108 protein-coding genes, 6 tRNA genes and 1 riboswitch (2 of these 115 cut by a window edge) are annotated in these 113,422 nt (G+C 67.1%); of the genes, 70 read left to right on the top strand and 44 right to left on the bottom strand.

Annotation, left to right across the window (positions count from 1 at the left end):
* The 13 genes from ACJH71_RS01370 to ACJH71_RS01310 form a co-directional block, all read left to right on the top strand.
* Window positions 1-116 carry the 3' end of an enoyl-CoA hydratase/isomerase family protein gene (locus tag ACJH71_RS01370; RefSeq protein ID WP_406756241.1) on the top strand. The gene continues 667 nt to the left of window position 1, outside the view, so the window shows 116 of its 783 coding nt (coding positions 668-783); the start codon falls outside the window, past its left edge; the stop codon is at window positions 114-116.
* Window positions 113-1,285, top strand: a complete 1,173-nt coding sequence (locus ACJH71_RS01365; RefSeq protein WP_406756240.1) for an acyl-CoA dehydrogenase family protein — start codon at window positions 113-115, stop codon at window positions 1,283-1,285. The genes ACJH71_RS01370 and ACJH71_RS01365 overlap by 4 nt, the downstream gene beginning before the upstream one ends.
* Window positions 1,282-2,292 carry an acyl-CoA dehydrogenase family protein gene (locus tag ACJH71_RS01360; protein ID WP_406756239.1) on the top strand — a complete coding sequence of 337 codons (1,011 nt, stop codon included), beginning with the start codon at window positions 1,282-1,284 and terminating at the stop codon, window positions 2,290-2,292. The genes ACJH71_RS01365 and ACJH71_RS01360 overlap by 4 nt, the downstream gene beginning before the upstream one ends.
* Window positions 2,293-2,317: 25 nt before the next feature.
* On the top strand, window positions 2,318-4,024 hold the full coding sequence (locus ACJH71_RS01355; RefSeq protein ID WP_406756238.1) for a thiamine pyrophosphate-binding protein: 1,707 nt from the start codon (window positions 2,318-2,320) through the stop codon (window positions 4,022-4,024).
* A gap of 62 nt (window positions 4,025-4,086) precedes the next feature.
* Complete coding sequence (locus tag ACJH71_RS01350) at window positions 4,087-5,265, top strand: acyl-CoA dehydrogenase family protein (protein WP_406756237.1); 1,179 nt, start codon at window positions 4,087-4,089, stop codon at window positions 5,263-5,265.
* Complete coding sequence (locus ACJH71_RS01345) at window positions 5,265-6,023, top strand: SDR family NAD(P)-dependent oxidoreductase (RefSeq protein ID WP_406756236.1); 759 nt, start codon at window positions 5,265-5,267, stop codon at window positions 6,021-6,023. Before ACJH71_RS01350 ends, ACJH71_RS01345 begins: the two co-directional genes overlap by 1 nt.
* Window positions 6,023-7,246, top strand: a complete 1,224-nt coding sequence (locus ACJH71_RS01340; protein WP_406756235.1) for a CaiB/BaiF CoA transferase family protein — start codon at window positions 6,023-6,025, stop codon at window positions 7,244-7,246. Before ACJH71_RS01345 ends, ACJH71_RS01340 begins: the two co-directional genes overlap by 1 nt.
* Window positions 7,246-8,052: an enoyl-CoA hydratase/isomerase family protein gene (locus ACJH71_RS01335; protein ID WP_406756234.1), complete on the top strand. Its 807-nt coding sequence runs from the start codon at window positions 7,246-7,248 to the stop codon at window positions 8,050-8,052. Before ACJH71_RS01340 ends, ACJH71_RS01335 begins: the two co-directional genes overlap by 1 nt.
* Before the next feature lie 4 nt (window positions 8,053-8,056).
* Window positions 8,057-9,202, top strand: coding sequence for a thiolase family protein (locus tag ACJH71_RS01330; RefSeq protein WP_406756233.1), 1,146 nt, complete (start codon window positions 8,057-8,059; stop codon window positions 9,200-9,202).
* A 10-nt stretch (window positions 9,203-9,212) separates the two neighbouring features.
* Window positions 9,213-10,361, top strand: coding sequence for an acyl-CoA dehydrogenase family protein (locus ACJH71_RS01325; RefSeq protein WP_406756232.1), 1,149 nt, complete (start codon window positions 9,213-9,215; stop codon window positions 10,359-10,361).
* Between the two features lie 185 nt (window positions 10,362-10,546).
* Window positions 10,547-11,161: a TetR/AcrR family transcriptional regulator gene (locus ACJH71_RS01320; protein ID WP_406756231.1), complete on the top strand. Its 615-nt coding sequence runs from the start codon at window positions 10,547-10,549 to the stop codon at window positions 11,159-11,161.
* 20 nt (window positions 11,162-11,181) lie between these two features.
* Window positions 11,182-11,697: a hypothetical protein gene (locus ACJH71_RS01315; protein ID WP_406756566.1), complete on the top strand. Its 516-nt coding sequence runs from the start codon at window positions 11,182-11,184 to the stop codon at window positions 11,695-11,697.
* A 28-nt stretch (window positions 11,698-11,725) separates the two neighbouring features.
* Window positions 11,726-12,460: a fatty-acid--CoA ligase gene (locus ACJH71_RS01310; protein ID WP_406756230.1), complete on the top strand. Its 735-nt coding sequence runs from the start codon at window positions 11,726-11,728 to the stop codon at window positions 12,458-12,460.
* 4 nt (window positions 12,461-12,464) lie between these two features.
* Here ACJH71_RS01310 and ACJH71_RS01305 read toward each other — a convergent pair whose 3' ends face one another.
* Window positions 12,465-12,767, bottom strand: a complete 303-nt coding sequence (locus tag ACJH71_RS01305; protein WP_406756229.1) for a hypothetical protein — start codon at window positions 12,765-12,767, stop codon at window positions 12,465-12,467.
* Window positions 12,764-14,275, bottom strand: a complete 1,512-nt coding sequence (locus tag ACJH71_RS01300) for a class I adenylate-forming enzyme family protein (RefSeq protein WP_406756228.1) — start codon at window positions 14,273-14,275, stop codon at window positions 12,764-12,766. The genes ACJH71_RS01305 and ACJH71_RS01300 overlap by 4 nt, the downstream gene beginning before the upstream one ends.
* Window positions 14,276-14,380: 105 nt before the next feature.
* Between ACJH71_RS01300 and ACJH71_RS01295 the strand changes: the two genes are divergently transcribed.
* The 4 genes from ACJH71_RS01295 to ACJH71_RS01280 are packed head-to-tail and all read left to right on the top strand — an operon-like array spanning window position 14,381 to window position 18,757.
* Window positions 14,381-15,322: an enoyl-CoA hydratase/isomerase family protein gene (locus ACJH71_RS01295; protein ID WP_406756565.1), complete on the top strand. Its 942-nt coding sequence runs from the start codon at window positions 14,381-14,383 to the stop codon at window positions 15,320-15,322.
* Window positions 15,319-16,476 carry a CoA transferase gene (locus tag ACJH71_RS01290; protein ID WP_406756227.1) on the top strand — a complete coding sequence of 386 codons (1,158 nt, stop codon included), beginning with the start codon at window positions 15,319-15,321 and terminating at the stop codon, window positions 16,474-16,476. The genes ACJH71_RS01295 and ACJH71_RS01290 overlap by 4 nt, the downstream gene beginning before the upstream one ends.
* On the top strand, window positions 16,470-17,801 hold the full coding sequence (locus tag ACJH71_RS01285) for an amidohydrolase family protein (RefSeq protein ID WP_406756226.1): 1,332 nt from the start codon (window positions 16,470-16,472) through the stop codon (window positions 17,799-17,801). Before ACJH71_RS01290 ends, ACJH71_RS01285 begins: the two co-directional genes overlap by 7 nt.
* 41 nt (window positions 17,802-17,842) lie before the next feature.
* The gene (locus ACJH71_RS01280; protein ID WP_406756225.1) at window positions 17,843-18,757 is read left to right on the top strand and encodes a class I SAM-dependent methyltransferase; all 915 of its coding nucleotides are present in this window, start codon (window positions 17,843-17,845) and stop codon (window positions 18,755-18,757) included.
* Between the two features lie 49 nt (window positions 18,758-18,806).
* Here the strand turns inward: ACJH71_RS01280 and ACJH71_RS01275 are convergent.
* Window positions 18,807-18,882 (bottom strand) — tRNA-Lys (locus ACJH71_RS01275).
* 134 nt (window positions 18,883-19,016) lie between these two features.
* Between ACJH71_RS01275 and ACJH71_RS01270 the strand changes: the two genes are divergently transcribed.
* The 3 genes from ACJH71_RS01270 to ACJH71_RS01260 all read left to right on the top strand — a co-directional run bounded on the left by ACJH71_RS01270 (window position 19,017) and on the right by ACJH71_RS01260 (window position 19,315).
* Window positions 19,017-19,089, top strand: a tRNA-Glu gene (locus ACJH71_RS01270).
* A gap of 43 nt (window positions 19,090-19,132) precedes the next feature.
* A tRNA-Asp gene (locus tag ACJH71_RS01265) sits at window positions 19,133-19,206 on the top strand.
* Window positions 19,207-19,238: 32 nt separating this feature from the next.
* Window positions 19,239-19,315, top strand: a tRNA-Phe gene (locus ACJH71_RS01260).
* Between the two features lie 38 nt (window positions 19,316-19,353).
* Here ACJH71_RS01260 and xerC read toward each other — a convergent pair.
* The 6 genes from xerC to ACJH71_RS01230 form a co-directional block, all read right to left on the bottom strand.
* Window positions 19,354-20,508: a tyrosine recombinase XerC gene (gene xerC / locus ACJH71_RS01255; protein ID WP_406756224.1), complete on the bottom strand. Its 1,155-nt coding sequence runs from the start codon at window positions 20,506-20,508 to the stop codon at window positions 19,354-19,356.
* Window positions 20,508-20,747: a helix-turn-helix transcriptional regulator gene (locus ACJH71_RS01250; protein WP_406756223.1), complete on the bottom strand. Its 240-nt coding sequence runs from the start codon at window positions 20,745-20,747 to the stop codon at window positions 20,508-20,510. The genes xerC and ACJH71_RS01250 overlap by 1 nt, the downstream gene beginning before the upstream one ends.
* Window positions 20,748-20,750: 3 nt before the next feature.
* Window positions 20,751-21,077: a hypothetical protein gene (locus ACJH71_RS01245; protein WP_406756222.1), complete on the bottom strand. Its 327-nt coding sequence runs from the start codon at window positions 21,075-21,077 to the stop codon at window positions 20,751-20,753.
* Window positions 21,070-22,359, bottom strand: a complete 1,290-nt coding sequence (locus ACJH71_RS01240; RefSeq protein ID WP_406756221.1) for a cell division protein FtsK — start codon at window positions 22,357-22,359, stop codon at window positions 21,070-21,072. Before ACJH71_RS01240 ends, ACJH71_RS01245 begins: the two co-directional genes overlap by 8 nt.
* A gap of 60 nt (window positions 22,360-22,419) precedes the next feature.
* The gene (locus ACJH71_RS01235) at window positions 22,420-22,839 is read right to left on the bottom strand and encodes a plasmid replication, integration and excision activator (protein ID WP_406756220.1); all 420 of its coding nucleotides are present in this window, start codon (window positions 22,837-22,839) and stop codon (window positions 22,420-22,422) included.
* A 101-nt stretch (window positions 22,840-22,940) separates the two neighbouring features.
* Window positions 22,941-23,720 carry a GntR family transcriptional regulator gene (locus ACJH71_RS01230; RefSeq protein ID WP_406756219.1) on the bottom strand — a complete coding sequence of 260 codons (780 nt, stop codon included), beginning with the start codon at window positions 23,718-23,720 and terminating at the stop codon, window positions 22,941-22,943.
* 92 nt (window positions 23,721-23,812) lie between these two features.
* Here ACJH71_RS01230 and ACJH71_RS01225 point away from each other — a divergent pair, with 92 nt between their 5' ends.
* Window positions 23,813-24,265, top strand: coding sequence for an NUDIX hydrolase (locus ACJH71_RS01225; protein WP_406756218.1), 453 nt, complete (start codon window positions 23,813-23,815; stop codon window positions 24,263-24,265).
* Here the strand turns inward: ACJH71_RS01225 and ACJH71_RS01220 are convergent.
* The 5 genes from ACJH71_RS01220 to ACJH71_RS01200 all read right to left on the bottom strand — a co-directional run bounded on the left by ACJH71_RS01220 (window position 24,253) and on the right by ACJH71_RS01200 (window position 32,269).
* The gene (locus ACJH71_RS01220; protein ID WP_406756217.1) at window positions 24,253-25,827 is read right to left on the bottom strand and encodes a hypothetical protein; all 1,575 of its coding nucleotides are present in this window, start codon (window positions 25,825-25,827) and stop codon (window positions 24,253-24,255) included. The two genes, ACJH71_RS01225 and ACJH71_RS01220, sit on opposite strands and share 13 nt — an antisense overlap.
* Window positions 25,828-25,891: 64 nt before the next feature.
* Complete coding sequence (locus tag ACJH71_RS01215) at window positions 25,892-26,221, bottom strand: M48 family metallopeptidase (protein WP_406756216.1); 330 nt, start codon at window positions 26,219-26,221, stop codon at window positions 25,892-25,894.
* A complete protein-coding gene (locus ACJH71_RS01210; RefSeq protein WP_406756215.1) occupies window positions 26,221-29,166 on the bottom strand; it encodes a type I restriction endonuclease subunit R in 2,946 nt (981 codons plus the stop codon). The genes ACJH71_RS01215 and ACJH71_RS01210 overlap by 1 nt, the downstream gene beginning before the upstream one ends.
* Window positions 29,163-30,452, bottom strand: a complete 1,290-nt coding sequence (locus ACJH71_RS01205; RefSeq protein ID WP_406756214.1) for a restriction endonuclease subunit S — start codon at window positions 30,450-30,452, stop codon at window positions 29,163-29,165. Before ACJH71_RS01205 ends, ACJH71_RS01210 begins: the two co-directional genes overlap by 4 nt.
* The gene (locus ACJH71_RS01200) at window positions 30,449-32,269 is read right to left on the bottom strand and encodes an N-6 DNA methylase (protein WP_406756213.1); all 1,821 of its coding nucleotides are present in this window, start codon (window positions 32,267-32,269) and stop codon (window positions 30,449-30,451) included. Before ACJH71_RS01200 ends, ACJH71_RS01205 begins: the two co-directional genes overlap by 4 nt.
* A gap of 627 nt (window positions 32,270-32,896) precedes the next feature.
* Here ACJH71_RS01200 and ACJH71_RS01195 point away from each other — a divergent pair.
* Entirely contained in the window at window positions 32,897-34,819 is a 1,923-nt protein-coding gene (locus tag ACJH71_RS01195; RefSeq protein ID WP_406756212.1) for an AAA family ATPase, read from the top strand.
* A gap of 236 nt (window positions 34,820-35,055) precedes the next feature.
* On the opposite strand, the gene ACJH71_RS01190 is transcribed toward ACJH71_RS01195, so the two are convergent.
* The 3 genes from ACJH71_RS01190 to ACJH71_RS01180 all read right to left on the bottom strand — a co-directional run bounded on the left by ACJH71_RS01190 (window position 35,056) and on the right by ACJH71_RS01180 (window position 37,646).
* Window positions 35,056-35,544 carry a DUF4411 family protein gene (locus ACJH71_RS01190; RefSeq protein ID WP_406756211.1) on the bottom strand — a complete coding sequence of 163 codons (489 nt, stop codon included), beginning with the start codon at window positions 35,542-35,544 and terminating at the stop codon, window positions 35,056-35,058.
* Window positions 35,544-36,713 carry an ImmA/IrrE family metallo-endopeptidase gene (locus ACJH71_RS01185; RefSeq protein WP_406756210.1) on the bottom strand — a complete coding sequence of 390 codons (1,170 nt, stop codon included), beginning with the start codon at window positions 36,711-36,713 and terminating at the stop codon, window positions 35,544-35,546. Before ACJH71_RS01185 ends, ACJH71_RS01190 begins: the two co-directional genes overlap by 1 nt.
* 87 nt (window positions 36,714-36,800) lie before the next feature.
* On the bottom strand, window positions 36,801-37,646 hold the full coding sequence (locus tag ACJH71_RS01180; protein ID WP_406756209.1) for a hypothetical protein: 846 nt from the start codon (window positions 37,644-37,646) through the stop codon (window positions 36,801-36,803).
* 187 nt (window positions 37,647-37,833) lie between these two features.
* On the opposite strand from ACJH71_RS01180, the gene ACJH71_RS01175 reads away from it, so the two are divergent.
* The gene (locus ACJH71_RS01175; protein ID WP_406756208.1) at window positions 37,834-39,816 is read left to right on the top strand and encodes a hypothetical protein; all 1,983 of its coding nucleotides are present in this window, start codon (window positions 37,834-37,836) and stop codon (window positions 39,814-39,816) included.
* 24 nt (window positions 39,817-39,840) lie between these two features.
* Here the strand turns inward: ACJH71_RS01175 and ACJH71_RS01170 are convergent, their stop codons facing one another.
* Entirely contained in the window at window positions 39,841-41,235 is a 1,395-nt protein-coding gene (locus ACJH71_RS01170; protein ID WP_406756207.1) for a hypothetical protein, read from the bottom strand.
* 237 nt (window positions 41,236-41,472) lie between these two features.
* Between ACJH71_RS01170 and ACJH71_RS01165 the strand changes: the two genes are divergently transcribed.
* A tRNA-Phe gene (locus tag ACJH71_RS01165) sits at window positions 41,473-41,537 on the top strand.
* A gap of 45 nt (window positions 41,538-41,582) precedes the next feature.
* Here the strand turns inward: ACJH71_RS01165 and ACJH71_RS01160 are convergent.
* On the bottom strand, window positions 41,583-42,095 hold the full coding sequence (locus ACJH71_RS01160; RefSeq protein ID WP_406756206.1) for a cupin domain-containing protein: 513 nt from the start codon (window positions 42,093-42,095) through the stop codon (window positions 41,583-41,585).
* Between the two features lie 240 nt (window positions 42,096-42,335).
* Window positions 42,336-42,785 (bottom strand): DUF5994 family protein, encoded by a 450-nt coding sequence (locus tag ACJH71_RS01155; protein ID WP_406756205.1) that lies wholly within the window; start codon window positions 42,783-42,785, stop codon window positions 42,336-42,338.
* Window positions 42,786-43,130: 345 nt separating this feature from the next.
* Between ACJH71_RS01155 and ACJH71_RS01150 the strand changes: the two genes are divergently transcribed.
* Window positions 43,131-43,922 (top strand): serine protease, encoded by a 792-nt coding sequence (locus tag ACJH71_RS01150; RefSeq protein ID WP_406756204.1) that lies wholly within the window; start codon window positions 43,131-43,133, stop codon window positions 43,920-43,922.
* Between the two features lie 3 nt (window positions 43,923-43,925).
* On the opposite strand, the gene ACJH71_RS01145 is transcribed toward ACJH71_RS01150, so the two are convergent.
* Window positions 43,926-44,267 (bottom strand): DUF732 domain-containing protein, encoded by a 342-nt coding sequence (locus tag ACJH71_RS01145; protein ID WP_406756203.1) that lies wholly within the window; start codon window positions 44,265-44,267, stop codon window positions 43,926-43,928.
* A gap of 85 nt (window positions 44,268-44,352) precedes the next feature.
* On the opposite strand from ACJH71_RS01145, the gene ACJH71_RS01140 reads away from it, so the two are divergent.
* Both ACJH71_RS01140 and ACJH71_RS01135 read left to right on the top strand, forming a co-directional pair.
* Entirely contained in the window at window positions 44,353-44,796 is a 444-nt protein-coding gene (locus ACJH71_RS01140) for an SRPBCC family protein (RefSeq protein ID WP_406756202.1), read from the top strand.
* Window positions 44,797-44,853: 57 nt separating this feature from the next.
* The gene (locus ACJH71_RS01135) at window positions 44,854-45,306 is read left to right on the top strand and encodes an SRPBCC family protein (RefSeq protein ID WP_406756201.1); all 453 of its coding nucleotides are present in this window, start codon (window positions 44,854-44,856) and stop codon (window positions 45,304-45,306) included.
* On the opposite strand, the gene ACJH71_RS01130 is transcribed toward ACJH71_RS01135, so the two are convergent.
* Window positions 45,293-46,483, bottom strand: coding sequence for a pyridoxal phosphate-dependent aminotransferase (locus tag ACJH71_RS01130; RefSeq protein WP_406756564.1), 1,191 nt, complete (start codon window positions 46,481-46,483; stop codon window positions 45,293-45,295). The two genes, ACJH71_RS01135 and ACJH71_RS01130, sit on opposite strands and share 14 nt — an antisense overlap.
* Before the next feature lie 235 nt (window positions 46,484-46,718).
* Here ACJH71_RS01130 and ACJH71_RS01125 point away from each other — a divergent pair, with 235 nt between their 5' ends.
* From ACJH71_RS01125 to ACJH71_RS01115, 3 genes are read left to right on the top strand one after another with little or no spacing between them, the layout of a single operon-like run.
* A complete protein-coding gene (locus ACJH71_RS01125) occupies window positions 46,719-47,930 on the top strand; it encodes an acetyl-CoA C-acetyltransferase (RefSeq protein ID WP_406756200.1) in 1,212 nt (403 codons plus the stop codon).
* Between the two features lie 15 nt (window positions 47,931-47,945).
* Window positions 47,946-50,078 carry a 3-hydroxyacyl-CoA dehydrogenase NAD-binding domain-containing protein gene (locus tag ACJH71_RS01120; RefSeq protein WP_406756199.1) on the top strand — a complete coding sequence of 711 codons (2,133 nt, stop codon included), beginning with the start codon at window positions 47,946-47,948 and terminating at the stop codon, window positions 50,076-50,078.
* 12 nt (window positions 50,079-50,090) lie between these two features.
* Window positions 50,091-50,375: a hypothetical protein gene (locus ACJH71_RS01115; protein ID WP_406756198.1), complete on the top strand. Its 285-nt coding sequence runs from the start codon at window positions 50,091-50,093 to the stop codon at window positions 50,373-50,375.
* Between the two features lie 15 nt (window positions 50,376-50,390).
* On the opposite strand, the gene ACJH71_RS01110 is transcribed toward ACJH71_RS01115, so the two are convergent.
* The 3 genes from ACJH71_RS01110 to ACJH71_RS01100 all read right to left on the bottom strand — a co-directional run bounded on the left by ACJH71_RS01110 (window position 50,391) and on the right by ACJH71_RS01100 (window position 54,904).
* Complete coding sequence (locus ACJH71_RS01110; protein WP_406756197.1) at window positions 50,391-50,816, bottom strand: pyridoxamine 5'-phosphate oxidase family protein; 426 nt, start codon at window positions 50,814-50,816, stop codon at window positions 50,391-50,393.
* Between the two features lie 35 nt (window positions 50,817-50,851).
* Window positions 50,852-52,507 (bottom strand): DNA repair helicase XPB, encoded by a 1,656-nt coding sequence (locus ACJH71_RS01105; RefSeq protein WP_406756196.1) that lies wholly within the window; start codon window positions 52,505-52,507, stop codon window positions 50,852-50,854.
* A gap of 84 nt (window positions 52,508-52,591) precedes the next feature.
* Window positions 52,592-54,904: a helicase-associated domain-containing protein gene (locus ACJH71_RS01100; protein ID WP_406756195.1), complete on the bottom strand. Its 2,313-nt coding sequence runs from the start codon at window positions 54,902-54,904 to the stop codon at window positions 52,592-52,594.
* A gap of 62 nt (window positions 54,905-54,966) precedes the next feature.
* On the opposite strand from ACJH71_RS01100, the gene ACJH71_RS01095 reads away from it, so the two are divergent.
* From ACJH71_RS01095 to ACJH71_RS01080, 4 genes are read left to right on the top strand one after another with little or no spacing between them, the layout of a single operon-like run.
* Window positions 54,967-55,155: a hypothetical protein gene (locus ACJH71_RS01095; RefSeq protein WP_046282658.1), complete on the top strand. Its 189-nt coding sequence runs from the start codon at window positions 54,967-54,969 to the stop codon at window positions 55,153-55,155.
* A 10-nt stretch (window positions 55,156-55,165) separates the two neighbouring features.
* Window positions 55,166-55,639 (top strand): cyclic pyranopterin monophosphate synthase MoaC, encoded by a 474-nt coding sequence (gene moaC / locus ACJH71_RS01090; RefSeq protein ID WP_406756194.1) that lies wholly within the window; start codon window positions 55,166-55,168, stop codon window positions 55,637-55,639.
* Window positions 55,636-56,115, top strand: a complete 480-nt coding sequence (locus ACJH71_RS01085; protein ID WP_406756193.1) for a molybdenum cofactor biosynthesis protein B — start codon at window positions 55,636-55,638, stop codon at window positions 56,113-56,115. Before moaC ends, ACJH71_RS01085 begins: the two co-directional genes overlap by 4 nt.
* Window positions 56,112-56,549, top strand: coding sequence for a molybdenum cofactor biosynthesis protein MoaE (locus ACJH71_RS01080; RefSeq protein WP_406756192.1), 438 nt, complete (start codon window positions 56,112-56,114; stop codon window positions 56,547-56,549). Before ACJH71_RS01085 ends, ACJH71_RS01080 begins: the two co-directional genes overlap by 4 nt.
* A gap of 60 nt (window positions 56,550-56,609) precedes the next feature.
* On the opposite strand, the gene ACJH71_RS01075 is transcribed toward ACJH71_RS01080, so the two are convergent.
* The 3 genes from ACJH71_RS01075 to moaA form a co-directional block, all read right to left on the bottom strand.
* Entirely contained in the window at window positions 56,610-57,551 is a 942-nt protein-coding gene (locus ACJH71_RS01075) for a transglycosylase family protein (RefSeq protein WP_406756191.1), read from the bottom strand.
* A 9-nt stretch (window positions 57,552-57,560) separates the two neighbouring features.
* Window positions 57,561-57,737, bottom strand: a riboswitch (cyclic di-AMP (ydaO/yuaA leader).
* A gap of 358 nt (window positions 57,738-58,095) precedes the next feature.
* On the bottom strand, window positions 58,096-58,377 hold the full coding sequence (locus tag ACJH71_RS01070; protein ID WP_406756190.1) for a MoaD/ThiS family protein: 282 nt from the start codon (window positions 58,375-58,377) through the stop codon (window positions 58,096-58,098).
* Window positions 58,378-58,380: 3 nt separating this feature from the next.
* Complete coding sequence (gene moaA, locus ACJH71_RS01065) at window positions 58,381-59,394, bottom strand: GTP 3',8-cyclase MoaA (RefSeq protein ID WP_406756563.1); 1,014 nt, start codon at window positions 59,392-59,394, stop codon at window positions 58,381-58,383.
* A gap of 339 nt (window positions 59,395-59,733) precedes the next feature.
* Here moaA and ACJH71_RS01060 point away from each other — a divergent pair, with 339 nt between their 5' ends.
* The 5 genes from ACJH71_RS01060 to ACJH71_RS01040 all read left to right on the top strand — a co-directional run bounded on the left by ACJH71_RS01060 (window position 59,734) and on the right by ACJH71_RS01040 (window position 64,747).
* Complete coding sequence (locus ACJH71_RS01060) at window positions 59,734-60,147, top strand: cold-shock protein (RefSeq protein ID WP_406756189.1); 414 nt, start codon at window positions 59,734-59,736, stop codon at window positions 60,145-60,147.
* 142 nt (window positions 60,148-60,289) lie between these two features.
* Window positions 60,290-61,012, top strand: a complete 723-nt coding sequence (locus tag ACJH71_RS01055; protein ID WP_406756188.1) for a FadR/GntR family transcriptional regulator — start codon at window positions 60,290-60,292, stop codon at window positions 61,010-61,012.
* Window positions 61,009-61,659, top strand: coding sequence for a sterol desaturase family protein (locus tag ACJH71_RS01050; RefSeq protein WP_406756187.1), 651 nt, complete (start codon window positions 61,009-61,011; stop codon window positions 61,657-61,659). The genes ACJH71_RS01055 and ACJH71_RS01050 overlap by 4 nt, the downstream gene beginning before the upstream one ends.
* 112 nt (window positions 61,660-61,771) lie before the next feature.
* A complete protein-coding gene (locus ACJH71_RS01045; RefSeq protein WP_406756186.1) occupies window positions 61,772-63,694 on the top strand; it encodes an acyl-CoA dehydrogenase family protein in 1,923 nt (640 codons plus the stop codon).
* Window positions 63,695-63,745: 51 nt separating this feature from the next.
* Window positions 63,746-64,747, top strand: coding sequence for a glutathione S-transferase family protein (locus tag ACJH71_RS01040; RefSeq protein WP_406756185.1), 1,002 nt, complete (start codon window positions 63,746-63,748; stop codon window positions 64,745-64,747).
* A 3-nt stretch (window positions 64,748-64,750) separates the two neighbouring features.
* Here the strand turns inward: ACJH71_RS01040 and ACJH71_RS01035 are convergent, their stop codons facing one another.
* Together ACJH71_RS01035 and ACJH71_RS01030 are read right to left on the bottom strand one after the other, a co-directional pair.
* Complete coding sequence (locus ACJH71_RS01035) at window positions 64,751-65,260, bottom strand: DUF2771 domain-containing protein (protein ID WP_406756184.1); 510 nt, start codon at window positions 65,258-65,260, stop codon at window positions 64,751-64,753.
* A 7-nt stretch (window positions 65,261-65,267) separates the two neighbouring features.
* Window positions 65,268-66,854, bottom strand: a complete 1,587-nt coding sequence (locus tag ACJH71_RS01030) for an MFS transporter (protein WP_406756562.1) — start codon at window positions 66,852-66,854, stop codon at window positions 65,268-65,270.
* 224 nt (window positions 66,855-67,078) lie between these two features.
* Between ACJH71_RS01030 and ACJH71_RS01025 the strand changes: the two genes are divergently transcribed.
* Window positions 67,079-68,113 carry a DUF3027 domain-containing protein gene (locus tag ACJH71_RS01025; RefSeq protein WP_406756183.1) on the top strand — a complete coding sequence of 345 codons (1,035 nt, stop codon included), beginning with the start codon at window positions 67,079-67,081 and terminating at the stop codon, window positions 68,111-68,113.
* Here the strand turns inward: ACJH71_RS01025 and ACJH71_RS01020 are convergent.
* The 3 genes from ACJH71_RS01020 to ACJH71_RS01010 are packed head-to-tail and all read right to left on the bottom strand — an operon-like array spanning window position 68,110 to window position 69,491.
* Window positions 68,110-68,685 (bottom strand): hypothetical protein, encoded by a 576-nt coding sequence (locus ACJH71_RS01020; protein WP_406756182.1) that lies wholly within the window; start codon window positions 68,683-68,685, stop codon window positions 68,110-68,112. The two genes, ACJH71_RS01025 and ACJH71_RS01020, sit on opposite strands and share 4 nt — an antisense overlap.
* A gap of 57 nt (window positions 68,686-68,742) precedes the next feature.
* The gene (locus ACJH71_RS01015; protein ID WP_406756181.1) at window positions 68,743-69,201 is read right to left on the bottom strand and encodes an SRPBCC family protein; all 459 of its coding nucleotides are present in this window, start codon (window positions 69,199-69,201) and stop codon (window positions 68,743-68,745) included.
* 32 nt (window positions 69,202-69,233) lie between these two features.
* Window positions 69,234-69,491, bottom strand: a complete 258-nt coding sequence (locus ACJH71_RS01010; protein WP_406756180.1) for a DUF2530 domain-containing protein — start codon at window positions 69,489-69,491, stop codon at window positions 69,234-69,236.
* A gap of 39 nt (window positions 69,492-69,530) precedes the next feature.
* On the opposite strand from ACJH71_RS01010, the gene ACJH71_RS01005 reads away from it, so the two are divergent.
* Together ACJH71_RS01005 and ACJH71_RS01000 are read left to right on the top strand one after the other, a co-directional pair.
* The gene (locus ACJH71_RS01005; protein WP_406756179.1) at window positions 69,531-70,364 is read left to right on the top strand and encodes a TrmH family RNA methyltransferase; all 834 of its coding nucleotides are present in this window, start codon (window positions 69,531-69,533) and stop codon (window positions 70,362-70,364) included.
* Window positions 70,361-70,636 (top strand): DUF2537 domain-containing protein, encoded by a 276-nt coding sequence (locus ACJH71_RS01000; RefSeq protein WP_046283597.1) that lies wholly within the window; start codon window positions 70,361-70,363, stop codon window positions 70,634-70,636. Before ACJH71_RS01005 ends, ACJH71_RS01000 begins: the two co-directional genes overlap by 4 nt.
* Here ACJH71_RS01000 and sepH read toward each other — a convergent pair.
* A complete protein-coding gene (gene sepH, locus ACJH71_RS00995; protein ID WP_406756178.1) occupies window positions 70,627-71,403 on the bottom strand; it encodes a septation protein SepH in 777 nt (258 codons plus the stop codon). The two genes, ACJH71_RS01000 and sepH, sit on opposite strands and share 10 nt — an antisense overlap.
* Before the next feature lie 138 nt (window positions 71,404-71,541).
* Window positions 71,542-72,660, bottom strand: coding sequence for a phosphoserine transaminase (gene serC, locus ACJH71_RS00990; protein WP_406756177.1), 1,119 nt, complete (start codon window positions 72,658-72,660; stop codon window positions 71,542-71,544).
* Window positions 72,661-72,846: 186 nt separating this feature from the next.
* On the opposite strand from serC, the gene ACJH71_RS00985 reads away from it, so the two are divergent.
* Window positions 72,847-73,887 carry a diiron oxygenase gene (locus tag ACJH71_RS00985; RefSeq protein WP_406756176.1) on the top strand — a complete coding sequence of 347 codons (1,041 nt, stop codon included), beginning with the start codon at window positions 72,847-72,849 and terminating at the stop codon, window positions 73,885-73,887.
* Window positions 73,888-73,902: 15 nt separating this feature from the next.
* On the top strand, window positions 73,903-75,594 hold the full coding sequence (locus ACJH71_RS00980; protein ID WP_406756175.1) for an FAD-dependent oxidoreductase: 1,692 nt from the start codon (window positions 73,903-73,905) through the stop codon (window positions 75,592-75,594).
* A gap of 96 nt (window positions 75,595-75,690) precedes the next feature.
* Here the strand turns inward: ACJH71_RS00980 and ACJH71_RS00975 are convergent, their stop codons facing one another.
* Complete coding sequence (locus ACJH71_RS00975) at window positions 75,691-76,806, bottom strand: citrate synthase 2 (protein WP_406756174.1); 1,116 nt, start codon at window positions 76,804-76,806, stop codon at window positions 75,691-75,693.
* Between the two features lie 85 nt (window positions 76,807-76,891).
* Between ACJH71_RS00975 and pdxH the strand changes: the two genes are divergently transcribed.
* The 8 genes from pdxH (at window position 76,892) to ACJH71_RS00935 (ending at window position 83,186) form a co-directional block, all read left to right on the top strand.
* Window positions 76,892-77,551, top strand: coding sequence for a pyridoxamine 5'-phosphate oxidase (gene pdxH, locus ACJH71_RS00970; RefSeq protein WP_406756173.1), 660 nt, complete (start codon window positions 76,892-76,894; stop codon window positions 77,549-77,551).
* A gap of 16 nt (window positions 77,552-77,567) precedes the next feature.
* Entirely contained in the window at window positions 77,568-78,860 is a 1,293-nt protein-coding gene (locus tag ACJH71_RS00965) for an MFS transporter (protein ID WP_406756172.1), read from the top strand.
* A 99-nt stretch (window positions 78,861-78,959) separates the two neighbouring features.
* Complete coding sequence (locus ACJH71_RS00960; protein ID WP_406756171.1) at window positions 78,960-80,258, top strand: citrate synthase; 1,299 nt, start codon at window positions 78,960-78,962, stop codon at window positions 80,256-80,258.
* Between the two features lie 5 nt (window positions 80,259-80,263).
* Window positions 80,264-80,632, top strand: a complete 369-nt coding sequence (locus tag ACJH71_RS00955; RefSeq protein ID WP_067967344.1) for an FKBP-type peptidyl-prolyl cis-trans isomerase — start codon at window positions 80,264-80,266, stop codon at window positions 80,630-80,632.
* Window positions 80,633-81,139: a hypothetical protein gene (locus tag ACJH71_RS00950; protein ID WP_406756170.1), complete on the top strand. Its 507-nt coding sequence runs from the start codon at window positions 80,633-80,635 to the stop codon at window positions 81,137-81,139.
* A gap of 80 nt (window positions 81,140-81,219) precedes the next feature.
* Window positions 81,220-82,305 (top strand): OmpA family protein, encoded by a 1,086-nt coding sequence (locus ACJH71_RS00945; RefSeq protein ID WP_406756169.1) that lies wholly within the window; start codon window positions 81,220-81,222, stop codon window positions 82,303-82,305.
* A 12-nt stretch (window positions 82,306-82,317) separates the two neighbouring features.
* Entirely contained in the window at window positions 82,318-82,470 is a 153-nt protein-coding gene (locus tag ACJH71_RS00940; protein WP_096867443.1) for a hypothetical protein, read from the top strand.
* Complete coding sequence (locus ACJH71_RS00935; RefSeq protein ID WP_406756168.1) at window positions 82,470-83,186, top strand: hypothetical protein; 717 nt, start codon at window positions 82,470-82,472, stop codon at window positions 83,184-83,186. The genes ACJH71_RS00940 and ACJH71_RS00935 overlap by 1 nt, the downstream gene beginning before the upstream one ends.
* A gap of 19 nt (window positions 83,187-83,205) precedes the next feature.
* Here ACJH71_RS00935 and ACJH71_RS00930 read toward each other — a convergent pair whose 3' ends face one another.
* Window positions 83,206-84,540, bottom strand: coding sequence for an ATP-binding protein (locus ACJH71_RS00930; RefSeq protein ID WP_406756167.1), 1,335 nt, complete (start codon window positions 84,538-84,540; stop codon window positions 83,206-83,208).
* A gap of 17 nt (window positions 84,541-84,557) precedes the next feature.
* Window positions 84,558-85,259, bottom strand: a complete 702-nt coding sequence (locus tag ACJH71_RS00925; protein ID WP_109413587.1) for a response regulator transcription factor — start codon at window positions 85,257-85,259, stop codon at window positions 84,558-84,560.
* A gap of 146 nt (window positions 85,260-85,405) precedes the next feature.
* Between ACJH71_RS00925 and ACJH71_RS00920 the strand changes: the two genes are divergently transcribed.
* From ACJH71_RS00920 to ACJH71_RS00910, 3 genes are all read left to right on the top strand, one after another.
* The gene (locus tag ACJH71_RS00920; protein ID WP_406756561.1) at window positions 85,406-87,109 is read left to right on the top strand and encodes an ABC transporter ATP-binding protein; all 1,704 of its coding nucleotides are present in this window, start codon (window positions 85,406-85,408) and stop codon (window positions 87,107-87,109) included.
* Entirely contained in the window at window positions 87,106-88,875 is a 1,770-nt protein-coding gene (locus ACJH71_RS00915) for an ABC transporter ATP-binding protein (protein ID WP_406756166.1), read from the top strand. The genes ACJH71_RS00920 and ACJH71_RS00915 overlap by 4 nt, the downstream gene beginning before the upstream one ends.
* A gap of 190 nt (window positions 88,876-89,065) precedes the next feature.
* A complete protein-coding gene (locus ACJH71_RS00910; RefSeq protein WP_406756165.1) occupies window positions 89,066-89,920 on the top strand; it encodes an EamA family transporter in 855 nt (284 codons plus the stop codon).
* Window positions 89,921-89,994: 74 nt separating this feature from the next.
* Here the strand turns inward: ACJH71_RS00910 and ACJH71_RS00905 are convergent, their stop codons facing one another.
* A complete protein-coding gene (locus ACJH71_RS00905) occupies window positions 89,995-91,473 on the bottom strand; it encodes a carboxyl transferase domain-containing protein (RefSeq protein WP_406756164.1) in 1,479 nt (492 codons plus the stop codon).
* A 27-nt stretch (window positions 91,474-91,500) separates the two neighbouring features.
* Between ACJH71_RS00905 and ACJH71_RS00900 the strand changes: the two genes are divergently transcribed.
* From ACJH71_RS00900 to ACJH71_RS00870, 7 genes are all read left to right on the top strand, one after another.
* On the top strand, window positions 91,501-92,232 hold the full coding sequence (locus tag ACJH71_RS00900; RefSeq protein WP_406756163.1) for an enoyl-CoA hydratase: 732 nt from the start codon (window positions 91,501-91,503) through the stop codon (window positions 92,230-92,232).
* Window positions 92,233-92,285: 53 nt separating this feature from the next.
* On the top strand, window positions 92,286-93,398 hold the full coding sequence (locus tag ACJH71_RS00895; RefSeq protein ID WP_406756162.1) for an MBL fold metallo-hydrolase: 1,113 nt from the start codon (window positions 92,286-92,288) through the stop codon (window positions 93,396-93,398).
* 4 nt (window positions 93,399-93,402) lie between these two features.
* A complete protein-coding gene (locus tag ACJH71_RS00890) occupies window positions 93,403-94,974 on the top strand; it encodes a serine hydrolase (RefSeq protein ID WP_406756161.1) in 1,572 nt (523 codons plus the stop codon).
* Complete coding sequence (locus tag ACJH71_RS00885) at window positions 94,971-97,385, top strand: cation-translocating P-type ATPase (RefSeq protein WP_406756160.1); 2,415 nt, start codon at window positions 94,971-94,973, stop codon at window positions 97,383-97,385. The genes ACJH71_RS00890 and ACJH71_RS00885 overlap by 4 nt, the downstream gene beginning before the upstream one ends.
* Before the next feature lie 26 nt (window positions 97,386-97,411).
* Window positions 97,412-97,849 (top strand): SRPBCC family protein, encoded by a 438-nt coding sequence (locus tag ACJH71_RS00880; RefSeq protein WP_406756159.1) that lies wholly within the window; start codon window positions 97,412-97,414, stop codon window positions 97,847-97,849.
* Between the two features lie 173 nt (window positions 97,850-98,022).
* Window positions 98,023-99,609 carry an ABC-F family ATP-binding cassette domain-containing protein gene (locus ACJH71_RS00875; protein WP_406756158.1) on the top strand — a complete coding sequence of 529 codons (1,587 nt, stop codon included), beginning with the start codon at window positions 98,023-98,025 and terminating at the stop codon, window positions 99,607-99,609.
* 9 nt (window positions 99,610-99,618) lie between these two features.
* Window positions 99,619-100,035: a hypothetical protein gene (locus ACJH71_RS00870; RefSeq protein ID WP_406756157.1), complete on the top strand. Its 417-nt coding sequence runs from the start codon at window positions 99,619-99,621 to the stop codon at window positions 100,033-100,035.
* Here ACJH71_RS00870 and ACJH71_RS00865 read toward each other — a convergent pair.
* From ACJH71_RS00865 to ACJH71_RS00855, 3 genes are all read right to left on the bottom strand, one after another.
* Complete coding sequence (locus tag ACJH71_RS00865; RefSeq protein ID WP_406756156.1) at window positions 100,016-100,834, bottom strand: LLM class F420-dependent oxidoreductase; 819 nt, start codon at window positions 100,832-100,834, stop codon at window positions 100,016-100,018. The two genes, ACJH71_RS00870 and ACJH71_RS00865, sit on opposite strands and share 20 nt — an antisense overlap.
* Before the next feature lie 10 nt (window positions 100,835-100,844).
* On the bottom strand, window positions 100,845-101,912 hold the full coding sequence (locus ACJH71_RS00860; protein ID WP_406756155.1) for a poly-gamma-glutamate hydrolase family protein: 1,068 nt from the start codon (window positions 101,910-101,912) through the stop codon (window positions 100,845-100,847).
* 71 nt (window positions 101,913-101,983) lie between these two features.
* A complete protein-coding gene (locus ACJH71_RS00855; protein WP_406756560.1) occupies window positions 101,984-103,018 on the bottom strand; it encodes a DUF1214 domain-containing protein in 1,035 nt (344 codons plus the stop codon).
* 308 nt (window positions 103,019-103,326) lie between these two features.
* Here ACJH71_RS00855 and ACJH71_RS00850 point away from each other — a divergent pair, with 308 nt between their 5' ends.
* Window positions 103,327-105,321, top strand: a complete 1,995-nt coding sequence (locus ACJH71_RS00850) for a hypothetical protein (RefSeq protein ID WP_406756154.1) — start codon at window positions 103,327-103,329, stop codon at window positions 105,319-105,321.
* 97 nt (window positions 105,322-105,418) lie between these two features.
* Window positions 105,419-107,218 carry an alkaline phosphatase family protein gene (locus tag ACJH71_RS00845; protein WP_406756153.1) on the top strand — a complete coding sequence of 600 codons (1,800 nt, stop codon included), beginning with the start codon at window positions 105,419-105,421 and terminating at the stop codon, window positions 107,216-107,218.
* A 156-nt stretch (window positions 107,219-107,374) separates the two neighbouring features.
* On the opposite strand, the gene ACJH71_RS00840 is transcribed toward ACJH71_RS00845, so the two are convergent.
* Window positions 107,375-107,450 (bottom strand) — tRNA-Arg (locus ACJH71_RS00840).
* Between the two features lie 100 nt (window positions 107,451-107,550).
* Window positions 107,551-108,075 (bottom strand): CGNR zinc finger domain-containing protein, encoded by a 525-nt coding sequence (locus ACJH71_RS00835; RefSeq protein ID WP_406756152.1) that lies wholly within the window; start codon window positions 108,073-108,075, stop codon window positions 107,551-107,553.
* 80 nt (window positions 108,076-108,155) lie between these two features.
* On the opposite strand from ACJH71_RS00835, the gene ACJH71_RS00830 reads away from it, so the two are divergent.
* The 6 genes in view from ACJH71_RS00830 to ACJH71_RS00805 are tightly spaced (at most 46 nt apart) and all read left to right on the top strand, a layout consistent with a single transcriptional unit that may run on beyond the window.
* Window positions 108,156-109,025 (top strand): alpha/beta fold hydrolase, encoded by an 870-nt coding sequence (locus tag ACJH71_RS00830; RefSeq protein WP_406756151.1) that lies wholly within the window; start codon window positions 108,156-108,158, stop codon window positions 109,023-109,025.
* Window positions 109,026-109,071: 46 nt separating this feature from the next.
* Entirely contained in the window at window positions 109,072-110,127 is a 1,056-nt protein-coding gene (locus ACJH71_RS00825) for a zinc-binding alcohol dehydrogenase family protein (RefSeq protein ID WP_406756150.1), read from the top strand.
* A gap of 27 nt (window positions 110,128-110,154) precedes the next feature.
* A complete protein-coding gene (locus tag ACJH71_RS00820) occupies window positions 110,155-110,907 on the top strand; it encodes an SDR family oxidoreductase (RefSeq protein ID WP_406756149.1) in 753 nt (250 codons plus the stop codon).
* Between the two features lie 9 nt (window positions 110,908-110,916).
* On the top strand, window positions 110,917-111,378 hold the full coding sequence (locus tag ACJH71_RS00815) for a hypothetical protein (RefSeq protein ID WP_406756148.1): 462 nt from the start codon (window positions 110,917-110,919) through the stop codon (window positions 111,376-111,378).
* Window positions 111,375-113,051, top strand: coding sequence for a GMC oxidoreductase (locus tag ACJH71_RS00810; RefSeq protein ID WP_406756147.1), 1,677 nt, complete (start codon window positions 111,375-111,377; stop codon window positions 113,049-113,051). The genes ACJH71_RS00815 and ACJH71_RS00810 overlap by 4 nt, the downstream gene beginning before the upstream one ends.
* A gap of 18 nt (window positions 113,052-113,069) precedes the next feature.
* Window positions 113,070-113,422: the beginning of a cryptochrome/photolyase family protein gene (locus ACJH71_RS00805; RefSeq protein ID WP_406756146.1), read on the top strand. The gene runs 994 nt beyond the window's last position; only the first 353 of its 1,347 coding nucleotides appear in the window; its start codon is at window positions 113,070-113,072; its stop codon lies off the right edge, out of view.

Below are 113,422 nucleotides of genomic sequence, written 5' to 3'. Positions count from 1 at the left end.
CGCAGGTGCTGGGCGGGCCGCTGCAAGCCGGGTTCGCCGCCGAGGTGGCGACCATGAAGTCCGACGATCACCGGCAGCGCCTGCTGGCCTTCGCAGAGCGGGCGAACCGGCGATGACGGAACCGCATCAGCCCGACGATTTCCGCGCGCAGGTACGCCGGTGGTGCCGCGACAACATCCCCGCGGACTGGCGCCGCGCCCAGACCGGGGTGAGCGAGCGCGAGTTCGTCGACTTCCAGCGCAGCTGGTTCGCCACCTTGCACAGTGCGGGGTTCGCGGTCCCGCATTGGCCGAGCGAGTGGGGCGGCGGGATGTCGGTGGCCGATCAGGCCGTGCTGTACCAGGAACTCGCCGCCCACGACGCGCCCCGGCTGGTGCTGGCCTTCGTCGGCATCCACCACGCGGCCGCAACACTGCTGGCCGCCGGTACCGAAGAACAGCGGCGCCGACACCTGCCGGCGATCCTCGACGGCGAGATCTGGGTGCAGGGCTTCTCGGAACCGGAGGCCGGCTCGGACCTGGCATCGCTGCGCACCACCGCGCGCCGGGTGGGCGATGACTATGTGGTGAACGGCCAGAAGCTTTGGGCCAGCGGTGCCAGCCATGCGCAGTGGTGTCTGCTGCTGGCCCGTACCGACCCGGACGCCCCCAAACGCAAAGGCATCTCGTACTTCCTGCTGGATATGGCCACCCCCGGCGTCCAGGTGCGGCCGATCCGCAACGCCGTCGGCGACCAGCACTTCTGCGAGATCTTCCTCGATGACGTCGTGATCCCCGCCGCCAACCTGATCGGGGCGGAGAACGCCGGATGGCAGGTGGCGCAGGCGACCCTGGGCGCCGAGCGCGGCATGACCATGCTCGAGCTCGCCGAACGCCTGGGCTGCGCGGGCTTTCGCTGGCTGGTCGATGCCGCCCCGATCGATGACCCGGTGGTGGCCGACCGGCTGGCACAACTGGAAACCGAGATCACCGGACTGCGCGGCATGTGCCGCCAACTGGTGCACAACGTCGAAGCCGGCACCGCCGGACCCGCCGACGCCTCGATCGTGAAGCTGTACTACAGCGAGCTGCTCCAGCGGCTCACCGACTTCGGTACCGAGATCGGTGGGCCGGACGCCCACACCGTGCTGGACAAACCGCTGTCCAGCGGCTGGGAGTCGGGGTCGTGGGTGCTGGATTTCGTCGGCTCCTGGGAATGGACCATTCCCGGCGGCTCCAGCGAGATCCAGCGCACCATCATCGGCGAACGCGGCCTCGGCCTGCCCAGAGAGCCGAGCATGCCGTGACCACCACCGATTTCGCCGAGCTGCACGACGACCTGCGAACGGTCGCCGCCGACGTACTGGCCCGCGGCAGGGTGGTCGACTGGTCCACCGTCGCCGACGCCGGCTGGTCGGGCCTGGAGATTCCCGACGCCCTCGGGGGCGCCGGGGCGAGCTTCGCCGAAGTCGCGGTGATCTGCCAAGAACTGGGCCGCGCCGCCGCGGCAACGCACTACCTGGGCGGTGCGGTGCTGTCGGTGGGGCTGCTGAACAGCCTGCGCGACAGCGAGGTTCGCAACGCCCTGCTGGCAGAGGTCGCCGCCGGGCGGACCCGGCTCGCCACGGTAATCGGGGGATCGTTCACCCTCGACGCCGAACGGCGGCTGACCGGCCGTGCCGACTTCGTGCCGGATGCCGACGGCGCCGACCGGCTGCTGGTGGTGGCCGCCGATACGTCCGGTGCCGATGTGGCGGTCGTCGTGGAGGCGCTTAGCGTCACCGACCAGCCGGTGCTCGACGAGACCCGCGACGTCGCCACGGTCGCCGCCGATGGGATCGAGGTGGCCGACTCGGCGGTGCTGCGGTTCGCGGGCAGCGCGCAGACGCTCGGACATCGGGCGGCGGTCGCGGTGGCGTGCGACAGCCTCGGTCTGGCCGAAGCCATGCTGGAGGCGACGGTGTCCTATGCGAAGACCCGGGAGCAGTTCGGCCGGCCCATCGGCTCCTTCCAGGCCGTCAAACACGCCTGCGCCGACATGCTGGTGAAGATCACGGTGGCCCGCACCCTGGTCCGCGACGCCGTCCACGCCGTGGTGCACAACGACTCAGACGTGGACGCCGCTGTCGCCATGGCGAAGTCCTACACCTGCGCGGCCGCCGTCGACGTGGTCGGCAAAGCGCTACAACTGCACGGCGGCATCGGCTACACGTGGGACAGCGGCATCCACGTCTACCTGAAGCGCGCCACCTTCAACCGGTCGCTGTTCGGATCCCCTGCAGCGCACCGTCGTCGTCTCGCTCAACGGTATTAACAAGTCAAGCAAGGAGTTTCGAGAAGTGGGTATGCCCGTCTATCGCCGGATCCTGGAACTGTTCGAGGCCGAAGGCGTCAACACGCTATTCGGCATCCCCGACCCCAACTTCGTGCACATGTTCGTCGAGGCCGAACAACGGGGCTGGTCGGTGGTGGCGCCGCACCACGAGGAGAGCGCCGGGTTCATGGCCGAGGCGGCCTCGCGGATGACCGGGCGCCCGGGCCTGTGCATCGGCACCCTGGGCCCGGGGGTGGCCAACATCGCCGGCGCGATGATGTGCGCGAAGGTGGAGAACTCCCCGGTGGTGTTCCTGGGCGGCCAGCGTGCCCGCATCACCGAGCGGCGGGTGCGGCGCGGACGCATCCAATTCGTCCGCCAGGAAGAGCTTTTCACACCGTCGGTGAAGTACAGCGCGTCGATCGAATACGCCGACCAGACCGACGAGATCGTGCACGAGGCCATCCGCCGCGCCATGTCCGGCACCCCCGGACCGGCCTATATCGAATACCCGTCGCACGTCATCCTCGAAGAGCTCGATGTAGCCGACCCGCCCGAGCCACACCGCTATCGGCTGGTGAATCAGCGGGCCGGAGCGCCCGAAGTGGCGCAGGCCGCCGAGATCATCCGCAAGGCGTCCAGCCCCATCCTGCTGGTGGGCCACGGCGTGCACACCTCGCGCAGTGCGGCCGCGGTCGCCGAGCTGGCTCAGCTGATGGCCTGCCCGGTGATCCAGACCTCCGGTGGCACCGCCTTCATTCCCGGTCTGGAGGAACGCACCTTCCCCTACGGCTTCTCCACCGCGGCCGTCGAGGCCGTCGCCGGCTCGGACGTCTGCGTGGCGCTGGGCACCGAGCTGGGGGAGCCGGTGCACTACGGCACCACCCGGCACTGGGCCGACAAGAACGCCGAGCGCAAGTGGATCTACGTCGAGCAGGACCCGCTGGCGATCGGGGTGAACCGGCCGGTGGACGTTGCACTGGTGGGTGACCTGCGGGGCGTCGTGCCGCAGCTGGTGGACGCCCTCCGAGGCAGCCCCCGCACCCCGTCTGCCGACCTGGACCGGTGGATCAAACAGGACGCCGACCAGCTCGCCGAACTGGCCGAAACCGCACCGGCCGGCCGTTCCCCGGTGCACCCGGCGCGCTACGTGGTCGAGGCAACTCGGGCATTCCCCGCCGACGGCATCATGGTCCGCGACGGTGGCGCCACCGTCATATTCCAGTGGACCTATTCGCAGGCCAAGCCGCACGACGTGATGTGGAACCAGAACTTCGGGCACCTGGGCACCGGGTTGCCCTATGCCGTGGGAGCCTCGGTCGCCGAGGGCGGCAAGCGGCCGGTGATGCTGCTGACCAGCGACTCGGCGTTCCTCTTTCACATCGGTGAGCTGGAGACCGCGGCCCGGCTGGGCCTGCCGCTGGTCTGCGTGGTGGGCGTCGACCACCAGTGGGGCCTGGAAGTCGGGGTGTACAAGCGGACCTTCGAGCAACCCTCGCCGCAGCCCGGCGTGCACTGGGGCAAGAACGTGCGGTTCGACAAGATCGCCGAGGGAATGGGTGCCCGCGGGGAGTACGTCGACGACGAAACACAGATCGGGCCGGCCATCGAGCGTGCCTTCGCCGCCGGCGGCACCGCGGTGATCCACGTCTGCATCGATCCCAAGGCGAACTCCGAAGAGATGCCGAACTACGCCGAGTTCCGCACCTGGTACGCCGAAGGAACCCAATAAACGAGAATGCTATTCTCGCTTTCGACTAACAACGTGCACGAGGTGATGGGCTGGAGGGGATCATGTCCGGCGGAATGAGCTTCGAACTGACCGAGGATCAACAGCTGATCCGGCAGTCGGTCGCCGAACTCGCGGCCAAGTTCGACGACCACTACTGGATGACCAAGGACCAGGCGCACGAATTCCCGCAGGAGTTCTACGACGCCATCGCCGGCGGCGGCTGGCTGGGCATGACCATCCCCGAGGAGTACGGCGGTCACGGGCTGGGCATCACCGAGGCCACCATCCTGGCCGAGGAAGTGGCGCGTTCGGGCGGCGGGATGAATGCCGCCAGCGCGATCCACCTGTCGATCTTCGGCATGCAGCCGGTCGTGGTCTTCGGCTCGGACGAGATGAAGGCCGAGACGCTGCCCCGCATCGTCAGCGGCGACCTGCACGTGTGCTTCGGCGTCACCGAACCGACTGCGGGCCTCGACACCTCCCGCATCACCACGTTCGCCAAGCGTGACGGCAGCGATTATGTGGTCAACGGCCGCAAGGTGTGGATCTCCAAAGCCCTTGAGTCCGAGAAGATCCTGCTGCTGACCCGCACCACCCCGCGCGACGAGACGGCCAAACCCACCGACGGCCTGACCCTGTTCCTCACCGATATCGACCGCGACCATGTCGAGATCCGGCCGATCACCAAGATGGGCCGCAACGCGGTGTCGTCCAACGAGGTGTTCATCGACGACCTGCGCATCCCGGCCGAACACCGGATCGGTGACGAGGGCAAGGGCTTCTCCTACATCCTGCACGGGCTGAACCCCGAGCGCATGCTGATCGCCGCCGAGGCCCTCGGCATCGGCCGGGTCGCGCTGGACCGTGCGGTCAAGTACGCCAACGAGCGCGTGGTGTTCGACCGGCCGATCGGTATGAACCAGGGCATCCAGTTCCCGCTCGCCGACTCACTGGCCCGCCTGGACGCCGCCGAACTGATCCTGCGCAAGGCCACCTGGCTCTACGACAACGGCAAGTCCTGCGGTCGTGAGGCCAACATGGCCAAATACCTTTGTGCCGATGCCGGTTTCGCGGCCGCCGACCGGGCGCTGCAGACTCACGGCGGGATGGGCTACTCGGAGGAATACAACATCTCCCGGTTCTTCCGGGAATCCCGCCTGATGAAGATCGCCCCGGTCAGCCAGGAGATGATCCTGAACTTCCTGGGCTCGCACGTGCTCGGCTTGCCGAGGAGCTACTGATGGCCGGCTACTTCGACCTGACCGGTCGCAGCGCGGTGGTGACCGGGGCAGCCGGCGGCATCGGCTCGGCGGTCGCGGCCGCACTCGCGCAAGCCGGGGCGGCGGTGCTGGTCACCGACGTCGACGCCGACGCGGCAGCCGCGGTGGCCGAACGGATTTCGGCATCCGGTGGCCGGGCCGAATTCGCGGCGCTCGATGTCACCGATCCCGACTCGGCGGAGGCGGCCGCCGCCAAGGCCGCCGAACTGGCCGACGGAAAGATCCACATCCTGATCAACAATGCCGGGGTGACCCGCCCGGCGATGTTCGAGAAGTTGACCGCCGAGTCCCTGCGACTGCTGCTCGACGTGCACACCGTCGGCGCCTTCAACTGCACCCAGGCCGTGCTGCCGTATGTCCCCACCGACGGCACCGGCCGCATCGTCAACGTGACCTCGGCGGCGGGCCTGACCGGCACCCTCGGGCAGGTCAACTACTCGGCGGCCAAGGCGGCGCTGATCGGCTTCACCAAATCACTGGCCCGGGAACTGGCGACCAAGCGGATCTGCGTCAACGCGCTGGCGCCGCTGGCGGCGACCCCGATGACCGAGACCATCCGCACCAATGAGAAGTTTGCGGCCAACATGATGAACCGCATCCCGATGAAGCGCTGGGCGGAGCCCAGCGAGGTCGCCGGCGCGTTCGTCTTCATGGCTTCCGATGCCGCCTCCTACGTCACCGGGCAGGTCTTGCCGGTCGACGGCGGCATGGTGATGTGATGCCCGAGCCCTCCAACGCGCCGCTGGCCGGCGTCACGGTGGTGGCGCTGGAACAGGCGGTGTCGGCGCCGATGTGCACCCGAGCCCTCGCCGACTTCGGCGCGCGGGTCATCAAGGTGGAAAACCCCGACGGCGGCGATTTCGCCCGCTACTACGACGATGTCGTCAACGGCCAGGCGGCGCACTTCGTCTGGGTCAATCGGGGCAAGGAATCGCTGACCCTGGACCTGAAAAGCGAAGCGGGACGCGATGTCCTGCACCGCTTGCTGGACCGTGCCGACGTGCTGGTGTCCAACCTCGCGCCGGGCGCCACCGCTCGGCTGGGCCTGTCTCCCGAGCAGATGGCGCAGCGACACCCGAACGTGATCGCCGTCGAGATCGACGGCTACGGTGCCGGCGGACCGTTGTCGCACAAGCGGGCCTACGACCTGCTGGTGCAGGCGGAGTCGGGGGTGTGCTCGGTGACCGGCAACCCGGGCGCCCCGGCCAAACCGGGCCCGCCGGTCGCCGACGTCACCACCGGCCTGTACGCGGCGCTGTCGATCATGGCCCTGCTGGTGGGCCGCAAAGGAGCAGGTGCCCAACCCGATTCGCCGGCGCCGTCGGTGGCCGTGAGCCTGTTCGACACCATGGCCGAGATGATGGGCTACCACCTGACCTACGCCCGGCACTCCGGGATCGACCAGCAGCCGCTGGGAATGAGCTCACCGGCGGTGTCGCCGTACGGCGCCTATCCGACCGCGGACGGGCACACCGTGGTGCTGGGCACCACCAACGACCGGGAATGGCAGCGGCTGGCCCGGGAACTACTGGGCCGCAACGATCTCGCCGACGATCCCCGCTTTGCCGGCAACGCCGACAGGGTCGCAAACCGCGGGGTCCTGGACGAAGCGATCGCCGCGTGGTGCGCCCGCCACGACCTGGCGCATATCCAGGACGCCGCCGACGCCGCCGGGATCGGCAACGCCCGCTACAACGCGCCGAGTGACGTGCTGGCCCACCCGCAACTGGCGCAGCGCGACCGCTGGCACAGCATCGACACCCCGGCCGGCCCCATCCCGTCGTTGCTGCCGCCGCCGGTGATCTCCGGCTACCACCCGCCGATGGGTGCGGTGCCGGGCCTGGGCGAACACACCGACGCGGTGCTGGACGAACTGGGTCTGACCGGCGAGGACATCGCAACGCTGCGCGCCCACGGCGTCATACGGCAGGCTGGACGCTGATGGCTCCCGACACTGCGCCCGTGCTGCTTTGCGCCGACCGCGACGGCGTGCGGACGCTGACCCTGAACCGGCCAGCGCGCAAGAACGCGATCAACCCGGAGCTGTGGCGTGCGCTGCGCGATGCGCTGCGTGACGCCGCCGACGACCCCGACCTGCGTGCGCTGGTGATCACCGGCACCGGCGGGGCGTTCTGCTCGGGCGCTGATATCGGCACCCCCGATGACGTGCACCCGGTGGAGAAACTGCGCCGGCTGTCCGACGTCGCACTGGCCCTGCACGAGTTGACCATCCCCACCATCGCGAAGGTGACCGGCGTCGCCGTGGGGGCCGGCTGGAACCTGGCGCTGGGCTGCGACCTGGTGGTTGCCACGCCGGAATCGACGTTCTGCCAGATCTTCTCGAAGCGCGGGCTCTCGATCGATCTGGCCGGATCCTGGTTGCTGCCCAAACTGGTCGGGCTGCAACAGGCCAAGCGGCTCGCACTGCTCGCCGAGACCATCGACGCCGGCGAGGCGCAGGCGTTGAACCTGGTGACCTGGGTGGTGGGCGCCGGCGAGATCGACGCCTTCGTCGACGAGCTCGCCGACCGGCTGGCCGCCGGCCCGCCGCGAGCGCTGGCGCAGACCAAGGCGCTGCTCAATCAGGGCACCGACGCCACCCTGCCCGAGGCCCTGGCCAATGAGGCACGGGCCCAGATCGTGAACTTCGCGGGCACCGATGCCGCGGAAGCCTATGCGGCGTTCGCCGAGAAACGCCCGCCGCGCTTCACCGGCGGGTGGCCGCCGAAGTCAACGAGATCGGAGTAGTCAGATGCGACCCACGGTGATCGTCGGAGCGGTGCGCACCCCTGTCGGAAAGCGCAACGGCGGGCTGGCCGGCACTCATGCCGCGGACCTGTCCGCGATCGTGCTGGGCGAACTGATGGAGCGCACCGGAACCGACCCCGGCGTCGTCGACGACGTGGTCTGGGGTTGCGTGTCGCAGGTCGGCGATCAGTCCTCCAACATCGGCCGATACGCGGTGCTGGCCGCGGGCTGGCCAGAGCACGTCCCGGCAACCACGGTCAACCGGGCCTGCGGCTCCAGCCAGCAGGCGCTGGACTTCGCCGTGCAGGCCGTGATGTCGGGCCAACAGGACATCGTGGTCGCCGGCGGTGTTGAGGTGATGAGCCGGGTTCCGCTCGGCGCGGCCCGGGCCACCGGCGAACCCTTCGGCCCGAAAGCACTGGCCCGCTATGACGGATTCCAGTTCAACCAGGGCGTCGGCGCCGAGATGATCTGCGAGAAGTGGGGTTTCGATCGCACCCAGGTCGATGAGTATTCGGCGCGCTCACACGAGTTGGCCGCCGCCGCGCAGGACATCGGTGCATTCCGCGATCAGATCGTCCCGGTCGCGACCGACGGCGGAGTGGTGGACGCCGACGAGGGCATCCGCCGCGGCACCACCGCCGAGAAGCTGGCCGGGCTCAAGCCGGCCTTCCGCGAGGACGGATTGATCCACGCCGGCAACTCCTCGCAGATCTCCGACGGCGCCGCAGCGCTTTTGGTGATGAGCGAGGACGAGGCCGCCCGGCGCGGGCTGACCCCGCTGGTGCGCTACACCGCCGGCGCGGTGACCGGCGCCGACCCGGTCCTGATGCTCACCGGGCCCATCCCGGCCACCGCGAAGGTGCTCCAGCGCGCCGGACTGAGCATCGACGACATCGGCGTCTTCGAAGTCAACGAGGCCTTCGCTCCGGTGCCGATGGCGTGGCTGGCCGAGACCGGCGCCGACCCCAAGCGTCTCAACCCGGTCGGCGGTGCTATCGCCCTGGGTCACCCGCTCGGTGCATCGGGAGCGGTGCTGATGATCCGGATGATTCACCACATGCGCGCCAACGGGATTCGCTACGGCCTGCAGACCATGTGCGAGGGCGGCGGCACCGCCAACGCCACGATCGTCGAGTTGGTCGGTTAGGGGACTGTCCATGCGGCGCGATCTGTTCACGCAGGACCATGAGTCATTCCGTGCCTTGGCCCGCGACTTCGTCGAGAAGCATGTGGTGCCCGAATACCCCAACTGGGAGAAGGCCGGCCGGATGCCGCGCGAGGTGTTCGAGCACCTGGGCTCGCTCGGGATGCTGGGCATGGCCATCCCCGAGGAATACGGCGGCGCGGGCGTCGAGGACTACCGCTACAACGTGGTGCTGCAGGAGGAAGCGGCGCGCGCCCTGGTCACGCTGTCCACGGTGCGCACCCAACTCGAGGTGATCCTGCCGTACTTCCTGCACTACACGAACGACGAACAGCGGGCGCGCTGGTTTCCCGGGATGGCGGCCGGCAAGCTGCTCACCGCGATCGCGATGACCGAGCCCGGCACCGGATCGGATCTGGCCGGAATGCGCACCACCGCCGTGCGAGACGGTGACGACTACATCCTCAACGGGGCCAAGACGTTCATCACCGGCGGTATTCAGGCCGACCTGGTGATCGTGGTGGCCCGCACCTCAACCGACCCCGACAACCGTCGCCGCGGGCTGACCCTGCTGGTGGTCGAGGGCGGCATGCCCGGCTTCGAGCGTGGCCGCGAACTGGACAAGATGGGCTGCAAGGTCCAAGACACCGCCGAACTGTCCTTCACCGACGTCCGCGTTCCGGTGGCCAACCGGCTGGGGGAGGAGGGCGAGGCCTTCAGCTACCTGGGGCACAATCTCGCCCAGGAACGCCTCACGGTGGCGGTCGGGTCGGTTGCCCAAGCCCGCTCGGCGCTGGCCGCGACCATCGACTACGTGCAGAACCGCAACGTGTTCGGCTCGCCGGTCGCCTCGTTCCAGAACACCAAGTTCGAGTTGGCGGCGGTCTCCACCGAGATCGAGGCGGCCCAGTGCATGCTCGACCGGGCGGTCGCCGATCACGTCGAGGGCATCTTGTCGGGTGCGGACGCGGCCCGGACCAAACTGTTCTGCACCGAGATGCAGGCCCGGGTCATCGACCGCTGTCTGCAGCTGTTCGGCGGCTACGGCTACATGATGGAATACCCGATCGCCCGGCTCTACACCGATGCGCGGGTGGCCCGGATCTATGCCGGGACCAGCGAGGTGATGAAGATGATCGTCGCCAAATCGCTGGGTTTGTGAGGGCAGAAAACACACCCCGGATTCCGCCCGAGCGTGAAGGCAACTTCACGCTCGAACGTCGAGCGTGAAGCCGACTTCACGCTCGGTGAGAGCTCCGCCAAAAAAATAGTTGTATGAGACCCTTGTCACAGCAGGCCTAACCAACCTACTGTGTGTTCACTTGGTTGGTTAAGCAAAGGAGACCGGTGACGTCACCCCGGCCGTACGCCACACTGCTCGCCAAAGGCGAGGACCGCAGGCAGCGGATTCTGTTGGCGGCTGAGCACCTGCTGGCGCGCAATGGCTGGCGCAACACCTCACTGGCGCAGATCGCCCGCAACGCCGGCGTCAGCGCGGCCGGCCTCTTGCACCATTTCGCGTCCAAAGAACAGCTGCTGCACGCGGTGCTCGATGCCCGCGACGCCGACGACGACATCCACGCCGACCGCAGCGGCGACCTGATCGAGGAGATCCAGCGGGTTGCCGAACGGTTCACCCGGGCGCCCGAATTGGTCGGCACCTTCACCGTGCTGCTCGCCGAGAACGTCCTGCCCGAGGCGCCGCTGCACGACCGGATGCTGCACCGGTACCGCAGCGCGCTGGAGATCGTCGCCGACCTGATCCGGCGGGGCATGGACGACGGCCGCTACCGCACAGACCTCAACGCGACTGCCAAGGCCGCGGAGATTATCGCCTTTATCAATGGAATGGAGATGTCATGGCTGCTGGATCCATCAATTCCCCTGACCGAAGTGTTCACGGGGTACGCGGAAACGCTGGCCCGCGACTTCGCGCTTCAGGAAAAGGGCGCGCAGCGGTGACCGGGGCCGGGGAGCAGGACATGCGCTACCGGTTCGACATCGTGGGGCGCAGCGTCGTCGACGTCGTCATGGCCGCCGGCGGCTGGCTCTATGACCGTGCGACCGCGGGTTGGGACGTCACCGTGTTGATCGATGACGCCGAGGACACCCGCCCCCTGGAGATCCTGGGGGCCAAGGTGCTGGACCTGGCGTCGGTGCTCACCCAGTGGGAGCACTGGCCGCACCCGCAGACCATCGCGGTGTGCGCCGAGATGTTCGACGGTCACGCCCGGGTGCGCCAGGGGGTGATCGACGCGCTGGAGCACAGCAGCACCGAGGTGACGTTGTGGGGCGATGTGCCGGCCGAGTTGGACAGCGACGTCGACGCCCGTCAGCACCGGCTCAGCGCGGCGGCTCGCGCCTTCAAGGCCCAGGCGCTGCGGGCGGCCGGTATCGACCCGGCGGGCTCCCAGGCCTGGGACGCCCACATCGAAACCTTCCGCTGTGGGCCGGCCGCCTGTACGTCGGTCGCGGCGGACCTGAGCCCAGCCAGTTGAAGGGCACGGGCGGCGCGCGACCGACATGATGCCTGACCCACTGGCACGCTCCCTGGTGCTGGTGACCGACTATCGGGTGCCGGATCCGGCCAAGGTCTGGCCGCTGATGCAGCGCCACCGCGACAGCCTTGCCCACCTGGGCGCCCATCACGTCCTCGTCTACACCTCGTCGGTGGATCCAGGCCGGGTACTGGCGGTGATGGCGATCCACGCCGCGCAGCCGGTGGTCGACCTGCTGCGCGATGAGGCCTTCATGGCCTGGTTCGACGCCGTCGGCGTCAGCGACATCCCGGCGGTGTTCGCCGGATCATTGGTGGAGCGCATCGATCTTGCGCCGCATGTGTCCGCCGCCGAACCGCTCGGTTCATTCGGCGGTCCCGGCTTCGTCTCCCCTCCGCCGGCCCGGGGGCCGACTCCGGCGATCCTCGCCGAACCGCCGGGTGTCGTAGTCGCCGCCGTGGCCGAAGTCGGCGACACCCAGGCGCTGATCTCCCACGTACATGACACCGAGCAGCACTTCACTGCGGCCGGGATCCGGAAGATCCTGATATTCCAGGCCTTCGACAATCCGCGCGAGATCTTCATGCTGCAAGAAGCAGACGACGAACTCGGCGCCGGGCAGTGGATCAACGAACCGGAGTTCGCCTCCGAGTGGATCACCCGAGCCGGCGTCGGGATCTATCCGCCGGTGTTCGTCGGTCGCCTGGCGCACCTGATGCGCGTCGGCGACGAATCGGAAACGGCCGGCGAGCCGGCGAGCTGAGCGCTTAGTCGCTGGCCGGCAGCGGCTTGGCTTCCTTGATGCTCAGCGGCACGGTACCGATGCTCAAGGTTCCGGTGCCGGCCTTGGTCACCAGCACCTCGGCGCCCGCCTCGTCGACGTAGCGCTTGCCCATCACCGCGCCGCCGGAGTAGTCCGGATCCAGTGCTGCACCGCCGGACGTCGCGTCATCCAGCGGCACCATCGGTGCACCACCGGCACGAAGGTCATCGAGGCTGTCGGCGGTCTTGACGACGATGACCTGGGTGTCGCAAACCTGACTCTTAAGGCGGGTACCGGACTTGATCATTGCGCCCCTTCGATATTGGCGTGCTGTGCTTCGATTTCAGAGACCAGCTCGCGCCGCAACACCTTGCCGGTCGGGGTGGTCGGCAACTCCGACCGGAAGACGATCCGGTCCGGGGTACGCGATCCTCGCAGCTGTTGTCGAACATACTCGCGCAGTGCGTCGGGATCCGGCGACGCACCCGGTGCCGGCACCACGCACGCGACGATGATCTGTCCCCACTCCGGGTCGGGTGCGCCGACGACCGCGACGTCGCGGACCTCGGGATGTTCGACCAGTACGTCCTCGATCTCGGCGGGGGCGATGTTCTCCCCACCCCGGATGATGGTGTCGTCGGAGCGCCCCACGATGAACAGGTAGCCGTCCTCGTCGAGCACCGCGAGGTCGCGGGTGGGAAACCAGCCCTCGCCGTCGAGCACCGATCCGATGCCGGTGTATTTGCCCGAAACCTGTTCGCCGCGCACGTACAGCTCGCCGGGCTGTCCGGCTTGCAGCACCCGGCCCTGATCGTCGCGGATGACGGCTTCGATCCCGGGCACCGCGCGCCCGACCGACCCCAACCGCCTGCGGACGGCTTCCTCGCTGGACGCATAGGCGGTCCGGTGGTCTTCGGGGGTCAGCACCGCGACCGTCGAACTGGTCTCGGTCAGGCCATAGGCGTTGACGAACCCGACTTCGGGCAGCAGATCCAGAGCCCGGCGCACCAGCGGCAGCGCCACTTTAGAGCCGCCGTAGGCGAGGTTGCGCAGGGTGGCCAGCGGGGCCGGGCGGGCCTCCAGCTCGGAGACGATGCGCTCCAACATGGTTGGAACCACGGTCGCGGTGGTGACCGCCTCGGTGTTGACCAGCCGGATCCACTCCGCGGCGCTGAACCGGCGCAGATAGACCGCTTTGCGCCCGGCGTACAGGTTGCTCAGCGCCGCGCCGACGCCGGCGATGTGATACGGCGGAACGCAGATCAGCGCGGCATCGCCGGTATCGGCGGAGTCGAACTCCACCGTGCCGGTCACGTAGCTGGTCAGGTTGTTGTGCGTCAGCTCAACGGCTTTGGGCTTGGATGTGGTGCCCGAGGTGAACAGCACCACTGCCACATCGTCGGGATCGGGCCACTGCACCGCGGGCGTGGCGGTCTGAGCGCGGGCGCAGAAGGTGTCGGAATCCATGACTGCCACACCGATATCGCCGAGGATGTCGCGGTATTCCTTGTCGACCACGACCAGCGGCTGTGGCAGCCGTTCGATCAGCTCCCGCAGCGCCTGGCCACTGAGCCGGTAGTTCAGCGGCGCGAACGGCCGTCCGGACCGCGCCGCGGAGAACAACAGCAGCGGCAGCATGTCGCCGCCCATCCCGACGTAGGCCACGCTGGCAGCGCCGGTCTCCTCGATCACTCCCGCGCCGGCATCGGCGAGGGCGTTGAGCTCCGCGGTGGTGTAGCGGGTGGTCTCGGAGACGACCGCGACCCGATCCGGGTCGGCGGACACCGCCATCTCCAGCAGCAGCGAAATACTCACCGTTGCGCCCTCCGAACCGCCATGAGAACGACATTATCATTTTTCGGTAGTTTCGATATCGTACGGGCTGTGGCAACACCGCCGCTGGGTACGCTGACGTGCGACATGATCGCAACGATCGACCTCGACGCCGCTGTGCCCGACGCCGCGCCCGGCGCCGGGATCATCATCGCGACGGGCGCTCGATTCGGTACCGCGCACGCCGACCACTGGCTGCAGCACGCCACCTTCACCCTCTCGGAGACCGAGACGACGGATCGGCGGGTGATCACCGTCGCCTCGGTGCCCGAGGCGCTCGCCGAGATCACCGACCGCTGCGCGCGCTGGCGGCAGGCGGCGGCGATCTGTGACGACGTGCTGCGCGCGGTGGACCCGTCGGCACCGGCCTGGTCCGGGGTGGTCACCGAATCGCTGGCTTACTCGGTGCTGCAAGCCGGTCCGGAGTTCGCCGGCTGGCTGGCGGCCCGCGGCCCGGCCACCGTGCCGGCGGTCGCCGACCCCCTGCTGCTCGACCGCGACGGCGACACTTTGCGGCTGCGGTTCAACCGGCCGCAGCGCCACAACGCCTTCGACAACGCGACCCGGGCCGTCCTGCTCGATGGACTGGCCGTAGCCGCCGCCGACCCCTCGATCGACGAAGTGGTGCTCAGCGGTGTTGGGCCGTCGTTCTGCAGCGGTGGCGACCTCGCCGAATTCGGCGGGTTCACCGACGTGCCCAGCGCGCATCTGGCCCGCACCCGGCACAGCCCGGCGCTGGCGTTGGATGCGCTGACCGCTCGGCTGGGCGCGCGTTGTCGGGCCGAGATCCACGGCCAGGTGCTGGGCAGCGGCCTGGAGATGGCCGCCTTCTGCGGCTGGGTGCGAGCGGACCCCGCCACGACATTGGGGCTACCCGAGCTGAGTCTGGGTCTGATCCCAGGTGCGGGCGGCACCGTCAGCGTCACCCGCCGGATCGGGCGGTGGCGTACCGCCTATCTCATCCTGTCCGGCCGCACCATTGACGCGAAGACCGCGCTGCGGTGGGGCCTTGTCGACGAGGTCCCGTGACAGCCGCGGCCGGCTGGGGCGCGTCGGGGCTGGCCTGGCTGACCGGGCAGCCTGACGGACGCCCGGATTTCTCCCGGGCCGCGATACTGCCGCGCGCTACGCAGGTGCTGGGCCGCTTCACCGCCGCGACCGGTGTCCGGGCCGACGCCGCGGAGCTGCTGGCCGGCCGGGCCGGGCTGCTGGGCTGGACGCGCGCCGGGCGGGTATCGGCCGGGGGAGCCTCGCGGCTGCTGGCCGCCGCGGACGGGTGGTGGGCGCTGACGCTCTCGCGCACCGACGACCTCGACGCCGTGCCCGCCCTGATCGAATCCGAGGGCCGCGAGCCATGGGTGGCGATCGCCGGGTGGTCTTCGAAGCGGGCGGTGGCCGAGGTCGTGGCGCGGGCGCGGCTGCTGGATCTGCCCGCCGCGGCGTTGGGAGAGACCGCCCCGGCCGCGCCGGTGGTGCGCCGAGTGGGGCCGGCGGGCGCGGTCCGCGGTCTGCACGGAGCGCTTGTCGTCGACCTGACCTCGCTGTGGGCGGGGCCGCTGTGCGGGCGCCTGCTCGCCCAGGCCGGGGCGACGGTGATCAAGGTGGAAAGCCCGACGCGTCCGGACGGCACCCGCGGCGGGCCCAGCGCCTTCTTCGACTGGATGAACTGCGGAAAGCTCTCCTGCGCCCTGGATTTCGATCGTGGCGCCAAGCTGCTCGCCCAGCTGCTGGCTGCCGCCGATGTGGTGTTGGAGGGCTCGCGTCCGGCCGCACTGGCCCGCCGCGGCCTGGGCCCGCTCGACGTGGCCGGCCGGCCCGGGCGGGTATGGCTGCAGATCACCGCGCATGGTGCCGACAGCGGCTACACCGGGTTCGGCGACGACGCCGCGGTCGCCGGCGGCCTGGTGGGTGATGGCCCGGTGTTCTGCGCCGACGCCATCGCCGACCCGTTGACCGGCATCGAAGCCGCTGCGGCGGTTTCCGATTCGTTGGCCCGCGGCGGGGGCGAGGTGATCACGCTGGCGCTGGCCGCCGTCGCCGCCGGCTATGCCGCGCTGCCGGAGTGTGTCCCCGCCGGTGAGGTACCGGTGCTGGCGCCGCCACGTCCTCGTATTGAGGGCGCCGGTCCGGCGCTGGGGGCCGACAACGCCCGAATCAACGACCTGGTGGCGGCGCGGTGCTGATCCAGCGCGCGGTGTTGCTGGACGGCGCACGGGTCGACATCCGGCTCGGCGACACCATCGAGGAAATCGCACCGGCATTGACCGCGCACCGGGGCGAAGACGTCCTCGACGCGGGCGGCGCCACCGTGATTCCCGGGCTGCACGATCACCACGTGCACCTGCGATCGGCGGCCGCGGCGCTGGATTCGGTATGCCTGGGACCGCCGCGGGTGCGCACCCTCGACGAACTGGCCGCCGCACTGCGGGCCGCCACCCCCGATGCTGACGGTTGGGTGCGTGGCTACGGCTACCACGAATCGGTTGCCGGAGAGCTCAACGCCGCACTGCTAGATCGGTTCTCGCCGAAACAGCCGGTGCGGGTGGCGCACCGCAGCGGCGCGCTGTGGGTGCTCAACTCCGCCGGTCTGGCCCGCACCGGGATGACCGAGCACCCCGACGGGCGGCTGCTGCGCGCCGACGGCGATCCCGCGCCCCGCCTCCCGCACCGCGAACCCTCGCTGGCCCGGCTGAGCCGGCAGCTGGCAGCCCGCGGCGTCACCGGAATCACCGACGCCACCCCAGGCCACGGCGACGCCGACATCGCCGCGTTCGCCGCCGCCCACAATGCCGGCCAGCTCCTGCAGCGGCTGCACTGCCTGGCACCCGCCGGGGCCAGTGCCGTGCCCGGTACCACGCTCGGGCCGGCCAAGATCATCCTCGACGACGACCGCCTCGATCTGGATGCGTTGATAAAAGCGTTGTCCGACAACCACGCCCGCGACCACGGTGTGGCACTGCACTGCGTCACCGACGCCCAGTTCACCGTCGCGATCGCCGCCTGGCAGGCCGCCGGGCCGCACCCCGACGACCGCATCGAACACGCCGCGGTCGTGCCCGATGACCGGCTGGCCGATCTCGCCGCACTGGGGATCGTCGTCGTCACCCAGCCGAACTTCGTTGCCGAGCGCGGCGACGACTACCTCGCCACCATCGAACCCGAGCGTCACCACGAGCTGTGGCGGGTTGCCTCATTGCAGCGCAACGCAATTCCGGTGGCACTGTCCACCGACACGCCCTTCGGAGACGGTGACCCCTGGGCGGCCATGCGTGCCGCGGTGCACCGGACCACGCCCAGCGGCGCCGTGCTGGGGCCGGGGGAGCGGATCTCGCCCCGTGCCGCGCTGCGCGGGTTCACCGGCCGGGCCGATCGGCCCGCGGCACCGCGCCGAATCGCCGTCGGCGATCCCGGTGACGTGTGCCTGCTGGCCGGTGATCCGGTCGCCCTCGACGCCGAGCTGGTGGCGTCCACGGTCGTCGCCGGTGCGGTGGTCCACGGTGGTCGGTAGCCTGGCTAGATAGTTTGCAGAATATTTTCGGAGAGGCATCGATGACGCGCACGGATAGCGACAGCTGGGACTTGGCCACCAGTGTGGGGGCGACCGCGACCATGGTGGCGGCGCAGCGCGCGCTGGCCACCTCGGGACCGGACAAACTGATCAACGACCCGTGGGCGGCACCGCTGGTGCGGGCGGTGGGCATCGACTTCTTCACCCGGATGGTCGACGGCGACATCCCCGTCGTCGAGGGCGGCGAGTTCGACCCGATCCGGATGGGCCACGGCATGGGCGTGCGGACCCGCTTCTTCGACGAGCACTTCCTGTCGGCGACGCGCAGCGGCATCCGCCAGGCGGTGATCCTCGCTTCTGGCCTGGATTCGCGTGCCTACCGACTGGAGTGGCCGGCGGGCACCGTGGTCTACGAGGTCGACCTGCCGGAGGTGATCGAGTTCAAGACCACCACGTTGCGTGACCTGGGCGCCGAGCCCACCGCCGAGCGCCGCACCGTGGCCATCGACCTGCGTGACGACTGGCCGACGGCCCTTAAGGCGGCCGGATTCGACCCGCAGGCGCCCACCGTGTGGAGCGCCGAGGGCCTGCTGATCTACCTGCAGCCCGACGCCCAGGACGCCCTGTTCGACACCATCAAGTCGCTGAGCGCACCGGGCAGCCGGGTGGCCTGCGAGTTCATCAGCGACACGTCGGTGTTCGCCAGCCCGGCGTGGCGCGAACACCGGGAGAAGATGTCGGTGCTGGGGTTCGACGTGGAGATCGGCGACCTGATCTACCACGGCGAACGCAACCACATCATCGAGTACCTGACCGGTGCCGGCTGGACGGTGACGGGCCGCCAGGTCCGCGAGCTCTACGACGAGTGCGGCCTGGAGTACGGCGACGACGAACTGGCGGTCGCGTTCGACGACATGACCTACTTGAGCGCCGTTCTTCCTGGTCCCGCGGTATGAAACGGATCACAGCGGGCGGGTCCGCCGAGGTGGCGGATGGACGTTGGTGTGGTGCCCCCAGCAGGGCTCGAACCTGCGACCTGCGGATTAAAAGTCCGTAGCTCTACCAACTGAGCTATAGGGGCCGTGCTGGAACAGAATACTGCCCGCCCGATCGTGCTCCGCTCGGGACCGGTTTGAGGATTCGGGCCACTGTGCCCTAAGCTAGCCAAGCTCCCAACGTGAAACGTTGTGAGTGCCTCGGAGAGATTCGGTTCTGGCCCCCATCGTCTAGTGGCCTAGGACGCCGCCCTTTCACGGCGGTAGCACGGGTTCGAATCCCGTTGGGGGTACTCGCAAGCGGCGGAAACGCCGGGAGTGAAGCAGTACAAGCAAGGCCCTGTGGCGCAGTTGGTTAGCGCGCCGCCCTGTCACGGCGGAGGTCGCGGGTTCAAGTCCCGTCAGGGTCGCTTTTATTACGGCGAGGCACCTGGTGCCTTCCGGCCAGGTAGCTCAGTTGGTACGAGCGTCCGCCTGAAAAGCGGAAGGTCGCCGGTTCGATCCCGGCCCTGGCCACCATTCTTTACCTGCATCGACATGGGTCTTGCGCTCGGTTGTCAGTTTTCTTTGTCCGGTTCTTGTCCGGTCTTCGGTGTGTGAATCTCGGTTGCGTGAAGTTGATCGAGGTTTGTTGCGACCTGGTCCAGCTCGTCGGCGTAGAGGTCGCTGTAGATGTTGGCGGTGACGGTCGGTGTCGAGTGGCCCATTGTTTTCTGCACGTATCTGAGGTCCGCGCCGGATTTGCGGGCAAGGCTGGCATAGGTGTGCCTCAGCTCATGGATAGTCAGCGGCGCCAGCCCGGTTTTGTTCAGTGCGTTGTTCCAGTGCGTGTGGCGGCGCCAGTTGTTCGACCGCAGCAACGCCCCAGTGGGTGAGGTGATGGCGGGCTCGTCTGGATTCCGTCCGCTGATCCTTGCTTTGAGGATGTCGACGACGACTTGGGGGAGCGGGATGGTGCGGATGCCGGCGCGGGTCTTGGGCGGTCCGATGACGATGCGGCCTTCAACCTCGGGTGCGGCCCGCCGGACGTACAGGCGCCGGGCGGCGAGGTCGACGTCTTTGACGCGGAGGCCGACGAGTTCGGACCACCGTAGGCCGGTGTAGGCCAGGACGGTCACGACATCGCCTTGATCCCCGCACGCGGCCGCGAGGGTCTGAACCTCGGGCGCGGTGAGGTAGCGGTGCCGTTCGCGCTCGGGAATGCGGCCGGCGGATACACCGACAGCAGGATTGCGATGGATACGGCCGTCCTGGTGGGCGACGTCGAGAATCGATCGCAACAGCCGCAGAGTGGACACCTTTGCCCACGGTCCGACCGTCAAGCCGTCGATGAACCCCTGGACGTCTGCGCGGCTGATTTCGTCGACGGGTACGTGGCCGAACCGGGGTGCGATGCGCAGTTCCCAGTGCTGGGTGTATCCGCTCCAGGTCTTCGGCGACACCGCCGGCTTCTTGGACTCCGAGAACTGGGTCCAAATTCGGCTTAGCGGTGTCCGGCCGAGACGTGGGTCGAACCGGCGTGCGCCGAGCGCGGCTTCGTTGTCGCGTTCGGACTTGAACGCCTTCGCCTCGCGCAGGGTCGGGAACGTGGCTGACGTTTCGACCCAGCCTGATGGCGCGTCAGGATCGCGGACCAAGTAGCGGACTTGGTAGCGAGGCTCGCCGGCTGCATTGAGCCGTTTACGGATGCCGCGCGGGGTGTTGCCGGCCATTATCGCCGCACCTGCTTCAGCCAGGCTCGGACTTCGGCGCAGTCCCAGCGGCGCACCCGCTCCGAGAGCGTGTAGCAGGGCGGTCCGATCTGCTCACCGGTGGTTTCGCGCAATGCGGCCCAGCGGTTGAGCGTCGCAGCGGATACGCCAAGCAGCGCCGACACTTGGTCGGCGGTGAGTAACTCGGGGAACGTGCCGGCGGTGACGAGGGCATCCCGCAGGCCATGAGTAATCGTCATCTCTCACCTCGTGGCCTGGCACCGGATTGCGTGGAACCAGGCGCGGGTAGACGGCAGCCCGGCGGCAGTGTCGGATTGGCCGCAGGTGATTCCCCACAGGGTGAATGCCCAAGCGGAAAGGGAGGAGTCGGTCGTCTCACCACAGCGCTGCAGTTCGGCCTGGTCATCCAGGACCAGCGCGACGCCGAGGACTTCGCCCGTGGACCAGCGACTCCGGTACTGGTCCCAGCCGTATCGGCGGACGAGCGCGGCGCGGTGTCGAAGGTCATCAGCGCGGCGCGTCAATTGATCCTGGTCGGGTGGCTCGAAGATAGGCCAGTCGTCACTCATGGCGCTGTCCTTCCTCGGTCGTGCGCGTCCGTCCGTATTTCTTTGCGGTAGAGCTGATTTGGTCGTCAGTCCAGAAGTCGGATCGCACCTTGGTTACCTGCCCGTCCTCGTCGATGACGTAGCCGGTTCCCGGATCGTTTGGGCTGATGCGATGGGCGGGCGCGATGTCGGCGAGCCCATCACCGAGCACCATGGCGACCTCGTCGCGTGAACGGAGCCGAAGCGCGATCGTCTGGGTGAACAGGCCGCGCATCGGGAGGATCTCTTTGCGCGGGTCCTGCATGAAGGCGACCACCACGATGCCGAGCGCCCGGCCCTTGGTCAGAATTCGGGACAGTGAGCCTGCTACCTGTTTCTTGAGGTTCGCATCGGTCATGTATGCCGTCAGGCCGGCCAGCTCGTCGATCAGCAGGACCAGGAGCGGATTGTTAGCGGTCGGCTTATGAGCGCGCGCCGTGCCGGCCATCTGATTGCCGCGCCTGTCCATGACTTCTTCCAGCTTGTGGAGCAGCTGCGCGGCCGCGACCTCAGTCGTCGCGACGGTGGTGAATAGCGGTGAGCCGATCGCGACTTCGATCCCGTACTTCAGGTCGATGGCCAGCAGCCGCACTACGCCTGCCTTTACTGCCGGGCCGAATCCGCCGGCGATGCCCCAGAAGATCGAACCTTTGCCTGACCCGGAGCAGCCGACGGTTAGCGTCTGGCGTTCTGCGATCCGCAGGGTCCACAGCGCTCCGTTCTCACGTCGTCCCAGCTCCACGCCGGTCGTCGCTACCCGCCTTGTTGGGACAGCGGTTTCTGCCGTTGAAAGGTGGGGGCGCATAACGAATTCCATGCGTACTGTCGCAGGCGAGACCACCGTTGCGCGCGCCGAGTGAGCGCGTAGGGTGTCACGGATTGCCGGGACCGCTCTTTCGAGGTCGTCGACCGTCTGACCAGTCCGGGTGCGCACCGTGATGCGAAGGCAGTGGCCGGAAGTACCGACACTCAGCACACGCGGGTGGGTCCACTTCGTGGCGGTTGTCGTTTTGCCATCCGCGGCTTTGCGGGTGACCTGCTCCGAGGCCGACAACCCGCAGGCTTTGGCCACCCTGGACCAGCCGAACAGAGCCCAGAGGCGCCACCGCATCCGCCGTGCGGGAGCGGCGAGGTGCTGCTCGTACGTGTCCGGCGAACTCTGTCGCCAGGCGACGGCGGCCACGGCCGCAAGGCAGACGATGACGATGGACCAAACCGCACCGGCGATGACCAAGTGCGTGAGGTGATCGGCCAAGTCGATCAAGTCGACCCCGCGCCCGGAATACGGGTCGACGGGTACTCCTGGATCAGGCGCATAAGGAGTTCATGCTGACGCCTTCCCCGCCGACGCGGTCGCCTTCTCCATGTCGGCGGTCATGCTGGCGGCGCGGAATGACCACGCGATGCGGCCGGACTCGCTCGACCGATCGACATACGGCAGCACGGACAACTCCTCGAAAACCACCGGCGTGAACGGCATTCCGCTGTTGTTCGGCGGGCATACCGGCTGGGTTGGTGCGACGAACTTGACGGTGACCGTGCGCGTTCGCTTGTTTGCCGCCGGGTCGCCATCGAGGACTTCCACCTGCCAGAGCAGCTGGCCGGATTCACGGTCGGTCGCCTGGACCCGGTTGTCCTTCGTGGACCGGTCATAGTCGATCACGGCTGTCACGTCGGAGACCAGGAACGCTTTGTGGGGGAAAACCTGCTGGTGGGGCACTTTGAGCCACTTCGGTACGGACATGGTTGACCTTTCTGAGTTGGAACTGCTCTAGACAAGTTCAAGATACATAGTCGTCTAGAGGACTACAATGGTTATGGCCGGATCGAGGAGGGTTTCGTGGTTCAGCGGGCGGTGAAGTCGTATTCGAGCAGGTATGCGGACGCGACCTTCACCGTGTCGCAGACTTCGACGGCCACGTCGTTGGTGTCGTATGCGGTGCGGACGACCGTCAGCACCGGAACACCCGGTCCGAGTTCCAACTGCCGGCGTTCCTCGGGCGTGGGCATTCGCGCGCCGACTTCTTCGGTGAATCGGGCGAGCGTGTGGCCGTTGTCTTCCAGGCGGGCGTAGATGCCGCCGGGGCCGGTGTCTACCTGCGCGATCTGTGTGCCTTCGGCGAAGGCTGCCGGGATGTATGACACCGCGGTCTCGACTGGCCGGCCGTTGGCCAGATAGCGCCGTGACCGGACCACGACCTCTTGTTCGGTCGGTATGCGAAGCCGCTCAGCCACAACCGAATCCGGCCTCTGTCGTCCCACTACGATGTTGTCTACTTGCGGTGTGTAACCGGACTTCTCCGCTTCGGCGCTGAAGGCTGCCTTGCCTTCCGTGCGGTGTTTTCGGGCGAAGCGATCCGATGCCAGGCGCCGGATCGGGGGAGTCGGGCGAACGAAAACGCCCCGTCCGTGTTCTGAGACGACGAGCCCTTCGGCGCGAAGCTCTTGGACGGCCTGCCGAACGGTCATGCGGGCTACACCGAAGTGCTCGATCAGTGCGGCCTCCGACGGCAGTCGCTCCCCGGCGGTCAATTGGTTGGCCCGGATTGCCTGCCGCAACATGCCCGCGATCTGCCGGTACGGCGGCGCGTCCGCTGCACGGTCGATCTGTCCAAGTTCCAGCACCCGCAGACCTTCCCTTACACGTCTAGACGACTAGCCTATAGAACGAGTCCGTCGGTGTCACTCCTGGCGGCGTCGAACAAGGAGGGCCAGCGATGGCAACTATGCCCAAACATTCGGTCAGTGTGGCCGGCATCGTCGTGCGCGAGGACGGCCGCGTTCTGGTGATCCGCCGCGACGACAACGGCCACTGGGAAGCGCCCGGCGGTGTGCTCGAGCTCGACGAATCATTCGAGGACGGCGTGCGGCGCGAGGTGCGGGAAGAGACGGGGCTCGTAGTCGAGGTCGAGCGGCTCACGGGCGTCTACAAGAACCTGACCCACGGAATTGTTGCGCTGGTGTACCGTTGCCGGCCCGTTGGCGGCGCACCTCACGCGACTGAGGAAGCGCGAGAAATTCGTTGGATGACAACAGAGGAAGTGCAGTCAGTGATGGTGCCGGCGTTCGGAATGCGCGTCCTCGATGCGTTCGAGGAGTGGCCACAGTCGCGGGCGCATGATGGGGTCAATTTGTTACCGTCGCCATCCCCTGAATCTCAAAGCCCGTAGAGTTTCAAGCCGACGTGATCAACGATGAAGCGCTCGCCCTCCGAGTCCATGGCGAAGTAAACGCGGCCGACCTCGTTCGGTGACGTGTTGTCACCCAACTTGAGGTGGGGCAGGCGGCTGTAGGTATTGCCTTCGAAGTCGAACGAATCAAGTTTTCGCTTGCTCATGTACTGGTCCGTCGACGCGAGATTGAGTTCCCACTCATGCTTGAACCAATCGTCTGGGACCATACCGAGTTGACATCCGAGACGCCGATACTCGATGGCTGCCTTGGTCAATGCGATTAGGGCGCCGCGCATCACGTCGACATGTGGGTAGTCGTCACGCTTCCACGACTGATGAGCGTCACGAGTGAAGACAATGGCACCTTGTGCCTGCTTCTCAAGATATGACGCCAGAGCGGTAAGGTCGATCAGATCCAGTTCCGGTGCTTCCGCCCAGTCAGTTACACGCACCCCGCTGGACTGACGGGCACGTTCAGCCTCTTGCTTCCAGTACGCAGCTTGCGCCGCCTGTGCCTTGTATTGGTCACGTTCCTCTTCCACCTGTTTGAACCACGAGTCGTATTGACTGATCTCATCTTGCAGTTCCCCGATAACACGAACCTGCGCCTCGAGTTCCTTGGAATTGTCGCCCTGCGCCTTTGCGGCCGCCAGATCGGCGGTGATCCGTCTATTGCGTGCAGTCCTCCGAGCAGCCTCCGCCCTACGGAGTAACTGGTTTACACCGCGGACCGTTACGGAGACGGAGCTCAGCATCCGGAGCAGACGGCCGGGCGCGAACTGCGCCTGATCCGCTACGAATACCGGGTGCCGCAGTGACAGTTCCGGCCATACGAGCCGAGCGCCGCCCGGCGGGATTGATGCCTCAATCTGGTCTAGTCTGTCCGCGAGTAGCCGTTGTGATCGCGCATCGACCGCAAGGACGGGGGCCAGGCCAACAAGCTCGCCAGCGGCCTTGCGCGCCAGTTGCTCGCCAACTTCCGTACTCCCATCAACAAGAAGGATCGGTAGAAGGCGTCCGTCCGCGGACAGCGCTTCCCACACAAAGTCCGCATGTTGCGGGTTGACCCAGTTGAATCGCCCGTCGACGCGACTCGGTCCGGACCAACACTGGAGGTCGCGGTCGCGGAGAAGCAGGACGAGGAGGTATGGCCTTCGGAAATAGTCAATGCCCGCAGGAGCGAGGACACCGTCCAGAGACTCGCGCCCCAGTTCAAGCCGCACCGCAGTCCTGTCGCCTTCCGTGAAAACCGTCACCACACAGATGAAGTCCGCTCGGCCACTACGACTGATCTCAGTTCTCACGGTGACCACCAAGACAGTTACTTCGGTGGTGCCTTCAGTTGACCAGGAGACACGGCTGTCGCTCCTGCCCTCTTGCCCGCTGACGAGCGTGGCCGTCCCGTCCGTATCGAGGGCCTCCGCATCGAGCGTCTGAGTGTGCCCGTAGCTCAGCCACTCCGCGAGGTGGCGCTTGATGTGGTCGCGAGTATCCGCGGGCGTCAGGCCAGATCCATCGCTAGGGCGGACGTCGATCTCGACGACGTACAGAAGTTCCACTACTCGGCCCCTTTCCTGAATCCCGAACCGACGTTAGCGGGGAGCCCGGACGCTTCCGCGGGAATCATCCGTGCACCTCCCTGACTGGGCTCGATGCCTCCAGCTCGCGCCAACCTGGGACCAGGGCGGTCATCATCGCGGTAAAGGCTTTGCCGTGGGAGCGGTAGCGCAGGTGAAGCAGTTCATGAACGACGACGTAGTCCTGAAACGCCGCTGGCATGTCGACGAGGTCCTGGGCCAGGGTGATCGCACCGTCTGGCGCGCATGAACCCCACTTCGTTGTCAGCTCGGCTACCACAATCCGCGACGGATTCACCCGGATCTTGGTAGCCCACGCCATGGCTTTGCGGGTGAGCGCTTGGTCCGCTGTCAGGGTCATCTTCGGGCGTGCCATCAGATTTTCTCCAGCACGTCCATGACGGTGTCAATGATCTCGGCACACGACTTGGCGGGAACCCGACTGTCCAGCAGGGGTTTGTAGAGCCCACTGCGCAGGCGGCGTCGCTCGTCAGTGTTTTGCCGCCAGTGCGGGTACTGCTCTGCCGAAACCTCGATGCTCGCCGCAACGATCCCGACGTCGATCTGCAGATCGCTTAGGGACTGCTGGGTACTCAGAGCGGAGTAGATGGCGAACGCGCGATCCGACAGTCCGCTCTGCTCAGCGATCTCGCGCAGTCTGTTCTTCTCTTCTGCGATGGCTTTGAGTTCATCGAGTGCGGCGAGACCGCTGACTTTCCGCTCTTCGAGATTTTCGATGACGCGGTCGGCCTTCTCCTTGATGCTTTGGAGCGCCACCGCGGCAGCGGGGTTGTCTTCCATCTCCTTGCGTAAGCCACGTAGCAGGTTGTAGACCTTCTCCTCGGGCGGTCCGTCGTCCCTACCCAGCGCCTCCAACGTTGGCACATCGAACGTGGCAACCTTGGTGAACCGACCGAGGCCCTCCTGGGTCGCGGTCTCCTCGATCAGGCGCTTCGTCTTGTGCTCCAGATCGGCCGTAAAGGTGGTCGCCTCGGAGTAGGCGGTGCGAACTACCGCGTACAAGACGGACAGGCGCTTGTACGTCGCGATGTGATCGCGCAGCTCCGCTGACGGCGAGAGTATCTCCCACAATGTCTCGATGTCGCGGTAGTCGTCGAAGAACTTCTTACGGTCATCTTCCGAGACGAACTTGCCGTAGACGATGCTCTCTAACTGCTCGTCGTCACCCTGGCCGTCGGTGACCTGCAGGTACTCGGCGGAAGCAGCCTCGATCTTCACCAGCAGGTCCGCCATCAGAACATCGAGATCTTCGAGTGCCCCTTTGACGTCGGCGGAATCGAACCGCAGTGCCTTGTGAAGCTCCTTCAGGATGCCAACGAAGTCGACGACGAGACCGACCTTCTTCTGCACGCCATCGCCGTCGACATACGGTCGGTTCACGCGCGCGAGCGCCTGGAGCAGGACGTGATCACGCATTGGCTTGTCGAGATACATGGCGTACAAGATCGGCGCGTCATAGCCGGTCAACAGCTTGTCGGTGACAATGAGGATCTTGGGCTGCTGGTCGGCTTTCTTGAACTGCCGCCGCACCTCTTTCTCGCGGTCGTCGGAAAGCTGGAGTTCATGCACGTCGGGACGGTCGACGACATCGCTCGCATTTTTGCTGTAGACCACCTCGGACCACTCGGGCGGCAGCAACTCGTCAAGTGCGCGCTTGTACTTCGCACACGTCTCGCGGTCGACCGCGACGAGAAATGCCTTGTACCCCAGCGGGTCTACGTTCTCCTTGAAGTGGTTCGCGACGAACTCAGCCACCTGCGTCACGCGGCTATCAGAGCCCAGGAAGGTGCGCAGTCCGACGGCTCGCTGCAGTACCTTGTTGAGTTCGTCGATGTCGGTGACGGCCTCGTCGGAGGCAAGGGCGTAGAACTGCTCGTCTAAATCCTCTGGCGTCATGGACATCGACGACGGCGCCAGCATGTACTTGATCGGCAGGGTGGTCTCGTCGTCGATTGACTCGATGATCGAGTACTTGTGCAGGTGGCCCTTTTCGTCTTGCGATCCGAAGATCTGGAACGAACTAGAATTGTTTCCCTGCGTCCCTCTGACCGGGGTGCCGGTGAAGCCGATGATCGTGGAGTTGGGCACCGCCGCCATGAGATACGAGCCCAAGTCAGCGGCAACTGAACGGTGTGCCTCGTCGATGAAGACGAAGACGTTATCGCGGTTGGAGCTGTTCTTCCGGATTGTGTCGAACTTGTAGATCGTCGAGACGACGAGTCCACGGAAGTCGGAGTCGAAGATGTCCTGCAGGTCATCCCTGCTGTTGGCGCGTCGAACCGGTATGTCGTTGGCCTGTATCTCACCGAGCAACCTATCGACCCACTCCTTGAGCTGGCCCTCCAGCTCGATGCGGTCGACGACGAGGATGACGGTTGCGTTCTTGAAGTGGTCCTTCTGGCTGAGGATCAACTGCGCTGCCGTCAACAGGGTGAAGGTCTTTCCGGAGCCCTGTGTGTGCCAGATCAGCCCCCGGTTCTTCGCTGGGTCGGCACACCGTTCGACCACCGCATCGACTGCAGCGCGCTGGTGCTCACGAAGGACCGATTTCTTCGTCTCGCCGTCTTCAATGTAGAAGAGCACCCACTCGCGCAAAGTGCGCAGGAAGTCGCGCGGTTCGAAGAACGCCCGTACGGCGTCGCGGTAGGACTCGTCGCTTGTGTGCTTCCACTTGAAGAGCATGCGGCGGTTGATGTTCCACGTGACGCCGTACCAGTAGTCGATCAGGTGGGTCTCGTTGTGGAGCTGCGCCTGAGCCACGAGCTCTGGCGTCTCTATCTCGTAACGCCGGAGCTGGGTCACCGCTTTGGTCAGAGCGTCGCGGTCCTTCGGGTTCTTGTGCTCGACGATCGTGACCGGGATGCCGTTGACGACGAACATGACGTCAGCGCGATTCCCCTTTGTCCGGGCCGGCGGCTCGACCTTCCACTCCCACGTGACGTGCAGAGCATTCTGTTGAGGGTCGGCGAATTCGACAACCTGGACCGGCCGCTGCCGCTGCTCGTTTTCGTCGTGCCACTGACGTTCGCCTCGAAGCCAACGCAACACCTCCCGGTTGCCCTCGATCGTCGCGGGCAGCGCTTCGATGCTTTCAACGATCGCGCGGGCCTGATCCTCGGTCAGCCACGGGTTGAACTGCCGGAGTTTCTTCTCAAGAACCTCGGGGAACAACATGTTCGCCCGACCACGACGCATGCCCTCGGCTTCCTCTGGCGCGAGTTGCACCCAGCCGACGCTTGAGGCGTGCTTCACCATCGGGAACTGCACCGACTTAGCCTCGGAGATCTTGATCTGGCTCATGCCGCACTCCCATCGCTGGCCGGCAGCGCACTCAGGTCGAGGTCACGGACCGTGATTTCACCGGTCATCAGCTTGTGCAGCAACGACGTGAAGAGCTGGTCAAGAACCGCGCGCTTGCGACGATGCAGGTCGATCTTGCTGTCGAGAGCGTCGAGTACGTCGATGATTTCCTGCTGCTCCTCGACTGTCGGCGGGATCGGAAGCGGAAGCGCGTCAATGGTTCCTGTGTTGAGGTTGTATTTGCCGTCCGACGCGGGAGTCGCTCGGCCGCCAACCAAGGACGTCCCACGGGTCGAGCCGTAGAAGTACGCGACGTACTTCGGCAGCACAAGCTCCGTCAAACGGGCACGGATTAGATAGGACGCGAAGAGTGCTGGGTGTGGTTCGCCCTCGTAGACCGCGCAGGACCCCAACCGGTCGATCACGCCATTGGTCCGAATGAACAGGAGGTCGCCGTGTTGAAGCAGGTACTTGCTCGCCTGCGCCGGCGCAAGGTTGCAATACTTTAGCTCAGCGCTATTCACGCGTCCGGGCTCAATGTTCGGGATTCGTAGAACGGGGTACCCCTCGGGCTCCAAGACGCAACGCACCGAGGTTCCGTACTGTAGGAACTCACGAACCTCGCCGAACTGAGCGAGATCCCAAGTCTCGGGGATGGGGCCAATCTCGGTCTCCTTCTGGGCCTCCCCCCGTAGACCCCGCGTGAACAACTGCTCCATCGCGGCGGACTTCAGCTCCTGCGTCGTTAGCCCCACATGCTCGTTGAGCCTTCTGGACCGTTGTACGTGCCTGAGGACGTCGGCAATGGCGACCTGCTCTGCCAGCGGAGGGTGAGGAACTTCCAGAGCCTTGAGTCGGCCCGAGGACAGGTTGGGGATGGTGGTCTTGTTGCCCGCTCCTTCGAAGATTCCGAGCTGGGTGAAGGCCGACTGGAGGAAGTAGACGTAGAACCGGGGGTCGACGTCATCCACATGCGGTCGAAGTCGGTGGAGATGGTTCTGGAAAGACATCGGTGTGGGGCCGCCTTCCCAGATTGCAGCCCTGCCGATCTCGCCCCCTTCACACACCAGCAGATCTCCTGGCTCAACGAGCTTGTCGGCCAGTTCACGGTCTGGGATTGCCATCTCGTCGACCTCAAGGAGGTCAATCTCATCCCAAAAAACGTTTGAAGTGCGCAAGAACGGAACCTTGTTCTGGCCGGTGCGCGCTGCCGCCGACATCGTCTTGCCTGCACCCACGACGAAGAGATCGTCCAGCGACTTCGTCGGCCAATGAGTTCCGCTCACAGTTTCACCAACATCTTCGCCAGTGCCTCGTCGGTCTCCCGGGCAACACTATCCAGCTCGGCAAGTTCCGCCACCAGTTCTCGGACCGAGCGGTGGACCTGTGCGTTCGTCTGCTGAACCCAGCGGCTCGGACTGAGGTTGTAGTCAGCCTCAGCCGCTTGCGCATTGTCGATAACCGCCAATTCACCGTCGACGACCTCACCAGCGTTGTAGAGCTTGGCAAGCTCAACGACGTCCTCGTCGGCGAGGTGGTTCTTAGGCTTGCCCTTGGTGAACCGCTTGCTCGCGTTGAGCAACGTAATCTTGCCCTTTTTCACCTCGGGCTTGCGCTTGTTCAGCACGACAATCAAGCCCGCTGCGGGTGTGTTGTAGAAGAGGTTGTCGGGCAGCAGGATGACGCCCTCGATGAGGTCGTGGTCGACGAACCACTTGCGGATGTTGCGTTCTTTGTCTTCGTTCTTCGAGCCCGACCCGCGAGTTACGGCACCGGTGTCGAGGACGACCGCCGCACGGCCGGTGTCCTTGAGTACCGACAGCGTCTGCTGGAGCCAGGCCCAGTCACCCTTGCCTGACGTTGCGCCACCGTGCTTGATGAACCGGTCGTACGGGTCGTCCTCGAAAATGCTCGGGTCAAAAGGCTGATTCCACATCGGGTTGGCGACAACAAGATCGAACTGGTCGAGCGACCCTGACGACGTGCGAAACTTGGGATTAATCATGGTGTCGCCGCGACGAAGGTCCACGTCCATGTCGTGGATGATCGCGTTCATCTGGGCGACGGCGTAACTCTCGGCTTGGAGCTCCTGGCCAAATAGTTTGAGTGGGATTCTTGCGGTCGGATCGAGCTCACGCGCGATGAGCTGGAGTTTGATGAGTAGACCGGCGGAACCGCAGGCGTAGTCATGGCAGGTCTGTCCCGGCTTCGGTCGCAGGATGCGCGCCATGAGGAAGCCGACCTCGGTTGGAGTGAAGAATTCGCCGGCACTCTGGCCCGAGCCTTCTGCGAACTTCCGGAGGAGATACTCGTATGCGCGGCCTAGGAAGTCGGGCTGCACATCGGCGAGGCCTAGGCGATAGCGCGGGTCGGAAAAGGTCTCGACGACGCCATTGAGCTTGGCGGGGTTGATGTCTCGTTCCCCGTTCCGCGCGGCTGCGAAGTCCACGACGTCGATGACTCCGGCGAGGGTCGGGTTGAATCGGACGACGGCTCGCACCGCTTTGGTGAGGTGCTCACCGATGTCGCGCGGTCGCGTTGACCGGCCACGCTCGTCGTCAGGCCAGTCGTACTGTTCGCGTCCGCTGATGATGGCCCAACGTGCCTCAGCCGGGAGGTAGAAACGGAGCAGGTCGTGGTCGTTGTCCGCGATCTCCAGGGCGACGTCACGATCGCCGTACTCCTCGGCAAGGCGGTCGATCTCGTCGTCAAAGACATCGGAAAGGCGCTTAAGGAATAGCAGCGGCAGTAGGTAGTCCTTGAACTTCGGTGCGTCCTTCTCGCCTCGGATCGAGCAGGCCGCGTTCCACAGCATCTGCTCCATCGGCTTTGTGGTCGGACTTGCCGGCTTAGCTTGGCGGCCGCGGCGACGGGAAACAACCGCCCCACCGACAAGTGGTGCATCGCTGGCGTCGACGCCAGCCTCCGCGGCGAGCGCGTTGATCTTTGCGAGCTTGGCTCTCTGTGGTTTGCTGGCGCCGCCCTCCCACCTGTTCACCGTGGCAAAGGAAACACCTAGATGCTCGGCCAACTCCGCTTGGGTGAGATCGAGCGTGGCGCGGATGGCTTGAAGGAGTGTCGGGGTGGTTGGCGATTCCGTCATGTATGTTATGTTTGCACAGTGATATAACAAATGCAATGCGGATGGTGCACAGCGTGTGCCCCGACCTCGAGAATCAGGGGAGCAACGTCATGGCGATTTGTGGATACTGCGATCATCCCGGCTACCACGCCCAAGTCATCCCGTTGGGCGCTGAACCTTCCCGACGGTGCGGTGACTGCCCGCGCTGTCGGCAAGCAGAAACGGGGACCGGTGGGCGGACCGGCGCCGGTGGCGGAACAGCTAACCCCGCGACTGGTCGATCCGGTCCTGGGTTCGGTTGATGCACACCCTGGCTGCCCCGTCCGTGTCAGTCCCTGGTGAGGCGAGGTGCGGGATGACTGTGTCCTGGTTTGTCAAAGGCGCCTGCCACTGTTCCGGAGGGAAGGTTGCGACGGCATGACCGGGAACCCGAACGCTTGGCTCAACGAACTGAGCAACTACTTCTCCCCGTCACCGACCCAATTCGATGGGGCCAAGAGCCACAGCGACTCGATAAAGCACGGACGGAGTCTCACCGGGGCATCTACCGGGTAACTCAGAAGTGTCGCCTGAGACGGCGGCGCTGGCTGTCGTACCAGACAGCTAACCTGACCGAATCTCATCTCCGCATCAACGCAGGAGTCCATAGTGCAACTCACCCGGTTCCGCGTCCGGAAGTTTCGCAACATCGTCGATAGTGGCGACATCGCTGTCGACCCGCACGTCACCTGCCTCGTGGGGATGAACGAGGCAGGGAAGACGGCGATCCTCGCCGCGTTACATCGCCTCAAACCGGTGGGGCGTGCAGCGTTCGACGTGCAGCGTGACTACCCGCGCTGGCTTGCTAATAAGGACCGGAAGGCGGGCATCATCGACGATGCGCGGCCCATCGAGGCCGACTTCGAACTCGACGCCGACGACGAGGCAAAGGTCAGCAGGAAATTCGGCGAGAACGTCCTCACGTCCACGACCGTCACCGTGCACCGGAAGTACAACGCCGACACCACCTTCTGGCGCGTCCAGTACGACGAACAGGCTGCGGTATCGACGCTACTGGCAAAGTACGACCTTCCGGAAGCACTGAAGGCGGACATCGGCGCACCTGCTACCTTCGAGGATCTTCGCGATGCGCTCGGGGAAGCACCGGGTGACGACGACACGGACCCCGTCGTGGATGCCGCGCGCAGTTCGATCTCGACGGGGATCATCGAGCTGCTCGCCGGAAAATCCTTCCTCGACGCGATACTCGCTGAGCTGGAACTCCCGTCGTTCTTCTACTTCGGCGAATACAGCGTTCTCGAAGGGAAGATCGACCTCGACGCTCTCACCGAAGAACGGGACGATGACGCCGCCGCCTCCTCAGCCCAGACGGCGCGGGCGCTACTAGCCCTCGCAGACACCAGCGCAGAGGCCCTGTGCAGCGACGACTACGAGGACCGAACGTCGGAGCTGGAAGCCGTCAGCGTCGATCTGACTGAGCAGGTCTTCGAGTACTGGCGACAGAACCCAAGCCTGCGGGTGAAGTTCGACACCGACCGAAAGATCGAGAACGACGCGAACGGCCACCCCTGTGTGGTCGCGAACTATCTCCACATCCGCGTCGAAGACACCCGCCACCACTTCACCAATAGCTTCTCGCACCGGTCGAGCGGCTTCCGCTGGTTCTTCTCGTTCCTCGCGGCGTTCACGGAGTTCGAGACCCGGTCGGAGAAGTTTGTAATCCTTCTCGACGAGCCTGCTCTCACACTGCACGGGCGTGCGCAAGCCGATTTCCTCCGGTTCATCAACGAGCGGCTCGCACCGGGTGCCCCGGTCATCTACACGACGCACTCTCCGTTCATGGTCGAGACCGATCACATCGAACGGGTACGAATCGTCGAAGACAAGGGACCGAAGGAAGGGGCGGTGGCCAGCCAAGAGGCGCTGACGGTCAACGCCGACAGCCTCTTTCCGCTCCAAGCGGCACTCGGCTATGACGTCGCACAGCACCTGTTCATCGGCAACAGCAATCTCCTCGTTGAGGGCCCCAGTGACTTCCTCTACTTGGATGCGGTCAACCGACGTCTTGGGCAGGAGGGCCGGACCCAGCTCGATGAACACCTCCGGATACTGCCGGCCGGTGGCGCGTCGAACATTCCCGCCTTCGTTGCGTTGATCGGCCGAGCACTGGAAGTGACCATCCTAATCGACTCCGGAACGGAAGGAGCCGGAAAGCTAGAGGCAGCTCTCGAAGCTGGCCGATTCTCTAAGAGCCGCCTGATCCGTGTGGGCGAGGTGATCGGTGCGAAGCACGCCGACATCGAAGACCTCTTCACCGTGGACGACTATCTCTCGCTGTACAACAACGCGTTCGGCAAGAGGGCCAAAGCGACCAACCTCGGCAGCGGGGACCGCATCATTCACCGGCTGGAACAGCTGCACGGGAAGTTCGACCACTACAAACCCGCTGAGACACTGCTGCGGAATCCTGCGCTACTCGACGGGCTCAGCGCTGAGACGCTGAACAACTTCGAGAAACTCATTCAACGGATCAACGCAACCCTGCAGACGCCTCCAAGTTCTTCGTCGTGACATCTCCCTGGACCGGTCCGGTCATTCTCACCCTCTGCCTGTCCGTGCTCGCCCTGCTGGTGTCGGTCACCGCGCTGGTCTGGCAGGTGATCTCGTGGAGGCGCAGCGGTGCGCGGTTGCACGTAGCCACCAAGTGGGGAATCGCGGGATCCCCATCCGAAGCGGAGTCTGGTTGCCGGGCGCACAGCAGTGGACGCTGCGGGCCCGGCTGTACTCGGTGACGACTCCTCCCCAGGTCAGGTGCCCAGTTCCAGCTTCGCCCCGGTGCGCCGCATCATCTCGAACGGGTCCAGGCATGTGGCACCGATCGCGGCGCAGGCGTCGGGGATCTTCACCCGCTTTCGTGAGTTGGGATCCGGGCGCTCGTGGGTGACTAGGACGTGGTTGTGACCGCGCGCGTGAGCTACCAGCTGGTAGTCGGCCTGGTTACCGGCGAACTCCGCGAGTGCGGCCGGAGTGAACGGGCGAGACGCCGCCCACGCGGTGAGCGCCGGGAAATGAGCCGTTGTGGCCTGGTCGATCGGCTGGAAGAAGGAACCGTTCCTCTGCGCCCAGGCAGAGAGCTCATCAGCCCGGCCAACCAGTTCCGTCTTGACAGCCTCGATACTGCCCACATCGCCCGCGGCATGCGCAACCTCAAGCCACTCCCAGAATCCGGGGGCGATGTCGAAGGCGTAGTAGCGGTTCTTGGCCTCGATGAGAACGTTCGCGTCAACCAGGTACATCAACCGACCCCGATCTCGTCAGCCAGGCGGGCGAAGGTTTCGTGCTTCTTGGTTCCCAGGAGCTGGAAGGCGTCTCGGAAGCTGGTGTCGCCCTGGTAGGTGCTGGTGACCACTGCACGTGCGAACTGGCGGCTCAGGCGGAGCGGTTGGGTGTTGTAGTAATTCCCGCCGGAGTTCTCTCCGCGGCGGTGCTTCGCCAGTTCGATGACGGCCTCCCGCTCTGCCCCGTATCGCTCCCGGTAGTCGTCCCAGCCGAGGAAGTGTGCGTCGAACAGGCGCTTAAGGATCACCAGCGTGCTCACCCGATAGCGGCGGGCCAGGCGTGTCAGCTCCTGGGGCGTCGGCTCGCCCTGATAGTCGCGGCGGAGGGTGGCCAGCGGGACCAGGGTCTCAGCGGCGACCCGATTGCACCACAGCTCGTCGGCGACGCCGTCCCGCGCGACCATCGTGGCATCGGACAGGGCGCTGCCGCCGAGCCAGACATGGGCGAGTTCGTGAATCAGCGTGAAGATCTGCGCCGCCTTGGTGTCGGCGCCATTGACGAAGATCAGCGGCGCTATCGGGTCAGACAGCGCGAAGCCCCGGAACTCCTCCGGGTTCAAGGCGCGGTGAGTGTCGCCGCCGACAATGCCGTTCACCATCACGAGTACACCGATGGCCTCGATGCGGTCGATAAGTTGCCGCAGCGCATCGTCGGAATTGGTGAACACGGCGCGCTCGGTTAGGTCGAAATCGAGGGCAGCGCGGATCGCGCGGGCTGCATCCGCCGGGGGCGTATCGGTCGTCGCGGAGCCCACGAACTCGAGTCGGGGAGCACCGTGATCCCGGGCGTAGTCGCGGTACCACTCCTGCCGGGTCTGACAGATGTAGATCGTGTCCAGCAGATCAACAGACGGGCGGGGCACTGCCGCGTTACCGACCGTACGCATGTCCGGGATGGGCACCGGCTCGTTCGGCGGTTCGGGTAGGAACAGCAAGCCGAACGGGGTGTGAGTCGCGTGCGCGAAGCTCTCCAACTGCTTGAGGGTCGGCTGTCGCTCACCGCTGATCCACTCGTCGAGCTTCGGTGCCCGACGTTGCGTGGTTTCGTCGTCCCAGCCGGCGCGCTCGACGGCCCATTCGAGGAGGCTGGGGGCGACCTCAACACGAACTACCACGGTGCCCGCCACCTCCTTCCGTGCTTGGTGTCAGTGTGCCGCAGCCCACTCGTCGGAGTGTGTCGACCCCGCCGATGAGATTCAACTGAGATGGCCGACTCAGAAGTCCTGATCCACGCGCCGCAGGATGTTCGCCAACATGATCACCGCGTCCGCCGCGATCCCTGCCTCGCGGCGTGTGGGCTGAGTGGAGTGCTTGACGCTGTGGGCTAGCTCGATCGTCTTCACCACAAGGCCGCGGATTGCCTCGTTGTCCTTCCCTGCCAAGGAGTCCTCGACGTAGCGGCCGATGCGCAGCTTTGTCTTGTCGGGCGACAGTTCGGTCTCGCCTTCCCGCACGTGCGTCGTAGGGTCGTATACCGTGCGGCTGATCGCTTCCAGGGCAGCGATGCTCCGGTTGCCGGTGTCCCGGTAGTCCTGCGTGGTGGTGGCAGTCCGGAAGCGGCGCCGAAGTTCTGTCAGTTCTTCATCGACCTTCGGCCAGCCGGTCTTGGTGTGCGGCGACACCGCCTCGGCGTTCACCGCCCGGAACTGGGCTTCTTCGAGCTTGTCCAGCCGCTGCTGCACCGGGCCGAAAAAATCCTCGAGCAGGACGCGGCGGGCTTGCCACGAATACGCGCAGTCGTTCTTGATCCAGTGGGTCTTGAAGCTCTCGAAGTTCCGCCAGGGGAAGTCCAACTCGATGCCGATGCGGTGAAGTGTGGCCTTCAGAGCGCGTTGTGCAAGGGCGATCTGCTGATCGTCGAGGCGGGTGGCGCCGTCTGTCCCGCACGCCTTCAGCTCGCCCCAGACCAAGCCGGTCAGCGCGATTGCCACGTCCAGATCGTCGTGGCCGGCCACTGGACCGACACGGAGTTGCCCCAGCAGGTCCACTTGCAGCTGCGCGGTAGGGGATCCCCACCCGTCCGGTTCGGCGCTCATGGCGAAGAGGTCGTCCTGGATCATGGTCGTGACGGTACTGCCGACCACCGACATCGCCGTCGTTGTAACCGGTCGAGCGCGCTCGGTCTACGGGACTTCGGGCGCGTGCCAACGAGTACTGAAAACCCAAAGTGCATGCGCGGCGACGCGCGACGTCATGACTGCCTGTCGGAGCTGACTCTTACTCTTTGAGGGTCCCGGGCCGGCGACGATGTTGGCGCCGACCGAGGTGCTGCTCGATGAGAGGGAATGTCCGCCGATGGGTAAAGGTGCTCGACTTCGTAAGGAGCGCGCCGAGAAGGGCGAGCAGGAAGCCGCTCGACCGATGCGAGGTATCTTCGGCCTGCACCCGCAGGGTGGACTTTTCGGGGCAGCCCCGCGGTGGAAACCGCCAAGCTCACCTGATGAGGCAATCCGGCAGATGACGCAGTTCATGCAGTCAAGGCCGCAGTTGATCGTCTGCGGGCGCCTGGGTTTGAAACCACTTTCGGAGGTGCGACGGTGCGAGTTGCTCTCCGGTATCAACCTTTTCGACGCCCTCGAAACCGTGGCTCGCCTTCAAGGGCAATGGGATGTTGCATTCACCACAGACCAGCGCCCGGACATCGTCGAGGCCGAATTCCTCGGCGCCGGTGAAGGCGAGGCCTGCCAGCGGGCCCGCAAGAGGGTGACCCAACATCACGATCTACTCGTCTCCCCCCGAGCCGCCGCGCAGTTGCAGCGGGAGATCATCGAAAGCGCATCGGTAGAGGAGACCGCTGCGTCGATCGATCGTGACACGCTGGTGCATCTCCTGTTGTCGATCACGTCCGAGCAGAACAGCGTCCCAGGGTTCGCCGGCGACGTGCCGACGTCAGACGAGATCGCCAAGGTCGAACGTGAAATGCCGACGAATAGCATGGAGGAACTCCTCGAATACGCAAGGAAGTTCATCCCCGACGAGGTCGCGTCGAACCTATTCAACATGCCGGCGAAGTACGAGATGGTGCTGTCGAATACCTACGACTTGTGGTTTGCCCGGTGGGCCGAGAAGTCCAAGACGACCGGCCTCGGCGCAACGCCCGCCGAAGCGTTCAAGGTCGGCACCGGCGTCGAGCTCCTCGACCTGCTTCGGCTCGGCCACCGCATCGTCAAGCGCAGCAGCGGTAACCACCAGGTCAGATTCACCCGCGACGAGCTGGCCGCCGACGGTGTGTCCGACGCAGCGATCGATTACCTGATTGGCCACATGGCATTGACGCTCGAGGGGTACAGGGATGCGCTCGCGGCGGACCGCGAAGCCGGCGACATCGCACACCAGCGGTTCACCTTCACGCAGTATCCGTTCATCGCCGTCGACGACAGCACCATCGTCATGATCCGCCACCAGTGGGCCATGGAACGTCTATGTGGCGCAACGCTGTATCACGAGGCTTGGTACAGCCTGGGTACTCAGTCGAGGGGCCTCGGTGATCGCTTCAAGAACGCGATGAACGAGGCTTTCGAGGTCTTCGTGGGCGGCATCCTGCACCGGATTGCAGTAAAAGGCAAAGGGATAGAGAAGATCGTCGACGAGGCGGAGATGCAGGCCGCGTGGACGGAGAAGAAGGACAAAAAGCCTTCCGTGTGTGACTGGATGCTGCTAGGGGAAGGCCACTGCGTCGTCATCGATGCCACAAATCACGCGGTTAAAGCTGATGCAGCGCAGGGGTTAGCAACGTTCGAAGAATTCGCCGCCGACATCGACAAGATTTACGTTGAGGGCAAGTTCAAGCAGCTCCTGTCGACCATCGATCTTGTGAAGAAGCACGGCGGCTGGGACGGCGAAGTAGTCAACGAGGACACGAACTTCGTTCCGCTCGTCGTCATCCCCGACACCGGTGTGCCTACTGGGATCATCACGAACTTCGACATCGTCGAACGGGGCCGCAAATTTTTCCAACATCTGCAGCCGCACGTCTATCCTGCGGGTCTGATCACCGTCGCCGACGTTCAATTGCTCGAAGGTATGGCCGATTTCGCCTTGAGTTTGCCGCAAGGGCCGAGCACCGATCGGAACATGATGAAGCTACTCGCGGGGTGGCGCCACGCAGTTGTATCGGAAGGTGATTCCTCCCTGCAAATCTTCCTGCATCGCCGCGGCTTCCCCCTGCCGCTCAGCAGGCACATCCTGGATAACAGTCGCAAGGTGATGAAGCTGCTCGACGGAAGCTAGTCATCGGTGCGGTCGGACTGATGGTTATACGTGCGCAATCGACAATGCCGCTGAGAGCTGCGATGCGAACGCAGGCCCATCGTTGACGAGTGCATATCCGCCAGCCAGACCACCCTGGTTGCAGAGCGCCCGTCGCCGTCGCGCCCGACGTCGTACCACGACGCCGGTCTCGTGGAGGCCCCGCGGAACCAAGCACGTGGCCGTGCGCGGCACTACAGCAGTGGGGAAGCGGTTGCTCGAGTCGCCGTACACCGCCTGGCTGCGCGACCAGCGCCGCATGATCCGGCGAGCCGTCAGGTACGCGTCCTGTGCGACTTCCACAACGGCGACGGCCTTCTTGAGTCCATACACGCCCCAGAACCGGCCGGGGCCGCGGCCAGGATGCCGCCATTGTTCGGGAACAATATGCTGGTACTCCTTGTCGCCGTGTAAGTTTGGCGATGAATGCTTGGTGAAGTAGATGGCCAGGCGCTTGGGGTCACAGGCTTTCAGCCCGTTGCGCACGTCGATTGCAGTGCCGGCCAGCCGATGTCGGGCCTTCTGCTCCAGGTCTGGGTGGTCGACGACCTGCGCCCACGTGTCGGACAGCCATTGGGCGAAGCCGCGACCCGATCGGCCCGGCGACATGGGCGGCGCCATCCACAGGTGGATGTGCGGTGCGCCACGCCGCTGAAACTCCAACTTCCAGATGTAGCGAGCTGGTTCGCCGTACTCACGTTGGAATCGTTTGCGCCACAACACCATGTGACGCTTCACGCTGGACCCGTCGGGGGCGACGTCCTCCCATTCGCCGGGGTAAGTGAGGGTGATCATCGCCGGTACCCGCCCGGATTCCACCAGCGGGGTGTAGTCGAGTTCGGCGAAGGTACGACACATCGCTGCGCGTGACTTACGCGACCACTCGGTGATCGAACGGCCAGATGAGCCGGTCTCCTCGCGGCCGGATTTGAGGCGATCTTCTTCGACCGCCACGTCGAACCGGCGCCGGCCCACCTCGCGTTCGGTTGATTTTTCGGTGCGGACTGGGTTCGCCCAGCTTAGGCGGACCACGCCGGGGCCGACGGTGATCCGGAATCGACCGGATTCCGGTTCTACCCTGAGTCGGTCCTTGCCGTGCGCCCACGGTGCCGCCGGCTCGAATAGCGCTGCCGCCGAAGTGACCATCTCGGGGCTCGGGAACCGCAGCCTCAGAGCATCGGCGGCTGACCAATCCGCGTCGGCTCCAGACTCGGCGTCGTCGCGGACACTTTTGGGACATATAACAAGCCCGGGAGTCCCAGCCGGAACACGACCTCCGCCGCTCCCGCCTCCCGGCCGGCTGTCGCGCCCTGCGGCCTGGCGGCCTCGGGTGCTCGCGGCCTCCCGGCGTCCGCGGCTACGGCCGTGTTCCGGCTGGCCGTTCGGGTGGTGGCTGGCCACACGATGGACCGCTGCGCCATCGTGGATGTCGTGCCCGCCGGTCGATCCGGTGATTCTGGGCATCGGGTGCCTGCTCCCCGGGAGCCCGCGGTGCGCATCACGAAGTGACGAGCCGTCGGGGAATCCCTGGTCGGGAGTGCAAGCACCGTGTCCGGTTTATGTCCGTTCGCCGGACAGACTGAGTACGTCAGCCCTGCTCAATGCGGCGCATACGACGCACAGACGCAGATAAACCGCAGTTCAGTGGCCATCTCGTCCGCCTGAAAAGCGGAAGGTCGCCGGTTCGATCCCGGCCCTGGCCACAATGAGAACCACCTGATGCCAGGTGGTTCTTTTGCTGTCTGGGGCTAACCGCGCGTCGTCAGGCCTCGCGCCTCACCCCATACCGGACTCTCAACAAACCAGTTGTCGTAGTCGGCCTGCGCCGCCTCCAGCTTGGAGCGGTCGACTCTGCCGTTGAAGATGTCGTCCAACAGCCGGAAGTAACCGAAGCGCTGCGCTCCTGGCGTGAGCACGGTGTAGAGGTGCGCCGCACTGCCCGGGCTGGCGGCGAACGCGTGATGCATCAGCGGCGGGACCACGGCGGTGTCGCCGGCCTTCAACGTCTCCACGTGATCGCCGGCGAGGAATTCGATCTGACCCGACACGACGAAGAACAGTTCGGAGGAGCGCGTGTGGAAGTGCGGGGCAGCACCGTCCGCGCCCACGGCCAGGGTGATGTCCAAGACGCTCGCCGCCCCGCCGGTCGCATTGGAGTCCATGACCAATCCGGTCGAGGCACCGGCCGCCGTGCGCAGCACCTCGCGCTCATCGCCTCGGACCATCGGGATCACGCCGGGAGTGAACTGCTCAAGTGCCACAACAAGGGCCTTCCGATTGGCGGACAGACTATTTCAGCAACCCTCCCGCCGACCATCACATTCCTGCCTGGCCGTCGCCCACACTGATTCGATGTTCGCAGGGCGCATCTTCTCGACCTGGTGACGCGGGGAGCCGAAAATCGGAACGTCGCCGGCCGATCCCGGCCCTGGCCACCATGGTCAATCGGCGCCGATGCGTTGTCGGCGCGCCACGGCAGTCAGCGTCCCGGTATCAGGTGGCTAGCAACCGTAGGCAGGGTCGCGTTGTTGTCTGGCGTGCCGCAGGACTGATCCCGCCGTCAAGCACGCGAGTTTGTCGCGGTCCACGGCAGCGATCGGCAGGCCTGCGGCGGAGCGCATCACCATCAAGGCGAGCGCGGTGTGGGTCGCGTAGGAGATGACCAGCAGGTTGGCGCGCGCGTGCACGCCGCTGACAGTCATTACGTGCTGGCGTTTGCCTTCCCATCCCGGCCAGTTCAGGTCAGGGGGGCGTTGGAGCGCGGACCAGTTCACGTTGATGGCGGTGATGTCTCCGAGCAGGGGAGTCAGGATAGCCACCAGGTTCGGCAATTCGTTGGTGATGCGATCCGCATGTGGCCACCAAGCACCGTCTATGTCGTGGCCGAGTTCGCGAGCCAGCGTGAGCCGGATAGGACGGGCATGGCGTGCGCCTCCGAGCGGGTAGATCATCGCAACTGCTCTTGCTGCCTCTGGGATCTTTCGATGACCAGGGCGGTAGGCGTATTGCGGTCGAACGCTGATCTCGGTATGGCTAAGTGTCGCACCAGATCTCACAATCCACGGGCGGTTCCGTCACAGTCGGATTCGTCTGGCCCGCGGGTGCAGGTAGGCGGAGGAATCACAATTGCCCGAGGAGGCCGCCCGGGCCGCGTCTGGGTGGACCGCCGCCGACAATCAATCGGCTCACATTCGACCGTACGCTGCCGGCATGGTTTGCGGGACCGTTCAGGTCAAGCCCGGTGTGCGAGCTGGAATGACGGTTGTCGATCAGGCCCGCCCCTAGACTGAGTCGCTGTGCACCCCGCCTCGATTCGACGAGCGCCAGCAATCGTCATCGCCGCCGTGATCGCCGCCGCCGGTCTGCCGCCCGCCGCCGCGGCCAGTGACAAGATCCAGCTCGGCGGCGGTGCCGGGATCGTGCTCCACGACGACACACTGTGCACGCTGACCGCGATGGGCCACGACAGCAGCGGCCGGCTGATCGGTTTTACCGCCGCGAACTGCGGTGGGCCGGGTTCGTCGGTGGTCGTCGAGGGCGCCGAAGATCACGGTGGTGTGGGCACGGTGGTGGCCGCCGACCAGGGACTGGGTTACGCGGTGATCGAGTTCGACCCGGTCAAGGTCAAACCGATCGGCGACTACGAAGGCTTTGGGATCTTCGGCCTGGGCCCGAAAGAGCCGACGCCTCCGGCCCCGGAACCCGTCGCCGCGGAACCTGCCGCCCCGGAGTCACCCGCCCCAGAATCTGCCAATGCAGAACCGGCCGCCCAAGAGCCCGCCGCCCCGGAACCCCCCGCCCCGGAACCCGCCGCCCCCAAGCAGGCCTGCAAGCTCGGCCGGGGCACCGGCCTCAATTGCTACGACATAGGGCCAGCCGGTGTGGACACTGCCGGTGAAGAGTGGTGGAAGCCCGGTGATGACGGGGCCCCGATCACCATCGACAACCTGCTCGTCGGCATGGTTCGCGATGGAAGCTTCCCGACCGCACCGCTGGATCAGTCGGGGCCGGGGATCGTGATGTTCAAGGCGATCCTCGATGACCTCAACGCCAAGGGTGGGCCGGGCGCCGGGTTCGGCCTCGGCTAAGCCTCAGGGCCGCAACGTCTCCGGGCAGATCTCAGCCTGCGCCGCCTGAATCTGGACGTCGGCCGCTTCGGGGCTGTAATAGAAGGTGTTGGTCAGCTGGCGCACCAGGTCGCCCGGCGAGATGCCGGAGCGGTAAGTCCCGGTGTGGCCATACATCCGCAACTCGGCGCAGACGTAGTGCCCCGAGCTCACCTTGACCTGGTCGGCGACCGGGATCGCCACCGGGGCGGCGTTGACCCGGGCCAGATAGCTCGCGTCATCGGCGTGGGCGGCCGGCGCGGCGGTCAGTGCCGCGGCGGCCAGCAGGGGTGCGGCAATCCGGACGGTCACATGCATGACCTCCATGGTGCCACCGCCACCCGGCGATGGGGCGACTCTCGGTGGGCCCAAATCCCCCCGCATCACCGCCCGCCTGGTTAGGGTGCCTGCCATGGCAGTCAAGGATTCCCGCGAAGTGGTTATCGAAGCGAGCGCGGAGGAGATCTTCGACGTCCTCGCCGACGTCGAGTCTGTTCCGTCCTGGTCGCCGCAGTACCAGAGTGCTGAGGTGCTCGACACCTACGACGACGGCCGGCCACGCCGGGTGCGGATGAAGATCAAGGCTGCGGGCCTCACCGATGAGCAGGTCGTCGAATACAGCTGGACGGACGACAGCGTCGGCTGGACCCTGGTGTCGGCCGGTCAGCTCAAGGCGCAGGACGCCAAGTACACGCTGACCCCGCAGGGCGACAAGACCAAGGTGCGGTTCGACATGAACGTCGACCCGTCGATCCCGATCCCAGGGTTCCTGCTCAAGAGCACCCTCAAGGGCGGCATGAAGACCGCCACGGACGGGCTGCGCGACCAGGTGCTCAAGCTCAAGAAGAGCCGCTGACTTTTCCCCTGCGATGAAATCCTGCCGCCGGGAGGACTCGGCGTTAGGCTCGATCTAGTGGCTGTTCGAGCATCGCGGGAAATTGTGATTGACGCGCCGCCGGAGAAAATCCTCGACGCGCTCGCTGATGTGTCCGAGTTGGCGTCGTGGTCGCCGGTGCACAAGCGGATCGAAGTCCTCGACAAGTACGAAGATGGCCGTCCCCATCACGTGCTGGCCACCATCAAGATTCTGGGCTTGGTGGACAAGGAGATCCTGGAATACCACTGGGGCCCGGACTGGATGGTCTGGGATGCCAAGGCGACGGCCCAGCAGCGCGCCCAGCACGTCGAATACACCCTGACTCGCGAAGGTCCCGACAGCACGCGGGTGCGCTTCGACATCACCGTCGAACCGTCCGGGCCGATCCCCGAGTTCATCGTGCGGCGCGCCAGCAAGCTGGTGCTGAGCATCGCCACCGAACGGCTGCGTCAGCAGATCATGGGCGAAGACGCCACTACCGAGTCGTAGCGGGCCCGTCGCGCAGCGTCTCCAGTCGCCGGATCGCCTCGTCGATGGTGTCCTCGCGTTTGACGAAGGTGAACCGCACCAAGTGATTCCAGACATCGGGAGCGGTCGCCTCCGAACCGGGCACGCAGAACGCCGACAGCGGGATCGCGGCCACCCCGGCCCGGTGGGGCAGCTCGGCGCAGAACGCCGTGCTGTCGTCATAGCCCAGCGGGCGCGGATCGGCGCACAGGAAATAGGTGCCGAAGCTGTCGTGCACCTCGAATCCGATGCCCCGCAGGCCCTCGGTCAACCGGTCGCGGCGCGCCTGCATGGTCGCGCACAGTGCCGCCACCCAGGCGTCCTCGGTGTTCAGCGCCAGCGCCACCGCCGGCTGAAACGGCGCCCCGCCGACATAACTCAGGTACTGCTTGGCGGCTCGCACGCCGGCCAGCAGCTCCGCCGGTCCGCACGCCCACCCGATCTTCCAGCCGGTGCAGTTGAACATCTTCGCCGCGCTGGAGATGGTGATGGTGCGCTCCGCCATCCCCTCGAAGGCGGCCAGCGGGCGATGGGTCCGTCCGGCGAAGACCAGGTGCTCGTAGACCTCGTCGGAGATCACCAGTAGATCGGCCTCCACCGCGATCCGGGCGATCTCGGCCAACTCGGACTCGGTGAACACCATGCCGGTCGGATTGTGCGGTGAGTTCACGATCAGCGCCCGGGTCGCCGGGGTGATGGCCCGCCGCAACGCGTCGGCGTCCAAGGCGAACCCGCGCCCGTCGGGAACCAGGGACACGCTGACTCGTCGCGCCCCGGACATGGCGACCACCGGGGAGTAGGAGTCGTAGAACGGCTCGAGCAGCACCACGTCCGAACCCGGCTCCACCAGGCCGAGCACCGCGGCGGCGATGGCCTCGGTAGCCCCGACCGTCACCAGGACTTCGGTGTCGGGGTCGTAGTCGATCCCGTACTTGCGCGCGCGCTGCCCGGCGATGGCTTCGCGCAGGGCGGGGATGCCGGGCCCGGGCGGGTATTGGTTGACGCCGTCGGTGATCGCGGCCCGGGCGGCCTCGAGCATGGCCGGCGGTCCGTCCTCGTCGGGGAAGCCCTGACCGAGGTTGACCGCGCCGATCCGTGCGGCCAGTGCCGACATCTCGGCGAAGATCGTGGTGGCATAGGGCTGCAGCCGTGAGACCATCCGCGCCGTCATGGGATCCGAGCCTAAAGGGCGTCGTCGCAGGGTCGAGCGTGAAGCTGGCTTCACGTTCAGGCCGCCGGCGTGAAGCCAACTTCACGCTCGGTTGGGGAGCGGGCCAGACGGACCAACCATCCGGTTGATAGGCCACCCTGTTAGGGTGGGAATTCGGGGACTACGCTCCGACCAAGACGCAGTCGATCCGCATCGAATACCAAATACTGAAGAGGAATCGCCCATGTCCGAAGAAGCCTTCATCTACGAGGCCATTCGCACCCCGCGCGGCAAGCAGCGCGGCGGCGCGCTGAACGAGGTCAAGCCGATCAGCTTGGTCGTCGGCCTCATCGAGGAACTGCGCACCCGCCACCCCGACCTGGACGAGAGCCTGATCAGCGACGTCGTTTTGGGCTGCGTCTCGCCCGTGGGTGACCAGGGCGGCGACATCGCCCGCACCGCGGTGCTGGCCGCGGGCCTGCCCGACACCGTCGGTGGCGTGCAGCTCAACCGGTTCTGCGCCTCCGGGCTCGAGGCCGTCAACGTCGCCGCGCAGAAGGTTCGCTCCGGCTGGGACGACCTGGTGCTTGCCGGCGGTGTGGAGTCGATGAGCCGGGTGCCGATGGGCTCCGACGGCGGCGCGATGTTCTCCGACGTGCCCTTCACCTACGACAACTACATCGCCCCGCAGGGCATCGGTGCCGACCTGATCGCCACCATCGAGGGCTTCTCCCGCGAGGACGTGGACAACTACGCGCTGCAGAGCCAGCAGCGTGCGGCCGCGGCCTGGTCGGGCGGCTACTTCTCCAAGTCGGTCATCCCGGTGCGTGACCAGAACGGTCTGCTGATCCTGGACCACGACGAGCACATGCGTCCCGAGACCACCCTTGAGGGCCTGGGCAAGCTGCGCACGGCGTTCGACGGTATCGGCGCGATGGGCGGCTTCGACGACGTGGCCCTGCAGAAGTACCACTGGGTCGAGGGCATCAACCACGTCCACACCGGCGGTAACAGCTCCGGCATCGTCGACGGTGCCGCGCTGCTGCTGATCGGCAGCGAGAAGGCGGGCGCGTCGCAGGGTCTGACCCCGCGGGCCCGGGTCGTGGCCACCGCCACCACCGGTGCCGACGCGACCATCATGCTCACCGGCCCCACCCCAGCCACCGTCAAGGCACTCGACCGGGCCGGCCTGACCGTCGATGACATCGACCTGTTCGAGCTCAACGAGGCGTTCGCCTCGGTGGTGCTGAAGTTCCAGAAGGACTTGGGCATCCCCAACGAGAAGCTCAACGTCAACGGTGGCGCCATCGCGATGGGTCACCCGCTGGGCGCCACCGGCGCCATGATCACCGGAACCATGGTCGACGAGCTTGAGCGTCGCGGTGCCAAGCGTGCCCTGATCACGCTGTGCATCGGCGGCGGCATGGGCGTGGCCACCATCATCGAGCGCGTCTGAGAGGGCTTGTAAAAAATGGCAGAGAACACCATCAAGTGGGACAAGGATGCCGACGGCATCGTCACGCTGACCCTGGATGACCCGACCGGGTCGGCTAACGTCATGAACGACCACTACCGCGAGTCCATGCACAACGCGGTCCAGCGCTTGATCGCGGAGAAGGATTCGGTCACCGGTGTGGTCGTCACCAGCGCGAAGAAGACCTTCTTCGCCGGCGGTGACCTCAAGGCGATGATCCACGTCGGCCCGGCCGACGCCCAGGCCGTCTTCGACCAGTGCGAAGGCATCAAGGCCGACCTGCGCGCCCTGGAGACCCTGGGCAAGCCGGTCGTGGCCGCCATCAACGGCGCCGCCCTCGGCGGTGGCCTGGAGATCGCGCTGGCGTGTCACCACCGCATCGCGGCCGACGCCAAGGGCAGCCAGCTCGGCCTGCCCGAGGTCACCCTGGGCCTGCTGCCCGGCGGCGGCGGCGTCGCCCGCACCGTGCGGATGCTGGGCATCCAGAACGCCTTCATGAACGTGCTCGCGCAGGGCACCCGCTTCAAGCCGGCCAAGGCCAAGGAGATCGGCCTGGTCGACGAGGTGCTGCCCACCGTCGAGGAACTGGTGCCCGCCGCCAAGGCGTGGATCAAGGCCAACCCCGACGCCGGTGTGCAGCCGTGGGATGCCAAGGGCTACAAGATGCCCGGCGGCACCCCGGCCACCCCGGCCCTGGCGGCCATCCTGCCGTCGTTCCCGGCCCTGCTGCGCAAGCAGGTCAAGGGGGCCAACATGCCCGCGCCGCGGGCGATCCTGGCCGCCGCGATCGAGGGCGCGCAGGTGGACTTCGACACCGCCAGCCGCATCGAGACCCGCTACTTCATCTCGCTGGTCACCGGCAACGTCGCCAAGAACATGATCCAGGCGTTCTTCTTCGATCTCCAGCACATCAACGGCGGCGGCAGCCGGCCCGAGGGCATCGCGCAGACCCCGATCCGCAAGATCGGCGTGCTCGGTGCCGGGATGATGGGCGCCGGCATCGCCTACGTGTCGGCCAAGGCGGGCTACGACGTGGTGCTCAAGGACGTCTCCCTCGAGGCGGCCCAGCGCGGCAAGGGCTACTCGGAGAAGCTGGAAGCCAAGGCGCTCGAGCGGGGTCGCACCACCGCTGAGAAGTCGCAGGCGCTGCTGGACAAGATCACCCCGACCGCCGACCCGCAGGACCTGGCCGGCGTCGACTTCGTGATCGAGGCCGTGTTCGAGAGCCAGGACCTCAAGCACAAGGTCTTCCAGGAGATCGAGGACATCGTCGAGCCCAACGCACTGCTGGGATCGAACACCTCCACGCTGCCGATCACCGGTCTGGCGACCGGCGTGAAGCGCCAGGAGGACTTCATCGGAATCCACTTCTTCTCCCCGGTCGACAAGATGCCGCTGGTGGAGATCATCAAGGGCGAGAAGACCTCCGACGAGGCGCTGGCCCGGGTGTTCGACTACGTGCTGGCGATCAAGAAGACCCCGATCGTGGTCAACGACAGCCGCGGCTTCTACACCTCCCGCGTGATCGGCACCTTCGTCAACGAGGCGCTGATGATGCTCGGTGAGGGCGTGGAGCCGGCCAGCATCGAGCAGGCCGGTCTGCAGGCCGGCTACCCGGCCGCTCCGCTGCAGCTCTGCGACGAGCTCAACCTGGAACTGATGCAGAAGATCGCCATCGCCACCCGCGAGGGTGTCGAGGCGGCCGGTGGCACGCTCGCCAAGCAGCGGAACGAAGAGGTCGTCGACAAGATGATCGAGATCGGTCGTCCGTCGCGTCTGAAGGGTGCCGGCTTCTACGAGTACGTCGACGGCAAGCGCACCGGTCTGTGGTCGGGCCTGCGGGAGACGTTCAACTCGGGCAGCTCCACTCCGCCGCTGCAGGACATGATCGACCGGATGCTCTTCGCCGAGGTGCTCGAAACCCAGAAGTGCTTCGACGAGGGCGTGCTGACCTCGACCGCCGACGCCAACATCGGCGCGATCATGGGCATCGGGTTCCCGGCGTGGACCGGTGGCACCGCGCAGTTCATCACCGGCTACCCCGGCGGCAAGGCCGCCTTCGTGGCCCGGGCGAAGGAACTGGCCGCCACCTACGGCGACCGGTTCAACCCGCCGGCATCGCTGCTGTAATCAGGTGACAACGTGGAATCCCCCGAAACCCCGCGGTTTCGGGGGATTCTGCGTTTCCTGGACCGCCAGGTGAGCGTCGGGGCGCTGATCGAGGCGGCGCTGTGGCTCGGCCTGGTCTATGTGATCGCCGGAGTGGTGTGGCTGTTCCTGCACCCCGACGGCGTCGAACGGCTCCAAGCGCAGGCCGAGCGGCAGTACGGCATACCACCGTCCAGCATCTACGAAGTGGCGACGGTGACATCGGTGGCGCTGTGGCCGGTGATGCTGCTGCTGCCGGCCGACGTCTGCGTGCGCTGAGCCGCGAAACCGGGCCTAGATCGCCCCCAGGTCTGCTGAAATCCAGTGCTGGGGACGCAGATAGATGACCACTTGCTCGCCCAGTTGGGCCAACGCGTACTCGAGGAACTTCTCGGCCCGATCGGGCGGCAGATAGCGGTGGGCCAGCTCAGCGTGGAGGTCGTCGGTGCCGGGCTCGACACGGCTGACGGTGCCGTCGACGGCGACGTAGCGCAGCGTCGGCTCGGTGCGCTCCACCATCAGCGAGAAGCTGCCGGCTGCCTCGATGAGCTTCGTCTTGCGCGACCCGGCCCCGGTCAACACCCAGGGCTCGCCGCCGGGAGCGTACTGGTACCAGATCGGCACCGTCAGGGGGCCGCGCCCGGAGCCGGCGTTCACCGACAGCGCGGCGATGTGCGGCTCGGCCAGAAACTGCTCGCGTTCGTCCTTGGACAGGGCCATGTTTTTCAGGCTATCCGCGATCGGCGTGGGTTGCCTCAGATTGCCGGACCGAGCAGGTCGTCGGCGTCGCGGATGATGTAGCCGTAGCCCTGCTCGGCCAGGAACCGCTGCCGGTGCGCGGCGTACTCGGCGTCCAGGCTGTCGCGGGCGACCACCGAGTAGAACACCGCGCCGCCACCGTCGGACTTGGGGCGCAGCAGCCGGCCCAACCGCTGGGCCTCCTCCTGCCGTGACCCGAAGGTGCCCGAGACCTGCACGGCCACCGAGGCTTCCGGCAGGTCGATGGAGAAGTTGGCGACCTTGGACACCACCAGGGTGGAGATCTCACCGCGGCGGAAGGCGTCGAACAGCTTCTCGCGCTCGGCGGTACGTGTCGAGCCCTGGATCACCGGGGCGTCCAACTGCTCGCCCAGTTCCTCCAATTGGTCGAGATAGGCGCCGATCACCAGGGTCTGCTCGCCGGGATGCTGCTTGAGGATCGAGCGCACCACCGCGATCTTGGAGTGGACCGTCGAGCACAACTTGTAGCGCTCCTCGGGCTCGGCGACCGCGTAGGTCATCCGCTCGCCCTCGGTCATGGTGACCCGCACCTCGATGCACTCGGCCGGGGCGATCCAGCCCTGCGCCTCGATGTCCTTCCACGGTGCGTCGTAACGCTTGGGCCCGATCAGCGAGAACACGTCACCTTCGCGGCCGTCCTCGCGGATCAGCGTCGCGGTCAGACCCAGGCGGCGGCGGGACTGCAGATCGGCGGTCATCCGGAACACCGGCGCGGGCAGCAGGTGCACCTCGTCGTAGATGATCAGCCCCCAGTCGCGGCTGTCGAACAACTCCAGGTGCCGATACTCGCCCTTGGTGCGCCGGGTGATCACCTGATAGGTGGCGATGGTGACCGGCCGGATCTCCTTGCGCTCACCGGAGTACTCGCCGATCTCCTCCTCGGTCAGCGACGTGCGCGCCACCAGTTCGCGTTTCCACTGCCGGCCCGCGACGGTGTTGGTGACCAGGATCAGCGTGGTGGCCTTCGCCTTGGCCATCGCCGCGGCACCGACCAGTGTCTTGCCGGCACCGCAGGGCAACACCACCACCCCCGAGCCACCCGACCAGAACGAGTCGGCGGCCATCTCCTGGTAGTCGCGCAGCTGCCAGCCGTCCTGGGCCAGGTCGATCGGATGGGCCTCGCCGTCGACGTAACCCGCCAGATCCTCTGCCGGCCAGCCGATCTTGAGCAGCATCTGTTTGACCCGGCCGCGCTCACTGGGATGCACCACGACGGTGTCGTCATCGAGGCGGGCACCGAGCATCGGCGCTATCTTTTTGTTGCGCAGCACCTCCTCGAGCACCGCGCGATCCAGGCTGACCAGGGTCAGGCCGTGCACCGGGCTCTTCACCAGCTGCAGACGCCCGTAGCGCGCCATGGTGTCGACGATGTCGACCAGCAGCGGCTGCGGCACCGCGTACCGGGAATGGCTGACCAAGGCATCGACTACCTGCTCGGCGTCGTGGCCGGCGGCGCGGGCGTTCCACAACGCCAGCGGGGTGATGCGGTAGGTGTGGATGTGCTCCGGGGCGCGCTCGAGCTCGGCGAACGGCGCGATGGCGGCGCGCGCCGAACCGGCCTGTTCGTGGTCGACCTCGAGCAGCACGGTTTTGTCGGATTGGACGATCAACGGCCCGTCGGCACCGCTCATGGCGCTGCTCCTCCTCATCGCTGGCGCTCTGCATCGTCGGCAGCGCGCATGGGCCCATTATCCGGACCGCCCCGACATGCGTCGCTAGTGCGCTGCGTCGTCGGGGGCTGACGACACCGACGTGATGCGGTGGATCGCGAAATCCTTCATCTGCCCCGACGTCGAATCGAACGCCACCAGCCGGCCGCCCAGGACCTGGGTGGGGGCGACCTCGCGCTGGGTGGCCACGCCGGCGGCGTCGACATAACCGATCATCACCGTGGCCCGCTCCAGCGCGGCGCGCTTGAGCATGATCATCGCGGTCACCGGATCCAGCCGGATGTTGTCGAACGGCGCCGACGTCACCGTGCGCAGCACCCGGACCAGTGCGGTCAGGCTGTCATCACCAGGACCGGGGTGTGGTCGGTGCCCGCGACGCTCCGCCGGGGTGTGCACCCGCATCCCGCGCGGCCGGATGTCGACGATCGTTCCGGAGGCATCCTCGGCGGCCGGGGCGAAACCGGCGTTGCGCAGCGCCGCCAGCACGTCGGCGAGCGGAGCCTGCGCCACCGCCACCGTCGGGGCCAGCAGCCTCAAGCACAGTGCCTCGGCGGCCGGAACGGCGACGGCCTGGGCCAGCAGCGCGGGATCCTCGCACCGCACGAAGGAGGCCGCCAACCCGATCCGCAGCTGGCCGTGCCGGCGCGCGACGTCGTCGATCAGGTAGCTCAGCCCTTGCGGCACCGGGGTCTTGGAGTGCTTCTCGAAGAATGCCCGCAGCCCCGCACCGGTACGGCCCACGTCCAGAGCGGACCGGATGGTCTGTTCGGAGACCCGGTAGACCATCGCCGCGCCGGCCGATTCCACCGTGGCGACGACGGCCAGCTCCTCGGCGAGGTCACGTTTCAGTGGTCCCGGCACCACCACGGTCAGATCGGCCTGTACCAGGAAGTGGTCGATCGGCTCGGGCAACGCCTTGGCCATCGCGGCCACCGCGGCGGCTCCGTCGGCGGCGTCGGTGTCGGCCAACAGGACCCGTCCCGGGGTACTGAGCGCGCCGCGGCCCAGTACTCCCAGGGTGTGCGCCTCGTCGAGCAGTTCGCCCACCGGGCCGGGCTGTAACCGGTTGGCCCAGCGCGGCCGGCGCCAGATGAGCGCCTGCGATGCGGTCACGGCGTCGACCCCGGCGCCCGCGGGCAGCTCGGCGAGCATGCCCAGCAGCAGTCGACGATCCATCGGGGCGGCGGTGGAGAACAGTGGGGTGGACAGGGCCGCCCGGGGTTTGCCGTCGGCCCCGCGGCTGCCGATCAGACCCGGCCGGGCCGCCAGATCCAGCCAGGTGGCGGCCAGCAGGTGCCAGCGCTCCGCGGTGGACTGCTCGGCGAACCGATCGGCGAGCACCGTCGGCGCCCAATAGGGGCCGTCGGCGTCGGGCCAGTCCCGTTGATCGACGCTCGCCGGGTCGGGAAAATCCGCCGCGATCAGCCGGGCGGTCGCGGCGACCTCAAGCAGCAGGCCCAGCCGGATCTCGTCGACACCGGTGGTCTTGGCCAGTCGCTTGACCTCGCGTACGCCCAGCCCGCCGCTGCGCAGCTCCGGCACCGGCGTTTCGCCCAGACTGGCCAGGATCACGTCGATTTCGCGCAACACATCGATCACCGCGCCGGCCGCCGCCGCGTCGACATCGGCCGCGGTGGTCTGCGACACCACCGGGTCGGGCTCGTGCAAGGCGATCGGGCCCGGCTGTTCGCCCCGCAGCACCTGCCCGACGAGCCGCGGCAGGATCACCGTCTCGTCGTCGACGCGGCGCAGCAGTCCCGCCGCCAGCAGCTGGGGCACCGGACGCTCCGGGGGCGCGTCGGGCGCGGCGTCGCGGGTGCGCCCGATCGGGGAACCGGTCAGCAGTTTGTCCAGCAGGTCATGCTGCGGCGCTGCCAGATCGGCGATGGCTTCGCGAAGCGCGGCGATGTCGGCCTCGCCGTGTGTTGGATCCTCGCGGGTCACCTGGCCCGGATGCCACGGCAGGCCGGTGCCTGCCTCGGCGGCGATGCGCAACACACCGTCCGGTTCTGTCGAACCCCAACACAACGCCCGCTCGATCAGGTCGGTCAGCGCCTCGGTCACCGCGTCGGCGGGGGCGCGCTCGCCGAGCAGGGCCAGCAGATCGGCGACCGGCACGCCGGTGGCGTCGGCATGCAATTCCAGCAGCGCATCCAGGACAGCGAGCCGCAGAAAATCCAGCTCATCGGTGGCAGCCCGAACCGACTGACGGGCCTGGGCCCGCGCCGCCAGCGCGGCGATACTGCCCGGCGGTGGTTGGGCGAGGTCGGGCCGTAGCTTCAGGAGCCGGATCAGATCCTCGTCGGGCAGGTCGGCCAGCCACGACCCCAGTGGGACACCCCGGGCGCGTTCGGTCATCGACGACCAGCGTAAGGCCCAACCGGTGAACGTCGTCGATCGCGACCTGTCAGAATGGTGCCGTGGCTGGAAACCAGGACAACAAGAACCGGTACGTCGACAACGGTTGGCCGAAGACCGACGGCGAACCCGCTGTCAGCGAGCTGCGCACCGATCGGACCGGCGCACTGTCGCCGTTCGGGGACCTCGTGTTCCCGCTGCCGTCCGACGAGCTGCCCTACCTGCATCCGGTCACCGTCGTCAACCGGTAGCGGTGACGCCATGACCGGGCCGCTCTCACATCTCGACGATCGGGGTGCGGCCCACATGGTCGACGTCAGCGCCAAGGCGACCACCAAGCGTGTTGCGGTCGCCGGCGGCGTGCTGCGCACCACCGCCGAGGTGGTCCAGCTGATCTCGGCCGGCGGACTGCCCAAGGGTGACGCGTTGGCGACCGCACGGGTGGCCGGCATCATGGCCGCCAAACGCACCAGCGATCTGATTCCGCTCTGCCACCAACTGGCCCTGACCGGAGTCGACGTCGACTTCACCATCGGCGAATCCCAGATCGACATCACCGCCTCGGTACGCACCACTGACCGCACCGGGGTCGAGATGGAAGCGCTGACCGCGGTCAGCGTGGCCGCACTGACCCTCTACGACATGATCAAGGCCGTCGACCGCGCCGCCGTCATCGACGACATCCGGGTGCTGAGCAAGGACGGTGGCCGCACCGGTGCCTGGGAGCGCTCATGAGTGCCCGGACCGCCCGCATCATCATCGCTTCCACCCGAGCCTCGGCCGGTGAGTACACCGACCGCACCGGGCCGATCATCGCCGACTGGCTGACCCAGCGCGGCTTCGCCCCGGTGCAGCCGGAGGTCGTGGCTGACGGTGAGCCGGTCGGCGCCGCCCTGCGCGCCGCGGTCGCTGCTCGGCCCGAGCTGATCATCACCTCCGGCGGCACCGGGATCTCGCCGACCGACGACACCCCGGCCCAGACGCTCACCGTGCTCGACTACCAGATCCCCGGCTTGGCCGATGCCATCCGCCGGTCCGGGCTGCCGAAGGTGCCGACCTCGGTACTGTCTCGCGGCGTGTGCGGCGTGGCCGGTCGCAGCCTGATCGTCAACCTGCCCGGGTCGTCCGGTGGGGTGCGCGACGGGCTGGGCGTGCTTGCCGACGTCCTGGACCACGCCTTGGACCAGCTCGCCGGCGGAGACCACCGGTGACGGCCCCCGGCCCGAAGGTCCTGCGGGCCGCCATCACCGAGCAGCCCATCGTGCTGTCCGAACACGAGGAGCTGGTGGGCCACCGCGCCGCTGGAGCAATCGTCGGATTCGTCGGCATGATCCGCGATCACGACCACGGCCAACAGGTCACCCGACTGGAGTACTCCGCGCACCCTACGGCGCAGCAGGTGATGGCCGAAGTGCTGGCCGAGGTTGCCGAGCAGGCGGTCGGGGTCCGCGCGTTGGCGGCCAGCCACCGCATCGGTGTGCTGCACATCGGTGACGCCGCTCTGGTGGCTGCCGTGGCGGCCGATCACCGCCGGGAGGCCTTCGCGGCCTGCGCGCTGCTTGTCGACACCATCAAGGCGCGGCTGCCGGTATGGAAGCACCAGTTCTTCGCCGACGACACCGAGGAGTGGGTCGGCTCGGCCTGATGGCCGCGAGGACACAAAAAACGGGGGCCGGTGATCCGGCCCCCGTTTTTCGTAGGTGCGTTACATAACCCGGCTGGGCTGCTGCGCGAACGCGTCCAGCGCGTCGTTGCCGCTGATGTTCTCCGACCGAACGGCCTGCCACAGCTGCTGGTGGAAGCCGACCGAGACCGCTTCCTGCCGGTTGCCGTCCGGAGCGGGAGCCGGAGCTACCTCGTCGCCGGGCGCCGGGGCTTCGGGTGCCGGAGCCTCCGGGTTCCACCAAGGCGCGGGAGCCTCGGGGGCCGGCGGCGGGACATCCTCGGCGATCGGGGCCGGGGCCTCAGGTGCCGGAGCCTCGGGGGCCGGGGCTTCCGGAGCGGGAGCCTCGGGAGCCGGCGGCAGGTCCTCGGCGATCGGGGCCGGGGCCTCGGGGGCGGGGGCCTCGGGAGCCGGAGCTTCGGGGAACCAGCCGGCGGGAGCCACCGGTGCGGCGCCCTCTGCGGGAGCCGGGGCCTCGGGGGCCGGGGGAGCCCACCACGGTGCGGGCTCGGGAGCCGGCGGGGGAGCCATCGGGTTGTCCAGGGCTACGGCCTCGCCGTTGACATCCGGGTTGTCGATCGGGGCGTCGGCCGGCGGCGCCGCCGGAACCTCGCGCTGCGATGCGCCGGACAGTCCGCGACCGCAGACCGGCCAGGCGCCACGGCCTTGCGTTGCCAGCACGTGCTCGGCGATCGCGATCTGCTGCTCGCGGCTGGCCAGGTGAGCCGACGGGGCGTACTTGCTGCCACCGTGCGAGCTCCAGGTGCTCGGCGAGAACTGCAGCCCGCCCTGGTAGCCGTTACCGGTGTTGATGCCCCAGTTGTTGCCGGATTCGCACCGGGCTACGTGGTCCCATTCGTCATCGGTAGCCGCGGCTGCGGTCCCGGCGAGGGCCAGGCTGCCGCCACCGATCACAGCTCCGGTGAAAGCGATTTTCGCGATGTTGACGTTCGATTGGGTGGGCTTGCGATGCCGTCCACTCATACGGTGGTGAATTCCTCTCTGTCTACGCCTGCGAGGTCAGCGTCGGGTTCGGACAGGGGGGACTGCCCGGCCTTGATGCACGCGGTGCGTCGTCGGCTTCACCCCGAGAGGCCGGTTAGGGCCTCAGGGCCGCTCTCGGCGGACCCGGTGGGTCCCCCGCCTCCATCCATCAGGTATTTGTGGTTTTCCTCTCCCGTTGGATGGAGCTCGGCGCTACGGGTGAGGAAAGGTGGATCGAACGGAAAATTTTCGATACACCCGGAGATGTACCGTAACCGGTCTTACCCGCCGAGTCACCCTTGACGCTCCCGGGTGTTTTCATCGCTGGTTCTTCTCAAACCACCAGGAACCGCCAGCGTTTATGCAGGTCAGAGGCCACTAAATCAAGCTGTTGTCGGTCCGTGATCAATTCGTTATGTGACGTAGATCATGCTAGCCGCCGGGTCTGATTCGGCGGTCCAGCTTCGTCTCTCCTTCGTCGAGCCTCGCTAACCGCCGGGTTTGATTCGGCGGTCGAGCTTCGTCTCTCCTTCGTCGAGCCTCGCTAACCGCCGGCGAACGGAGGCAGTACGTCGACCGTTTCGCCGGGCCGCAAAGCCGCCTCCTGGTCGCGCACCGCGACCCCATCGCGCAAGTAGGAGCACCGGTTCAGCACCGCCGCCAGCCGCTCATTGCGGGCGGCGAGGGCCTGCGCCAAGACGGCCACCCCGCCTCCGAGGGGCACGCTGACGGTCTCTGATTCGGTCCCGGCCGCGGCCCGCGCCGCAGCGAAGTAGCGGACCGTCACCGCCACGCCGGTATCGGTGACGTCGGTCTGATGGGTCATGGATCAGCCGCCGATCGCGCTCATCGGGCGGTCCGGCTGGATGAAATCCGGATCGTTGATGCCGTGGCCGGCCTTCTTGGTCCACATCGCGGCCCGCCACGCCTGCTCGATGGCGTCGTCATCGGAACCGTCTCGCAGTAGCGCACGCAGGTCGTACTCCTCGATAGAAAACAGGCAGTTGCGAATCTGGCCGTCGGCGGTGAGTCGAGTCCGGTCGCAGTCCCCGCAAAACGGCCGTGACACCGACGCGATGATCCCGAACGTGCCTGCCGGGGTCTGCGGGCCCTCGTCGACGAGCCAGAGCTCGGCCGGCGCGGAGCCGCGCGGCTTCGGATCGGGCCGCAGGGTGAACTGGGCCTGCACCGTCTCCAGCAGTTGTTCGACGCTGAGCCCGGCGTCGCGGTTCCAGTTGTGGTCGGCATCCAGCGGCATCATTTCGATGACCCGCAGGTGATAGCCGTGGAGTAGGCAGAAGCGCAGCAGGCTGATGATGTCGTCGCCGGTGATCTTGGGATCGAGCACGGCGTTGACCTTGATCGGCCGCATCCCGGCCTGGGCGGCTGCGTCGAGGCCGGCGAGTACGTCGGGCAGTCGGTCGCGGCGAGTGATCTCGGCGAAGTGGGCGCGGTCGACGGTGTCCAGTGACACGTTGATGCGGTCCAGCCCGGCCGCCACCAGGGCGCCGGCCCGGCGTGCCAGTCCCAGGCCGTTGGTGGTCAAGGCGATTTCGGGCCGCGGGCGCAGTGCCGCGGCGCCGGCCACCACCCCTTCGAGGTGGCGGGCCAGCAGCGGCTCACCGCCGGTGAACCGGATGTCGGCGATGCCCAGTCGGGTGACGCCGATCCGCATCAGGCGAATCAGCTCGTCGTCGCTCAGCAGATGCTTGCTGGGAATCCAGTCCAGCCCCTCGGCCGGCATGCAGTAGGTACAGCGCAGGTTGCAGCGGTCGGTCAGGGAGATCCGCAGATCGGTGTGTACCCGGCCGAAGGTGTCCACCAGCGGCCCGGTGGTCGGCATCTGCGTGGCGACGGCACGCTCCACGGCCTCGTGGAAGGCGGCCTTCCGGGCCGCCTCTTGGTGGTCCGCGTCGGCAGCATCCGTGTGTGGTGCCGGGGTGCGCGGACCCGGTTGCCTCAACGTCATATCTGTATCCGATTCGGTCGGCCGGGGAGCGACCGTGCGACTTCGGTGTCCGGTCCTGGTCTCCTCCAGCGGCTTCGCCAGCCTACCGAGGAAACCTGGGTGTTTTGCGGGTCTGTGTCCTAGTAAGATCGGCTGCTGACGCGTCCTGCGCAGGCGGGACGCTTCCTTTATGTCCCCGAGTACGTGATCAAGCAAGACAAGCAGGTGAGACCAGTGCCGACCGGCAAGGTGAAGTGGTACGACGCCGCGAAGGGCTTCGGCTTCCTGTCCCAGGAAGAAGGTGAGGACGTCTACGTCCGCGCCTCCGCCCTGCCGGACGGTGTGGAGGGTCTCAAGGCGGGCCAGCGGGTCGAGTTCGGCGTCGCCGCCGGACGTCGCGGGCCGCAGGCGCTGACGGTGAAGTTGATCGACCCGCCGCCGAGCCTGTCGCGGACCCGCCGTGAGGCGGCGCCGGCTGTCGAGCACCGGCACACCCCCGATGAGCTGCACGGCATGGTCGAGGACATGATCACCCTGCTGGAAGGCACCGTGCAGCCGGAGCTGCGCAAGGGCAAATACCCGGACCGCAAGACCGCTCGGCAGATCTCCGAGGTGGTCAAGGCCGTGGCTCGCGAACTGGACGCCTGAACCCAGCCGGTGCTGGCGAGCCCACTGCGGGTGGCGATCGTCGTTGACTGACTACTGAAAAGACAGCAGCGGCGGAGCGCCGCCCGCGACAACTGGTCTGACCACCAGACCTCCGGCCATTTTTCGTGTTAGGGTTTCGGTCATGACCCTGCAGCCGATCAATCGTCAGTCGATACCCGACGAGATCTTCGCCCAGCTCGCCGGCCAGGTCCTCTCCGGTGACCGGACGCCCGGGGACACCCTGCCGAGCGAGCGGACCCTGTCCGAGGCGCTCGGGGTATCACGCGCCGCCGTCCGGGAGGCGCTGGGCCGCCTGGACCGAGCGCGCCTCATCCAGGTCCGCCAGGGTGGGTCCACGGTGGTTCGTGACTTCCGTGCCGAAGCCGGTTTCGACGTGTTGCCGCTGCTGCTGGTGCACGGCGGCGACGTCGACCGCGCCACCTTGGCCAGCGTGATCGAGGCCCGCGCCATCATCGGTCCGCAGGTGGCCGCGCTGGCAGCGGCCCGCGTCAACGACGACACCCGCGCCCGGCTGCGCACCGTGGTCGAGGAATTGGAAGCCGAATCGGAACCCGTGCAACGCATGTGGCGTGCCCTTGGGTTTTGGGAACTCATCGTGGACAGCGCCGAGTCCATCGCTTTTCGGCTGTTGTTCAACACGCTCAATCAGGCATACGTGCCCGTCCTCGACGCGCTCGTCAACGTGATGGCTGCCGAGGTCAACGACATCGAGCACTACCGATCGCTTGCCGAAGCCATCGCCGCCGGTGATCGAGGTGGCGCCCGTCTGGCCGCGGCGGAGCTGCTTGACCTGGGCAGCGCCGCCTTCGCCGAGCTCGCCAGCCAGTTGGAGGGCCCGCGATGACGCGGAAACAGCAGACGCTGCCGGAGGCCTTCGCCGAGTTCATTCGGCACCCCAGCCCCTGGATGCTCCTCACGTGGGCGGTCGCACTGTGGGCGGCGCGCCTGGCTGTGGGTGGCTGGTCGATCGGTGACGCGATCATTGCCGTTGCGCTCCTTGCCTTTTCGCCGTTGGGTGAGTGGCTGATCCATACCGGAATCCTGCATTGGCGCCCGCGCACCGTGGTGGGCATCACGCTCGACTCGCGCCTGGCCCGTGACCACCGTCTGCATCACCGCGACCCGCGCGACATCCCGCTGATCTTCATTCCGTGGCCCAGCCTGATTGTGATCATCGCCCTGACGCCTTTGGTGTTGCTCGCCTTCGGGGACACCGGAAAAGGGCTCACGTTCGTACTCACCATCGCGACGTTCCTGGTCTTCTACGAGTGGATTCACTACCTCGTCCACACGGACTACAAGCCCCGCCATGCGATCTACCGTGCGGTGTGGCGCAACCACCGGTACCACCATTTCAAGAACGAGAACTATTGGTTCACCGTGACCAGCTCCGGTACCGCCGACCGACTGCTGGGCACCTACCCGGATCCGCGCACGGTGGAGTCGTCGCCGACGGTGCGAAACCTGCACGCGCCTACGGTGACCGGCTGAATCGCCGTGCCGCTCGTGGCCGCGGCGACACGACGGCGTTTGGTTTGACACCAACTGGTTAATCCTCCGGAGGCAGCGGTTCTCCGGCGGTGGCTGGTTCAGGAGGTGTCCGATGACGCAGCAGGTGCAGGTCAGCGAGGAGCAGGCACGAGCCGTTGCCGAGGAGTCTCGCGAGAGCGGCTGGGACAAACCTTCTTTCGCCAAGGGACTGTTCCTCGGTCGGTTCCCCCTACCGCTCGTCCATCCTTTCCCGCGGCCGGCCGATGACGACGCAGCGCGCACCGAGGAGTTTCTGGGCAGGCTGCGGGAGTTTCTCGACACCGTCGACGGCGCGGTCATCGAGCGTGACGCACAGATCCCCGACGAATACGTCAAGGGACTGGCCGGGCTCGGCTGTTTCGGGCTGAAGATCCCCGTCGAGTATGGCGGCCTGGGCATGTCGCAGGTCGCCTATAACCGGGCCCTGATGCTGGTGTCGAGCGTGCACCCCAGCCTCGGGGCGCTGTTGAGCGCCCATCAGTCGATCGGGGTGCCCGAACCACTCAAGCTGGCCGGCACCGACCAGCAGAAGCAGATGTTCCTGCCGCGTTGCGCGGCCGGCGCGATCTCGGCATTCCTGCTGACCGAACCGGACGTGGGCTCCGATCCGGCGCGACTGGCCTCCACGGCACGACCGATCGAGGGCGGGCAGGCCTACGAGCTGGACGGGGTGAAACTGTGGACCACCAACGGCGTGGTGGCCGAACTGCTGGTGGTGATGGCGAGCGTGCCCAAGGGCGACGGCCACCGGGGAGGCATCAGTGCCTTCGTCGTGGAAGCCGATTCACCCGGGATCACCGTCGAACGCCGAAACACGTTCATGGGGCTGCGCGGTATCGAAAACGGCGTGACCCGGCTGCACAAGGTTCGAGTGCCCGCTGAGAACCTGGTGGGACGCGAGGGGGACGGCCTGCGGATCGCGCTGACCACTCTGAACGCCGGTCGCTTGGCCATTCCGGCGATGGCGACCGGATCGGCGAAATGGTCGCTGAAGATCGCTCGGCAGTGGTCCCGGGAGCGGGTCCAGTGGGGCAGGCCGGTCGGCGAGCACGAAGCCGTCGCCACGAAGATCGCGTTCATCGCCGCCACCAGTTACGCGCTGGAAGCGGTACTGGAGCTGTCCGGCCAGATGGCCGACGAGGGCCGCAACGACATCCGGATCGAAGCGGCGCTGGCCAAGTTGTGGTCCAGCGAGATGGCGTGTGTCATCGCCGATGAGTTGTTGCAGATTCGTGGCGGCCGCGGCTATGAGACCGCCCCGTCACTCGCCGCGCGCGGCGAACGAGCGGTGCCGGTGGAGCAGCAGGTTCGGGACCTGCGGATCAACCGCATCTTCGAGGGCTCCAGCGAGATCATGCGCCTGCTGATCGCGCGTGAGGCCGTCGATACCCATCTGAGCGCCGCAGGGGAACTCGCCAACCCCAAGGCCAGGCTGGGGCAGAAGGCCAAATCCGCCGCCGCGGCCAGCGGCTTCTACGCAAAATGGTTGCCGCAGTTGCTCTTCGGGGAGGGGCAACGTCCCCTGGCGTACCGCGAGTTCGGCAGGTTGGCGACGCACCTGCGTTTCGTCGAACGCCACTCACGCAAGCTGGCGCGCAACACTTTCTACGGCATGGCCCGGTGGCAGGCCGGCCTGGAGAAAAGGCAGGGATTTCTGGGGCGCGTCGTCGACATCGGGGCGGAGCTGTTCGCGATGGCCGCGGTGTGCGTGCGCGCTGAATCGCAGCGGGTGGCCGACCGGGCCGAAGGCCAGCAGGCCTATCAACTGGCCGACGCGTTCTGCGAGCAGTCCCGGCTGCGGGTCGAGGCGTTGTTCGCCGCGTTGTGGACCAACACCGATCGCGCCGACACCCGGCTGGCCCACGCGGTGTTGGAGGACCGCTACATCTGGCTAGAGGACGGCATCCTCGATCCGTCCGAGGGCACCGGGCCGTGGATCGCACACTGGGAACCGGGAGCGTCCACCGAGTCGAACGTGGCGCGCCGGTTCGGCTAGCCGGGCACTTCGGACCGTCTGCGGCGCTCGAGTCGTGGCACTCTGGTAGTCATGGCCAGCTACCTCGCCGGCGGCGACTTCAAGCGCGACACCAACTACATCTCCACCCGGATCACCGCCGATGGCCGTGATGGGTATCCGGTCGAACCGGGCCGCTACCGGCTGGTCGTCGCACGGGCCTGCCCGTGGGCCAATCGCACCATCATCGTGCGCCGGCTACTCGGGCTGGAAAAGGTTATCTCCATAGGGTTTTGCGGCCCCACCCACGATCAGCGCAGCTGGACTTTCGACCTGGACCCCGGCGGCGTCGACCCGGTGCTGCAGATCCCACGGCTGCAGGACGCCTACTTCAAGCGCATACCGGACTATCCCAAGGGCATCACCGTTCCGGCGATGGTCGACGTGCCCACCGGTGCGGTGGTGACCAACGACTTCGCCCAGATGACTCTGGACTTCTCCACCGAGTGGACGGCCTACCATCGCGACGGGGCTCCGCAGCTGTATCCCGAACCGCTGCGCGACGAGATCGACGAGGTGGCCCGGCGGATCTACACCGAGATCAACAACGGGGTCTACCGGTGCGGTTTCGCGGGCACCCAGGAGGCCTACGACGCCGCCTACGACCGGCTCTTCACCGCGCTGGATTGGGTCAGCGAGCGTCTTGCCGATCAGCGATACCTGGTGGGGGACACCATCACCGAGGCCGATGTCCGACTGTTCACCACGCTGGCCCGCTTCGACCCGGTCTATCACGGACATTTCAAATGCAACCGGCAGAAGCTGTCCGAGATGCCGGTGCTGTGGGCCTACGCCCGGGATCTGTTCCAGACGCCCGGCTTCGGCGACACCACCGACTTCGTCCAGATCAAGCAGCACTACTACATCGTGCACGCCGACATCAATCCGTCGCGGATCGTTCCCGACGGCCCGGACCTGGCCAATTGGCTGTCACCGCATGGACGTGAAGCGCTGGGCGGCAGGCCGTTCGGTGACGGAACTCCGCCGGGCCCGGTTGCTTCCGGCGAGCGGGTGCCGGCCGGCCACGGAGCCTAGCCGTCAACCCAGCGCGTGATGATTCCAGCGCATACCCACCGCCCACTCGGCGTGCGGCACCGCGAACTGCTCGCCGGTGCTGGAATCGACGACCAGGGTGAGCAGCTGCACCACCAAGCCGCGCAGCGGACCGCGCTGCGCATCCACGGTGGGGACGGTGACGGCCAGGGTGCTGCCCGGCGGGTACACCCTGCCGGTGGAGTCGGCCGGGTCGTCGTACAGCCGCAGTAGCTGCCACGGCGCTCGCCCGATGCTCTCGTCCACCGACAGCTGCACGGGATGACGTGAGTCGACCGTCAACGTGCCTCGCGATTCGGTCAGCAGGCACTCATCGAGATTGAGCACGCTGCAGTACAGGTACGGCCCGGTGCGGGTGAGGTTCCCGATGGAGTACGCGCTGATCTGCGGCGGCAGCGGCTCTTCGGTCCGGGTGAACCACCAGGTGCCGAATCCGGCGAGCGCCGCAGTCACCACCGTCAGCACCGCCACCAGCACGGCCGTCGAGCGTTTCACCTGTACATCACCCCTGTCTTGCCGGATCGAGGCGGGCACCGTCCTGCTCGATCAGCACCGGCCGGTTGCCCCCCAGGCCGGGAATCAACGAGTCGCCGTGGAACGACAGGATGGTCTGGGCCAGACCCGGGATCAGCAGAGCGGTGATCGCGGTGAAGCCCACCCACAGGTCGGTGTATACCAGCACCCCCAGCGCGCCACCCAACACCCAGGCCAGTTGCAGGGTGGATTCGGTGCGGCCGAACGCCGATGCCCGGGACTCTTCGGGCAGGTCGTCCTGCAGTGCGGCGTCCAGCGACGCTTTCGAGATCGCACTGGCTCCCGAGGTCACCAGCGCGGCGACCGCCGCCATCACCAGGGTGCCGGCCACCGCTGCCGCCAGCGCGACAGCGGTCACCGCCATGGTGCAGCGCACCACCAGCACCGCGGGGCGGCCCAGTTGCAGTCTGGCGCTGGTGAAGTTGCCGGCGAAGTTTCCTGCGCCTGCGGCAGCTCCGATCAACCCGAGAATGCCGAGCTGCACCCACCCGCCGGCGTCGTGCTGTTTGGCCACGAACGCCGGGTACAAGAACAAGAACCCGACCATCGCCTTGATGGTGCAATTGCCCCACAGCGCGGCGATGATGTTGCGGCCCAGCGGCTGCCGCAGTGGTTGGCTCAACGCGCCGCCGGCCCGCCGGACCTGTTCGGGCCAGCTTCGGGGCCGTTCGTCGAAGCGGTAGCTCAAGGTGGTCGGGATCTCGCCGGTGGTCACTTCCACCCATCGCGGGATCCGCATCGACAGGACCGCCCCGGCCACCGAGGCCGCCACCAGCACCAACAAGGCGCCCGGCAGCTGCAACAGTCGGGTGAAGGTGTACTCGGCCGCTGCGGCGACGCCGCCGCCCACGATCGTTCCGCCGAGCAGGCCGAACATCGTCAGCCGGGAATTGACCCGAACCAGATCGATCGACGGTGGCATCACGCGGGGCGTCACGGCGCTGCGCAACACCGTGAACGATTTCGACAGTGCCATCATCGCCAACGCGCACGGGTAGAGCACCCAGGAGCCGAAGGTGCCCGCGACGCCGTCGTAGTTGGCGATCAGCACCAGGGCCAAGGCGGTACGCAGCGCGAATGACATGGCCAACGCTGCGCGCCGGCCGTGCTGGACGCGGTCCAGGGCGGGACCGATCAGCGGCGCGACCACTGCGAACGGCGCGATTGTCACCAGCAGGTACAGCGCCACCCGGCCCTTGCTCTCCCCGGCGGCCGCCGCGAAGAACAAGGTGTTGGCCAACGCGACGGCCATCGCCGCGTCCACCGCGAAGTTCGCCACCACCGGCCAGGTCAGTGCGGTCAGTCCGGATTTGTCGGCGCCGTCGGCGGTGGCGGCCCGTTGCACCAGCCCATACATCCGCGAGCCCATTTCGCGGCTTCGGGCAGCGGCGGCTCGGGTTACCGTGACGCGGTCGCCGGCACCCGAACCGCCCGAAGGCTCGGGACGGCGAGGCGTGTCGGTGTGTTCGCGCAGCGGTGGCAGGTACCGATTGGAGCTCGGCATGGGCTTGCGCTGCCGCTGGTCACCGGTGCTGTTGCTGGGGTAGTTGGCCATGCCGGGGTGCTGGCCGGCCGAGCCGTTGCGCGCACCGCGGCCGGGGGCCGGGGGCGGACGGCGGCGCCGGCCCGGTTCGGAGGGTTCACGACGCCGTGCAGACACATCCGCGATTCTTCCCTATGTCCGCCGCGCGACCGCGCAGGCCGTGGTCGTGCCTGCATGTGGCTGATGGAGCCACGCTGCGGCAGTATGAGGGGCGTCATTGAACGGAAGGGACCCGCGTGACCGGACCCAGCGCAGAATCAGCCACTGCGACCATCGCCGTACCCACGGTGCTGGCCGCGGCCGTCGAGCAGGCTCGCTCGGCCGTCGCCGAGTTCAGCGGCGCCGACACCGTCGGTGAGCACCTGGGGGTCGACTATGAGGACCCGACCGCCGCCACCCACCGGTTCGGTGCGCTGCTGCCCGGTTATCAGGGCTGGCAGTGGGCCGTCGTCGTCGCGGCCATCCCGGGCGCCACGGAGCCCACGGTCAGCGAGGTCGTGTTGGTGCCCGGCCCCACGGCCCTGCTGGCTCCGGAGTGGGTGCCGTGGGACCAGCGAGTGCGGCCCGGCGACCTGGGCCCGGGGGACCTGCTGGCGCCGCCCGCCGACGATCCGCGACTGGTGCCCGGTTACACCTCGAGCGGCGACCCGCAGCTCGACGAGGTGGCCGGGGAGATCGGCCTGGGCCGACGCTGGCTGATGAGCCCGGTGGGCCGCGCCGATGCGGCGCAGCGCTGGCACGACGGCGAGCACGGTCCGGATTCGGCGATGGCGCGGTCGACCAAGCGGGTCTGCCGCGACTGCGGCTTCTACTTGCCGCTCGCCGGTGAGCTGGGCACGGTGTTCGGCGTCTGCGGTAACGAAATGTCCGCCGACGGACACGTGGTTGAGAACCGGTACGGCTGCGGCGCGCACAGTGACACTCCGGCGCCCGCAGGCGCCGGATCCCCGGCATACGAGCCCTACGACGACGGCGTGCTGGAGATCGTCGACGTCGCACCGGTTCCCGCAGCCGAACCGGTTGGTGAGGTGAGCGCGGCGGCTGAGCCGGTGGCTGACGCGGCTGACGAAGAGACCGAAACCGTCGAGCCGGCAGACGAATCGATCGAAGCTCCCGTCGAAGCGCTCGCCGAGACAGCAGCGGCGCCGGAACCGGCCGAAACCGGAACCGACGCCGAGGCTGACGCTGCTGAGACGGTCGTCGAAGCATCCGCCGACATCGCCGACGTCCCAGGGGAATCCGGGGAGCCGGGCGAGCCGGAGACGCCCTAACCGAAGTTGAACAGGTACTCGCCCGGGAGCACAAAGAGCATGTTGAAAGCGGTGTTGACCACCGCGCCCGGTAGACCGACCACGTAGTTGACGATGTCCAGCGGGATGGTGGCTGCCTGACTGAAGGCCATCCCGAAGTCCAGGTTGATCAGGCTGGTGAACAGGTTCTCGAAGTCGTTGAACAACGTGAACGGCAGGCTGATGAACCGGTTGAACAGTCCTACGGCGGCAGCCACTTCCGCGTTGAACAGGCCGACGATGTCGAACGCGTCGGCGGCGCCGGGAACGTCCAACGCGTCGGCCGCGCCGGGCAGGAGGTCGGACAGGTCGACTGTGCCCGGGACGTTGAGCTCGTCGGCAATGCTGGACATGTCGAAAGGCGCGAGCCCGGCGAGGGTGTCGAAGCTGTCGACGACCGCGTTGGCGGCCAGCGTCACCTCGGCCGACACCGCGGCCGCGGCGCGCGTGCTGATTTCGGGTGACGCGACCACCGGGGTCAGGCCGGTGGCCACCAGCGCGGTCGCTGCCACGGCGATACTCGGCAGTCGCACTGCGGATTTCACGGTTTCCATGGATTCCTCCCAGTGTCTCCCCACTTCAGGGGACGTTACTCCGCCGCCACAGAGGCGTCAGGCGTTCTCTGCGGCGGCCTTGATCTTGCCCAGCGATGCGTTCATACCCTCGACCAGCTCGCGTTCGAAGGTGGGCGTGCCGCCCATGAACTTGCCCACCAAAAACGCCGAGACCTTGGTGGTGTTGCCGTTTTCGACGTGCCGACTTTCGACGACCCGCGTACCGGTGGCGGTCGGCTCGAGTTCATAGGTCCACACACTGTGGTTCTCGGTGACGCGGAAGGCCAGCTTGCGCTCCGGGATGTACTCGGTGATGACGGAGCTGGTGGGCCAGTACATCCAGCCGCGCCGGTTGAAGTTGATCGTGCGGGTCCCCTGGCCCACCGCACCGAGCGGCTTCATCCACCGGCACTGCGGGCTCCACTCGGGCATCCGCCGGAAGTCGGAGATCAGTGCCCAGACCTTGGCCACCGGTGCATTGATGTCGACCTGTGCCGTCAACAGCGGGGCTGCCATGGCGTTCCTCCTCGAATCGTCGGTTCGTAACTCTATTCGTGTTCCAGCCCGGTTTGGGCACCGCGCGCGCCGCGTCGTGCCGCCCCGCGTTGCACCAGAAAGATTGTGGTGCCCACCATCCCGACGCCGAGCCCCGCCACGCTCACCGGCCGCCATCCTTCCAGCGCGGGCACCGTGAACGCGGCGATGGTCGCGCAGCAGAAACCCGTGACGCCGGCGCCGATCACCGGCCAGATCCGCAGCAGGGCGGTCGGCAACGGTGGCGGCTCGGGGGAGTGCTGAGGGGTCATCGCCGTTGACGTTAGCGCCTCGCCGGTAAAGTCCCCGCAGTGGCCAGGATCGTCGATGTTGTCGATATCGATGACCCCCGCGATTCCCGGCTGGATGATTTCCGCGATCTGAACAGCATCGACCGTCGCCCGGACCTGCCCACCGGCAAGGGGCTGGTGATCGCCGAAGGGGTGCTGGTGGTGCAGCGGATGCTGGCATCGCGGTTCACCCCGCGGGCGCTGCTGGGCACCGATCGCCGGCTGACCGAGTTGACGTCCGACCTGACCGAACCCGGTGCCCCGGACGTCCCGTACTACCGGGTGTCCGCCGAGGTGATGGCCGAAGCGGTGGGCTTTCACCTCAACCGGGGTGTGCTGGCCGCCGCCTCGCGAGTGCCGGAGCCGTCGGTGGCAGACCTGGTCGCCGGGGCCCGGACGATCGCGGTGCTCGAGGGCGTCAACGACCACGAGAACCTGGGTTCGATCTTTCGCAACGGTGCCGGTTTGGGCGTGGACGCGGTGGTCTTCGGCAGTGGCTGCGCCGACCCGCTCTACCGGCGCTCGGTGCGGGTCTCGATGGGGCACGCCCTGCTGGTGCCGTTCGCCCGCTCGGCGGACTGGCCCGGGGATCTGGCGATGCTGCGCGGGCAGGGTTTCCGGCTGCTGGCGATGACGCCGGATCCGCGGGCCGAGCTGTTGTCGAGTGCGATGGCGAAGGTGCGCGACGAGCCGGTGGCGGTGCTTGTCGGTGCGGAGGGGCCGGGCCTGTCGGAGCGGGCGATGCGCGCCAGCGACATGCGGGTCCGCATCCCGATGTCGCGGGGAACCGACTCGCTCAACGTCGCCACCGCGGCCGCACTGGCGTTCTACGAGCGCATTAGGCTGCCGGAATGACGTCCACCCCCAGTACGCCGTGGGGGACGGGTTTGACCGTGGCGGGGTTCGTCGCGGCGGTGACCGGGACCGCGATCACGGTGTTGAGCTTGGGGCTGCTGCGCGTCCACCCGGCACTGGCGGTGGCGCTCAATCTGATTGCGGTGGGCGGGCTGGCGCCCACGGTGTGGGGCTGGCGACGCACCCCGGTGCTGCGATGGTTGGCATTGGGCGCCGGAATCGGCGTGGCGGGCGCGTGGCTGGTGCTGTTGGCGCTGGCTGCTCAGCGCTGACCGGTCGAGCGCACCCCGAGCAGGACGTCTTCCCACCCCGGGACTTCCGGCTTGCTGCGGCGGGCGCGGGTCCCCGGGCGCTGCTGCACCGGCTCCTCTTCGATGACTGCGGGGGCGGACGGAGCCTCGAAGTCCAACTCGGCCACCGCGGCAACCGGCCGCAGCGGACGGCCGAAGCCGGGGTCGATCAACTCCATGGCAGCATCGTCGACAGCGGTCACCGTCCCGCCGTGCGCGCCCGGAGTGAACCAGAAGTGGGCGACGTTGTCCGAACGTCCGGCCTTCCAGGCCAGCTGCACCGTCCATCGTCCGTCGTCGTTGCGCCAGGCGTCCCAGCTGCTGCTGTCGGAGCTCAAGCCGCGCGACACAAGTGCGGAGGTGACGACCTCCAGCAGGGTCGGTACGGCCGGGCCGTCGGACAGCACCGGGTGGGCGGCGGTCGCGAGCTCCGCGGCCCGGGACCGCTCCAGCAGCACCGGGTGGGCGAAGCGCTCCACCCGGGCGACGTCCACACCAGCGGCGGCGGCCACCTGTTCGACCGATGCCCCGGCGCGGATCCGCGCCTGGATGTCCTTGGGTCGGAGCATGCTGCTGCCCGCGTCGGCCGGGTTCTGACCCACGCGGTGGCCCTCGCCGCGGACCGCGCCGCGCAGCCGGTCGTCGATACGCACCCGGAACATCTCGGTGTGGTCTTCGCCGTCGCCGGCGCTTTCGCAGATGATGTGTTTGCCGTCGACGTCGAGGCCGATGGCCCTCAGTTCCCGCATGACTTCTCCTTGCGAACGCCCGGTTACGTGCGGACTCTAGTCCAGTGAACGGCCCCGCCTGTCGTGACACGCGGGCGTTATAACGATCCGATTACGGAGTGGTCGGGGCGTGGTTCGCAGCGCTGCTGCGCACCGAGCTCAGAGGCGCTCGACCACCCAGTCCACGCACTGGGTCAGGGCGCTCACGTCGTCGGGCTCCACGGCCGGGAACATCGCCACCCGCAGCTGGTTGCGGCCCAGCTTGCGGTAGGGCTCGGTGTCGACGATGCCGTTGGCCCGAAGCACCTTGGCCACCGCCGCCGCGTCCACCTCGTCGACGAAGTCGATGGTGCCCACCACCTGCGACCGCAACGCCGGGTCGGCGACGAACGGCGTGGTGAACGGCCGCTCCTCGGCCCACGAGTACAGCCGCTGCGAGGAGTCCGCGGTGCGCTTGACCGCCCAGTCCAGCCCGCCGTTGCCCAGCATCCAGTCCAGCTGCTCGGCCAGCAGCGCCAGGGTGGCGATCGCCGGGGTGTTGTAGGTCTGGTTCTTGGTGCTGTTGTCCACCGCGATCGGCAGGGACAGGAACTCCGGCACCCACCGGCCGGACGCGGCGATGGCCTCGATGCGGGCCAGCGCGGCCGGGCTCATGATGGACAGCCACAGTCCGCCGTCGGAGGCGAAGTTCTTCTGTGGCGCGAAGTAGTAGGCGTCGACCTCGGTGATGTCGACCGGCAGGCCGCCGGCACCCGAGGTCGCGTCGATCACGACCAGGGCGTCCCCGGAACCGCTGGGCCGGCGCACCGGCACTGCCACTCCGGTCGAGGTCTCGTTGTGTGCCCAGGCGATCACGTCGACCGACGGGTCGGACTGGGGCTCGGGGGCGCTGCCGGCGTCGGCCTTGATGACGATCGGGTCGCCGACGAAGGGGTTCTTGGCCACCGCCGAGGCGAACTTCGCACTGAACTCGCCGTAGGTCAGGTGCAGGGACCGCTTGTCGACCAGTCCGAACGCCGCGGCGTCCCAGAAGGCCGTGGACCCGCCGTTGCCCAGGACCACCTCGTAGCCGTCGGGCACCGAGAACAGTTCGCGCAGTCCGGAGCGGACGCGGCCCACCAAGTCCTTGACCGGCGCCTGACGGTGGGAGGTGCCGAACAGTGGCGCCGCCGTGGTGACCAGCGCGTTCAACTGCTCAGGGCGGACCTTCGACGGCCCGCAGCCGAACCGTCCGTCAGCGGGCTTGATGGTGTCCGGGATCGTGAGCTGCTCAGCCATGGCCTCTAGCGTAGACAGCGGCAGGCGGGCGTCCGCAGGGCAGGTTTATTGTGATGCGGATCACCCGAGTTACTCGACACCTGTCACGCCCACAGTGTTGATCCAAGGTCTGGACGGGTACCCGGTACCTGCGGTACCGTTGTACATAAGCCTAGTAAATGTAAACGACTGGTGGAGGTGTCTCCGATGGCTCAGAAAGCCGCTCGAACCCGAATCGTGCGCCGGTGGCGAGCCAACATGGAAGTGACCGACGACGCGAACTACGTCGAGATCCTCAACACCTTGTCGGAAGGATCGGTGCGCCGGAACTTCAATCCGTACACCGACATCGACTGGGACACCCCCGAGTTCAAGGTCACCGAGAATGACCCGCGCTGGATCCTGCCGGGCACCGACCCGATCGGTCGGCACTGGTGGTACCAGGCCCAGCCTCAAGACGTTCAGATCAAGATCGGCATGTGGCGCCAGGCCAACGTGGCCAAGGTCGGGCTGCACTTCGAGTCCATCTTGATCCGTGGCCTGATGGAGTACGCGTTCTGGGTGCCCAACGGTTCACCCGAGTACCGCTACTGCCTGCACGAGGCGGTCGAAGAGTGCAACCACACCATGATGTTCCAGGAGATGGTGAACCACATCGGCGCCGACGTGCCCGGTATGCCGCGGTTGCTCAAGTGGGTGCAGCCGTTCATTCCGCTGGTCGCCGGACCGCTGCCGATCCCGTTCTGGTTCGGCATCCTCGCCGGCGAGGAGCCCATCGACCACATTCAGAAGGCGATCCTGCGTGAGGGCAAGACGCTGCACCCGATCATGGAGCGGGTGATGGCCATTCACGTGGCCGAGGAGGCGCGGCATATCTCGTTCGCACACGAGTACCTGCACAAGCGCATTCCGCACCTACCGCGTCGCAAGCGGTTCTGGCTGTCGCTGTACGTTCCGATCGTGATGCGGATCCTGTGCTCGGCGATCGTCGTGCCGCCCAAGGCGTTCTGGACCGAGTTCGACATTCCGCGCGAGGTCCGCAAGGACATCTTCTTCCGGTCGGCGGAAGCCCGGCAGATGTTGCAGGACATGTTCGGCGACGTCCGGATGCTCTGCCACGACACCGGTTTGATGAACCCGGTTGCCAAGTTGGTCTGGCGGATCTGCCGGATCCACGGCGCGCCGTCCCGGTTCCGCAGCCAGCCGCAGCGTGCGCACCTCACGCCCGTTGCCGCTTCGGTCGCATAGCGCCGCCCTCAGGTCATGCCGCACGTAATTACCCAGGCGTGTTGTAACGACGCGTCGTGTGTGTTCGCCTGCCCGGTGAACTGCATTCACCCCACGCCGGACGAGCCCGGTTTCGCCACGTCGGAGATGCTCTACATCGATCCCGATGCGTGTGTGGACTGCGGGGCCTGCGTGCGGGCCTGCCCGGTCGACGCGATCGTCCCGCATACCAAGGTGATGTCCGAGCAGTTGCCGTTCGTGGAGATCAACAGGTCGTTCTACCCGGAACGGCCTGAAGGGGTGAAGCTACCGCCGACCTCCAAGCTGGCGCCCATCCTGCCGGCCGCCGAGCTGCATCGGCGAGGCAAGTACCCGCTGACCGTGGCCATCGTCGGCTCCGGGCCCGCGGCCATGTACGCGGCCGATGAACTACTGACCCAGCAGGGCGTGCTGGTGAATATGTTCGAGAAACTGCCCACCCCTTACGGGTTGGTGCGGGCCGGCGTCGCCCCGGATCACCAGCGCACCAAATTGGCCACCCGGCTGTTCGACGAGATCTCCGGGCGCCGTGGTTTCCAGTTCTTCCTCAACGTGGAGGTGGGCAAGCACCTGACCCACGCCGACCTGCTGAAGCACCACCACGCCGTGCTCTACGCCTCGGGTGCGATGCACGACCGGCGGCTTGAGATCGACGGCATGGGTCTGCCCGGAACGGGCACCGCGACCGAGATCGTCGGCTGGTACAACGGGCATCCCGAGTTCGCCGACCTGCCAGTCGATCTCAGTCACGAGCGGGTGGTGATCGTGGGCAACGGCAACGTCGCCCTGGACGTGGCGCGCGTTCTCACTGCCGACCCGGACCGGCTGGCTCGCACCGACATCGCCGACTATGCGCTGACCGCGCTGCGTGACTCGGCGGTTCAGGAGGTGGTGGTCGTCGCTCGGCGCGGTCCGATTTCGTCCGCGTTCACGCTGCCCGAATTGGTGGGGCTGACACAGACCGCCGAGGTGGTACTCGACGCCGAGGATCATGCTCGGGTACGCGAAGACCTGGCCACCGTCGCAGACACCTTGACCCGGCAGAAGCTGGAGATACTGACCAAGCTGGGCGATGCCTCGGCACCGATCACCCGGCCCCGGATTCGATTCGCCTACGAGTTGACCCCGGCCCGAGTCCTCGGTGAGGGACGTTGTGACGCAGTGGAGTTCACTGTCACCGGGACCGAGCAGGTGCGCCGCATCGACGCCGGACTGGTGCTGTCGTCGATCGGCTACCACGGAACGCCCATCGCCGACCTGCCGTTCGACGACGCTGCCGGCGTCGTCCCGAACGAGGGCGGCCGCGTGATCGACCCGGCGACCGGCGAACGAGTTCCGGGAGCGTATGTGTCGGGCTGGATCAAGCGCGGTACCAACGGTTTCATCGGCTCCAACAAGTCCGACTCGCTCAAGACGATTCAGACGCTGGCCGCCGACTACAACGCAGACCTGCTGACTGAGCCGATCGCCGGACCGCGCGCGGTCGCCCGGATGGTCCATGCCCACCAGCCCGACGTCATCGACGCCGCCGGCTGGAAGGCCATCGACAAAGCCGAGATCGCCCGTGGCCGAGCGCAAGACCGGCCGCGGGTGAAATTCACCCGGGTCCCGGACATGCTCGACGAGGTCAAGGACCACTCGGATATGCCGCTACTGCAGAACCTGCTCGGCGCGCTGCGACGGAGCTGAACCATCTAACCCTCGGCCACCGCCGAGCGTGTACTCAGCGCGAAAAAACGCGCAGAATCTCGCCCTGATTACACGTTCGGCGCAAGGGCCGCCGGGTCAGCCTTTGGTGACGTGTTCCCAGCCCGCAACGGTTTCCGCGCTGCGCGGCCCCGGTCCGACATAGATCGCCGACGGGCGCACCAGCTTGCCCAGCCGTTTCTGCTCCATGATGTGAGCGCACCAGCCGGCGGTGCGGCCACAGGTGAACATCGCCGGCATCATCGCCGGGGGCACCTCGGCGAAGTCCAGGATCACCGCCGCCCAGAACTCCACGTTGGTCTCGATGGCACGGTCGGGGCGACGCTCCCGAAGCTCGGCCAGCGCCGCCTGCTCCAGCGCCGCGGCCACCTCGAAACGCGGGGCCGACAGTCGCTTGGCGGTGGCTCGCAGCACGCGGGCGCGCGGGTCCTCGGCGCGGTACACCCGGTGCCCGAAGCCCATCAGCTTCTCGCGCCGGTCCAGGATGCCCTTGACCACCGCGCGGGCGTCACCGGTGCGTTCCGCCTCGGCGATCATCGGGATCACCCGGGCGGGGGCGCCACCGTGCAGCGGGCCGCTCATCGCGCCGATCGCGCCGGACAGCGCCGCACCGACGTCGGCGCCGGTGGAGGCGATCACCCGGGCGGTGAAGGTCGAGGCGTTCATGCCGTGCTCGGCCGCCGACACCCAGTAGGCGTCGATCGCCTCGGTGTGGCGCGGGTCGGGCTCCCCGCGCCAGCGGGTCATGAACCGCTCGGTGATGGTGGCGCATCCATCGATGGTCTGCTGCGACACCGCCGGCTCCTGGCCCCGAGCCGACTGCGCGACGTAGGACAGCACCATCACCGACGCGCGGGCCAGCTGGTCACGGGCGGTGGCGTCGTCGGTGTCCAACAGCGGTTCAAAGCCCCACTGCGGGGCCAGCATCGCCACCCCGGCCTGGGCGTCGACCCGCACGTCGCCGGTGCGAATCGGCAGCTCCAGCGGTTCGGCGGGCGCCAGCGGGCGGTTGAAGTCGCCGTCGACCAGCAGGGCCCACACGTCGCCGAAGCCGACCTTGCCGGCCAGGTCCTCGATGTCGACGCCGCGGTAGCGCAGCGCGCCGCCGTCCTTGTCCGGTTCGGCGATTTCAGTAGTGAAGGCCACCGTGCCTTCCAAGCCGGCAACGAAGTTCTCCGGGACCGCAGCAGTCATGCCTTGGATTCTTCCACCCCGGTGCCCGGCCGTTGCTACCGGCCGGTAACGACGGCTGGTCTGCACCGGGGCGTAGCGTTGGGCGGTGCACAGGACCGGCCCCGACAACGAGCACCTGGCGGCGATGCGAGTGGAATACCAGGAGAAGGACAACAGCGGCGACCTCGACGCGGACTGGCTCGAGGAGGGCTGGGAGGTTTTGCTGCGCAACTGGATCGGCGATGCCGAGCGCGCAGGGATCGCCGAACCCAACGCCATGGTGTTGGCGACGGTCGAATCCGGCCGTCCGGTCAGCCGCTCGGTGCTGTGCAAGAACCTTGACCCGAGCGGTGTGACGTTCTTCACCGACTCCGACTCGGCCAAGGCTGCCGAGCTGGCCTCGACACCGTATGCGTCGGTGACGTTTCCCTGGTACCAGCTGGGCCGCCAAGTCCACGTTCGCGGACCGGTCACTCAGCTCGACGAGTCGGTCAGCGCCCAGTACTGGGCGCACCGACCACGGGCGTCCCAGTTGGGTTTCTGCGCATCTCAGCAGTCGCAGCCCATCGCGTCGCGGACCGCACTGCTGGCGCAGTTGGACGCGGTGACGGCCCAATTCTCCGGCGCCGAGTCCATCCCCGCGCCGCCGAACTGGCGTGGCTACCGGATCGCCCCGGAGGTGGTGGAGTTCTGGCAGGGCCGGGAAGGCCGCTTACACAACCGGATTCGGGTGACCGGCGGGCGGGTGGAGCGGCTCCAGCCGTGAGTCCGGTACCGCTGCGGTGAGGATCTTCGCCGACACCACCCCGCTGCGCAGTCCCGACTTCCGACGGTTGTGGGTGGCCGGGATCCCGACCGTCATCGGGGCGAACCTGACCATCTTCGCGGTCCCGGTGCAGATCTATGCGCTGACCCGAAGCTCGGCCTACGTCGGGCTGTCGGGTCTGTTCGCGGTGGTGCCGCTGGTCGTCTTCGGTCTGCTCGGCGGTGCGTGGGCCGACGCCATGGACCGCCGCAAGCTACTGATCATCGCCTCCTGCGGGCTGGCGGTGGCCTCGCTGCTGTTGTGGATCCAGGCCGCGGCCGGGCTCGAGAACGTCTGGGTGGTGCTCGTACTGCTGGGGGTGCAGCAGGGGTTCTATGCGGTCAACGCCCCGACCCGATCCGCGGCGATTCCGCGGCTGGTGGCCGGCAGCGATCTGCCGGCAGCCAACTCACTGAACATGACCGTCATGCAGTTCGGGGCGATCGTCGGCCCCCTGCTGGCTGGGCTGCTGCTCGGCTGGCTGGACCTGTCCACCCTCTACCTGATCGACGCCGCGACGTGCATCTTCCCGATCTGGGCGACGTTCCGGCTGGCCCCCATGCCGCCGGTCGCATCGGCCGGCCCGTCCAGCTTCGGGATCGGGGCCGTGCTTGACGGGTTCCGCTACCTGGCCGGCAACACCGTGGTGCTGATGTCGTTCGTCGTGGACCTGATCGCGATGATCCTCGGCATGCCCAGGGCGCTGTTCCCGCAGATCGCCAGCGCGGACTTCGGCGGACCGGTCGAGGGCGGCACCACCATGGCGCTGCTGGCCGCGGCGATGTCGGCTGGCGCGGTGCTGGGCGGAGTGTTCTCGGGGTGGCTGCCACGGATCACCCGTCAGGGCGTGGCCGTCGTCGCCGCGATCGTGGTCTGGGGCGTGGCGATGATCGGCTTCGGAGTCGCGGTCGGCCACGGCGGAGGGCACGCCGGTCGGGCGCTGTGGGTGGCGCTGGTGTTCCTGGCGGTCGGCGGTGCCGCGGACATGGTCTCGGCTGCGTTCCGGTCGACCATGCTGCAGCAGGCCGCCTCCGACGAGATCCGCGGCCGGTTGCAGGGGGTGTTCACCGTGATCGTCGCCGGCGGACCTCGGCTCGCCGACGCCGTGCACGGTGCCGCCGGAGCGGTGGTGGGGACGGCCGCGGCGTCCGCCGGCGGCGGTGCCCTGGTGGTGGTGGGCGTGGTGCTTGCCGCCCTGGCAGCGCCCGCATTCCTGCGTTATCGCCGGCCCGGTGATGTACGCCGAGAGTCGCCACCGCAGCGCGGTTAGGAGATACCCCGGCCCCGGGCGGGCGCGCCGGCCCGGAACCGACTACCTTTTCCTATACACGCCCAATCTGGTTAGCCGAATAGCGCAAAGGGGTTCCTTGTGGCCGCAACCGACGAAACCGCCACTCTCCGGTATCCGGGCGGCGAGCTAGAACTGCCGATCGTCAAGGCGACCGAGGGGTCCGACGCTCTCGCCATCGGTTCGCTGCTCGCCAAGACCGGATACACGACCTTCGACAACGGCTACGCCAACACCTCGCCGGTCAAGAGCGCCATCACCTACATCGACGGCGACGCCGGGATCCTGCGCTACCGCGGCTACCCGATCGAGCAGTTGGCCGAGAAGTCGACCTTCATCGAGGTCAGCTATCTGCTGATCTACGGCGAGCTGCCGACGTCCGAGCAGTTGGCCGCGTTCACCGGCCGGATCCAGCGGCACACCATGCTGCACGAGGACCTGAAGCGGTTCTTCGACGGCTTCCCCCGCAACGCCCACCCGATGCCGGTGCTCTCCAGCGTGGTGAACGCGTTGAGCGCCTACTACCAGGACTCGCTGGACCCGTCGGACAACGACCAGGTGGAGCTGTCGACCATCCGGCTGCTGGGCAAGCTGCCCACCATCGCCGCCTACGCCTACAAGAAGTCGGCCGGCCAGCCGTTCCTGTACCCGGACAACTCACTGAGCCTGGTGGAGAACTTCCTGCGGATGACCTTCGGCCTGCCGGCCGAGCCCTATGAGGCCGACCCCGAGGTGGTCCGCGCCCTGGACATGTTGTTCATCCTGCACGCCGACCACGAGCAGAACTGCTCGACCTCGACGGTGCGGCTGGTGGGCTCCTCGCGGGCCAACCTGTTCACCTCGATCTCCGGTGGCATCAACGCGCTGTGGGGCCCGCTGCACGGCGGCGCCAACCAGGCGGTGCTGGAGATGCTGGAGCAGATCCGCGACCAGCAGAACGGCAACGTCACCGACTTCGTGCGCAAGGTCAAGAACCGCGAAGACGGCGTCAAGCTGATGGGCTTCGGTCACCGGGTCTACAAGAACTACGACCCGCGGGCGCGCATCGTCAAGGAGCAGGCCGACAAGATCCTCGGCAAGCTCGGCGGTGACGACGAACTGCTCAACATCGCCAAGGACCTCGAAGAGGCCGCGCTGACCGACGACTACTTCGTCGAGCGCAAGCTGTACCCGAACGTCGACTTCTACACCGGCCTGATCTACCGGGCGATCGGCTTCCCGGCTCAGATGTTCACGGTGCTGTTCGCGCTGGGCCGGCTGCCCGGCTGGATCGCGCACTGGCGCGAGATGCACGACGAGGGTGACAGCAAGATCGGCCGGCCACGTCAGATCTACACCGGCTACACCGAGCGTGACTACGTCGGCATCGGAGGACGGTAACCACCATGACCAATCCGGCCAAGCCTCAGATCACCGTTCCGACCGGCCCGGCACCGGCCGAGCTGGTCATCGAAGACATCGTCGTCGGGGAAGGCCCCGCGGCCGTGCCCGGCGGGGTCGTCAACGTGCACTACCTTGGCGTCGACTACGACAGCGGCGCGGAGTTCGACAGTTCGTGGAACCGCGGCGAATCGCTGGAATTTCCGCTGGACGGGCTCATTGCCGGTTGGCAGGACGGCATTCCGGGCATGCAGGTCGGCGGCCGGCGTCAGCTGGTGATCCCCCCGGAGCTGGCCTATGGGCCCGCCGGTACCGGTCACCCGCTGGCCGGCAAGACCCTGGTCTTTGTGATCGATCTGCTCGGCACCCGCTGAGTGCGTGCCCGGCTGATCGGGGCGGCGCTGGCAACGGTGTTGCTCGCTGCGATCGGTTATGGCTTACTCGAACGTCCCCACCAACCGGTCGCTGCACCGCAACCCGCTGCTGGGCCGGTGGGGCCGGTGCCGCTGTCGGTGGTCCGTCGCGGCGCTGAGTTCACGCTGGCCGGTGACGTGGCCGATCCCGCGGCCAAACGAGAGCTGTTGGACGCGGTGATCACCTCGAGCGACGAGGTGACCGTGGTCGATCGGATCGGGGTGGCGCCCGGGGCGGCGGCGGTGGACTTCTCCGATGCGGCCCCGGTGTTCGAGGCGGCCGCGGGCATCGGCGACTTCACCTTGCAGATCGACGGTGACACCGTGACGCTGGGCGGCACCGCGGCGAAGGCGGACGAGGCGGCTGCGGTGCGGGCTGCGGCCGAAGACGCCTGGCCGCGGGCCCACATCGTCAACGAGCTGGTGACCAGCTCCCCAGCCGGGGGAAAGTCCACCAAAAACGACTAATTGCCTCCATTAACAAATGGGAACTCCTACACTCGCGGTGTCTTGGACTCGCGGGTGTTTTCGGTCTTCAAGGAGGATCCATGCCAGGCTCAGACAACCCGACTGTGACTGGCTGGCGAAAGGCCTCGCGGTTTTACCGCCGGCCTCCCGGCTTCGGCTGGCTCCTAGCCCTGGCGGCCATTCCGTTGTTGCTGGCGCTGATCGGCTACGGGATAACCGACCGGTCCAAACTCGACGTCAACCCCCCGAACATCAATGGACCGGACGTCGCCGCGCCGTCGCTGTCGCTGTCGGTACCGAGTGCGAGTCTGCCGGGATGGTCGTTTGCCCCGCTGGCGATTCTGCGCAACGGCAACGTGATCACCCTCAACGGAGATCTGCCTGACATCGCCACGCGAACCGGACTGCTCGACATGCTCAAGGGGGTGTTCGGCAGCGGTGTGCAGCTGGTCGACAACCTCAACATCAAGGCCGGCGTCACCGCACCCGACCTGTCCAGTCTGGGCGCGGTGTTCAAGGCCGCGGTGTCCATGCCGGACTTCAAATTCAAGATCGTCGACGACACCGTCACACTGATCGGAACCGCGGCCTCCGATGCGGTCAAGTCCGCCGTCGAGGCGGCGGCGAAAGCTGCTTGGCCGAACCTCAAGCTGCTCAACGACATTCAGGTCTCGACGGGGCAGACCCAGGCGGCTCCGAGTGCGACCGGGACGCCGCTTCCGACGCCGAGCCCGGCACCCGCCCCGGCTCCGGCGCCGTCGGGCAGTGCCCCGGCTCAGACGCCGGCCCCGGGCCCGGCCGGTGACTGCGGCAATCTGCAGGCCGACGTCACCGCGTTGATGAGCACACCGGTCAGGTTCGTCACCAATGGCTACACCCTGTCGGCGGGCACGAAGGAACAACTGAGCCGGGTGGCGGAGAAGGTGAAGGGCTGCCACACCGCCCGCATCGCGGTCAACGGCTACACCGACAACACCGGCAACGACGGCATCAATGTGCCGCTGAGCACCGCCCGCGCCAAGTCGGTCGCCGATTTCCTGGTGACCCAGGGCGTCCCCGCCAACAGCGTCACGTCCAAGGGGTTCGGGTCGGCCGACCCGGTTGCCAGCAACGCGACACCGGACGGTCGAGCCCAAAACCGGCGCGTCGCGATCACCGTGAGCTAAGGAGCATCTGCAATGGATTTCGTCATTCACTGGCTGTGGTACCTGCTGGCGTTCGCGGTGGGCTCGGCGGTCGCCTGGTTGCTCACCATCGTCTCGATCCGCCGCACCAGCAAGGAAGAAGCCGTTGCGGCGCTTCCCGGCTCGCGTGAGATAGGAGCCCACTGATGCACGGGGTCAACTGCTGGTTGATGGGACTGTCATTTCTGTTGGGTCTGGCGCTCACATTCGCCTTCACCGTCCGGCGGGTCAAACGCGAAGTGCCCGTGGCGGCGACACTCGGTGCAGCGGCGAGCGCACCCACCACCCCCATCCCGACTGCCGGTGCGAGCACCGGTCCGGGATCGACGGCGAAGCTCGCCGGGGGCAAGCTCCCCTCGGAGGCTGAGACCAGCGCGATGGCGATCGGCGGAGCGCCCTACGGTGTGGGCTCGGCACGCGCGGGTGCCGGTGGTGTCGGCCCGACCGGCTGGACGATCAAGGGCAACGAGGACTCGATGCTCTACCACACGACGGACAGCCCCTGGTACGACCAGACGATCGCCGAGGTGTGGTTCGCCGAGGAGAGTGCCGCCGCCGCAGCCGGATTCACCCGCTGGGACAAGGGTCGAGCCAAGAGCGGTACCGCCAAGTTGGTCGCCGAAGTCGAGGAGGTGCCGCCCGGCCCGTACGGCCCGGGGTCGACCAAGGCCGGCCCCGGTGGCAGCGGCCCGCTGGGCTGGACGGTCAAGGGCAACGAGGACTCGATGCTCTACCACGCTCCGGCGAGCCCGGCCTACGACGCGACGATCGCCGAGGTGTGGTTCAAGGACGAACAGACGGCCGCGGCGGCCGGCTTCGAACGCTGGGACAGCTGGCGCAAGGACAAGAAGAAAAAGAAGTGACCATACTGGCGTAGCGCCTTCAGCGCGGTGGCGGAAGCTGCAATAGCAGACGTACACCGCCCAGCGGGCTGTCTTCCAACGATGCCGTGCCGCCGTGCAGTTCGGCCTGCTGAGCCACCAGCGCCAGTCCGAGGCCGGACCCCGAATGCGATGCCGTGGACCCGCGCGAGAACCGCTCGAAGACGATGCGGCGCTCTTCCTCGGGAAGCCCGCCGCCGTTGTCGTCGATGGCGATCTCCACGCCTTCGCGTGAGGTGACTGCCGACAACTGCACCTGGGTCGCACCGCCGTGCTTGACCGCGTTGGCGATCGCGTTGTCCACGGCCAGCCGCAGTCCGGCGGGCAGGCCGACGATGATGCAGGTCGGCGACGGCACCAGTGAGACGTTCAGGTCCGGGAAGACCCGCATCGCGTCGTGGGCCGCCCGGTCGAGCAGATCGGTGATGTCGACCGGCACGTGATCGTCGGAGGTGGACAGTTCGCCCTGCGCCAGCCGCTCCAGGGCCGACAGCGTCGCCTCGATCCGCGTCTGGGTCCGGACGACGTCGTGCAGCACCTCCTTGCGCTGGTCGTCGGGCAGGTCCAGGGTGGTGAGCACTTCGAGGTTGGTGCGCATCGCGGTCAGCGGGGTGCGCAGCTCATGGGAGGAGACCGCGGCGAAGTCCCGTGCGGAGGCCAGTGCCTCTTGGGTCCGGTCTCGCTCTTTCCAGATCCGCTGCAGCATGCCGCGCATCGCCTCGGCGATCTCCACCGCCTCGGTTGCCCCGCGCACCTCGATCTCCGGCCGTTCGTCGCCGGCGTCGATCGATCGCGCCTGCTCCGCCAGCCGCCGCAGGGGCCGCACCGCGAATGCCGTCAGCAGCCAGCCCAGCAGCGCGGCCGCCCCGATCGCGGCGGTACAGAGCAGGATCACCCGGCGGTGCAGGTTGTTGGTGTCGGCGAGGGTGGCGTCGTATGTGGCGCCGACGGCCAGCGACCGCGGCCCCGGCCCGGGGATGTCGACGGTACGCACCCGGTAGAGCACGCCGTTGATCTCGGTGTCGGCGTAACCCGGCTCAAGCTCTGGCAGCACCACGGCGGAGTTCGACGTCACTTGGTTGGGGCGCCGCAGTGTGATCACCGCGTCGGTGGGGCCGGCCGATCGGGGCAGTTCGCCCAGGCCGATCAGCGGGACGGTCAGCCCGGCCGCCTCGTCGAGCCGGCGGTCCAGCCAGTACTTGCGGTCGTTGGTGATACCGACCCACACGATGGCGCCGATGATGACCGTCACGATCGCGGTGCCGATCGCCGTTGCCAGCATCACCCGGGTCCGCAGCGACGGTGTTCGGGCGAAGATGCGCCGCAACAGCTTCATGACATTCACGCCTGCCCTCACTGCGTTCGCAGGACGAAGCCGACCCCGCGCACGGTGTGCAGCAGCCGTGGAGCGCCGCCGGCCTCCAGCTTGCGCCGCAGATACCCGATGAACACGTCGACGACGTTGGTGTCGGCGGCGAAGTCGTAACCCCAGACCAGCTCGAGGAGCTGGGCGCGCGACAACACCGCGGTCTTGTGCTCGGCGAGCACGGCCAACAGGTCGAACTCCCGCTTGGTCAAGTCCACGTCGACGCCCTTGACCCGGGCGCGGCGGCCGGGGATGTCGACCTCCAGCGGGCCCACCGTGATCGTCTCCGAGGAGGAGCTCGCCGCCGACCCGCGTCGCCGCAGCATCGCCCGAACCCGGGCCACCAGCTCGGCAAGCACGAACGGCTTGACCAGGTAGTCGTCGGCACCGGCTTCCAGCCCGGCGACCCGGTCGTCGACCGAGCTGCGCGCGGACAACACACAGACCGGCACGTCATCACCCATTGCCCGCAATGCCGTCACCACACTCACGCCGTCGAGTACCGGCATGTTGATGTCGAGCACGATGGCGTCGGGACGGGCTTCCTTGGCGCTGCGCAATGCTTCCGCGCCGTCGGCTGCCGTCGCCACCTCGAAGCCGGACAGGCGCAGTCCGCGTTCCAGCGAGGCGAGCACGTCGGAGTCGTCGTCGACGACCAAGACTCGGGGCGAGGCAGCTGCGTTGTCCATGGCGCCATTTTGCCTGAACATGGCAATCAAGCGCGGGATGCGCCGCGGGTCGCTCCGATCAATCTAGGGTCGACTGCGTGAAACCGGCGTCCGCGCTGCGCAGCCTGTTGCCCTACCTGCGCCCCTACCGGGCCCGGTGGATCACGATGGTGACGGTGGCCGTGCTCAGCCTCGTCGCCACCGTGGTGATCCCGCTCATGACAAGGGCCGTCATCGACGGACCGGTGCTGCACCACGACCAGCCCGGCTTGTGGGTGCTGGGTACGGCGGCCACCGCGCTCGGAGTCACCGAGGCGCTGCTGTTGTTCGTGCGGCGCTGGCTGGTCGCGCCCACCACCATGGGTGTGGAAGCCGACATCCGCAAGGACCTCTACGCGCGGCTGCAGATCCTGCCGATGACCTTTCACGGCCGCTGGCAGTCCGGCCAGCTGCTGTCACGGATCATGAACGACCTGTCCGCCGTGCGGCGCTTCCTGTCGTTCGTGGTGGTGTTCCTGGTGCTCAACACGGTGCAGATCGTGGCGGTCACGACGATTCTGCTGGTGCTCTACTGGCCGCTTGGTGTGGTGGTGTGCGCGTCGCTGGTACCGGTGATGCTGGCGGTGCAGCACTTCCGACGGCAGTACACCCGGCTGACGCGCCAAGCGCAGGACCAGGCCGGCCAGGTGGCCACCCTCGTCGAGGAGTCCGCGCTGGGTTTGCGCACCATCAAGGCGTTCGGACGCGAGGACTACGTGTTTGCGCGCTTCGACGCCCAAGCCGCCAAGCTGCGCGACCTCGGCATTGGCAAGGTGGTGGTGTCCTCGAAGTTCTGGACCCTGCTGGAGGTGATTCCCAACTTCACGCTGATCGGCGTGCTCGCCGTCGGCGCGTACGCCGCCGGGAACCACCTGGTCACGATGGGCACCCTGGTCGCGTTCGTCACGCTGATGCTCTCGCTGATCTGGCCGTTGTCGTCGTTGGGCTTCCTGCTGTCGGCCACCCAGGAGGCGATGACGGCCGCCGACCGGATCACCGAGATCTTCGATGCGCCCATCGAGATCACCGACGGTGACGACCCGGTGCCCCCGGTGGGCCGGCTGGAGTTGCGCGATGTCGGATTCCGTTTCGACGATGCCGGCCCGTGGGTGCTGCGCGGGGTCAATCTCACTGTCGACGCCGGCGAGACGGTCGCCCTGGTGGGCGCCACCGGCTCCGGCAAGTCGGTGCTGGCGATGCTGTTGTCCCGGCTCTATGACGCACGTGAGGGACAGATCCTCATCGGCGGGCGCGACATCCGGACACTGACGTTGGCGGCGCTGCGCTCGGCGGTGGTGACGGCCTTCGACGATCCGACCCTGTTCTCGATGTCGGTGGCCGAGAACCTGCGGCTGGGGCGGCCCGACGCGAGCGACGCGGAACTGGCCCGCGCCCTGGACGTGGCTTCGGCGGATTTCGTCTACGAGCTCCCGTTCGGGCTGGACACCCGGATCGGTGAGCAGGGGATGAGCCTGTCGGGTGGGCAGCGCCAACGGCTGTCGCTGGCCCGAGCCCTGGTGGCGGCGCCAACGATCCTGGTGCTCGACGACACGCTGTCTGCGCTGGATGTGCACACCGAGGCCGCCGTGACCGACGCGCTGCGCCGGGTATTGCGCACCGGGCCGCAGCCGATCACCGGGCTGGTGGTGGCCAACCGGGCATCCACCGTGGCGCTGGCCGACCGGGTGGCGCTGGTCGAGGACGGCACCATCACGGCGGTCGGTACTCACGCCGAGCTGCTGGCCGCGGTGCCGCGGTACCGCTACCTGCTGGCGGCAGACGACGAGCTCGACGACGGCGCCGAACACCTCGTCGACTGGGCGCGGCGGTGACGGCCGAGCCGGGCCGGGCCGCGGCGCGGGCCCTGCTGTGGTCGCTGTTGCGCCCGTACCGGTGTGCGGTGCTGCTGATGGTCGTGGCCATCGTGGTGGAAAACGCTGCCCGGCTTGCGGTTCCGATGCTTGCCCAGCGCGGGATCGACCGGGGCATCCCGCCGATCGCCGCAGACGGCTCGATCCGGCAACTGAGCATGATCGTGGCCGCGCTCGCGGCGGTGGTGCTCACGCAGGCCGTCAGCCGGATGCTGTTCCTGCAGAGCTCGGGCAAGATCGGGCAGCGGATGCTGCTGGAGCTGCGAAGGCGGGTGTTCCGACAGTTTCAGCGACTGGATATCGGATTCCACGAGCGCTACACCTCGGGCCGAGTGGTCAGCAGGTTGACCAACGACGTCGACGCGATCCAGGAGATGTTGCTCACCGGATTCGATGGCCTGGTCGGCGCCGCACTGACGATGGCAGGCACAGCCGTGCTGCTCATCGTGCTGGACTGGCGGCTGGGCCTGATGTGCTTGATCGCCTTTCCGGTGCTGGTGGCGTTGCTGAGATGGTTCAGGGCCGAATCTTCGAAGAACTACGCCGCGGTCCGCGAGCACGCCGCGCGGGTGATTGTGCAGTTCGTCGAGACCATGACCGGGATCAAGGCGGTGCAGGCCTATCGCCGTGAGGCCCGCAATCAGCAGATCTTCGCGAGCGTCGCCGACGGCTACCGTGCCGTGAACGAGAAGGCTTTCCGACTGGTCGCGATCTTCGCACCCGGGGTCAAGCTGGTCGGCAACCTCACCACCGGGGTGGTGCTGCTCTACGGGGGCTGGCGAGTGTTGCACGGGCACATGACGATCGGAACCTTCACCGCTTTCCTGCTGTATCTGCGGATGTTCTTTGAACCCATGCAGGGCATCTCCGAGTTCCTCAACACCTTCTCCTCGGCGACCTCGGCACTGGAGAAGCTGGCCGGGGTGCTGGCCGAAACGCCCGCCGTCGCCGACCCGCCCGGCCCGCAGTCCGCGGACATTGTGGGGAAGGTGCGTGGTGAGATCGCCCTGCGTGACGTGCGGTTCGGCTACCGGGGCGGTCAGTCGGTGCTGGACGGGTTGTCGCTGAACATCCCGGCCGGCCAGACCGTGGCGCTGGTCGGCAGCACCGGCGCCGGCAAGTCCACCATCGCCAAACTGATCGCCCGGTTCTATGACCCGGTGTCGGGCGCGGTGACACTGGACGGTGTCGACCTGCGGGCTTTCACGCAGGCGGCGCTGCGGCGCCACGTGGTGATGGTCACCCAGGAAAATTTCCTGTTCACCGGGACGGTCGCCGACAACATCCGCTTCGGCCGTCCGGGTGCGACCGACGCCGCGGTGGCCGCCGCGGCGACGCACGTGGGCGCCGATGCGTTCATCACCGCGTTGCCGGAGGGCTACGAGACCGATCTCGCCAAGCGGGGCGGGCGGCTCTCGGCGGGTCAGCGTCAGCTGGTCGCGTTCGCGCGGGCCTTCCTCGCCGACCCGGCGGTGCTGATCCTCGACGAGGCGACGTCGTCACTGGACATCCCCGGTGAGCGGATGGTGCAGCAGGCGCTGCGCAGCGTGTTGGCCCAGCGGACCGCGCTGGTGATCGCCCACCGGCTCTCCACGGTGGAGATCGCCGACCGGGTTTTGGTGATCGAGGGCGGGCGAATCGTCGAGGACGGCCCGCCGGCCGAGTTGATCCGCGCCGAGGGGCACTACGCCGCCCTGCATGACGCGTGGCTGCGCTCGTTGGCCTGAACGGCGGTCGGCGAGCGCCTCGAGGCGGGTTAAATCCAAGTGAATTTAAATGCACCGACCTGCGAACATCGGGCCGTTGGGCGCAAAGATCCCGCAAACGCAGGACTTTCCAAGCTAATTGCCCACTTAGGCTTTCCGCCGTGATCGTCACATCGAACGTTAAGGCCGCCGAAGCTGCCAAGGCAGCTGCGTGATCGGTTCACCGACCGCGCAGGGATTGGCGTTAGCGTCGGCCACCAGTTTCGGAATCAGTGACTTCGTTGGGGGAGTCGCTTCGCGGCGGGTCGCCGCGCTTCGCGTGGTTTTGGTGTCCACGCCGGTCTCCATGGTGATGCTTGGAGTGCTCGCCATGATCGGCGGCGGGCACATCACGACCAGCACGATCGTCTTGGGCATGCTCGGCGGACTCAGCCAGGCCCTGGGCATCTGGTGGTTCTACGCCGCCATGGCCGCGGGCCCGATCTCGGTGGTATCGCCACTGGCCGCGGTGGTCGATGCCGGCGTGCCGGTGTGCGTCGGGCGGATTCTGGGGGAGCGCCCCGGCATGCTCGCCAGCGCCGGTATCGCGTTAGCACTGGGCGCGGTGGTGTTGATCAGCTGGCACGCCGGCGACGACGGCGTTCATCGGCCGGGGCTCAGCCACCGCGTGCTCTGGTTGACGGTCGCCTCAGGGGTGGCCCTGGGGTTGAACTTCGTCTTCCTGGACCGCACTCCGTCGGATTCCGGCCTGTGGCCCCTGTTGTTCGCCCGTGGCGCGGCCACCATCTTGGTGATCGCCGTCGCGGCGGCAAGTCGCAATCTGAAGGTGCCGACAGGCATACCGTTGCGGCTGGCGTTTGTGATCGCATTGCTCGACACCGCCGCCAACGTCACCATGCTGTTCGCGTTGAAGCTCGCGTTGCTTTCGCTGGCCAGCGTATTGATCTCCCTGTACCCGGCCGCCACGGTGATCTTGGCGGTCGTGCTGCTGGGGGAGCGGGTGCGCCTCCGCCAGGTGGTGGGGATGGTGCTGGCGGGTGTCGCGGTGGCGATGATCACCGGTTAGGTGATCGCCTCCGCGAGACCGACGTTATGCAGGCCGCCACTCGCACTTTCCCTGCAAAACGTCGGCGTCGGCGGTCAGCCGGGCAGCCCGATCCGGCGGTAGCGCTCCAACCGGGCCGCCATTCGCTGCTCGGCGGGCACCTTGCCCAGCGCGTGCAGCTCGACCGCGATGGCCCGCGACATTCGCTTGGCGAAGTCGATCGGCTCCGCGGCGGCGTCCGGGTGCTCGGCCACGATCACATCCACGATCCCGTGGGCCCGCAGATCCGCTGAACGGATGCCCTGCGTGGCGGAGAGTTCCGGGGCGTGCTCGGTATCGCGGAACACGATGGCACTGGCCCCCTCCGGCGGCAACGGCGCCAGCCAGCCGTGCAACGCCGCCAGTACCCGATCCGCCGGCACCATCGCCAGTGCCGGGCCGCCACTGCCCTGACCCAGCAGCACCGACACCGTCGGAACCTCGAGCGTGACCAGCTCGGCCAGGCATGCCGCGATCTGGGCCGCCAGGCCACCTTGCTCGGCCTCCACCGAAAGAGCGGGGCCTGGGGTGTCGATAGCCAACACCAGCGGCAGCCGCAGACCGGCGGCCAGCGCCATGCCGCGGCGGGCATCGCGCAGCGCAACCGGGTCGGTCAGTCGATCCGCGCCGCGCAGCTGCCCCAACACCACCGCGGGCTGGCCGCCGAAGCGCGCCAACGCCAGCAAGATCGTGGCACCGCGATCGCTGCTGCCGGTGCCGGACAGGAAGACCCGCTCGGTGGCGCCGTGCCGCAGCAGAAACCCGACGCCCGGCCGGTCCGGACGCCGAGACGCACACACCGAGTCCCACGCCGGAATGTCGGGGATCGGCTCAGCGGCCGGCCGCGCAGGAGCCGGACCCGGATCGTCGAGCATCACCTTCAGTGCCCGCGAGCAGATGCGCCGCAGCCACTTCAGCGGGATGACGCCGTCGATCACGCCGTAGGCCTGCAGGTTCTCGGCGGTCTGGACGCCCGGCGGGAACGGGGCACCGTAGAGCTGTTCGTAGACCCGCGGCCCCAGAAAGCCGACCAGGGCTCCCGGCTCGGCCAGCGTGACGTGCCCCAGTGAACCCCAGGAGGCGAACACGCCGCCGGTGGTGGGATGACGCAGGTAGACCAGGTAGGGCAGGTGAGCGCGTTTGTGCAGCTCGACCGCGGCGGCGATCTTCACCATCTGCAGGAACGCGACGGTGCCCTCCTGCATTCGGGTGCCGCCCGAGCTCGGCGACGCCAGCAGCGGCAGTCGCTCGGCGGTGGCGCGCTGGACGGCGGCGGTGATCCGCTCGGCCGCCGCCACTCCGATGGAGCCGGCCAAGAAGTCGAAGTCGCTGGCGATCACCGCCACCCTGCGGCCGTTGATCCGGCCCTCGCCGGTCAGCACCGCCTCGTCGCGGCCGCTGGCAGCCCGGGCCGCGGCCAGCTCGGCGGCATATGTGTCACTGGTGGGCACGGCCAGCGGTTCGGCGTCCCAACTGAGGAACGAGCCGCGATCCAGCACCGCGTCGCGCACTTCGTCGGCCCCGGTCCGGCTCACAGATCGAGGCTAATAGGCTGGGATCTCATGATCGGTGTTACCCGCGATGAAGCCGTCACGACTATCGAGTTGCAGCGCCCCGAGCGTCGCAACGCCTTGAACTCCCAGCTCGTCACCGAGTTGCGGGAGGCGGTCTTGGACGCCGCCACCCACGACGTCCGGGCGATCGTGCTGACCGGGCAGGGCACGGTGTTCTGCGCCGGCGCGGATCTGTCCGGTGACGCGTTCGCCGCCGACTACCCCGACAAGCTTGTCGCCCTGCACCAGAGCATCGCCGATGTCCCGGTGCCGGTGATCGGCGCCATCAACGGGGCCGCAATCGGCGCCGGCCTGCAATTGGCCATGGTCTGCGACCTGCGGGTGGTGGCCCCGGAGGCGTTCTTCCAGTTCCCGGTCGCCAAGTACGGCCTGGCGCTGGACAACTGGAGCATCCGGCGGCTGACCTCACTGGTCGGCTACGGGAGGGCCCGGGCGATGATGCTGACCGCGGAGAGGCTGCCGTCCGAGGAGGCGCTGCTGACCGGGATGGCCAACCGGATCGGCACCGTTGCCGACGCGCAGGCCTGGGCGCGCGAGATCGCCGGGTTGGCGCCCCTGGCACTGCAGCACGCCAAGCGGGTGCTCAACGACGACGGCGCCTACGAGGAACAGCAGCCGGTGCACAAGGAACTGTTCGACAAGGCCTGGGGCAGCCAGGACGTCATCGAGGCCCAGGTGGCTCGCGTCCAGAAGCGCCCGCCCAAGTTCCAGGGCGCCTGACCGGCGCCATCGAAATGGCGGAGCCCGCGGTTCGCCACCATAGACTCATCGTCATGCTGCGCGGGGCACTTCGACTGGCGGGAACCACGGCGTCGCTGGCCGCCGGTGGCTGGACGCTTCGTGCGCTGCGCGGCACCCCCGCCGCGTTGGGTGCGGCGCCCAGCGCGATCGATGCGGTGGCCACCCGGTCGAGGAACTACCGCGACGGGATCTTCCACAACATCGAACGCGCCGCCATGGTCAACATGGACCGTGAACAACGGCGGCTGATGGTGCGCGAGCTGTTCGCCGACCGCATCGGGCGACGGCCCGCGGCGCCGATCCCGCTGGAGGTGCCCGGTTTCAGCGTCGACGTCGATCCGCTGGCGATCACCTGGCTGGGACACGCGACGGCACTCGTTGAGATCGACGGCTACCGCGTCCTGACCGACCCGGTCTGGAGCGAACGCTGCTCGCCGTCGGATGCGGTCGGGCCGCGGCGGCTGCATCCCCCGCCGGTGGGGCTCGGGGCGCTGCCCGCGGTCGACGCGATCGTCGTCAGCCACGACCACTACGACCACCTCGACATCGACACCGTCACCGCGCTCGCCCGCAGCCAGTGGGCGCCGTTCGTGGTCCCGCTGGGCGTCGGGGCGCACCTGCGCGCGTGGGGTGTCCCCGCGGAACGGGTGATCGAACTCGACTGGGACGAGCACACCACGCTGGGCGATCTCACCCTGACCTGCACACCGGCGCGGCATTTCTCCGGACGATTCCTGACCCGCAACCAGACGCTGTGGGCGTCGTGGGTGATCGCCGGTCCCACCCACCGGGTCTACTTCGGCGGCGACAGCGGATATACCGGCAGCTTCGCTGCGATCGGTGCCGAGCATGGCCCGTTCGACGTCACGCTGTTGCCGATCGGGGCGTACAACACCGCCTGGCCCGACGTCCACATGAACCCGGAGGAGGCGGTCCAGGCGCATCTCGACCTGAATGCTTCGGCGTCGGGTCTGCTGGTGCCGATTCACTGGGGCACGTTCCGGTTGGCGCCGCATCGATGGGCCGAGCCGGTGGAACGGTTGCTGGCCGCCGCTGACGCCGCAGGGGTATCGACGGCGGTGCCCAAACCCGGTGGCCGGGTGCAGCCCGGCGCCGCCGCACCCAGAGCGTGGTGGAGGCTGTAGCGCCATGACCAGGTGGGCGGCTGCGGCCGGGGCCACTGTGCTGGCCGTTGCTCTGAGCGCGTGCACTCCGGCGGCGACTCCGACCGCGCAACACGAAACCGCGCCCAACGAGGTGTCGGGAGTGGACATCCCCGCGGGCCGCGTCGAAGCCGCGGTGGCCAAACTCGACGGCCTGGCGCGGGAACTGATGGACGGCACCGGAATACCCGGACTGGCCGTCGCGGTCGTTCATGGCGGGAAGACCGTGTACGCCAAAGGCTTTGGTGTACGCGACACCCACAACGGTGCCGGACCGGACAATGCGGTGAACGCCGACACGGTGTTCCAGCTGGCGTCGGTGTCCAAATCGGTCGGCGCCACCGTGGTGGCGCAACAGGTCAGTGCGGGGGCCATCGCCTGGGACACCCCGGTGGTGACGCAGCTGCCCTGGTTCGCGCTGTCGGACCCCTACGTGACCGACCACCTCACCATCGCTGACCTGTATGCGCATCGGTCCGGGTTGCCCGATCACGCCGGAGATCGGCTCGAAGACCTCGGCTACGACCGCCGGGAAGTGCTGCAACGGCTCAAATACCTACCGCTGGCCCGGTTCCGCGACAACTATGACTACACCAACTTCGGGCTGACCGCCGCCGCAGAGGCGGTCGCCGGCGCGGCGGGCGTGCCGTGGGAGCAGTTGTCGGCCGACGTGCTGTACCGACCGTTGGGGATGACGTCGACCAGTTCCCGCCACGCAGACTTCCTCGCGCGACCCAATCGCGCGCTCACCCACGTCAAGGACGGCGACAGTTATCAGCCGCGATATCAACGCAATCCGGACGCGCAGTCGCCGGCCGGCGGAGTCAGTTCGTCGGCGAACGACATGGCGCGCTGGCTGGCCATGGTGCTGGCCAACGGCAGTCACGACGGCACCCAGATCATCGCGCCCGAAGCGTTGTTGCCCGCGATCACGCCACAGGTGATCAGCGCCCCCGCCGGGGTCGGCACCGCCCGGCCAGGGTTCTACGGCGAGGGCTTCAACGTGTCGATCACCTCATCGGGGCGCACCCAGTACGGCCACTCGGGTGCCTTCCTGCTGGGCGCCGCGACGGCGTTTTCGGCGCTGCCGTCCCAAGACGTCGGAATCGTCGTGCTGAGCAATGCCACACCGATCGGCGTCCCGGAGACCTTGATCGCCCAATTCCTGGACCTGGTCCAGTACGGCGAGATCCGCGAGAACTGGCCGACGCTGTACCGGCAGGCGCTGGCGCCGATGTCAGAACCGGAAGGCGCGCTGGTGGGCGCGGGGCCGCCGGCCCATCCGGGTCCGGCCCGGCCGCTGTCGGACTACATCGGGGAGTACGCCAACCCCTATTGGGGCCCGGCCACCGTCACCGAGGACCACGGTGCGCTCGATGTGACGCTCGGGCCGCAGCATCAACGATTCCGGTTGAGCCACTACGACGGTGACACCTTCACCTTCGCCCTGCAGGGCGAGAATGCTCCGGACGGAACGATATCCACCGCTACGTTCAGCAAGGACGCGGTGGAGCTGGAGTACTTCGATCACGACAAGCTGGGAAGGTTCACCCGGTGACGACAGCGCGAACCCCAGGACTCACTGACGCGCAAGTCGCCCAGCGGGTCACGCAGGGCCAGACCAACGACATCCCCGCCCGGGCCGCGCGCAGCGTCCCCGAGATCATCCGGGCCAACGTCTTCACCCGAATCAACGCGATCCTGGGTGTGCTGTTGGCCATCGTGCTCACCACCGGATCCCTGATCAACGGGCTGTTCGGGCTACTCATCGTCTTCAACAGCGTCATCGGGATGGTGCAGGAGATCCGGGCCAAACAGACGCTGGACAAGCTGGCCATCGTCGGCCAAGCGAAACCGTTGGTGCGCAGGCAGTCCGGTACAAAGCAGCTCCCGCCGGGCGAGGTGGTGCTCGACGACGTCATCGAGCTGGGCCCTGGTGACCAGATCGTCGTCGACGGCGAGGTCGTGGAGTCAGCCGACCTGGAGGTCGACGAATCCCTGCTCACCGGTGAAGCGGACCCGATCGGCAAGGACCTCGGCGACCAGGTGATGTCGGGCAGCTTCGTGATCTCCGGCAGCGGTGCCTACCGCGCCAGCCGGGTTGGCCGTGAGGCGTACGCCGCCAAACTGGCCGAGGAGGCCAGCAAATTCACGCTGGTGAAATCCGAACTGCGCACCGGTATCAACCAGATCCTGAAATTCATCACCTACCTGTTGATCCCGGCCGGGCTGCTGATCATCTACACGCAGATGTTCACCACCGACGTGGGCTGGCGCGCATCGGTGCTGGCGACGGTGGGTGCCCTGGTACCGATGGTTCCCGAGGGCCTGGTGCTGATGACGTCGCTGGCGTTCGCGGTCGGTGTCGTGCGGCTGGGACAACGGCAGTGCCTGGTGCAGGAACTGCCCGCGATCGAAGGCCTGGCCCGCGTCGACGTGGTCTGCGCCGACAAGACCGGCACCCTCACCGAGAACGGGATGCGGGTCTCGGAGGTCGCCGAACTCGATGGCGGGGAAGGCCTTCCGGTACACCAAGCGCTGGCCGCATTGGCCGCCGACGATGCCCGCCCCAACGCCAGCATCCAGGCCATTGCCGAGGCCTTCCCGGCATCGCCGGGCTGGACGTCGAGCGCGTGCGCTCCGTTCAAGTCGGCGACGAAGTGGAGCGGCGTTTCGTACGGGGAGCACGGCAACTGGGTGATCGGTGCTCCCGACGTGCTGCTCGACCCGTCATCGGGGGCCGCCGAACGGGCCGAACAGATCGGGGCGCGTGGTCTGCGGGTGCTGCTGCTGGGGGTCTGTGACCAGCCCGTCGACCATCCCGACGCCCCGGGGCAGGTGACTCCGGCGGCACTGGTGGTGCTCGAGCAGAAGCTACGCCCCGACGCCCGCGAGACCCTGGATTATTTTGCCGCGCAGGAAGTGTCGGTGAAGGTCATATCCGGCGACAACGCCGTCTCGGTGGGCGCGGTGGCCGCGGAGTTGGGATTGCCCGGGGACGCGATGGATGCCCGCAAGCTGCCGGCCGAACCGGACGAACTGGCCGGAGCGCTGGAGGAACACACCGTGTTCGGCCGGGTGCGCCCCGATCAGAAGCGGGCCATGGTGCACGCCCTGCAGGCGCACAACCACACCGTGGCCATGACCGGCGACGGCGTCAACGATGTGCTGGCACTCAAGGACGCCGACATCGGTGTCGCGATGGGGGCCGGGAGTTCGGCGGCGCGCTCGGTGGCGCAGATCGTGTTGCTGGACAACAAGTTCGCCACCCTGCCCTACGTGGTGGGCGAGGGCCGCCGGGTGATCGGCAACATCGAGCGGGTGGCGAACCTGTTCTTGACCAAAACGGTGTATTCGGTGCTGCTCGCGCTGCTGGTAGGGCTGGTCGGACTGGCGTCGGCGCTGTTCGGCACCAAACCGCTCCTGTATCCGTTCCAGCCGATCCACGTCACGGTCGCCGCGTGGTTCACCATCGGTATCCCGGCGTTCATCCTGTCGCTCGCACCGAACAACGAGCGGGCGCACCCCGGATTCGTGCGGCGCGTGATGAGCGGGGCGCTGCCGGCCGGCGTGGTGGTGGGCATCGCCACATTCGCGTCCTATCTGGTGGCTTACCGCGGCAGCGAAGCCACGCCGGTCCAGCAGATCCAGGCCTCCACCAGCGCATTGATCACGTTGCTGACCACGGCGGGCTGGGTGCTGGCCGTGGTGGCGCGGCCTTATCAATGGTGGCGGCTGCTGTTGGTGATCAGCTGCGGGTTGGCCTATGTGGCGATCTTCGCGATGCCGCTGACCCGGGAGAAGTTCCTGCTGGACCCCTCCAACGTGGCACTGACGCTGCTGGCACTCGGCATCGGAGCGCTCGGCGCGGCCGCCATCGAGGCGATGTGGTGGGCACGGGGCGGCATGCTCGGTGAGAAGCCGAAGTTGTGGCGGGAGTCGGCAACGGCCACAATGACCCAGCGATAAACCGTGACACAAGGGGAAAGCACGACATGGCCAAGCTCTCCGGATCCATCGACGTCCCGCTGCCTCCCGAAGAGGCCTGGGCGCACGCCTCGGATCTGTCCCGCTACAAAGAGTGGCTGACCATTCACCGGGTGTGGCGCAGTGTGCTGCCCGAGACCCTCGACAAGGGCACGCAGCTGGACTCGATCGTCGAGGTCAAGGGCATGCTCAACAAGGTCCGGTGGACGATCGTGAACTACAAGCCGCCCACCGGAATGACGCTCAACGGCGACGGCAAGGGCGGGGTCAAGATCAAGCTGCTCGCCAAGGTCGCACCCGAAGGTGATGGCTCCAAGGTCAGTTTCGACGTGCACCTGGGCGGTCCGGCGTTGTTCGGCCCGATCGGCATGCTGGTGGCCGCGGCACTCAAAAGCGACATCAACGAGTCGCTGCGCAAGTTCGTCACGGTTTTCGCGCCGGGTTAATCGGTTGCACGCCCAGCCATCCCGCAGCTAGGGTGGCGGCCGTACGTTTCACAGGAGGTCATGGAATGACAGGCATCGTCGGTCTCACGCCGTCGTCCGCGCGCTGATCACCGCCGAGTTGCCGTAGTCCGGTCCCGGTTGTCAGCGCTCCCGCTGACCTTCCCGGAGACCCCATGTCCCTACCTTTTTCTGATTCCCATGCTGTCATCACCCTGACCGATGTCGGCTTCACCTGGCCCGACGGCAGTACCGCGCTGGCCGACATCACCGGCTCGTTCGGCGTCGGCCGTACCGGCCTGGTGGGCGCCAACGGCGCCGGAAAGTCGACACTACTTCGGCTGATCGCCGGGGAACTCCGGGCGACCAGCGGGCACATCACGACGGCCGGGCGAGTGGCCTATCTGCCACAGCTGCTCACCCTGGACGCCGACGCCTCGATCGCCGAGCTGCTCGGTGTCGACGATCGCGTCGCCGCACTGCGGGCGATCGAAGGCGGTGATGCCGCGGAGGCCCATTTCGAGGTGGTCGGCGACGACTGGGACATCGAATCCCGCGCCGATGCGGCGCTGCGCGACATCGGATTCTCGGCGAACGACCTCGATCGCCGGGTCGCCGAGCTGTCCGGCGGGGAGGTCATGCTGGTGGCGTTGACCGGGCTGCGGCTGGCGGCCGCCCCGATCACCCTGCTCGATGAGCCGACCAACAACCTGGACCGTGCCGCGCGGACCGGGCTGGCGCGGCTGGTCGAGGTGTGGCCGGGCGCGCTCATCGTGGCCAGCCATGACACCGCGCTGCTGGAGCAGATGGACTGCACCGCCGAGCTTTACGACGGGCGACTCACCACCTTCGGCGGTCCCTACAGCGTCTGGCGGGCGCACCTGGAGGCCGAGCAGGCCGCCGCCCGGACGGCGGCCCGCACCGCAGAGCAGGTGGTCAAGGTCCAGAAGCGCCAACGCGTGGAAGCCGAGACCAAACTGGCCCGACGCAACCGGGCGGCCCAGGTCGCCCACCAGAACAAGCGCGCCGCGAAGATCGTGATGAACCAGAACGCCGCCAATGCCCAGGTTTCGGCCGGTAAGTTGCGCGGGAACCTTGACGGGCGGGTCCGGGACGCCCAAGCCGATTTGGACGCCGCGTCCGCCCGGGTGCGGCGCGACGAACACATTCGCGTCGATCTGCCTGACCCCCAGGTGCCCAACAGCCGCCGGCTGGCCGAGTTGCCGGGCCTCGACGGGCCGATCGTCGTGCAGGGGCCAGAACGCATCGCCCTGGACGGCCCGAACGGGGTGGGCAAGACGTCGGTGCTGGAAGCACTGCTGGCGGGCGAAGCCGGGCGACTGCTGACCGACCGGGTCGGCTACCTCCCACAACGCCTGGACCATCTGGACGACGCAGTGTCCGCGTTCGACGCGGTGTCGGCGGTCTCGGGCAGACAGCCGCAGGCGGTGCGGGCCCAACTGGCCCGGTTCCTGCTGACCGCCGATTGTGTGGCGCGGCCGGTCGGCACCCTGTCCGGCGGTGAGCGATTCCGCGTCGCGCTGGCCCAACTACTGCTCGCCGACCCGCCACCGCAGCTGCTGCTGCTCGACGAACCGACCAACAACCTCGATCTGGCCAGCGTCGGTCAGCTCGTCGACGCACTGGACGGCTATCGAGGCGCCTTCATCGTGGTGAGTCACGACGAGGAATTCCTGGCACGGCTCGGCCTGACGCGAACGTTGACGATGCCGCGCAGCGGCGAGCTGGTCGATGCGAGCTAGTGTCACAACATGACTCGCTGGCGTCCCGGTTGGCTGATTGCGCTGTGCGCGGCCCTTCTGTCGGGCAGTGCATGGCTGCCGTGGCTGACCACGTCGGCCAACGGCGGCGGGCATGCCAGCGCGATCGGCGGCAGCGCCGGCGCCATCGCGCTGCCGCCCCGCTTCGGCGTCGGTCAGCTGATCGTGTTGTTGGCCGCCGTGCTGCTGGTGGCCGGCGCGATGGTGGCCCGGGAACTCTTCACCCGGCTGGCCGCGGCTGTCGCAGTGCTGGACTCTGTGCTCATCGCTGCACTGGGCTTCTGGTACTACCGGCTGAACGTCGCTGCGCCGATCGCCGCCGGATATGGGCTCTACATCGGCGCCGTCGCAGTGGCGGGGGCACTCGGCTGTTCGGTGTGGGCGTTGGTCACCGCAATGCGGCGATGACCTCGGCGAAGGCTTCGGCGTGGTCCTGCTGGACGGTGAAGTAGCTGACCCCGTAGCGACGGCGGCGTTCGCGCAGGGTGTCGGCCATGTCGCTGGCCGATCCGGACAGCACGGCGGGTGAGGCCAGCAGTTCCTCGTCCGACAGGGTCGGCGCGAATCGACGGGTCAGCGACAGATTGGGCATCCCGGAGCCGTCGGTCGGCACCGCCGTGATGGCCAGGTTCAGTTCGAGGGCGTCGAACCGGTTGCCGGCGGCCGCCCGGACGAAGTCGATCCGCTCGGCCAGGGGATCGTCGGCACCGGCCACCCGCGCCCCGGTCAATCCGACGATGTCGGCGTGGCGAGCTGCCACCGTGAGTAGCCGGTCGCCACTGCCGGCGATCAGGATGGGCACCCGCGGCTGGTGCGTCGCGACGTATTTGGTCACGTGCTCGAGGTAGTCGATGCGGCGCCCGGCGCACGGAAACGGCAGCTCGGCGGCCTCGAATTCCGCGCGGACGTAGCCCGCACCCAGGCCCACTTCCAGTCGTCCGCCCGACAGCACGTCGGTGTCGGCGATGTCGCGGGTCAGCAGTGCCGGCTTGTAGAAGCAGGCGTTGAGCACGTAGGTGCCCACCCGGATCGTCGAGGTGGCCGCGGCGACGGCGACCAGGACCGGAAAGGGGGCCGGGGCACCGAGATGGTCAGGCACGTGCAGCACATCGAAGCCGAAACCCTCCAGCCGCCGGGCGGTCTCGGCCAGTGCGGTCGCAGATCTGATCGGGTTCAGGCCCACGCCGAAGCGAAACTGCTTGTCCACCAACTACCTCCTAAGTGTCAAACCGCCACGTTGTGGCCGCGATCGTCAGTCCGCGCACCAGTGCCGCCGTGGCCGGCGACAGCCCGTCGGCTCCGGGCGGCTGACTGCGCGGGCTGATCCCACGCACCCGAGGTGAGAGTTCCAGCTGAGTTCCGCCGCCGCGTACCTGATTGACCGGGTTCGCCGGGTGCAGGCCGCGTAGCTTCGCCGGCATCGCGTCGAGATCGGTGATCACCTGGTAGCCCGGCAGGTCGAGGCATCGGGCGACGTGTGCGGCCAGACTGCGGTTGCCGCCACCCGCCAGCAATTGCGTGCTGCGTCCGAGCCGGCCGTAGCCGTGCAGCGACACCACGACGTGGACGTGGTCAAGGAATTCGGCCAGCCGCGCGGACTCCTCGGCGCGATACCGCGTCGACGGCAGATGGCGCGGATAGCCGTCGGGATGGCGCACCACATACACCGATGCGCCGGAGGCTTGTGCGGCGCGTTCGGCGATCACGTCGGTCATCTGCTCCAGACCGCCGCCGTGAATGGCCAGGAAGCCGAACCGCGACCGCAACCGGCTCTGCTCGACCACGTCGGGGTCCGCCAACAGCTCCGAAAGCGATTGCGGTTCCGGACTGCTCGCCCGTTGTTGCAGCGGCCAGTGGGAAGGATCCCAGCGGCGCAGGAACTCAATCCAGTGCGATGGCAGTTTGTGCTGCATGGCTGCGCCGATGATGCGTTCCAGATAGCCGGGCCGCGGCGCCCCGGGCTGCACCCGGTGGTCGATGTACACCCACGCCACCGACGGTCCATCGACGGTGTGCACCGTCAGCTGGTCTCGGCGGTAGCGCAGCGGAACACCTTCGGCGCTGTCCAACGCGGCCAGGTCGTCGTCGGACACCCACCACAGCACGCCGTGCACCCGTGATCCGGGAAACGGCTCGAGCGTCGCCACCCCGCGCTGATTGATCAGCCAATCGTGGTCGGCCAGCGTCGCTGGGCGAGGATCCACCGCATCGGGGCAGCGGCGTGCCATCTGCTGTGCGCACAGGTTGGACCCGTACGCGAAGTAGGCATGCCGCGTCGCCGGCACTCAGCCCAGCGCCAGCCAGATCGACACCATGTCCAGCAGACTAACCACCGCGGTGACGATCCGCGGTGCGATCAGCGCCCCGGGCGCGGTGGGGGCGTCGGGGTCGGGGTGGGTGCTGGCGAGGGTGGGGGCGGCGCCGCGGGAGAGCGGGTCTCGCTGCTCGCCGAGTCTTCCGGCTGCGCCGTCGGGAAGACCCACTTGCCCGACAGGATCTCCTTGTCCGGCTGGTAGAGCCGGACCATGTAGTTCCATCCCGGCGTGGTGGGCAGGCAATTGGCTGTGTTGTCGTCCGAACAACCCCCGAACTGCACGGTCACCGATCCGTCCGCCGCTTTGTCCGCGGTGATGTCGTTGACCGAGTACGCCTGTTGCGGGTTCTCGGTGAAGTAACCGTTCTTGTTGTAGACCGTGACCGACCAGAAGGCTTTCACCGGAACGTCTTTGACCCTCAGGCGGTACACCGTGTTGCCGTCGTTGCGGGCCGGGGTGACATTGAGGTACAGCGCCTCCTTCTCGGAGTTTCCGCCCCACGCCGCAGCGGCTCCGATCAAATGCCGTACCGGGTCCGTGTCGGCCTCGGTGCCGAACATGCCCCGGGTGTCGGGGATGGTCTGGGCCAGCTCCAACAACGCGTCGTTGACCTTCTTCTGGCTGACCGGATCCCATCGGGGCACATCGAAGCTGCCGGTGTCGTCTTGTTGCGCCGTGATCGCGTCCTGCAGCCGATGTGCCGTGGCCAGGTCGGCGGCATCGTTGGGGTCGGCCAGGATGCGTACCGCGACGGCCACATAGCGGGTCCCGACATGCTGCTGATCAAGGGCGTGCTCGCCGCCGCCGTAGAACATGTCGGTGACGTATTCGTCCTGGTTGATCACCTGCGCCGACATGTAGCGCTGACCGGGATCGGGCAGGGTCAGCGTCACCGGACCGGCCTGCAGGTCGAACACCGCCGCCGAATACAAGGTGTCCCGGTTGGAGCGCACCACCAGCTGCCGGTCGACCGGGGTGACTTCGCGCATGTGAAAGAACCGGCCGAAGCCGTTCTCGTTGACGATATTGGTGAATTCCTGGTCCGTGACGGCCCGCACGAAGTTGTCCGGCGACACCAACACCATGCCGTTGGGGGTGCTGCGCGGGGCCAGGTTCGCCACCGGGTCGGTGCCGGTCTTGGTCACCGTCAGCCCGCATCCGCTCACGACCAGGGCCGTCGTCACCGCGCCGAACGCAGAAAGCCATCGCATGGACATGCAGCGCAACCTACCGGTCGACACCGGTTGATGTCGGCAACGGGTTTCGCGACACGGCCGTCTCAATCTGCGCGACGACTATTGCACGTCATGCGATGCAGACGTATGGTCCCAATAAAAATCAGCCGTGAGTAAAAAGAGAAAATGATTAACGAGATGGGGGAAGGGTGGCCGTGGACACGACGGGCAACATCGAAGCGCAACGTCCTTCGAGGGTTGCGTCCTGGCTGCTCTCCTCGGCCCACGGACGACGACTGGGGACCGCCGCAGTGGCGGTCGGCGGCGCGCTGTCGATGGTGATGGGCAGCCCGATGGCCACCGCCGGCAGCGTCACGCCCGCGGTGACGTTGACCGCGGGGTACCAGCAGGCCCTCGATGCCCTGCTGGACGCCATGAAGCAGGCGCAGGCCTACGACCTGTCACTGCCCTATGCCTCGCCGGGCGACGCGGACACGCTGATGAGGATGTTGCAGAACACCAATTACCAACTGATCACCACCGGATTGTCGCGGGTCACCGAGCTGTTCAACGGAGTGTTCTTCCAGTCGCCCGAAGTGGTCGCCGGCAATGTCGCCGACTCGCGCCAGTATTTCGACTACTTCACCCCCGACATCTACTACCACGTCACGGCCGGGCTGGCTCCCGGTGCGACCTACGTGCTCACCGGAAACCTCGGCGGGGGAACCGAGCACATGTCGATCAGCACCATGGCCGTCACCGGTGCCACCGCCCACACCATCGAGGACCTGGAACTCAACCACGGCCTGGTGGTCGACGCCAACGGCAACTTCACCATCTACATCGGACCGGAAGCGCCGCCGGGCGCGGTCAACTTCCTGGACTCCACCGAGGCCACGGTCGGCGGTGCCGCGTCCCTGCTGATTCGGGACATGCTGGGCGACTGGGCCAAGGGTCCCGGCAGCATCAGCCTGCAGTGTGTCTCCGACTGCCCGCCGTTCTTCTCCATCCCGGCCGGTGGATTCTTCCCCACCGAAGACGGCGGAACCGACGCGCCATCCGGGCCGGGCAGCATCGGCTCCGTCGATGACGTGTTGAACATGCTGTTCGGTGCCTTCGCCCAGATCGTCGTCCCGTTCAACCAGCGCAGCATCGAGGGCGGGGCATCGGTGGGCATGGAGGTGCCCGCCAACACCATGATGACGTTGGCCCCGGAGACCAGCTATGGCGTCGGTCTGGAGTCCGCGGTCGTCACCGGCGGCAACTTCGACCTGGATCCCGGTGAGGCACTGATCCTGAAGGTGCCGACCATCGACGCGGCCTACAGCGGCATCGAGCTGATGAACGTCTACGGTGGCGCGCTGCCCTACGTGATGGCCCAGACCACCCTCAACCACACCCAGACCTACTACGCCGACGACGGCTACACCTATTACGTTGTCAGCGCGACGAATCCGGGCGTGGCCAACTGGCTCGACACCGGCGGTCTGACGCGCGGTGAGATCTTCGCCCGCTTCGAGAACGTCGACGACCGCGACGCCGCGATCGGTCAGGGGGTGACCGCTCAGGTGGTGTCGCTTGACGACATCGCCCAGTACCTGCCCAGCGACACCCCCACGGTCAGCCCTGAGGAGTTCGCCGCCGACATGGCCCGGCGGGTGTTCTCCTACGGCTACGGCCTGGATGTGTCGCGGATCCACGCCCAGCCGGCCTGGGTGCTGCAGCATCTGGAGCTCAACGCGCTGTCGGCCCTGATGGGCAGGGATAACTTCGAGTCGGTGTTCGGCACCCAGCCGTTCACCCCGATCGAGCTGCGATTCACCGACGCGCTGAGCCCGGACTGGGATGCCGTCCTGCGCAGTGTCTTGGACCACCCGATGGAAAGCCTGACCTCGGTGTGGAACGCCCTGCCGGTGCTGAGCAACGACATCACCATGCCGATCACGCTGGCGCTGGCCCAGACCGCGATGTCGGTGTTGATGCCGCAGATGCTGATCCCGGCCATCAACGACGCGCTGTTCAACCCGAACACCAGCATCCTGGCCGGGCTGCTCAACGCCCGCGATGACTTCGCGACGGCGATCTTGAGCGGCAACAACGACTGGCCGACCGAACTGAGTGCCCAGGCGGCCCAGCAGTGGGCGAACATGTCCGACCTGATCGCCAATACGCCGAGCTTCAGCCTGGCGGATCTGTTCGGCTGAGCCCACGGTGGTGCGAGTCTGTCGACTTGCTGTGTCTCTGAAACGTATTAGCTGGAGCTTCTTGACGGCCTAGCGATGCCTGAGGACTGTCAGAGCCATGGCTCTTCGGCGTCTGAGGATGGGGATGACGGGCGCGGCCAGCGCGTTTGTGGCGCTGGGACTGGGACAGCTGGCGTCTGCGCCCGACGCCCACGCCGACGAGTTCGACCTGATCATCGACCAGGTCCTCAATGTGATGACAAGTTTCCTGGAGCAGGACTCGGTCAGCACGGTGTTGGGTCCGCAAGCGGACACCGAGCTTGTCAGCTGGCTCAATAGCCTTGATCCGGTCGGCGCCGTGAGCGCCGACACGCAGGCGATGAGCCAGAACCTGTTGGTGAACCCGAGTTTTGAGACGGCCGATCCGTCCGGGTCGGGCTACAGCGGGGTCACCATACCGGGCTGGACCGAGACCGGCACCCCGACCGTGATCGGCTACGGCACCCCGGTCGGTTATCCGTCCCCGGTGTCGTTTCCGCTCCCGACGGTGTCGGGGTTGTTCGGCTTTCCGCAGACCCCGCCGCCGGGCGGCGGCGACAACTTCGCCGGCGGCGGACCGGTGGGCACGTCCACCATCAGCCAGACCGTCGACCTCACCGGCGCGGCCGGAACGCCGTATGCGCTCAGTGCGGATCTCGGTGGCCAAACATGGAACCCGTCGTACGCCTCTGTACAGGTCAGCTTCCTCGACGCCGACGGCAACGTGGTGGGCAGCGGCTCGCTCACCCCCGTCACGGTATGGGATCGCTGGGGTTTCACCGGGTTTGAGCAACGTGAGATCACCGGGACTGTCCCTGAAGGCGCCGTCTCTGCGAAGGTGAACACGACGTTCACCGACGAAAACCAGTACCTCGGTGACTACAACGGCGCCTACGCCGACAACGAGTCGTTCACCGTCGGCGATCCCAACCTCGTCCCGGCGCCGCTGTCCACGCCGACGTCCGACGTCGGCCAACTGGATCACGTGTTCGTGATCTACATGGAGAACAAGGGGGCCGCCGACATCGTCGGCAGCCCCAACGCGCCGTACATGAACAGCTTGATCAACACCTACGGATATGACGACAACTACTACGCGCTGGGCCACCCCAGCGACCCCAACTACTTCCGGATCCTGGGCGGCTCGGACTTCGGCATCGACTACAACTCTGCGCCGAACTCCATCACTGCCCCGAGTCTGATGGAGGAAATGGATCAGGCGGGCATCACCTGGGCCGGCTACGCGCAGAGCATGCCGTCGGCGGGTGCCATCGTGTCATCGGGTGACTACTCCGCCGACGAACTGCCGTTCACCCAATTCAGTTACGTCTACGGCAACACCCCCGACTACCTGCAGGAGCACCTGCTTCCGCTGACTCAGTTGGCCACCGACCTCAATGACCCGAGCACGTTCCCCGGATTCACCTGGATCGCCGCCAACGAGGACAACAACGGGGAAGGCCCGGTCGACTCGCTTAGCGGCGTTCTCCAGTTCATTGCCACCCAGCTTGGAGACCATCAGTACAACGTCGCGGCCGCCGACCAGTTCGTCCAGCAGGAGGTCTCCACCATCGAGAGCTCGAATACCTGGACCGACCCGAACGAGAAGGACGCGATCATCCTCGTCACGGACGAGGACAACAACAACCTCTCACTGGGCTTCGGTAACCAGGGCAATAACGTTCCGATGATCGTCATCCCGAGTGCGGGCGCGGTGGCCGGCGGTATGCAGTCCGGCAACTTCACCACCGACGACTACTACAACGAGTACAGCCTGATGGCCACCATTGAAGACGCCTTGCGTGCCTCGCCGGGAACTCTGGCCCCGCTCACTGACAACGACATGTACGCCCAGCCCATGAACGCCTTCTGGAAATAGTGGTCGCGCGCCGGCACGTATGACCGCGCGCTTGGTGCCCCCTCATCTAGGGAGTGTCAAGGATCAACCGAAGCCGCTGTCAAGCATCACCCGAAACACCGTCAAGCAACACCCGACACCGAAACGTCAAGCATCACCCGAAGTCATACACGCACTTGGTGCCCCCGGCAGGATTCGAACCTGCGACACCGGCTTTAGGAGAGCCGTGCTCTATCCCCTGAGCTACGGGGGCGCGGGACCTAGCTAGGTAGGTACTGGAACCCATAGGGACAGCTCATGGTAGTCGGCGAGCTGGCGTTGTAGGTATTGGGCTCGCGACTTTCCTGCGGAGGTCACTCGCTGGTCGTGGTTTTGCTTCGCTGGTAGTGCCGGCGCGCTTTCATGCGGTTGCCGCAGATGGCCATCGAGCACCATCGGGCGGTGTTCGGCTTGCTGCGATCGATCAGGAACAGCTGGCAGTCGGAATTGGCGCAGGGGCGCAGCCGTCCGGGGCTGGAGATGCGTAGCGCGTCCCACGCGAGTATCGCCCGCGCGGCGCCGCGGGAGGAATCGCGCGTAGCCAACGTCCAGGCGATGCCGCCGTCAGACATGACGGGGGATAGCTCAACGCCTTCGAGGAAAGGCTGCAACGTCTGCGGGGCCAGTTCGCCGCGCACCACCGCCTGCAATGCGGTCCGCGCGTCGACCAGCTCCTGCAGTTGCTCACATGCGGAATCGAGGTCGTGCGCCGACAGCCAGGCCCGCCCCGCAGCCGGATCTTCGAGTTCATCGTGTGGCACGCCATCGATCACCGGAGTGGTGTTGAGCAGGTCCAGCAGCAGGGCCTCGTCGGCGGGCCCCGTCACAACAATCTCCATATAACCTCCAAAATGCTATTGACAGGTTACACCACCAGTGTTTGACTCCTAACTATCAAAATCTAGTTAAGGGGTTAGCTATGGTTCCTTCGGTCAGGCACCGGTACGCCACCATCGCCGGGCGACGTCTGTTCTACCGCGAGGCGGGAAGCGCTGGCGCGCCCGCGATCGTGCTGCTGCACGGCTTTCCGACCAGCTCGTATATGTTCCGGGACCTCATCACTCGCCTGGCGGACGACTATCACGTGATCGCTCCCGATCACCTCGGCTTTGGCTACTCCGACATGCCGCTGGTGACCGAGTTCGACTACACCTTCGACAATCTGACGGAGCTCACCCGGGGGCTGCTGGATCATCTCGGGCTGGGCCGCTACGCGATCTACGTCCAGGACTACGGGGCGCCGATCGGCTGGCGGCTGGCGCTGAACCGGCCCGAATCCATCAGCGCGATCATCACGCAGAGCGGCAACGGCTACGACGAGGGCTTCGTCGAGGCCTTCTGGAAAACCGTCTGGGACTACCAACGTGAGCAGACCGCGGCCACGGAGGCGGCCATCCGCACGGCGCTGGATGTCGAGTCGATCAAATGGCAGTACCTGACCGGTGTGCCGGACGAGGCGCTGGTCAGCCCGGATACCTGGACCCTGGACGCCGCGCTGCTGGGTCGCCCGGGCAATGACGAGATTCAGCTCAAGTTGTTCCGGGACTACGCCACCAATTCGCCGATGTACCCCGCTCTGCACGAATACCTGCGCACCAGCGGAGTTCCGGTGCTGGCCGTTTGGGGACAAGGGGACCCGATCTTTGGGCCGGCGGGCGCCCGGGCGTTCGGCCGGGACGCGCGCAATGCCGAAATCCATCTGCTCGATGGCGGTCACTTCTTGCTGGAGACCGCCGCCGGCGAAGTCGCCGAACTGATCAAGGACTTCCTGCGCCGCACCGGACAGTGACAGCTGTCCTCGAAAAATCCAATACACCAACAATATTCACCAGGAGATGACACCAATGGACACAACACAGACGCCGGTTGTTCCGACCGCGCCCGCAGTGGTGCGCGAAGTGCCAGGCGGCCCGACCATGCGGGCGATCATTCTCGACGGATTCGGCGGCCTGGACGCCTTGACCTACACCGACCTCCCCAAGCCGCTGCCGAAGCCCGGCGAGGTCGTGATCAGGGTCAAGGGATTCGGCATCAATCACGCCGAAATGCACATGCGTCGAGGCGAGTGGGCGCAGGCCGCCGAAGTCAGTGGTATCGAATGCGTCGGCATTGTCGATGCCTGCCCGGGCGGAGAATTCCCGGTCGGCGCCAAAGTCGCTGCGCTGATGGGCGGGCTCGGCCGCACCATTAACGGCAGCTACGCCCAATTCACCCGGGTGCGCGCCGCGAACGTCGCGCTGATCGAGACGGACCTGCCGTGGGATCAGCTGGCCGCGCTGCCGGAAACCTACGCCACCGCATGGACCTGTCTGTTTCGCAACCTCGACCTGACCGCCGGGCAGACCATCGTGATCCGCGGGGCGACATCGTCTTTCGGGCAGGCGGCTGTGAAGCTGGCCGTGGAGGCCGGTGCGCGGGTGATCGCCACCACCCGCAACCGGGAACGGTTCGGCTTGCTGACCTCGCTCGGCGTCGAACGTGCCGAGCTGGAGATTCCCGATCTCAGTGCGCACCTTGCTGAGGTCAAGCACGTCGACGCCGTTCTCGACCTGGTGGGCAACAGCACGATCCTCGACTCTCTGAACATCCTGCGCCGGGGCGGTACGGCGTGCTTGGCGGGCTGGCTCGGTGGACTGGATCCGATCGTCGATTTCAACCCGCTGTTGCAGATGCCCAGCGGTGTCAACCTCAGCTTCTTCGGCAGCTTCGTGTTCGGTACGCCCGGGTTCGCGCTGTCGGATGTTCCGCTGCAGGACATCGCCGACAAGGTCCGTGCGGGGCGCCTGCAAGCCGCGCCCTCGCATGTCTTCTCCTTTGATCAGGTCCGTGAAGCGCATCGCGTCATGGAATCCGGGGAGGCCGGAGGCAAAATGGTGGTATTGGTCGACTGACATCCAGGCAAGTAGAAGGATGCACCCATGAAGATCGCGGTTGCCGGCGGTACCGGCAAGACCGGACGCAAAGTGGTCGAGCATCTCCACAGCCAGGGCCACCACCCAGTGATCCTCGCCCGCGCCCACGGGGTCGACCTGATCCAGAACACCGGGATTGACGCGGCGCTCGACGGCGTCGAGGCCGTCATCGACGTCTCCGATTTCGCAACCATGAACGCCAAGAAGGCACGGGCCTCCTTCGGCGCAGCCACCACCAATCTGCTGGCCGCCGCGCAGCGCAACGGAGTTCGCCACCACGTCACGCTGTCGATCATCGGCATTGACCGAGCAACCAGCGGCTACTACCAAGGCAAACTGCGGCAAGAGGAAGTGGTGAAGGCCGGCGCCGTCCCGTGGACGATTCTGCGGGCCGCCCAGTTTCACGAATTCGCCGACCAAGTCCTGGCGCAGGTGCCCGGGCCGATCGCCCTGGTGCCGAAAATGCAGTCGCAACCCATCGCGGTCAGCGAAGTCGCCGCTCACCTGTGCGGCCTGGTCACCGGAGAACCCCAGCAGATGGCACCCGAACTCGCAGGCCCCCGCGTGGAATCGGTCGTCGACATGGTTTGGCAGCTGATCCGGCGGCGCGGGCAGCACCGGCCGGTCATCGGACTGCGTATTCCCGGTGCGGCTGGGAAGGGCATGGCAAACGGCGCGCTGCTGCCGACCCAGCCCGGGCCCCGCGGCCACCAAACCTATGCCGAGTGGCTGGCCGCGCTCGCACAGGACAACAGGTAAGGAAACCGGATGTCACAAACGCGCCCGCTGCGTCGTCAACCGAGCATGAACCCCAACGTGCATCGCGTATGCCTCATCTTGTTGACGATCGCCGGCATCAGCCTCGGAGTGTGGGCATACTTCGCTCCGCTGAACTGGTACAGCACATTCCCCGGCATGGGCATGCACTGGTTGCCGGTGCTCGGCCCGTACAACGAGCATTTCGTGAAAGACGTCGGCTCCTTGTTCTCCGGGCTCGCGGTGCTCAGCGCCCTGGCGCTGTACTACCTGCGCAACCGGCCCGTCGTCCTGATCACGGGGGCCAGCTGGTCGGTCTTCAATGCGCTGCACCTGATTTACCACGTCGGCATGCTGCACATGTACGGCCCGCGTGATGCGGTGCTGAACGTCGTCAGCCTCAGCCTGCTGCTGGTGTTGTCGCTGACCCTGCTCATCCCCGCACGCAGCCGCGCCACCGAGGACCACACGTGACATACGACTACGACGTTGTGGTGATCGGATCGGGATTCGGCGGCAGTGTGGCGGCGCTGCGCCTGACCGAGAAGGGTTATCGCGTCGGCGTGTTGGACATGGGCCGGCGCTGGACCCCCGCCGATTTCCCGCCCAACAACTGGCACGTCCGCAAGGCGATGTGGGCACCGAAACTGGGCTGCTTCGGCCCGCAACGGCTGACCGTGTTGGGGAAGACGTTCATCGCTAGCGCCGTTGGGGTCGGCGGCGGGTCGTTGATCTACGGCAACACCCTCTACGAGCCGTTGGAACGGTTTTACAGCGACCCGCAGTGGGCGCACATCACCGACTGGAAGTCCGAGCTGGCGCCGTATTACGAACAGGCCCGCCGGATGCTGGGGGTGACGCCCACCCCGCACACCACTCCGGCAGATGAGGTGTTGCTGGCGGTGGCCCGCGATCTGGGGATCGAGGACACCTACCACCCGACCAACGTCGGAGTCTTCTTCGGTGACGAGCCCGGCAAGACCGTCCCGGATCCGTTCTTCGGCGGGGCAGGCCCCGACCGCGCCGGCTGTATCGGCTGCGCGCAGTGCTTCACCGGTTGCCCGCACAACGCGAAGAACACCACCGAAACCAATTACCTCTATCTCGCCGAGCACGCCGGTGCTCAGATCCATCCGATGACGATGGTCACCGATGTGCGGCCCGACGGTGACGGCTATGTGGTCAGCACCGTGCGCACCGGCCGGTGGGTGCGCAAGCGCAAGCGGGACTTCACCGCGGGCCAGGTGGTGTTCGCCGCGGCCTCGCTGGGCACCCAGCGGCTGCTGCACCAGCTGCGCGACACCGGATCACTGCCGCATCTCTCGCCGCGGCTGGGTGAGCTGACCCGCACCAATTCCGAAGAGGTGCCGGTGGTGTTCGCACCCGATCGTGACGACTTCGCCCAAGGAGTGGCGATCACCTCGTCGATCCACCCGGAGGCCAACACCCATGTCGAGGTGTGCCGCTACGGCAAGGGATCCAACCTGTTGTCGATGATGGGCACCCATCTGATCGACGGCGGGCCGTGGCGCTTCGCCCGGCTGATGCTGACCATCGCACGACACCCGGCGATGATGCTGCACAGCATGTTCCCCCGCAACGCGTCCTCGCACTCGATCATCGTGCTGGTGATGCAGTCGCTGGACAACTCGCTGACCACCTACCGAAAGCGTGGCCTGTTCGGCACCCGTATGACGGCGAAACAGGGTGTGGGCGAGCCTAATCCGGACTGGATCCCGACCGCCCACGATGTAGCCCGGCGGATGGCGGAAAAGGTCGGCGGGATGGCCGGCGGCACCTACCTGGACGCGCTCAATATCCCGTTGACGGCGCACTTCATCGGCGGCTGCCCGATCGGTGAATCCGCGGAAACCGGGGTCATCGACCCCTATCAGCGCGCCTACGGCCATCCCGGCGTCCACGTGGTCGACGGTTCGGCGATCACCGCCAACCTGGGTGTCAACCCGTCGTTCACCATCACCGCGCAGGCCGAACGGGCGATGGCGTTGTGGCCCAACAACGGTGAGCCCGATTCCCGCCCGCCCCTGGGGCAGCCGTATCGGCGCATCGCGCCGATCGCGCCGCACCAACCGACCGTGCCCGACGGTTCCCCCGGCGCGCTGCGGTTGCCGCTCTCGCCGGCCTGAGGGCTCAGGCCTCGCCGAATGCCGGTCCTGCTGTGGTATCGCCGCGATCTGCGGGTAGGTGATCTGCCGGCCCTGGCGGCCGCGGTCGCCGACGACCCCGAGGTGCTGGGTTGTTTCGTGCTGGACCCACGGCTGGAGGCCTCATCGGGGCAGCGCCGACTGCAGTTCCTCGGGGCAAGTCTGCGCCAGCTGCGTGATGACCTCGGCGGCCGGCTGCTGATCACCCGCGGGCTCCCGCAGCAGCGGATCCCACAGCTCGCCGCCGAGATCTCGGCGACGGCCGTGCACGTCTCGGACGATTTCGCACCGTTCGGGCGCCGTCGTGACCAGCAGGTCCGAGCCGCGCTCGGCCAGATCCCGCTGGTGGCAAC

The sequence above is a fragment of the Mycobacterium sp. SMC-15 genome (genome assembly GCF_045310925.1).
Taxonomy (GTDB): Bacteria; Actinomycetota; Actinomycetes; order Mycobacteriales; family Mycobacteriaceae; genus Mycobacterium.
This window is presented reverse-complemented; position numbering and strand designations above follow the sequence as displayed.

Excerpts from the sequence above, each read along its gene's own strand:
- ACJH71_RS00930 (WP_406756167.1), bottom strand. The coding sequence starts at position 84,540 with ATGAAGCTGTTGCGGCGCATCTTCGCCCGAACACCGTCGCTGCGGACC.
- ACJH71_RS00920 (WP_406756561.1), top strand. The coding sequence starts at position 85,406 with ATGGTGACGGTGGCCGTGCTCAGCCTCGTCGCCACCGTGGTGATCCCG.
- ACJH71_RS01155 (WP_406756205.1), bottom strand. The coding sequence starts at position 42,785 with ATGATCTACCCGCTCGGAGGCGCACGCCATGCCCGTCCTATCCGGCTC.
- ACJH71_RS01045 (WP_406756186.1), top strand. The coding sequence starts at position 61,772 with ATGACGCAGCAGGTGCAGGTCAGCGAGGAGCAGGCACGAGCCGTTGCC.
- ACJH71_RS01345 (WP_406756236.1), top strand. The coding sequence starts at position 5,265 with ATGGCCGGCTACTTCGACCTGACCGGTCGCAGCGCGGTGGTGACCGGG.
- ACJH71_RS01315 (WP_406756566.1), top strand. The coding sequence starts at position 11,182 with ATGCGCTACCGGTTCGACATCGTGGGGCGCAGCGTCGTCGACGTCGTC.
- ACJH71_RS00845 (WP_406756153.1), top strand. The coding sequence starts at position 105,419 with ATGGCTCTTCGGCGTCTGAGGATGGGGATGACGGGCGCGGCCAGCGCG.
- ACJH71_RS01215 (WP_406756216.1), bottom strand. The coding sequence starts at position 26,221 with ATGGCACGCCCGAAGATGACCCTGACAGCGGACCAAGCGCTCACCCGC.
- sepH (WP_406756178.1), bottom strand. The coding sequence starts at position 71,403 with ATGCGGGAACTGAGGGCCATCGGCCTCGACGTCGACGGCAAACACATC.
- ACJH71_RS01365 (WP_406756240.1), top strand. The coding sequence starts at position 113 with ATGACGGAACCGCATCAGCCCGACGATTTCCGCGCGCAGGTACGCCGG.
- moaA (WP_406756563.1), bottom strand. The coding sequence starts at position 59,394 with ATGCCGACCACCGGGCCGCTGGTGGACACCTTCGGCCGGGTACACACC.
- ACJH71_RS00835 (WP_406756152.1), bottom strand. The coding sequence starts at position 108,075 with ATGGAGATTGTTGTGACGGGGCCCGCCGACGAGGCCCTGCTGCTGGAC.
- moaC (WP_406756194.1), top strand. The coding sequence starts at position 55,166 with ATGACCGGGCCGCTCTCACATCTCGACGATCGGGGTGCGGCCCACATG.
- ACJH71_RS01130 (WP_406756564.1), bottom strand. The coding sequence starts at position 46,483 with ATGGTCTCACGGCTGCAGCCCTATGCCACCACGATCTTCGCCGAGATG.
- ACJH71_RS01110 (WP_406756197.1), bottom strand. The coding sequence starts at position 50,816 with ATGGCCCTGTCCAAGGACGAACGCGAGCAGTTTCTGGCCGAGCCGCAC.
- ACJH71_RS00975 (WP_406756174.1), bottom strand. The coding sequence starts at position 76,806 with ATGACTGCTGCGGTCCCGGAGAACTTCGTTGCCGGCTTGGAAGGCACG.
- ACJH71_RS01340 (WP_406756235.1), top strand. The coding sequence starts at position 6,023 with ATGCCCGAGCCCTCCAACGCGCCGCTGGCCGGCGTCACGGTGGTGGCG.
- ACJH71_RS00985 (WP_406756176.1), top strand. The coding sequence starts at position 72,847 with ATGGCTCAGAAAGCCGCTCGAACCCGAATCGTGCGCCGGTGGCGAGCC.
- ACJH71_RS01180 (WP_406756209.1), bottom strand. The coding sequence starts at position 37,646 with ATGATCCAGGACGACCTCTTCGCCATGAGCGCCGAACCGGACGGGTGG.
- ACJH71_RS01085 (WP_406756193.1), top strand. The coding sequence starts at position 55,636 with ATGAGTGCCCGGACCGCCCGCATCATCATCGCTTCCACCCGAGCCTCG.
- ACJH71_RS01040 (WP_406756185.1), top strand. The coding sequence starts at position 63,746 with ATGGCCAGCTACCTCGCCGGCGGCGACTTCAAGCGCGACACCAACTAC.
- ACJH71_RS00870 (WP_406756157.1), top strand. The coding sequence starts at position 99,619 with ATGACTCGCTGGCGTCCCGGTTGGCTGATTGCGCTGTGCGCGGCCCTT.
- serC (WP_406756177.1), bottom strand. The coding sequence starts at position 72,660 with ATGGCTGAGCAGCTCACGATCCCGGACACCATCAAGCCCGCTGACGGA.
- ACJH71_RS01020 (WP_406756182.1), bottom strand. The coding sequence starts at position 68,685 with ATGGAAACCGTGAAATCCGCAGTGCGACTGCCGAGTATCGCCGTGGCA.
- ACJH71_RS01190 (WP_406756211.1), bottom strand. The coding sequence starts at position 35,544 with ATGTACCTGGTTGACGCGAACGTTCTCATCGAGGCCAAGAACCGCTAC.
- ACJH71_RS00890 (WP_406756161.1), top strand. The coding sequence starts at position 93,403 with ATGACCAGGTGGGCGGCTGCGGCCGGGGCCACTGTGCTGGCCGTTGCT.
- ACJH71_RS00945 (WP_406756169.1), top strand. The coding sequence starts at position 81,220 with ATGCCAGGCTCAGACAACCCGACTGTGACTGGCTGGCGAAAGGCCTCG.
- ACJH71_RS00875 (WP_406756158.1), top strand. The coding sequence starts at position 98,023 with ATGTCCCTACCTTTTTCTGATTCCCATGCTGTCATCACCCTGACCGAT.
- ACJH71_RS01145 (WP_406756203.1), bottom strand. The coding sequence starts at position 44,267 with ATGGAGGTCATGCATGTGACCGTCCGGATTGCCGCACCCCTGCTGGCC.
- ACJH71_RS00900 (WP_406756163.1), top strand. The coding sequence starts at position 91,501 with ATGATCGGTGTTACCCGCGATGAAGCCGTCACGACTATCGAGTTGCAG.
- ACJH71_RS01140 (WP_406756202.1), top strand. The coding sequence starts at position 44,353 with ATGGCAGTCAAGGATTCCCGCGAAGTGGTTATCGAAGCGAGCGCGGAG.
- ACJH71_RS00825 (WP_406756150.1), top strand. The coding sequence starts at position 109,072 with ATGACACCAATGGACACAACACAGACGCCGGTTGTTCCGACCGCGCCC.
- ACJH71_RS01120 (WP_406756199.1), top strand. The coding sequence starts at position 47,946 with ATGGCAGAGAACACCATCAAGTGGGACAAGGATGCCGACGGCATCGTC.
- ACJH71_RS01010 (WP_406756180.1), bottom strand. The coding sequence starts at position 69,491 with ATGACCCCTCAGCACTCCCCCGAGCCGCCACCGTTGCCGACCGCCCTG.
- ACJH71_RS01225 (WP_406756218.1), top strand. The coding sequence starts at position 23,813 with ATGGCAACTATGCCCAAACATTCGGTCAGTGTGGCCGGCATCGTCGTG.
- ACJH71_RS00880 (WP_406756159.1), top strand. The coding sequence starts at position 97,412 with ATGGCCAAGCTCTCCGGATCCATCGACGTCCCGCTGCCTCCCGAAGAG.
- ACJH71_RS00955 (WP_067967344.1), top strand. The coding sequence starts at position 80,264 with ATGACCAATCCGGCCAAGCCTCAGATCACCGTTCCGACCGGCCCGGCA.
- ACJH71_RS01050 (WP_406756187.1), top strand. The coding sequence starts at position 61,009 with ATGACGCGGAAACAGCAGACGCTGCCGGAGGCCTTCGCCGAGTTCATT.
- ACJH71_RS01175 (WP_406756208.1), top strand. The coding sequence starts at position 37,834 with ATGTTGGCGCCGACCGAGGTGCTGCTCGATGAGAGGGAATGTCCGCCG.
- ACJH71_RS01200 (WP_406756213.1), bottom strand. The coding sequence starts at position 32,269 with ATGACGGAATCGCCAACCACCCCGACACTCCTTCAAGCCATCCGCGCC.
- ACJH71_RS01235 (WP_406756220.1), bottom strand. The coding sequence starts at position 22,839 with ATGTCCGTACCGAAGTGGCTCAAAGTGCCCCACCAGCAGGTTTTCCCC.
- ACJH71_RS01075 (WP_406756191.1), bottom strand. The coding sequence starts at position 57,551 with ATGAGTGGACGGCATCGCAAGCCCACCCAATCGAACGTCAACATCGCG.
- ACJH71_RS01070 (WP_406756190.1), bottom strand. The coding sequence starts at position 58,377 with ATGACCCATCAGACCGACGTCACCGATACCGGCGTGGCGGTGACGGTC.
- ACJH71_RS01335 (WP_406756234.1), top strand. The coding sequence starts at position 7,246 with ATGGCTCCCGACACTGCGCCCGTGCTGCTTTGCGCCGACCGCGACGGC.
- ACJH71_RS00815 (WP_406756148.1), top strand. The coding sequence starts at position 110,917 with ATGTCACAAACGCGCCCGCTGCGTCGTCAACCGAGCATGAACCCCAAC.
- xerC (WP_406756224.1), bottom strand. The coding sequence starts at position 20,508 with ATGGCCGGCAACACCCCGCGCGGCATCCGTAAACGGCTCAATGCAGCC.
- ACJH71_RS01350 (WP_406756237.1), top strand. The coding sequence starts at position 4,087 with ATGTCCGGCGGAATGAGCTTCGAACTGACCGAGGATCAACAGCTGATC.
- ACJH71_RS01330 (WP_406756233.1), top strand. The coding sequence starts at position 8,057 with ATGCGACCCACGGTGATCGTCGGAGCGGTGCGCACCCCTGTCGGAAAG.
- ACJH71_RS01280 (WP_406756225.1), top strand. The coding sequence starts at position 17,843 with ATGACGCGCACGGATAGCGACAGCTGGGACTTGGCCACCAGTGTGGGG.
- ACJH71_RS01210 (WP_406756215.1), bottom strand. The coding sequence starts at position 29,166 with ATGAGCCAGATCAAGATCTCCGAGGCTAAGTCGGTGCAGTTCCCGATG.
- ACJH71_RS00925 (WP_109413587.1), bottom strand. The coding sequence starts at position 85,259 with ATGGACAACGCAGCTGCCTCGCCCCGAGTCTTGGTCGTCGACGACGAC.
- ACJH71_RS01100 (WP_406756195.1), bottom strand. The coding sequence starts at position 54,904 with ATGACCGAACGCGCCCGGGGTGTCCCACTGGGGTCGTGGCTGGCCGAC.
- ACJH71_RS01250 (WP_406756223.1), bottom strand. The coding sequence starts at position 20,747 with ATGACGATTACTCATGGCCTGCGGGATGCCCTCGTCACCGCCGGCACG.
- ACJH71_RS01015 (WP_406756181.1), bottom strand. The coding sequence starts at position 69,201 with ATGGCAGCCCCGCTGTTGACGGCACAGGTCGACATCAATGCACCGGTG.
- ACJH71_RS01295 (WP_406756565.1), top strand. The coding sequence starts at position 14,381 with ATGATCGCAACGATCGACCTCGACGCCGCTGTGCCCGACGCCGCGCCC.
- ACJH71_RS00895 (WP_406756162.1), top strand. The coding sequence starts at position 92,286 with ATGCTGCGCGGGGCACTTCGACTGGCGGGAACCACGGCGTCGCTGGCC.
- ACJH71_RS01245 (WP_406756222.1), bottom strand. The coding sequence starts at position 21,077 with ATGAGTGACGACTGGCCTATCTTCGAGCCACCCGACCAGGATCAATTG.
- ACJH71_RS01325 (WP_406756232.1), top strand. The coding sequence starts at position 9,213 with ATGCGGCGCGATCTGTTCACGCAGGACCATGAGTCATTCCGTGCCTTG.
- ACJH71_RS01305 (WP_406756229.1), bottom strand. The coding sequence starts at position 12,767 with ATGATCAAGTCCGGTACCCGCCTTAAGAGTCAGGTTTGCGACACCCAG.
- ACJH71_RS01000 (WP_046283597.1), top strand. The coding sequence starts at position 70,361 with ATGACGTCCACCCCCAGTACGCCGTGGGGGACGGGTTTGACCGTGGCG.
- ACJH71_RS01105 (WP_406756196.1), bottom strand. The coding sequence starts at position 52,507 with ATGAGCGGTGCCGACGGGCCGTTGATCGTCCAATCCGACAAAACCGTG.
- ACJH71_RS00830 (WP_406756151.1), top strand. The coding sequence starts at position 108,156 with ATGGTTCCTTCGGTCAGGCACCGGTACGCCACCATCGCCGGGCGACGT.
- ACJH71_RS00940 (WP_096867443.1), top strand. The coding sequence starts at position 82,318 with ATGGATTTCGTCATTCACTGGCTGTGGTACCTGCTGGCGTTCGCGGTG.
- ACJH71_RS01125 (WP_406756200.1), top strand. The coding sequence starts at position 46,719 with ATGTCCGAAGAAGCCTTCATCTACGAGGCCATTCGCACCCCGCGCGGC.
- ACJH71_RS00980 (WP_406756175.1), top strand. The coding sequence starts at position 73,903 with ATGCCGCACGTAATTACCCAGGCGTGTTGTAACGACGCGTCGTGTGTG.
- ACJH71_RS00820 (WP_406756149.1), top strand. The coding sequence starts at position 110,155 with ATGAAGATCGCGGTTGCCGGCGGTACCGGCAAGACCGGACGCAAAGTG.
- ACJH71_RS01030 (WP_406756562.1), bottom strand. The coding sequence starts at position 66,854 with ATGGCCAACTACCCCAGCAACAGCACCGGTGACCAGCGGCAGCGCAAG.
- ACJH71_RS00935 (WP_406756168.1), top strand. The coding sequence starts at position 82,470 with ATGCACGGGGTCAACTGCTGGTTGATGGGACTGTCATTTCTGTTGGGT.
- ACJH71_RS01310 (WP_406756230.1), top strand. The coding sequence starts at position 11,726 with ATGCCTGACCCACTGGCACGCTCCCTGGTGCTGGTGACCGACTATCGG.
- ACJH71_RS01055 (WP_406756188.1), top strand. The coding sequence starts at position 60,290 with ATGACCCTGCAGCCGATCAATCGTCAGTCGATACCCGACGAGATCTTC.